The 115,343-nt window shown below is 33.8% G+C and carries 95 protein-coding genes, 1 tRNA gene, 3 rRNA genes, 1 riboswitch and 2 other annotated features (2 of these 102 cut by a window edge); of the genes, 49 read left to right on the forward strand and 50 right to left on the reverse strand.

Annotation, left to right across the window (positions count from 1 at the left end; all coding sequences use genetic code 11):
• Together HLK68_RS04795 and HLK68_RS04800 are read right to left on the reverse strand one after the other, a co-directional pair.
• Positions 1 to 363: the 5' end (the start) of a helix-turn-helix domain-containing protein gene (locus HLK68_RS04795; RefSeq protein ID WP_006783917.1), read on the reverse strand. The gene continues 708 nt to the left of window position 1, outside the view; 363 of the gene's 1,071 nt are visible here — the first part of the coding sequence; the start codon lies at positions 361 to 363; the stop codon falls past the left edge of the window.
• Between the two features lie 339 nt (positions 364 to 702).
• Entirely contained in the window at positions 703 to 1,524 is an 822-nt protein-coding gene (locus tag HLK68_RS04800) for a MerR family transcriptional regulator (RefSeq protein WP_006783916.1), read from the reverse strand.
• 146 nt (positions 1,525 to 1,670) lie between these two features.
• Here HLK68_RS04800 and HLK68_RS04805 point away from each other — a divergent pair, with 146 nt between their 5' ends.
• Positions 1,671 to 2,936, forward strand: coding sequence for an MATE family efflux transporter (locus HLK68_RS04805; RefSeq protein WP_229040155.1), 1,266 nt, complete (start codon positions 1,671 to 1,673; stop codon positions 2,934 to 2,936).
• Between the two features lie 103 nt (positions 2,937 to 3,039).
• Here the strand turns inward: HLK68_RS04805 and HLK68_RS04810 are convergent, their stop codons facing one another.
• Together HLK68_RS04810 and HLK68_RS04815 are read right to left on the reverse strand one after the other, a co-directional pair.
• Positions 3,040 to 3,588 carry an SH3 domain-containing protein gene (locus tag HLK68_RS04810; RefSeq protein WP_006783914.1) on the reverse strand — a complete coding sequence of 183 codons (549 nt, stop codon included), beginning with the start codon at positions 3,586 to 3,588 and terminating at the stop codon, positions 3,040 to 3,042.
• A gap of 187 nt (positions 3,589 to 3,775) precedes the next feature.
• Positions 3,776 to 4,258 carry a hypothetical protein gene (locus HLK68_RS04815; RefSeq protein ID WP_009606523.1) on the reverse strand — a complete coding sequence of 161 codons (483 nt, stop codon included), beginning with the start codon at positions 4,256 to 4,258 and terminating at the stop codon, positions 3,776 to 3,778.
• A 169-nt stretch (positions 4,259 to 4,427) separates the two neighbouring features.
• On the opposite strand from HLK68_RS04815, the gene HLK68_RS04820 reads away from it, so the two are divergent.
• From HLK68_RS04820 to HLK68_RS14670, 3 genes are all read left to right on the forward strand, one after another.
• On the forward strand, positions 4,428 to 5,216 hold the full coding sequence (locus tag HLK68_RS04820; protein WP_006783912.1) for an alpha/beta hydrolase: 789 nt from the start codon (positions 4,428 to 4,430) through the stop codon (positions 5,214 to 5,216).
• A gap of 350 nt (positions 5,217 to 5,566) precedes the next feature.
• The gene (locus HLK68_RS04825; RefSeq protein WP_238526642.1) at positions 5,567 to 6,466 is read left to right on the forward strand and encodes a ComEC/Rec2 family competence protein; all 900 of its coding nucleotides are present in this window, start codon (positions 5,567 to 5,569) and stop codon (positions 6,464 to 6,466) included.
• Between the two features lie 301 nt (positions 6,467 to 6,767).
• A complete protein-coding gene (locus HLK68_RS14670) occupies positions 6,768 to 6,896 on the forward strand; it encodes a hypothetical protein (protein ID WP_262942095.1) in 129 nt (42 codons plus the stop codon).
• A 563-nt stretch (positions 6,897 to 7,459) separates the two neighbouring features.
• Here the strand turns inward: HLK68_RS14670 and HLK68_RS04830 are convergent.
• Positions 7,460 to 8,098, reverse strand: coding sequence for a DUF305 domain-containing protein (locus HLK68_RS04830; RefSeq protein ID WP_006783909.1), 639 nt, complete (start codon positions 8,096 to 8,098; stop codon positions 7,460 to 7,462).
• 1,341 nt (positions 8,099 to 9,439) lie between these two features.
• Here HLK68_RS04830 and HLK68_RS04835 point away from each other — a divergent pair.
• Positions 9,440 to 10,578 (forward strand): IS3 family transposase gene (locus HLK68_RS04835; protein WP_170837663.1). Its coding sequence is split into 2 segments (ribosomal slippage): positions 9,440 to 9,665 and positions 9,665 to 10,578, totalling 1,140 coding nucleotides; the frame shifts between segments, so codons are not numbered across the junction.
• Between the two features lie 362 nt (positions 10,579 to 10,940).
• The gene (locus HLK68_RS04840) at positions 10,941 to 11,129 is read left to right on the forward strand and encodes a hypothetical protein (RefSeq protein ID WP_229040154.1); all 189 of its coding nucleotides are present in this window, start codon (positions 10,941 to 10,943) and stop codon (positions 11,127 to 11,129) included.
• Positions 11,130 to 11,174: 45 nt separating this feature from the next.
• On the opposite strand, the gene gpmA is transcribed toward HLK68_RS04840, so the two are convergent.
• Positions 11,175 to 11,909 (reverse strand): 2,3-diphosphoglycerate-dependent phosphoglycerate mutase, encoded by a 735-nt coding sequence (gpmA, locus tag HLK68_RS04845; protein ID WP_006783907.1) that lies wholly within the window; start codon positions 11,907 to 11,909, stop codon positions 11,175 to 11,177.
• A 262-nt stretch (positions 11,910 to 12,171) separates the two neighbouring features.
• Here gpmA and HLK68_RS04850 point away from each other — a divergent pair, with 262 nt between their 5' ends.
• A complete protein-coding gene (locus tag HLK68_RS04850; RefSeq protein WP_009607515.1) occupies positions 12,172 to 13,353 on the forward strand; it encodes an SAM-dependent methyltransferase in 1,182 nt (393 codons plus the stop codon).
• Between the two features lie 39 nt (positions 13,354 to 13,392).
• On the opposite strand, the gene HLK68_RS04855 is transcribed toward HLK68_RS04850, so the two are convergent.
• The 3 genes from HLK68_RS04855 to HLK68_RS04865 form a co-directional block, all read right to left on the reverse strand.
• Positions 13,393 to 13,968 carry a xanthine phosphoribosyltransferase gene (locus tag HLK68_RS04855; RefSeq protein ID WP_009607518.1) on the reverse strand — a complete coding sequence of 192 codons (576 nt, stop codon included), beginning with the start codon at positions 13,966 to 13,968 and terminating at the stop codon, positions 13,393 to 13,395.
• Entirely contained in the window at positions 13,968 to 15,311 is a 1,344-nt protein-coding gene (locus tag HLK68_RS04860; protein WP_055164354.1) for a uracil-xanthine permease family protein, read from the reverse strand. Before HLK68_RS04860 ends, HLK68_RS04855 begins: the two co-directional genes overlap by 1 nt.
• 114 nt (positions 15,312 to 15,425) lie before the next feature.
• Positions 15,426 to 15,527: riboswitch (purine riboswitch) on the reverse strand.
• 119 nt (positions 15,528 to 15,646) lie between these two features.
• Positions 15,647 to 17,014 carry an RsmF rRNA methyltransferase first C-terminal domain-containing protein gene (locus HLK68_RS04865; RefSeq protein ID WP_132942921.1) on the reverse strand — a complete coding sequence of 456 codons (1,368 nt, stop codon included), beginning with the start codon at positions 17,012 to 17,014 and terminating at the stop codon, positions 15,647 to 15,649.
• A gap of 224 nt (positions 17,015 to 17,238) precedes the next feature.
• Here HLK68_RS04865 and cax point away from each other — a divergent pair, with 224 nt between their 5' ends.
• Positions 17,239 to 18,330: a calcium/proton exchanger gene (gene cax / locus HLK68_RS04870; protein WP_262942017.1), complete on the forward strand. Its 1,092-nt coding sequence runs from the start codon at positions 17,239 to 17,241 to the stop codon at positions 18,328 to 18,330.
• A gap of 109 nt (positions 18,331 to 18,439) precedes the next feature.
• On the opposite strand, the gene HLK68_RS04875 is transcribed toward cax, so the two are convergent.
• The 3 genes from HLK68_RS04875 to HLK68_RS04885 all read right to left on the reverse strand — a co-directional run bounded on the left by HLK68_RS04875 (position 18,440) and on the right by HLK68_RS04885 (position 22,089).
• A complete protein-coding gene (locus HLK68_RS04875) occupies positions 18,440 to 20,344 on the reverse strand; it encodes a diguanylate cyclase (RefSeq protein WP_006783901.1) in 1,905 nt (634 codons plus the stop codon).
• 139 nt (positions 20,345 to 20,483) lie between these two features.
• On the reverse strand, positions 20,484 to 20,825 hold the full coding sequence (locus HLK68_RS04880) for a zinc ribbon domain-containing protein YjdM (RefSeq protein WP_006783900.1): 342 nt from the start codon (positions 20,823 to 20,825) through the stop codon (positions 20,484 to 20,486).
• Between the two features lie 205 nt (positions 20,826 to 21,030).
• Entirely contained in the window at positions 21,031 to 22,089 is a 1,059-nt protein-coding gene (locus HLK68_RS04885; RefSeq protein ID WP_132942922.1) for a right-handed parallel beta-helix repeat-containing protein, read from the reverse strand.
• A gap of 1,078 nt (positions 22,090 to 23,167) precedes the next feature.
• Here HLK68_RS04885 and HLK68_RS04890 point away from each other — a divergent pair.
• Positions 23,168 to 23,602, forward strand: coding sequence for a hypothetical protein (locus HLK68_RS04890; RefSeq protein ID WP_006783897.1), 435 nt, complete (start codon positions 23,168 to 23,170; stop codon positions 23,600 to 23,602).
• 123 nt (positions 23,603 to 23,725) lie between these two features.
• Here HLK68_RS04890 and HLK68_RS04895 read toward each other — a convergent pair whose 3' ends face one another.
• A complete protein-coding gene (locus HLK68_RS04895; protein WP_229040152.1) occupies positions 23,726 to 24,892 on the reverse strand; it encodes an MFS transporter in 1,167 nt (388 codons plus the stop codon).
• 150 nt (positions 24,893 to 25,042) lie between these two features.
• Positions 25,043 to 25,978 carry an alpha/beta hydrolase gene (locus tag HLK68_RS04900; RefSeq protein ID WP_009606616.1) on the reverse strand — a complete coding sequence of 312 codons (936 nt, stop codon included), beginning with the start codon at positions 25,976 to 25,978 and terminating at the stop codon, positions 25,043 to 25,045.
• A 124-nt stretch (positions 25,979 to 26,102) separates the two neighbouring features.
• On the opposite strand from HLK68_RS04900, the gene HLK68_RS04905 reads away from it, so the two are divergent.
• A complete protein-coding gene (locus HLK68_RS04905; protein ID WP_132942924.1) occupies positions 26,103 to 26,621 on the forward strand; it encodes a TetR/AcrR family transcriptional regulator in 519 nt (172 codons plus the stop codon).
• Positions 26,622 to 26,655: 34 nt separating this feature from the next.
• On the opposite strand, the gene HLK68_RS04910 is transcribed toward HLK68_RS04905, so the two are convergent.
• From HLK68_RS04910 to HLK68_RS04920, 3 genes are all read right to left on the reverse strand, one after another.
• Positions 26,656 to 26,925, reverse strand: coding sequence for a phage holin family protein (locus HLK68_RS04910; RefSeq protein WP_055164336.1), 270 nt, complete (start codon positions 26,923 to 26,925; stop codon positions 26,656 to 26,658).
• A 23-nt stretch (positions 26,926 to 26,948) separates the two neighbouring features.
• Positions 26,949 to 27,938 (reverse strand): choloylglycine hydrolase, encoded by a 990-nt coding sequence (gene bsh, locus HLK68_RS04915; RefSeq protein WP_132942925.1) that lies wholly within the window; start codon positions 27,936 to 27,938, stop codon positions 26,949 to 26,951.
• Between the two features lie 139 nt (positions 27,939 to 28,077).
• Positions 28,078 to 28,854, reverse strand: coding sequence for a pentapeptide repeat-containing protein (locus HLK68_RS04920; protein WP_009606623.1), 777 nt, complete (start codon positions 28,852 to 28,854; stop codon positions 28,078 to 28,080).
• 119 nt (positions 28,855 to 28,973) lie between these two features.
• On the opposite strand from HLK68_RS04920, the gene HLK68_RS04925 reads away from it, so the two are divergent.
• The 3 genes from HLK68_RS04925 to gltS all read left to right on the forward strand — a co-directional run bounded on the left by HLK68_RS04925 (position 28,974) and on the right by gltS (position 32,801).
• The gene (locus HLK68_RS04925; RefSeq protein ID WP_009606618.1) at positions 28,974 to 29,246 is read left to right on the forward strand and encodes a hypothetical protein; all 273 of its coding nucleotides are present in this window, start codon (positions 28,974 to 28,976) and stop codon (positions 29,244 to 29,246) included.
• A gap of 104 nt (positions 29,247 to 29,350) precedes the next feature.
• Entirely contained in the window at positions 29,351 to 31,378 is a 2,028-nt protein-coding gene (locus tag HLK68_RS04930; RefSeq protein ID WP_238843638.1) for a pectate lyase family protein, read from the forward strand.
• 229 nt (positions 31,379 to 31,607) lie between these two features.
• The gene (gene gltS, locus HLK68_RS04935) at positions 31,608 to 32,801 is read left to right on the forward strand and encodes a sodium/glutamate symporter (protein WP_006785388.1); all 1,194 of its coding nucleotides are present in this window, start codon (positions 31,608 to 31,610) and stop codon (positions 32,799 to 32,801) included.
• Positions 32,802 to 32,889: 88 nt separating this feature from the next.
• Here gltS and HLK68_RS04940 read toward each other — a convergent pair whose 3' ends face one another.
• Both HLK68_RS04940 and HLK68_RS04945 read right to left on the reverse strand, forming a co-directional pair.
• Positions 32,890 to 33,684, reverse strand: a complete 795-nt coding sequence (locus HLK68_RS04940; RefSeq protein ID WP_132942927.1) for an HAD family hydrolase — start codon at positions 33,682 to 33,684, stop codon at positions 32,890 to 32,892.
• Between the two features lie 168 nt (positions 33,685 to 33,852).
• The gene (locus HLK68_RS04945; protein WP_006785390.1) at positions 33,853 to 34,719 is read right to left on the reverse strand and encodes a MurR/RpiR family transcriptional regulator; all 867 of its coding nucleotides are present in this window, start codon (positions 34,717 to 34,719) and stop codon (positions 33,853 to 33,855) included.
• Between the two features lie 137 nt (positions 34,720 to 34,856).
• Between HLK68_RS04945 and HLK68_RS04950 the strand changes: the two genes are divergently transcribed.
• Entirely contained in the window at positions 34,857 to 36,269 is a 1,413-nt protein-coding gene (locus HLK68_RS04950; RefSeq protein ID WP_006785391.1) for an MDR family MFS transporter, read from the forward strand.
• A 33-nt stretch (positions 36,270 to 36,302) separates the two neighbouring features.
• On the opposite strand, the gene HLK68_RS04955 is transcribed toward HLK68_RS04950, so the two are convergent.
• Positions 36,303 to 36,923, reverse strand: a complete 621-nt coding sequence (locus tag HLK68_RS04955) for a cyclase family protein (protein ID WP_009606622.1) — start codon at positions 36,921 to 36,923, stop codon at positions 36,303 to 36,305.
• Between the two features lie 106 nt (positions 36,924 to 37,029).
• Here HLK68_RS04955 and cls point away from each other — a divergent pair, with 106 nt between their 5' ends.
• A complete protein-coding gene (gene cls, locus HLK68_RS04960; protein ID WP_055164321.1) occupies positions 37,030 to 38,448 on the forward strand; it encodes a cardiolipin synthase in 1,419 nt (472 codons plus the stop codon).
• Positions 38,449 to 38,495: 47 nt separating this feature from the next.
• Here cls and HLK68_RS04965 read toward each other — a convergent pair whose 3' ends face one another.
• From HLK68_RS04965 to mnmG, 22 genes are all read right to left on the reverse strand, one after another.
• The gene (locus HLK68_RS04965) at positions 38,496 to 39,356 is read right to left on the reverse strand and encodes a GNAT family N-acetyltransferase (protein ID WP_006785395.1); all 861 of its coding nucleotides are present in this window, start codon (positions 39,354 to 39,356) and stop codon (positions 38,496 to 38,498) included.
• A 94-nt stretch (positions 39,357 to 39,450) separates the two neighbouring features.
• On the reverse strand, positions 39,451 to 40,065 hold the full coding sequence (locus tag HLK68_RS04970; RefSeq protein ID WP_237701288.1) for an SDR family oxidoreductase: 615 nt from the start codon (positions 40,063 to 40,065) through the stop codon (positions 39,451 to 39,453).
• Complete coding sequence (locus HLK68_RS14560) at positions 40,025 to 40,183, reverse strand: SDR family NAD(P)-dependent oxidoreductase (RefSeq protein WP_006785397.1); 159 nt, start codon at positions 40,181 to 40,183, stop codon at positions 40,025 to 40,027. Before HLK68_RS14560 ends, HLK68_RS04970 begins: the two co-directional genes overlap by 41 nt.
• 184 nt (positions 40,184 to 40,367) lie before the next feature.
• Complete coding sequence (locus HLK68_RS04975; protein ID WP_006785398.1) at positions 40,368 to 41,801, reverse strand: potassium/proton antiporter; 1,434 nt, start codon at positions 41,799 to 41,801, stop codon at positions 40,368 to 40,370.
• A gap of 193 nt (positions 41,802 to 41,994) precedes the next feature.
• Positions 41,995 to 43,140 carry a GNAT family N-acetyltransferase gene (locus tag HLK68_RS04980; protein ID WP_006785399.1) on the reverse strand — a complete coding sequence of 382 codons (1,146 nt, stop codon included), beginning with the start codon at positions 43,138 to 43,140 and terminating at the stop codon, positions 41,995 to 41,997.
• Between the two features lie 9 nt (positions 43,141 to 43,149).
• The gene (locus HLK68_RS04985; protein WP_006785400.1) at positions 43,150 to 43,407 is read right to left on the reverse strand and encodes an Ada metal-binding domain-containing protein; all 258 of its coding nucleotides are present in this window, start codon (positions 43,405 to 43,407) and stop codon (positions 43,150 to 43,152) included.
• Positions 43,408 to 43,446: 39 nt separating this feature from the next.
• Positions 43,447 to 43,926 (reverse strand): 23S rRNA (pseudouridine(1915)-N(3))-methyltransferase RlmH, encoded by a 480-nt coding sequence (rlmH, locus tag HLK68_RS04990; RefSeq protein ID WP_006785401.1) that lies wholly within the window; start codon positions 43,924 to 43,926, stop codon positions 43,447 to 43,449.
• 61 nt (positions 43,927 to 43,987) lie between these two features.
• Positions 43,988 to 44,161 carry a CxxH/CxxC protein gene (locus HLK68_RS04995; RefSeq protein WP_006785402.1) on the reverse strand — a complete coding sequence of 58 codons (174 nt, stop codon included), beginning with the start codon at positions 44,159 to 44,161 and terminating at the stop codon, positions 43,988 to 43,990.
• 13 nt (positions 44,162 to 44,174) lie between these two features.
• Positions 44,175 to 44,963, reverse strand: a complete 789-nt coding sequence (locus tag HLK68_RS05000) for an MBL fold metallo-hydrolase (RefSeq protein WP_006785403.1) — start codon at positions 44,961 to 44,963, stop codon at positions 44,175 to 44,177.
• A 159-nt stretch (positions 44,964 to 45,122) separates the two neighbouring features.
• Entirely contained in the window at positions 45,123 to 46,520 is a 1,398-nt protein-coding gene (locus tag HLK68_RS05005) for a peptidoglycan DD-metalloendopeptidase family protein (RefSeq protein ID WP_009606420.1), read from the reverse strand.
• A 145-nt stretch (positions 46,521 to 46,665) separates the two neighbouring features.
• On the reverse strand, positions 46,666 to 47,940 hold the full coding sequence (gene serS, locus HLK68_RS05010) for a serine--tRNA ligase (protein ID WP_006785405.1): 1,275 nt from the start codon (positions 47,938 to 47,940) through the stop codon (positions 46,666 to 46,668).
• 96 nt (positions 47,941 to 48,036) lie between these two features.
• Positions 48,037 to 48,266: a binding site (T-box leader), on the reverse strand.
• 184 nt (positions 48,267 to 48,450) lie between these two features.
• The gene (gyrA, locus tag HLK68_RS05015) at positions 48,451 to 50,952 is read right to left on the reverse strand and encodes a DNA gyrase subunit A (RefSeq protein ID WP_006785406.1); all 2,502 of its coding nucleotides are present in this window, start codon (positions 50,950 to 50,952) and stop codon (positions 48,451 to 48,453) included.
• 31 nt (positions 50,953 to 50,983) lie between these two features.
• Positions 50,984 to 52,903, reverse strand: a complete 1,920-nt coding sequence (gene gyrB / locus HLK68_RS05020; RefSeq protein WP_006785407.1) for a DNA topoisomerase (ATP-hydrolyzing) subunit B — start codon at positions 52,901 to 52,903, stop codon at positions 50,984 to 50,986.
• Positions 52,872 to 54,005 carry a DNA replication/repair protein RecF gene (recF, locus tag HLK68_RS05025; protein ID WP_006785408.1) on the reverse strand — a complete coding sequence of 378 codons (1,134 nt, stop codon included), beginning with the start codon at positions 54,003 to 54,005 and terminating at the stop codon, positions 52,872 to 52,874. Before recF ends, gyrB begins: the two co-directional genes overlap by 32 nt.
• A gap of 14 nt (positions 54,006 to 54,019) precedes the next feature.
• A complete protein-coding gene (yaaA, locus tag HLK68_RS05030; RefSeq protein WP_006785409.1) occupies positions 54,020 to 54,238 on the reverse strand; it encodes a S4 domain-containing protein YaaA in 219 nt (72 codons plus the stop codon).
• Positions 54,239 to 54,380: 142 nt separating this feature from the next.
• Positions 54,381 to 54,590, reverse strand: coding sequence for a DUF951 domain-containing protein (locus HLK68_RS05035; protein ID WP_006785410.1), 210 nt, complete (start codon positions 54,588 to 54,590; stop codon positions 54,381 to 54,383).
• Positions 54,583 to 55,497 (reverse strand): mechanosensitive ion channel family protein, encoded by a 915-nt coding sequence (locus HLK68_RS05040; RefSeq protein ID WP_006785411.1) that lies wholly within the window; start codon positions 55,495 to 55,497, stop codon positions 54,583 to 54,585. Before HLK68_RS05040 ends, HLK68_RS05035 begins: the two co-directional genes overlap by 8 nt.
• Positions 55,498 to 55,515: 18 nt before the next feature.
• Positions 55,516 to 56,394: a ParB/RepB/Spo0J family partition protein gene (locus tag HLK68_RS05045; RefSeq protein WP_006785412.1), complete on the reverse strand. Its 879-nt coding sequence runs from the start codon at positions 56,392 to 56,394 to the stop codon at positions 55,516 to 55,518.
• The gene (locus HLK68_RS05050; RefSeq protein ID WP_006785413.1) at positions 56,384 to 57,151 is read right to left on the reverse strand and encodes a ParA family protein; all 768 of its coding nucleotides are present in this window, start codon (positions 57,149 to 57,151) and stop codon (positions 56,384 to 56,386) included. The genes HLK68_RS05045 and HLK68_RS05050 overlap by 11 nt, the downstream gene beginning before the upstream one ends.
• 382 nt (positions 57,152 to 57,533) lie before the next feature.
• On the reverse strand, positions 57,534 to 58,355 hold the full coding sequence (noc, locus tag HLK68_RS05055; RefSeq protein WP_009607226.1) for a nucleoid occlusion protein: 822 nt from the start codon (positions 58,353 to 58,355) through the stop codon (positions 57,534 to 57,536).
• Between the two features lie 113 nt (positions 58,356 to 58,468).
• The gene (gene rsmG / locus HLK68_RS05060) at positions 58,469 to 59,182 is read right to left on the reverse strand and encodes a 16S rRNA (guanine(527)-N(7))-methyltransferase RsmG (protein WP_006784016.1); all 714 of its coding nucleotides are present in this window, start codon (positions 59,180 to 59,182) and stop codon (positions 58,469 to 58,471) included.
• A gap of 60 nt (positions 59,183 to 59,242) precedes the next feature.
• A complete protein-coding gene (gene mnmG / locus HLK68_RS05065; protein WP_006784015.1) occupies positions 59,243 to 61,120 on the reverse strand; it encodes a tRNA uridine-5-carboxymethylaminomethyl(34) synthesis enzyme MnmG in 1,878 nt (625 codons plus the stop codon).
• 319 nt (positions 61,121 to 61,439) lie between these two features.
• Between mnmG and HLK68_RS05070 the strand changes: the two genes are divergently transcribed.
• Together HLK68_RS05070 and HLK68_RS05075 are read left to right on the forward strand one after the other, a co-directional pair.
• The gene (locus HLK68_RS05070; RefSeq protein ID WP_006784014.1) at positions 61,440 to 62,339 is read left to right on the forward strand and encodes an ABC transporter ATP-binding protein; all 900 of its coding nucleotides are present in this window, start codon (positions 61,440 to 61,442) and stop codon (positions 62,337 to 62,339) included.
• Positions 62,329 to 63,585 (forward strand): ABC transporter permease, encoded by a 1,257-nt coding sequence (locus HLK68_RS05075; RefSeq protein WP_132942928.1) that lies wholly within the window; start codon positions 62,329 to 62,331, stop codon positions 63,583 to 63,585. The genes HLK68_RS05070 and HLK68_RS05075 overlap by 11 nt, the downstream gene beginning before the upstream one ends.
• A 284-nt stretch (positions 63,586 to 63,869) precedes the next feature.
• Here the strand turns inward: HLK68_RS05075 and dnaN are convergent, their stop codons facing one another.
• A complete protein-coding gene (gene dnaN, locus HLK68_RS05080) occupies positions 63,870 to 65,006 on the reverse strand; it encodes a DNA polymerase III subunit beta (protein ID WP_006784012.1) in 1,137 nt (378 codons plus the stop codon).
• Between the two features lie 177 nt (positions 65,007 to 65,183).
• Positions 65,184 to 66,530, reverse strand: a complete 1,347-nt coding sequence (gene dnaA, locus HLK68_RS05085; RefSeq protein WP_006784011.1) for a chromosomal replication initiator protein DnaA — start codon at positions 66,528 to 66,530, stop codon at positions 65,184 to 65,186.
• A 418-nt stretch (positions 66,531 to 66,948) separates the two neighbouring features.
• Between dnaA and rpmH the strand changes: the two genes are divergently transcribed.
• The 4 genes from rpmH to mnmE all read left to right on the forward strand — a co-directional run bounded on the left by rpmH (position 66,949) and on the right by mnmE (position 69,688).
• Positions 66,949 to 67,083, forward strand: a complete 135-nt coding sequence (gene rpmH / locus HLK68_RS05090; protein WP_006784010.1) for a 50S ribosomal protein L34 — start codon at positions 66,949 to 66,951, stop codon at positions 67,081 to 67,083.
• A 55-nt stretch (positions 67,084 to 67,138) separates the two neighbouring features.
• On the forward strand, positions 67,139 to 67,480 hold the full coding sequence (rnpA, locus tag HLK68_RS05095; RefSeq protein WP_006784009.1) for a ribonuclease P protein component: 342 nt from the start codon (positions 67,139 to 67,141) through the stop codon (positions 67,478 to 67,480).
• A 119-nt stretch (positions 67,481 to 67,599) separates the two neighbouring features.
• The gene (gene jag / locus HLK68_RS05100; RefSeq protein WP_132942929.1) at positions 67,600 to 68,211 is read left to right on the forward strand and encodes an RNA-binding cell elongation regulator Jag/EloR; all 612 of its coding nucleotides are present in this window, start codon (positions 67,600 to 67,602) and stop codon (positions 68,209 to 68,211) included.
• Positions 68,212 to 68,329: 118 nt separating this feature from the next.
• The gene (gene mnmE, locus HLK68_RS05105; RefSeq protein ID WP_055164312.1) at positions 68,330 to 69,688 is read left to right on the forward strand and encodes a tRNA uridine-5-carboxymethylaminomethyl(34) synthesis GTPase MnmE; all 1,359 of its coding nucleotides are present in this window, start codon (positions 68,330 to 68,332) and stop codon (positions 69,686 to 69,688) included.
• A gap of 965 nt (positions 69,689 to 70,653) precedes the next feature.
• On the opposite strand, the gene HLK68_RS05110 is transcribed toward mnmE, so the two are convergent.
• The gene (locus HLK68_RS05110; RefSeq protein ID WP_132942930.1) at positions 70,654 to 71,220 is read right to left on the reverse strand and encodes a Maf family protein; all 567 of its coding nucleotides are present in this window, start codon (positions 71,218 to 71,220) and stop codon (positions 70,654 to 70,656) included.
• A gap of 449 nt (positions 71,221 to 71,669) precedes the next feature.
• Positions 71,670 to 71,893 (forward strand) — a binding site (T-box leader).
• A 39-nt stretch (positions 71,894 to 71,932) separates the two neighbouring features.
• Here HLK68_RS05110 and asnA point away from each other — a divergent pair.
• The 4 genes from asnA (at position 71,933) to HLK68_RS05130 (ending at position 76,386) form a co-directional block, all read left to right on the forward strand.
• The gene (asnA, locus tag HLK68_RS05115; protein ID WP_006784005.1) at positions 71,933 to 72,913 is read left to right on the forward strand and encodes an aspartate--ammonia ligase; all 981 of its coding nucleotides are present in this window, start codon (positions 71,933 to 71,935) and stop codon (positions 72,911 to 72,913) included.
• 15 nt (positions 72,914 to 72,928) lie between these two features.
• Positions 72,929 to 74,320 carry an asparagine--tRNA ligase gene (gene asnS / locus HLK68_RS05120; protein WP_132942931.1) on the forward strand — a complete coding sequence of 464 codons (1,392 nt, stop codon included), beginning with the start codon at positions 72,929 to 72,931 and terminating at the stop codon, positions 74,318 to 74,320.
• A 154-nt stretch (positions 74,321 to 74,474) separates the two neighbouring features.
• Positions 74,475 to 75,446: a LacI family DNA-binding transcriptional regulator gene (locus HLK68_RS05125; RefSeq protein ID WP_229040159.1), complete on the forward strand. Its 972-nt coding sequence runs from the start codon at positions 74,475 to 74,477 to the stop codon at positions 75,444 to 75,446.
• 31 nt (positions 75,447 to 75,477) lie between these two features.
• Positions 75,478 to 76,386 carry a hypothetical protein gene (locus HLK68_RS05130; RefSeq protein WP_132942932.1) on the forward strand — a complete coding sequence of 303 codons (909 nt, stop codon included), beginning with the start codon at positions 75,478 to 75,480 and terminating at the stop codon, positions 76,384 to 76,386.
• 372 nt (positions 76,387 to 76,758) lie between these two features.
• On the opposite strand, the gene HLK68_RS05135 is transcribed toward HLK68_RS05130, so the two are convergent.
• The 4 genes from HLK68_RS05135 to HLK68_RS05150 form a co-directional block, all read right to left on the reverse strand.
• The gene (locus HLK68_RS05135) at positions 76,759 to 78,672 is read right to left on the reverse strand and encodes a YgiQ family radical SAM protein (RefSeq protein WP_132942933.1); all 1,914 of its coding nucleotides are present in this window, start codon (positions 78,670 to 78,672) and stop codon (positions 76,759 to 76,761) included.
• A 116-nt stretch (positions 78,673 to 78,788) separates the two neighbouring features.
• Positions 78,789 to 80,579, reverse strand: coding sequence for a clostripain-related cysteine peptidase (locus HLK68_RS05140; protein ID WP_055164309.1), 1,791 nt, complete (start codon positions 80,577 to 80,579; stop codon positions 78,789 to 78,791).
• A 98-nt stretch (positions 80,580 to 80,677) separates the two neighbouring features.
• Positions 80,678 to 83,743, reverse strand: a complete 3,066-nt coding sequence (gene pulA / locus HLK68_RS05145) for a type I pullulanase (protein ID WP_132942934.1) — start codon at positions 83,741 to 83,743, stop codon at positions 80,678 to 80,680.
• A 127-nt stretch (positions 83,744 to 83,870) separates the two neighbouring features.
• Positions 83,871 to 85,595, reverse strand: a complete 1,725-nt coding sequence (locus HLK68_RS05150; protein WP_009607228.1) for an EAL domain-containing protein — start codon at positions 85,593 to 85,595, stop codon at positions 83,871 to 83,873.
• 229 nt (positions 85,596 to 85,824) lie between these two features.
• On the opposite strand from HLK68_RS05150, the gene HLK68_RS05155 reads away from it, so the two are divergent.
• The 22 genes from HLK68_RS05155 (at position 85,825) to HLK68_RS05260 (ending at position 111,515) form a co-directional block, all read left to right on the forward strand.
• On the forward strand, positions 85,825 to 86,259 hold the full coding sequence (locus HLK68_RS05155) for a DUF1934 domain-containing protein (protein WP_229040150.1): 435 nt from the start codon (positions 85,825 to 85,827) through the stop codon (positions 86,257 to 86,259).
• 5 nt (positions 86,260 to 86,264) lie between these two features.
• A complete protein-coding gene (gene argS / locus HLK68_RS05160; RefSeq protein ID WP_006783995.1) occupies positions 86,265 to 87,926 on the forward strand; it encodes an arginine--tRNA ligase in 1,662 nt (553 codons plus the stop codon).
• A 21-nt stretch (positions 87,927 to 87,947) separates the two neighbouring features.
• Positions 87,948 to 88,439 carry a DNA-directed RNA polymerase subunit delta gene (gene rpoE / locus HLK68_RS05165; protein WP_006783994.1) on the forward strand — a complete coding sequence of 164 codons (492 nt, stop codon included), beginning with the start codon at positions 87,948 to 87,950 and terminating at the stop codon, positions 88,437 to 88,439.
• Between the two features lie 531 nt (positions 88,440 to 88,970).
• Positions 88,971 to 90,486: ribosomal RNA gene (locus HLK68_RS05170) — 16S ribosomal RNA — on the forward strand.
• Between the two features lie 112 nt (positions 90,487 to 90,598).
• Positions 90,599 to 93,491: ribosomal RNA gene (locus HLK68_RS05175) — 23S ribosomal RNA — on the forward strand.
• A gap of 55 nt (positions 93,492 to 93,546) precedes the next feature.
• Positions 93,547 to 93,655 (forward strand): 5S ribosomal RNA (gene rrf / locus HLK68_RS05180).
• Together the 16S, 23S and 5S rRNA genes with 1 tRNA gene alongside form the textbook arrangement of a ribosomal RNA operon.
• Before the next feature lie 9 nt (positions 93,656 to 93,664).
• A tRNA-Gly gene (locus tag HLK68_RS05185) sits at positions 93,665 to 93,738 on the forward strand.
• A gap of 286 nt (positions 93,739 to 94,024) precedes the next feature.
• The gene (locus HLK68_RS05190; RefSeq protein ID WP_006783645.1) at positions 94,025 to 95,635 is read left to right on the forward strand and encodes a CTP synthase; all 1,611 of its coding nucleotides are present in this window, start codon (positions 94,025 to 94,027) and stop codon (positions 95,633 to 95,635) included.
• An 8-nt stretch (positions 95,636 to 95,643) separates the two neighbouring features.
• Complete coding sequence (locus HLK68_RS05195; protein WP_006783646.1) at positions 95,644 to 96,096, forward strand: hypothetical protein; 453 nt, start codon at positions 95,644 to 95,646, stop codon at positions 96,094 to 96,096.
• Positions 96,097 to 96,182: 86 nt separating this feature from the next.
• Positions 96,183 to 98,240 carry a GGDEF domain-containing protein gene (locus HLK68_RS05200; protein ID WP_006783647.1) on the forward strand — a complete coding sequence of 686 codons (2,058 nt, stop codon included), beginning with the start codon at positions 96,183 to 96,185 and terminating at the stop codon, positions 98,238 to 98,240.
• A gap of 197 nt (positions 98,241 to 98,437) precedes the next feature.
• On the forward strand, positions 98,438 to 99,850 hold the full coding sequence (locus tag HLK68_RS05205; RefSeq protein WP_006783648.1) for an NAD(P)/FAD-dependent oxidoreductase: 1,413 nt from the start codon (positions 98,438 to 98,440) through the stop codon (positions 99,848 to 99,850).
• Positions 99,851 to 99,869: 19 nt separating this feature from the next.
• A complete protein-coding gene (locus tag HLK68_RS05210; protein ID WP_006783649.1) occupies positions 99,870 to 101,153 on the forward strand; it encodes an adenylosuccinate synthase in 1,284 nt (427 codons plus the stop codon).
• Between the two features lie 367 nt (positions 101,154 to 101,520).
• Positions 101,521 to 101,799, forward strand: coding sequence for a hypothetical protein (locus HLK68_RS05215; protein WP_229040041.1), 279 nt, complete (start codon positions 101,521 to 101,523; stop codon positions 101,797 to 101,799).
• A 99-nt stretch (positions 101,800 to 101,898) separates the two neighbouring features.
• On the forward strand, positions 101,899 to 102,483 hold the full coding sequence (locus tag HLK68_RS05220) for a thioredoxin domain-containing protein (protein WP_006783651.1): 585 nt from the start codon (positions 101,899 to 101,901) through the stop codon (positions 102,481 to 102,483).
• Positions 102,484 to 102,552: 69 nt separating this feature from the next.
• Positions 102,553 to 103,245 carry a response regulator transcription factor gene (locus tag HLK68_RS05225; protein ID WP_009606286.1) on the forward strand — a complete coding sequence of 231 codons (693 nt, stop codon included), beginning with the start codon at positions 102,553 to 102,555 and terminating at the stop codon, positions 103,243 to 103,245.
• 10 nt (positions 103,246 to 103,255) lie between these two features.
• Complete coding sequence (locus HLK68_RS05230) at positions 103,256 to 104,599, forward strand: sensor histidine kinase (RefSeq protein ID WP_006783653.1); 1,344 nt, start codon at positions 103,256 to 103,258, stop codon at positions 104,597 to 104,599.
• A 119-nt stretch (positions 104,600 to 104,718) separates the two neighbouring features.
• A complete protein-coding gene (gene purB, locus HLK68_RS05235; protein WP_009606277.1) occupies positions 104,719 to 106,011 on the forward strand; it encodes an adenylosuccinate lyase in 1,293 nt (430 codons plus the stop codon).
• 1,530 nt (positions 106,012 to 107,541) lie between these two features.
• Positions 107,542 to 108,069, forward strand: coding sequence for a dihydrofolate reductase family protein (locus HLK68_RS05240; protein WP_006785882.1), 528 nt, complete (start codon positions 107,542 to 107,544; stop codon positions 108,067 to 108,069).
• A gap of 352 nt (positions 108,070 to 108,421) precedes the next feature.
• Positions 108,422 to 109,000, forward strand: a complete 579-nt coding sequence (locus tag HLK68_RS05245; RefSeq protein ID WP_006785883.1) for a helix-turn-helix transcriptional regulator — start codon at positions 108,422 to 108,424, stop codon at positions 108,998 to 109,000.
• 159 nt (positions 109,001 to 109,159) lie between these two features.
• Positions 109,160 to 110,386 carry a serine hydroxymethyltransferase gene (gene glyA, locus HLK68_RS05250; RefSeq protein WP_006785884.1) on the forward strand — a complete coding sequence of 409 codons (1,227 nt, stop codon included), beginning with the start codon at positions 109,160 to 109,162 and terminating at the stop codon, positions 110,384 to 110,386.
• 10 nt (positions 110,387 to 110,396) lie between these two features.
• On the forward strand, positions 110,397 to 111,248 hold the full coding sequence (gene folD / locus HLK68_RS05255; RefSeq protein WP_006785885.1) for a bifunctional methylenetetrahydrofolate dehydrogenase/methenyltetrahydrofolate cyclohydrolase FolD: 852 nt from the start codon (positions 110,397 to 110,399) through the stop codon (positions 111,246 to 111,248).
• A gap of 75 nt (positions 111,249 to 111,323) precedes the next feature.
• On the forward strand, positions 111,324 to 111,515 hold the full coding sequence (locus HLK68_RS05260; protein WP_006785887.1) for a hypothetical protein: 192 nt from the start codon (positions 111,324 to 111,326) through the stop codon (positions 111,513 to 111,515).
• 24 nt (positions 111,516 to 111,539) lie between these two features.
• Here the strand turns inward: HLK68_RS05260 and HLK68_RS05265 are convergent, their stop codons facing one another.
• Entirely contained in the window at positions 111,540 to 111,788 is a 249-nt protein-coding gene (locus tag HLK68_RS05265; RefSeq protein WP_006785888.1) for a TIGR03905 family TSCPD domain-containing protein, read from the reverse strand.
• A 159-nt stretch (positions 111,789 to 111,947) separates the two neighbouring features.
• Between HLK68_RS05265 and HLK68_RS05270 the strand changes: the two genes are divergently transcribed.
• Positions 111,948 to 114,347 carry a glycoside hydrolase family 31 protein gene (locus tag HLK68_RS05270; RefSeq protein ID WP_055164448.1) on the forward strand — a complete coding sequence of 800 codons (2,400 nt, stop codon included), beginning with the start codon at positions 111,948 to 111,950 and terminating at the stop codon, positions 114,345 to 114,347.
• Positions 114,348 to 114,681: 334 nt separating this feature from the next.
• Positions 114,682 to 115,343: the 5' end (the start) of a lysine--tRNA ligase gene (lysS, locus tag HLK68_RS05275; protein ID WP_006785890.1), read on the forward strand. It continues 826 nt past the right edge of the window; the window shows 662 of its 1,488 coding nt (coding positions 1–662); its start codon is at positions 114,682 to 114,684; its stop codon lies beyond the right edge, outside the window.

The following is a 115,343-nucleotide window of genomic DNA, read 5'->3' on the forward strand; positions in this document are numbered from 1 at the left end:
CATCATATATAAAGAACCAATATTCAGCTTTAGTTCTAAACTATTTGGGTACTGATGCAAATACGATTCACATTCTTTGACGATCATCTCAAAAGGTTGAGTCTGTAACATACTTTGACATTTTTTTATAAAGACGTCGATTTCCTCCGTCGATAAGGTCATATCATAACTCATCAGTTCGTCAATACTTGTATTAAAATAGCGAGCAATCGCCGGTAATAGCGTAATATCTGGATAACTCGTGTTATTCTCCCACTTTGAAACAGCAGGTACTGAGACTCCCACAGCATTTGCTAATTGTTCTTGTGTGACCTTAGCTTTCTTTCTTAACTCATAAATAACTTTTCCAATATTCAAATTCATCGTTTTGTCTCCTTAAAATCTTACGACTCGGGCCCTTTAAATTTATTATACGTCCTCGATAAGGAGGAAACAATAACGCGATAATTAAACTTGTAAGCATAAAAATTAACCATACGTTAATATACACGAGCATCATTTAAATCAATTATCCTTTCGTATACTAGTAGGTATGAATCATAAATAGAATTCTTTGGATAAGCTCGTTTTATTAATTCATAATCTATTATATCTTGCCAGTTACGACTTCCCTTTGATTTTTTATCTTCTTTTGGGGAATAAATAATTTTTATATCGGTCTCTTTCTTAGTTTTGTAATCTAATAATCTTATTAGAAGTTAATCAACCTTCTACATGAATCATAATCTGAGTCATATAATTTTCATAACCTTTTACAGAGATTTCATCTAACAGCAACTCTTCATATGCATAACCAATAATTTTCAATTGTTTCTCTTCAATAAAATTCAATAATAATTCGTATGTTTTGTGAATCTGCTCATAACTTCCTTTATGATATCCTACTACATACTTTCCTCTAGGTTTTAAAAATAACATTCGAGCCTGAGTTTTATTAGTTATAGGAGAATAAAAATATGTATACTTAGTGTACTCCTGATTCAATAAATTCTCCTTGCTAATCATCGTGCCAATAGAATACAAAGTCGCATGTCCCAGTTCATCATCCTTAAGAAATTCAACTAATGCATTAAAAAACTTTAAATCATCAGAGATATCTAATTTATTACTTAAAATTAAATAATCTTCTTGATATTCTTTTATCTCAATTTTAGTATGATCAATTAAAGTTGCTTTTTTCGTTAGCTCAATTTTAGTTTTCATTACTTGTTGAATCCGTTTCAAATAGTCAATTTCTCGATTGACTTTAATCACCTGATCTTCAAATAATTCAATTAATCCCTCAGGAGTTCGATTATCGAGATAAATTTTAATCTCATTTAAAGACATTCCCATTTCTTTTAAAACAGATATAACAGCAAAAACCTCAAACTGTTGATAAGTATAGTAACGATATCCATTGCTATCCCTCTTAGCCGGTTGAAAAATACCAATGTCGTCATAATGAAATAGAGTTTGTTTTTTAACTCCCCACAACTTTGCAAATTCTCCTGTTGTAAAATACTTCGATGAAATTCCACTCATATTTATGTGCTCCTCTTGACTGTATGGTTACCGTATACTTTATCATAGTATAGCAAGATACAAAATATTTTTTAAAATAAGGTGGGATTAATCTGAATCAATCAACATTATCTTTTAAATCATTTATGAACTGTACGATTCCAACCATGATTATGATGGTCTTTTTATCACTTTATACCATCATTGATGGAATCTTTGTTTCCCGCTTCGTCGGGCAAGCCGCTTTATCAGCTATTAATATTACACTTCCACTATCTACGCTAACTTGGGGAGTTGCTATCATGTTTGCAACTGGTGGGAGTGCCATCGTGGCAAAAAAATTAGGGGAAGGAAAAACATTAGAAGCCAAACAAAATTTCACACTCATTGTTATCTGCTCAACCATTATTGGAATTGTTTTAATGCTAATAGAACTTATCTTCTTAGATCCGATTATTAAATCATTAGGTGCCACTGATACCCTATTTTCATATTGTAAGGAATATATTTCAATCATAACATTCTTTGCCCCAGTCGCTATTTTAAAATCACTATTTGACTACTTTATGGTAACTGCAAATAATCCGAAATTGGGACTCATCAATACACTAATTGGTGGATTTAGCAACATGATTCTCGATTATGTCTTTATTGTAATTTTAAAAATGGGAATTGCCGGAGCTGCCTTAGCAACCGTTATTGGAATGTTAATTCCTTCAATCATCGGAATTATCTACTTTTTAAATAAAAAGAATTACCTTCACTTTGAAAAGCCTGTATTTGATGCCAAAGTACTTCTTCAGAGTGCTTCAAATGGTTCCTCTGAGATGGTTACCAATCTTTCAAGTGGAGTTACAACCTTACTATTTAATCTTATGATGATTAATTACCTAGGTGAAGATGGAGTAGCAGCCATGACTATCGTGTTATACGCCCAATTTCTTCTCATTTCAATCTATCTTGGATTTTCATCAGGAGCTGCACCTCTTATTAGTTACAGCTACGGAGAACAAAATTCTAATGAATTAAAACAACTCATTCGATATAGCTATGGATTTATCCTTGTCGCATCGATTACAACCTTTATTCTTTCCTTTATCTTAGCCCCATCTATTATCCAAATTTTTACTGGGGATACAGGCGACGTCTATCAAATGACTCTTGATGGATTTAACTTATTTTCTATTAGCTTCTTAACCGTTGGAATTAATACCTTTGCATCTGCTATGTTTACTGCTTTTTCAAATGGTAAAATATCTGTTTTAATTTCAACAATGAGAACATTAGTTTTAGTCATCATCGGGATTACCATATTGCCTTTGTTTTTAGAAGTCAATGGCATCTGGTTAACCATTCCATTTGCTGAGATCATAACACTATTTATCTCTATTTTCTTTACGTTAAGATATCGCCATCAATATCAATATGCTTAGAAAACGCCCTTCTTGATAGTTTTCTAAGCACATTGATACAACCATCATCACTTAACAATCCAAATAAAAAGCTAGCACGTGATGTAGTGCTAGCTTTTTTACATTAGTTAAAATCTAAATATTCATGATAAACGTATCCTGTTTGTCCATCGTATGAAACTTGAACCCATTCATCGCTATAATTACGGTTTAATACTGTGATTTTTTCACCTGAAATTAATTGGCCAATAATGGTTGTTCCTGTTTTTGGTTCCTCACGAACATTAACCCCATCAATATTACAAGTTGCTTCAACTGTTTGGGGTACTTCAACCACTGGTTGTTCTGATTGAGGTATTTCTGGTTGTGTTTCTTCGACCGGAGTTTCAGGTTGAGTAACTTCTTCCTGTGTTACATTTTCTTCTGTTGTCGTATTAGTCACCGATTGGTCTTGTTCATTTGCCTCGGGTGCAACATCTGGTGTCACTTCAGTATCTTCTAATGTTAAATATTCTTGTTCTACTTTTGGAGTTTCAAAAGTTACTGCCTTAACACCTGTATAAGTAATTAATCCTACACCTAACACTGTTAATACTCCAATAATTGAAGCCCCGATTCTCTCACTCCAAGAACTTACTTTATCTTCAAATTCATCTTTATTTCGTCGATTCATCTATAGCCCCTCCTAATAAAAAACATTCTACGTTGTCCTAAAAAGTCTAATTTAGGGTTATTTTGTAGTCTTAGACTATCATATCATAAAATTTAAGAATAAATATGTTTTTTTTGGTGACATTATACGGTAGTTTTATACTTTTTTTAATAAAAAACGAGAACCTAAAATTCTCGCTTCACTACTTCTAATCTACTATTTCATTCCCTAAAAACTCTACTTGATCCCGCATTCCACTTCCATCATATGTAATCACATACTCACAACTTTGACCTTCATAAGTTATCACTACTTTCATCGCGGGAATTCCTTCAGGAACTGGACACTTTAAATAAAGAGCCCCATAATTTTGAACATCATTAATCTCAAGCAAGGCATCACCAGTAGCTAGGTGATTTTCCTCCCAATTAACAGGATACACTGTAATCTGACTTCCGATATATTTTGGAATAAATAAAAATGACTCCTCAACTGGTTCTACCCTAAATTTCGTCAAGGTCATTGTGGTTAACTTACTTTCATCTAAGTTATGCACAACTACCCCCAAATCAGTCTCTCCCATCTGAATCGCAAGACTTTCTCCCCCCTGATTTAGAATATTAACCTCTTGTTCCACACCACAAGCTCCCAAACATAAAACCATCACGATAAATAATAAATACTTTTTCAAACTACCCCTCCTAATATTTCCATTTATTACAATTATATTACAATAATTGATTATTTAATCAGTTATCATGACGAATTAATAGATAATTTCATTTATGAAATCGCTTTATTTAGTTATTTAAACATGATATAGTAAAAATAAAACAATTAATTTTAAGGGGGGACCTCTGATGTCAGTTTTAACTGTCAACTTCATGTCTAAATGTTTAAATCGAAATGTAACTTATAAAGCCATTATTCCAATTGAAAGTTCACTTGAAAGTGATACTGTTCCACCATTTAAAACCCTTTATCTTTTACATGGGATGTTAGGAAATTGTGAGGATTGGATTACAAATACACGTATTAAAAAACTGGCTACTGATCATCAATTAGCTGTTATTATGCCCTCAGGAGATAATAGTTTTTATGTTGATCATCAAAAACGTCAAGATTATTATGGCAGATTCATTGGTGAAGAACTCATTAATCATTCTAGAGCAATGTTTCCACTTTCTAAAAACCGAGCAGATACTTTCATCGCTGGACTCTCAATGGGTGGATATGGTGCCATTCGAAATGGTCTAAAATATCATGATACATTTAGTCATATTGGTGGATTTTCTTCAGGTCTTATTTTAGACGAAGCTATAAATGCACCAATAGAACACGAAACTTTCTTTAGAACACGAGATTACTTTGAAAGTATCTTTGGAGATCTAACTCAACTATCTGGTAGCGATTGTGACTATTATGCCCTTATTAAAAAGCTAAAAACTGAAAACTTAGAAATCCCAAAACTATATCTTTCTTGCGGGACTGAAGATTATTTATTAGTTAATAATCGAGAGTATAGAGATTTCTTAACTTCAGAAAACATCGAATTTACTTATATAGAAAGTAAAGGAGAACATGATTGGTGCTTCTGGGATGAATACATTGAGAAATTCTTAGAATGGCTTCCAATTCATTCTAAATAATTTCAAAAAACGATTTTGTTCGATAGAATGAAATCGTTTTTTTATTTATCTTCTCTTTAAAAAACATATTTATTATTACTAAACTTATAGATTAAAAAAATTAAATTTAAAAAAATGACTTCTAACCTATAAAACTAATTGATAAAAACTATTAAATTTTACCTAATATATATCTTGTCTAGGACTTGTTTTAACAAAAAGAATTGACATCGTTCTATTCCTATAAATTTCTACTTTTTTTATATATTAAGAGTAGTACTTGAACATTAGCTTTATGATATTCTATATTTAACAAACACTATATCTAAACTCAGCCATAGACTCAATCTGATAGAATGGAGTGCTTGAATGTGATAAAACATCAATCATTATTAAAATTATGTTTTTCATTTATCGTCTGTACCAGTTTTACAACTTTATCTGCCTGTAATCGTAAACAATCAATCAACAATCTCTCAGTAACTTCTTTAGATCCTTCAAACATCTCACTTGAAGTTACAATTCTTGATACCGGAAAATCAGACTGTATTTTTATAGAAATTGGTGATAAAACTATCATGATTGATACTGGTTTAGATCGAAATGGCGAACAAATTCTTGCTTCCCTTCATGAAAAAGGAATTGATCATATCGATTATTTAATTTTAACCCATCTAGATAAAGATCATATCGGTGGTGCCGATATCATTTTAGATGAAATTCCTGTTGATCAAATCATTCAAGCCAATTATTCAAAAGATTCAACCCAGTACCAAGAATATATCGATGCATTATCTCGTCACGATATAACGCCACTCCTTTTAACACAAACCATGAACTTAACAATAAATGATGCTCAACTAACACTGTATCCAGCACAACAAACAGAATACGAACAATCAAACGACTATTCCATTATAACTAGCCTCATCTATGGAGAAAACAGTTTTTTATTTGCAGGAGATGCAGAATCACAACGTTTAACAGAGTTTTTAACTATTTATCCATCTACCTATAAATTTTTAAAAATTCCGCATCATGGAAAAGATAATGATGTCCTCCCACTCTTTTTAAATACAATTAAACCTGATTATGCTGTTATCACTTGTTCAGAAGATAACGCTCCAGATCAAAAAGTTATCTCAATACTCAATCAGCTAGGAACTCAAACACTCTTAACAAGCGATGGTGCTATCAGCATCAAATGTACCGAAAATCAAATGTCCGTAAATCAGCAATTAACTCAATATATTAGTTTTGAAAGTAATTAAAAAAGATTTACCTTGGTAATTCAAGGTAAATCTTTTTTTGTTATTTTATCAAAAATGTAAAAAACTCAATTTTTCAACACAAAAAAATAAGAGTATAGAATAGTATAATCATTCTTAATATATAAAGATGAATAACAAAAAGTTGATTGGAGTGTTTATTTTATTATCATTAGTTATTGATAATACCTTTATTTTCGTATTCGTATGCTATTAGTTCATAGCTAGACTATATGATTATATTAAGCCAACAGATATTGATAATGTAGAATTGATACTAGTTTCAGGAGAATCATTCAATTCATTGCAAGGTGTAATGGTCTATGATAAGGAAGCTGGACCTTTATCCAACATTAAAGTATTAGAAACTTATGCCCCATATGAAGAAGAAGATATTGATAATACTGTAACGACAGTCACTCATATCTTTTAGGTAAACTATCAAGTATAAACATTAAGTGACGCAGATGTTTCATCGCTAATTGTTCCACATCCAGATGATCAATTAACACAGATAGTTCAGGAACAACTATTATATAGATAAAAGAAGAAATAAATTACACCTTCTATAAAATAAAAATTTTTATGTCGTTTTGAAAACTTCAGATATAAATACTTTAAAAGGAAATTTCATTGAATTAAAAGTAACTAAATCAATTCAAGCTAGTATTGATTTACCTGTAGTTCTGCCAGTGTACCCGATTAGGCTCCACAGGAAAAATCACAAAATCTAGATTAACGAAGTGTATCCAATCAAAATTCAGATGAAAACCACTTACAGGATATAATAATATTACCTTATTATAATAATTGAATTATCATCATTCAATCGTAATAAAAATTGTGGATAAATTTATCGATTCGGCTATTTAAGAATATTTTTATCTTATAAAATTAATTAGCTATATAAGTATGAAAACCTTAGAAAAATGACAATTTTGTTCATTTCTCTAAGGTTTTTTCTTTAAAAAAATTTAAATTAATTATTGAATCATACTATTTCGTGATTTCTAACAATGTATTAAGTTTCCCGAGATTGTTTTCTTCATCAGTAATAATTTTTTGAGCTAATTTAATAATTTCTTCATGATTGGTATTCGCCAAAATCAAATTAGCAAATTTTTGTTCATAGTCTAAATAAACCACCATTTTATCTAAATAATCCTTATCGACAGTACCGGGTACATTTTCTCTATCTATCTTTAAACTAATAATCATCTCATTATAGAGTTGATTGAACTGTTCAAGATATGCTGTTTCTTTTGTTTCATCAATCACAGGATCCTTTTCCATAGATTTTAATAATTTTTCAATTGCTTTTATATGGTCTTTACTCGTTTTTACAACTATATTTACAACATCTTTTATTTTCTGGTTACTTCCATAACGAAGTTCAGACTTAGAAATCTCAACTCCAAATTGTTCATAAGGTAATATGTAAAATAAGAAATCTATATTTAAATCACCTGTTTTTTCTGTGTATTTAATTTTTTCCATCATATTTTGATGAATAACCTCATATTTATCCAAGTAATCTATTTCTTTTAAATTCTTTACCTCGGTTGCATGACAATGCACCGTTGCTATAAACATCGTCATGATTACTACGAATATCCATTGAAATCTTTTTTTCATTTTTAAATCCTCCTACACAAATAACAAAATAAATTTTTTTGTCTGGGTTTCTTTTTTACCACAATAATCAAAATCTAATGCTAGCTTTTGTGACCTCTCAACTTTCATCTTATTTATTATTTAAACTCGAAATAAAAACTATGCTATCCAATATTAAGTAAGAAAAAGATGTCGAACTTCTCTTTCAGATTCCTACAAATTTATCATTTCAAAAAAGCTATACTATATTTAATATTTTCACAAAATTATTTCCCAAAATATTTTTTTCTTTTATAATACAACTTAAATACAAGTGTAAAACAAAACCATAGAATAAATCTATGAATGTTTTCTATAGTTTCGATGGTGTTTGAAGAATTTTTTCTCTGAAGTTGTTTAAAAATACTGTTTAATATGTTTAAGTATAGTGGTAGTATAGAAGAAAAAAATGAAGAAAAAATAAAAAAAGCAGCCTGGAAGGATAAATGATAAAAAGTAAAAGAACTATCAAAGAAAAAAGATAGAAAAAGAAGGTTAGAAGAAAGATTCTATAAATAATGCTCCAGAAAGCATAAAAATAAAGAAAAATGAAGATTTTTATAAAAAATAGAGTTTATGTAAATTTCTAAAAATGATAGAAGAAACTAGTTCTGTTGAAGTAATAAATAAGAGTCAAAAATAAAAACTTAATGATACGTAATGAAAGTAATTCACCTATTTTAAATCAAACTTAATAATTAGGATCTTTTAAGACTAATTATCTTATAGTAAAAATAACTGTTTTTTCCTCATAAAAAATTATCGCTAATCGTATATAAATAATTAAAAAATAGTTTCATAAACGCCATAATAAAAAGAAGCATTCAATTTACTGAATGCTTCTTTTTATTGCAAATAGTCATTTTTATCCCGTATCAACGATTATCTTAGAATCATAACTTAAATAACTACTATATAAGATATTCTTAATTACTTTAATTTTACAGTCTATCTACCTGTTAAAAGAATAAAACACATTAATTTCTAGCTCTTAAATATGTCTCAATTAGTTTAAGATCTTTCTTATTTAAACGTATATTATTTACAGTATTTTTGCTTCTCTTGTCTTTATTTACTACAGAATTCATTAAATTTAGCTATTTTCTATAAATCCCCATTGGTTCACTTTTCAATCTTATTTATATACTTATACACATCTTTTTATAGTTATCAGTTTAATTATTTCGTTTTTTTTCAATTTTTCTTCATTAAATATTATTAATTTAAAATATATCTATTTGATATTTTGGTGCTAGTATAGTTTTATGGACACATTTAAGTTAAGTCGTTAAAATAGACTTAATCATTAAAGGATGTGTCGATATGAAAAAATATAATACTGAATTTAAATCAATGATTGTTGAACTGTATAAGACTGGACGATCAGTGAAAGATTTAAGTCGTGAATATGGTGTGTCAGAAGTGACAATTTACAAATGGATTAAACAGATTTCTCCAATTGCCTCAGTTAAGGATACAGAGATTACTCTGGAAGACATTAAACGTATGAAGCAAGAAATGTTACGTTTACAAGAGGAGAATGAGATTTTAAAAAAGGCTATGACCATATTCGCGAGAAAGTAAGTCAATCTGAATTATGTCAGTTTATCGATCAGCATCGTTCAGAACATGATGTTAAGCAACTTTGTGAGGTTTTAAATGTTCCAAGAAGTACTTTTTATCAATCTAAGCATCAAAGCGAGTCTAAGTGGAAACTTAAAAATCAACAACTGCTTGAACGTATTAAGAAAATTTATTTTGAGAGCAAGCGTCGATACGGTGCCATTAAGGTACATCGTCAATTGCTTAAAGAAGGATTGTATGCCAGCTTGAAACGTATCCAACGCTTAATGAAATTAGCTGGATTAGCCTCTATTATTCAAAAGAAATACACCCCTTATAAACAATCTAAAGAACTTGTTCTAGAACGTGATAACATTCTAGAACAGGACTTTTCAACGACCTCAATTAACCAAAAATGGGTATCAGATATTACTTATATTCACGTTCAAGAAGAAGGTTGGTGCTATTTAGCATCAGTGATGGATTTACATTCAAAAAAAATTATTGGTTATCACTTTTCTAAACAAATGACAACGGATATTATTGTTCAAGCTTTAAAAAATGCTTATATTTCTCAAAGACCTAAAGATGAGGTTATTCTTCATACTGATCTAGGCTCACAGTATACAAGCAAGGACTTTAAAGACTTAATTTCGGATCTGAATATCGTTCAGTCCTTTAGTCGTAAAGGGTGTCCTTACGATAATGCCTGCATTGAATCTTTCCATGCGACACTAAAGAAAGAAGAAGTGTATCAAACAGTCTATGTTACCTTTAAACAAGCTAGAATGGCTTTATTTCAATACATAGAAGGCTGGTATAATCGCAAACGAATTCATGGAGCGATTGACTATTTGACTCCTGAAGAATGTGAGCAACTTGCACGACAGACTGCTTAAAAACTTAACTTTTTTGTGTCCAAAATATTGACCTAGATCCAATTTACAATCTACTAATATAAAACTAATTTGTGGATAAATATTCTTTAAAAGATTTTATACTAAATCTTCTCTTCTAGACTGTAAAATACGGATTATACTAATCTCAATGATACCTGCTATGATAACAATTTTAATAAAAAAGGCTACTTTTTCCTTTAAATAATCACTTTAAGAATACTCATAAAAATAACTTTGTGACCTTATCAAATAATCAGTTACCAAGTTATTTTAATCCATTAACTAACATTAAATTTAAGTTGTATATTGTCGAAAATAGTATATAATAGTATCCATTACAGGGTCTTAAGGGAGGGCATATGATGGAACAAAAAGTGAAAATTACAAAAAAACGTGGATTCGCAGCCCTATTAATTACCGGAGCTATTGTTGGAATCGGCGTTGGATCTACTCGTGTTGTTAAAAAAATGGCTGAGAAAAAAGCAAAATCAAATGAAATGAAACGATTAAAAGAACTTGAAGACGAAGTCTTTGATGATCTATTTGAATAATAATACACAAAAAAACACTCTATCCACAGAGTGTTTTTTTGTATCTTAAAGAATATATTCTGGAATAATACCACTCGGAATTTCACCCTCTAAATTCAAATAATAATGTCTTATTGGCTTTAATTGATCATCTAATTCATATACCAGTGGCATCCCAGTTGGAATATTTAAATTCGCCACCCCATCATTCGATAATTCATCTAAATACTTTACTAAAGCTCTCAACGTATTACCATGGGCTGCAATGATTACTTTTTTTTCTGCTAACAAATCAGGCACAATTTTCTCATGCCACTCCTCTAAAACTCGTTTTTCAGTGTCTGCAAGATTTTCCGTTAACGGTAACTCATTCTCCTTCAAATTATGATATTTATATTCATAACCTGGATATCTAGGATCGTCTTTTGTTAGCTCAGGTGGACGGATATCCACATATCTCCGCCATTTATGAACTTGCTCTTCACCATATTTTTTTGCCGTTTCCTCCTTATTTAATCCCTGTAAAGCACCATAATGTCGCTCATTTAACCTCCATGATTTATAGACAGGAATCCACATTAAATCCATCTCATGAAGAATAATCCACAATGTTCTAATAGCTCGTTTTAAACACGAAGTATAAGCTACATCAAATTCAAATCCATGTTTATTTAAAACTTTAGCAGCTAACCTAGCTTCATTTAATCCATTATCAGATAACTCTACATCAGTCCATCCTGTAAACTTATTTTCTAAATTCCAGATACTTTGACCATGACGAATTAAAACTAATTTAATCATATCTCCACTCCTTTCATTACATTATATGCACTGCGACAAAAAATCATTTTCATCATATTTAGAACATTCATCAACACAATAAACTTTATTAGACATTTATCCACAATTTTCGGGAATTGTTCCACATGGAACTTTGTGGAACTGTGGATAAACTGTTATTTTTTTGATTTTTTGAAAGTTTTTTTCCTTATTGATGATGAAAAGAGATGATTTGGTAAATAATAAAAGTAATTTTTGAAGGAATTTGGAAAGGATTGAGTTTATGGCTTTCGATAAGTTAGTTTTTAAAAATTTATTAAAAAATTTTGACAGCGTTCCATTTACAGTTGAATTTTGGGATCATGAAATATTTTCTGTAGGACAAGGAGAGCCCAAGTTTAAAGTTTATATTAATGGCCCTATAAGCAAAAAAGATTTAGTGACTAGTACCTCTTTAGCACTTGGGGAAGCTTATATGGATAAAACTATTGAAATTGAGGGAGATTTGTATGAAGCATTAGATGCTATTTTAAGTCATATTGAACACTTCACAACAGATTTTAAAGCTTTACCTAAAATCTTTAACAACCCTACCTCAAAGTCAAAACAAAAAGAAGAAGTCTCTTCTCATTATGATATTGGAAATAAATTTTATAAATTGTGGTTAGATGATACTCTTTGCTACTCTTGTGCCTACTTTAAAAGCGAAGATGAGTCATTGCACCAAGCACAACTTAATAAAATTGATCACTTACTAAATAAACTGGAATTAAAAGAAAATGAAACACTACTTGATATTGGATGTGGTTGGGGTTGCTTGTTAATTTCAGCTGCTAAAAAATATAAAGTTAAAGGAACTGGAATCACATTAAGTCAAGAGCAATATAATGAATTCTCACGACGTATCAAAGAAGAAAATCTTGAAAATTATCTGTCAGTTAAACTAATGGATTACAGAGATTTAGAAAAATCTGATTTAATTTTCGATAAAATCGTCAGTGTCGGAATGCTTGAACATGTAGAGCGTCCAAACTACGATTTATTCTTCAAAAATGTCAATGCCGTATTAAAGCCAGGTGGAATCTTCGTTCTTCATTACATTAGCAGTTTAAAAGAAAGTGAAGGAGATGCATGGATTAAAAAATATATCTTCCCTGGTGGTGTCATCCCATCTTTACGTGAAATTGTTTCAATTTCAGCAGACTATAAATTCCACGTTATCGATATCGAAAACTTACGCCCTCACTACCGTATGACATTATTACATTGGTATAAAAACTTCGAAGATAACATTGATGAAATTAGTAAAATGTTTGACGAGCGTTTCATTCGTATGTGGCGTATGTATTTATGCTCATGTGCTGCCTCATTTAACAATGGTGTCATTGATTTACACCAAATTGTCTTTACCAAAGGTGTGAATAACTCTTTACCATTAACAAGAGATTACATGTACAAAGAATAATGAAAAAGGCGAGGATCCTCATCATCCTCGCCTTTTTCATTATTCTTGAACAAATTCAATAACACCCGCATCTAACTTGCTAACTCGTGCTAAGGAATATACCTCATATCCTTTTTCAATTAACATCTTACGTCCTGGTTGGAACGATTTTTCAATGACAATTCCAATTCCCGCTACTTTTGCTCCTGCTTCTTCAACTAAACGAATAGCTCCAAGAGCGGCTTCTCCATTAGCTAGGAAATCATCAATAATTAAGATACGATCATCTTGTGAAATATATTTTTTAGATAACGTTAATTCGTAATCTGTTGCTTTTGTAAACGAATGAACTGTTGTTTGATAAACATCACCATTCAAAATTTTAGATGATTGTTTCTTTAAAGTGACCATCGGTAAATTCATTTGCATCGCTGTCATAACCGTTGGAGCAATTCCTGAACTTTCAATCGTAAAAATTTTAGTTACTCCGTGATGTTCAAAATATTTTTTAAACTCTGTCCCAATCTCATACATTAAATGAGCATCAACTCCATGATTTAAAAATGAATCCACTTTTAAAACTGTTTCATTCAATGCTACTCCATCTTTTAAAATACGTTCTTGTAAAGCCTTCATTAAACTACAACCTCCGTTTTAGCCGCTTTTGTAGCAACTACTTTATCCTCTTTTAACAATAAATTTAAAATCAATGCCACAATAGTTCCTGTTGAAATTCCTGATGAAAAGATCATCTGTAAAGCTTCAGGTAATTGACCAATAAAATCAGGGCGGAATGTTACACCAAGACCTAATGCCATAGATGTTGCGATGATTAAAAGGTTACGGTCAGTTAATTCAACACGACTTAACGTCTTAATTCCTGCTGCTGCAACCATTCCAAACATCACAAGTCCAACTCCACCTAAAACTGGTTGTGGAATACCATTAATCACACCTGCTAATTTTGGGAATAACCCTAAACATACTAATAAAATACCTGCCATCACAGCAACATGTTTACTTGCTACCTTTGTTAACGAAATTAATCCGACATTTTGACTAAACGAAGTATTAGAGAAGGATCCAACTAATCCACCTACAATACTTCCAACTCCATCAGCTAAAATTCCTGATCCAATTTTCTTATCATCCATTTCAATTTGAGATGTTTCTCCAACAGCCTTTAAGCATCCTACCGTTTCAATCGTTGTAACAAAATATGCTGGAATAAACGCTAAAACAGCCTTCCAATCAAAAACCACACCGTATTCTAAAATATTTGGCATCGCAAACCAGCTTGCTTCTGCAACTGGCGTAAAATCAACCATTCCAAGAGGAATACACACTAGATATCCAACAAGCATCCCAATTAAAATAGAAGCACTACTTACTAACCCTTTGCCATAGCGGTTTAAAATTAGCGTCACAATCATTACAAGCATTGCAATTGAAACATTTAATAAACTTCCATAATCCAAAGCACCACTACCACCTGCTGCCCAGTCAATTGAAACTGGCAATAACGTTAAACCAATTAAACAAACAACCGTTCCTGTTACAAGGGGGGGGAATAATTTCATCAGTGGTTTAATGAAGAAACTTAAAATAATTTCAAAAAATGATCCTAGAATCGTTGCCCCTACAATCCCTGGCATTCCAAGTGTTGACCCAACTGAAATGGCAGGTGATACAAACGTAAAATCAGTTCCCATAATACAAGCAACACGTGATCCAACTCGGCCAATCCCACGTGCTTGAATAATTGTTGCAATCCCCGCTGCTAAAATCGAAGCACTAATTAAAGATGTCGTCATCTTACTATCAAAACCTAATGATCCTGAAATCACTAATGGTACAACGACAATTCCTGAGAAAGCAGCAAAAATATGCTGTAATCCAAATAAAAACTTCTTCCCGATTGATGGATTATCATTTACATCATAAATTAATCCTGTTTCGACTTGCTGTTCTTTCCTCATTTCGTAATCTTCTCCTTTTTACTAACTCCAATTAGTATTTAGATAACAAAAAAGACAGCCCCCATTATAAAAACGAGGTGCTGTCTTTTTCCTATATAATAAAAAATTATATATTAAAATCATACAACTCCTCGTAGTCCGCACTTTTACGGTTTGCAGGTAGAGACGCCCAGTCCATATCACCGGGCATATACGAGAATTTATTCAATTAAGATATCCGTATTATATTATGAACTCGATTAAAATACAACAAATTTTCATATCTTACAAACATTTATGAAAACTTAGACTCTCATTTTCACAAAAAAGCACCTTCTAATGCCCTAAACTCAAAATTACATCCAACGTAATCCCTTTGGATAATGATTTTTTAATGTTCCATTAACTAGTTTTGCCCATCCCAGAGAATAACCATCAACACAAACTAGATACCATCCTTTATCTCCCTCATGAGATAATGTCTCACCTTTTAAATACGATTTAATCTCATTAGAATCTTGTGGATAAGAAACATAATGCTTAACATCTTCAGGGCGAAGTGATAAAGCTAAGGCATGTGATGGTTCAAAACGATTCTTTTTAAATGTTCCTAAATGCCATCCTGCACGAACAACCTTTAATTTATCAAACGTTAACATACCTTCTGGTACTAAATAAAGCTCTGATCCAAATAACACAAAGTCTCCATGTGGAACATCTTTTAACGTATCTTTAGCAAAATCAAAGAAATCATTTAAAGACTTATCCTTCTTCAATGGCTTCACGTACTCACGTTTTAAATCTGCATCTTCCCCACAAACTTTACGCAATACCGCTAAGTAATGACCTTCTCCATTAATATAATGGGGCCATAAACGATAGGTTTTTTCAATCCCTTCCACAGCGATTTGAGACCACTCGCCACGTCCTGGTTTAAATGATTCATACGCATTAACCGATTCAATTTCAAACTCAGGATGATGACTTATAAACTGCGCAATCGCTTGTTCATTCTCTTCAGGTGCAAATGTACACGTCGAATAAACTAAGCGACCACCAGGTTTTAGCATCTTAGCTGCTTCTTCTAAAATCTCATTCTGACGCGTAGCACAAAGCTTCACATTCTCTAAACTCCACTCTTCTTGTGCCACTACATCTTTTCTAAACATTCCTTCACCTGAACATGGAGCATCGACTACAATACGATCAAAATATAGTGGAAAATGCTTTACTAAACGAGCTGGTGTTTCATTTAACACAATCGCATTCTTAACCCCCATACGCTCAATATTTTGAGATAAGATTTTCGCACGTTGTGGATAAATTTCATTGGCTACTAAAAGACCTTTTTGCCCAAGTTGAGAAGCAACATGTGTACTCTTCCCACCAGGAGCTGCACATAAATCTAGTACTTTCTCCCCTGGTTTTGCTTCAACAAACGCCCCAACAGACATAGCACTTGGTTCTTGAATATAGTAGACTCCCGCTTCATGATAAGGATGTTTTCCTGGTCGTTCCTCACCCTTATAGAAAAATCCTTCCTCCACCCACGGAATAGAATCTAACGTCAATTTATTCTTCTCTTTAAATGACTCCATTGATGTCTTTAATAAATTTAATCGCAATCCATGAGATTTCTCATGATCATAACTTTTAATAAATTCATCAAATTCTTCACCTAATAATTGTTGCATTTTATCTAAAAAGTCTTGTGGTAATGACATCATACTCATCCTTTCAACTATGACCAAATTATTATCACATTTTTATACTTATTCATGATAAAACACCTGAAAGTTAGATTGCAAGAATTAAAATACAAAAAAGATACACAGAGTAGCTCATTATTTTAAACTCTGATACGTCTTTAAAAAATATAACTTAAATTTAACATCTTTAACTTTTTTATCAATTATTTTCCTAATTGGTTATTAGAATTTTTCAAACTGTGGATACTAGTATTATCTATAAAAATAGGAGGTTCATATTTTCAATGAAAATTCTAAAATATTTGCTTATCTTTGTTCCGATAAGCTTCATTGCTAAATTTATGGGCGTTTCAGATTCTTGGATGTTTATCTTATCTTGCTTATCAATTATTCCATTAGCTGGTCTCATGGGAGAAGGAACTGAAGAAATTTCATTTTATTCGGGGCCTAAAATTGGTGGATTTTTAAATGGGACGTTTGGAAATGCGACAGAACTTATTATCTCATTCTTTGCTTTAAAACAAGGATTATTCGAAGTTGTAAAATCTTCAATTGCAGGAGCCGTCATTGGAAATATCTTATTAGTTGTCGGAGCTAGTATGCTCGCAGGTGGATTAAAATACAAATCACAAAAATTTAATGTAAAAGTCTCTGATGTCTCATCAAGCATGTTATTATTTGCCGTGATTGGACTCTGTATTCCAGCACTTTTCACCCACACAGTTGATCCGGCACTACTCAATACCCGCTACGAAGGATTAAGTATTTTTGTTGCTATCGTGATGTTTATTATTTATGTTTTAAGTTTATTCTTTTCCTTTAGTACACACAAACATATCTATACCGAGACGGATAGTGGTGAAGAACATAAAGCAAAATGGTCGTTGCCAAAAGCTATTTTAATTTTAGTCATTGCAACTGTATTCATTGCAATAGAAAGTGAATTTTTAGTTAGTGGTATCGAAGCCATTACCCAAACACTTGGATGGAGTGAGTTTTTCGTCGGTATTATCTTAATCCCGATTATCGGAAATGCAGCTGAACATAGTACAGCCGTCGTTATGGCTAGAAAAGATAAAATGGACGTTGCTCTTGAAATTGCAATTGGTTCAAGCTTACAAATTATTTTATTCGTCGCTCCTATCCTAATTTTTATTAGCCAATTCTTCATCCCTATGAGTATCGTCTTCAATCAATTTGAACTTATTGCTCTGATTGCTTCAATTCTTATCGTCAACAAAGTAGCCCATGATGGAGAATCAAACTGGCTTGAAGGAGTTCAGCTACTCTCTGTTTATCTCATTATTGCCGCTTCATTCTTCATTCTATAAAAAATAGCTAGTGTCTAAAGACACTAGCTATTTTTTGTGGATAATAAAATCCCATCACTTATCCACAATTTCTGATTTTCAGATAAACATGACACTTTCATGATTACCTTTAAGTTGTAATTGTATTTTTACCCTGAGCTTTCGAATGATATAAATTTTCATCTGCGGTTTTTAAACTAAATTCATGCTGCCTAGAGTGTGCAATTCCTAAACTAATCGTAAACTGAATATTGGGACTCACAATCGTTTTGGCCACCTTTTCACGAATAGACTCTGCTAAAGCAAGAACATGTTCTTCAGATTTATCAACAGATAAAATGACAAACTCCTCGCCGCCATACCTAAATCCATATTCTCGTTTTCCAAGTTCCCCTTTAACCGTCTTAGCCAAACTCATTAATACCGCATCACCAACATCATGACCATAACGATCATTAATTTTTTTAAAATCATCAATATCAAATAAAATGATAGAATAATGACCTTTTTTTCTTTTTTTCAAAGCAAGATAAATTTTATCAAAGTATCGACGATTATATAGATTAGTAAGATGGTCCTTTCTATTTTGTGACACTAATCTAACAAATTTAAGAATACCGTAAATGATAATACTCCCTAATACCATAAAAATGCTCATATTGATTATTCTATATTGTATCGTTCTTTGTAAAATAAGGTCATTTTGATGAGACTGAATCGCATAAAAAATGTACTCATTTCCTATTCGATTTTGTTGAACGTCTGAAAAAGCAATTAATTTATCTGTCAACAGTTGATACTCATCTATGCGCCCTAACTCTTGATAAATAGCCAATAATTTGGCTATACTCTCTTTTTGAAATCCTAGAGACTCTCTTTTTTCAGATAACTCTAATAGTTCATGATATGTTTTAATTGCTTCATCATAATTTTCCTGATGATAATATAATTGACCTAACGTATTTAAATAATATAAATCTTTTTCAAATACGGTATAATTTTCATCTTGTTTAAATAATTCAGTCGCCTTTAGGAGGCTTTGATACGCATAATCTATATGCCCATAATAAATATCAACTTGTGCATAAATTAAATATCTTAATATCTCATACTCAATCGCAATTTCAGATTTAACCTTAGATTCATATTCTTTCATCAATCCAGTGTAAGCTATGACCTGTTCATAATCTTCCTGCATCAAACTGATTTGTGCCAAATTCTTATAAGCATATAATTTAAGATTATCACTTAAATCTGTATCCTTGACTACCATTTTTAATGCTTCTTGTATAACTTGTTTGGCTGCATCGTAATTTTCTAATATTTTAAAAACATTGCCAAGTTCTATTAAAATTTTCATTTTCGTTGCCTGGTCATGTTGCTGCTCTGCTAATTTAATTCCTTTTAATGCAGCATTAATTGCATCAGCATATTGATGACGTAAACAGTATAATGGTGTTTGTTTGGAAATCAAATACAGTAATGTTTCTTCATTTAACTTCTTTTCATACTTCAACACCTCTTCAAGCGTTTGTGTAGTAAAATGCTCACCTCTATCATTATTTATCGTTATCAATAACAACTCCCATACAGACTTAGCATGGTCATTATAATCTTCGATTTCAATATTATTAACACCAATCATGACATAATCTAAGGCTTGTTGATACCGCTTTGTATCCATCATTTGCTTCGCTAAATAGGTCGTCGTATATAATATTACAAAGGGATCTGTTTTTTCACTAATCAACTCAGTAACCTGATGATAATTCGCGATAGCGGACTCTTCATTACCTTCTACCTCATTCATATATCCCAAAGTGAAATAGTCCATTTCATCTTTACTTAATTTAACTTCTATCTTTTCCGAGTATTGTCTAAGTTGTTCTACGTCTAATACAACATTCTCTTTAATTGCTCGCTTAATAATCTCTAAATGATAATTCGTTTTTTCTCTTCCTATTATAAATAGAGTGATGATTCCAATGGATATAGCTAGTAAGAGAAATCCTAATTTCTTCTTAATATAGTCCACCTTCCCCTATCCCTAAAAAAATAACTATCTTTTCCATTGTTACACTTAATTTTACTATAAATCCCAACTATTTCAAAGTAAAGTTCTAACAATAAAAGCATCCTAGTTAATTAGGATGCTTCATCATTCTAAAAAATAATTAGATTTTTTTTACGAATTCAGATTTTAAACTCATTGCTCCAAATCCATCAATTTTACAGTCAATATCATGACCATTAGATGAATCATGAACTAAACGGATTCCTTTTACTTTAGTTCCTTGTTTAATCGCTGAAGAACTACCTTTTACCTTTAAATCTTTAATAACTGTTACAGTATCTCCATCCGATAAAACATTTCCGTTTGCATCACGAATCACGTTAGCTTCCGCTGCTTCAGCTTCTGCTTCTGGACTCCACTCATAAGCACACATTGGGCACACTAACATTCCTGCATCTTCATATGTATATTCTGAATTACATTTTGGGCAATTTGGTAACATAAAATCCATTCCTCCAGTTAATGTTGTAGCATCTGACTTTTCTTACAATAAAAAGCCAAATATATTCTTATATACTATCATATTCTGTACATATTGACAAACGGTGATTTGAACTGGAATCTGGTATCCTTCTCAATTAGTATGCGCCAAAAATTCGCTATTGATAGGGAACTTAAATGACCATTAAATCATTTTTAAATATTTACTAGAAATTCTTATAAAATAACTCTAGCAATCCCTTATAGCCGTCTGTTAAGTTATCTAGATTAATTTGCTGTATACCATTCGCTAGTGTATCACAAGTCGTATCATTTGCTACGTTATTCTCTCCAGTGGCAGAATAATTAACAACTGAAGTCAATGGAGTATTGCATCGTAATGTATTGGAGAATCCATTAACTAATATCCCTACATCATGAAATTGGCTTACCGTATTCTGTCTGGCATAATTTCTATTTCCCTGAATTAAAATCGCAGTATTATTTATATGTTCCACAACATTCTCTATAATTGAGCTATCGTTAGCTTTTAACATTATCCCATTCTTTGAATTAATCAATGTATTTTTAAATATAATTGAGTAATTTCCCTCGATCATTATTCCGATCTGATTAATGTTCGTAATCGTATTTAAACCAATAAAAAAACGACCTCTTTTCACTATAATACCATTAGATGAATTTTGAATAAGATTAGTATAAACAATATTTTTATCGGAATAAGTTGTGTTAATGTTAATGGCAAAGTTTCCATTACCGTCAAAGTAATTATTAGCTATAATATTTTCCCTAAAATCTCCGGGTCCCGCTAAAAAGCCACCTCTTCTATTTCCTTCTAAACTATTTTCATAAAATAAATTTTCTCTTCCAGACAATATAATCCCTTTATCTTGATTATTGTTTATCTGACATTGCCTTACAGTATTAAGATGCCCACTGATTTTAAATCCACTTCCTACATTACTATCAGATTTAACATGATGGAAGACATTCTTATCCCCAATTGATAAAATTCCTATTGTAAAGTTTTGAAAAGTCAAATTGGCTAATATAACCTCATTAGCATCAATAGTTATTCCGACTAACCCCTGATCAGTTCCATCAAGAATAACTTCTCCGTCACCAAAAATGGTAATATTGTCCACATTAATGAATAAATTCTCTCTATAAATCCCTGATTGAACTTGAATCTTATCTCCTGGACTAGCATTATTAATTGCTTCTTGAATAGTCATATCTGAGCCTGTAACCTCTATAGTTGCCATCACATTCCCTCCTTATAAACTTTTCCCTAGGACGAATTCAATACAGGTACAACACTTTCTCCTCAAATAGTTCGAATGAAAATTTCCCACCTAAACATTTTCATAGGCGTTGATGAATAAGCATCTACAAAATAAATAGGTATCTTTAATTCTGATTCAAGTTGTGAGTAACAAGCAACCCCTTCCCTCAATCACTATGTCGGTTTTAAAGATTTATAGATGATAGTTTTCATTTAATTGACTTAGCGCTTTGTACATTTCCATTTCTGAGAAATTTTATATTTTAATAGCGATGTAATAATGGATTTGGTGTTCTACAAATGATGATAAACAACCTTTACTTTAAATACGACTTGAAATAATCGTATCTATTGCCCATCACCATCAAAGGAGGATACTTGCTTCACACTATTCCTAAATCTTTTATGTTTTTCACTTCTTTAGAACGTTGATAAATCGACGTTCTAAAGTTAGTTTCTCATAATTTTCAAGGCTTTCCTGTTTATTTTAAACAACTTAAATCTTCTAACAAAATGCTCCATCATCAACGATAAATGGCATAAAATGAAATAATCCCTTTTAAAACTGTATTAAAAATCTGGTCTAGCGACTGAGTTAATGTTAAATAATATAGGGAAATGACTTCTTTGGATTTCTTCTCTGAACGATAATGAATTAAGTGTCTTTTCTTGCTTAATTCATCTGTGGACTCGCCTGATACATCTCCTGAGTGTTTCGTTTTAATTCAGGAGAAATCATTGAGTCATTTATCTCACTAAATATCTCATTTTCGAAAGCACCTCTATAGGGGTCCCCTCGAATGTCTTAAGATGTCTATAACTTATCAATAAATTTCCTTGTTAAGAATTTGGTGTGGTAACTCATTCTATAACAATAATCTTATTTATGAGTTTTTTTTATGTTGCACTTAATATTAAAATCTGTCCTATAGTATCCTATGTCTAAATTCAAAATTAGACACTCTGTATCAGATTAAATATTCTTAGTTCTTTATTGGAATACCCTTCATTAAAATAGCAAATAATATTAAATATGAAATAGAAAGAAGGTTATATTAATGCCTAATCAAGATTCAATTAAACTATTAAATGAATGTAATTCTGGAACTAAAATGGCAGTTGAGAGTTTAAATGAGGTTCTAGAAAAAGTTAAAAATGAGAACCTACGTAATACTTTAACTACTTCTCTTGAAGAACATAAAAAATTCGGTGACTTAACACACCAAAAACTAATGGAAGCTCACGATTCTGATAAAGAACCCAACCCTATTGCAAAAGCAATGTCTTGGATGAGTACAAATGTTAAACTACTAACAGGTGATGTTGATGAAAAAATAGCCGATATCGTAACAGATGGATGCAACATGGGAATTAAATCTATTGCTAAATATCTTAACCAATATCCCGCTGCAACAAGCGATATCAAAGATCTTGCTAATCAACTCATTAAAATAGAAGAAAAACTACTACATGAATTAAGACCTTACTTATAAAAAAGAGCTAGTAACTGTACTATAACGCAGCATACAAAAATAAAAACAGTCATTTTAAGATGACTGTTTTTATTTTTATAAAGTTTTATTTAATCTAAAGTTACTACCCTAAAGAGTTAATATCTAGTTTGATTTTTTCAATTTTCTCGTTAAGCAAATAATTGAGAATAACATCACGATAAAGGCGATAAATAAAGTTAATGGAAATAAATTCAATCCAAATAATTCAGCTATCAGACCAAAGAATGGTGGTGTTAGTATAGTAGCTGCATAACAAGCCGCTATTTGTGTTCCCATAACAGATTGAGAAAGATTTTTCCCAAAGTTTTCAGGTGTTAAATGAATTAGGTTTGGAAAAATAGGGCTAATCCCCAGTCCAATCAGAAATAATCCTAAAATTGAGCTTTCTAAAGATAAAGGTAATAGTAATAATAAAATTGCTAATATGGTAATAAATTGACCAATTTTTATTAACTTCCAGCTTGATAATTTATCGGCTAAAATTCCTGATAATAAACGTCCTAGTGTCATCCCAATATAATATATCATAATTACTTTTGCAGCATGATAAGAAGCCATTCCTTTTGCATTTACGAGAAATGTACTTGTCCAAACAGCACATAATGATTCCATTGCACCTAATCCAATAAACGCGCCCCATACCCAACGTACTGATGGAATTGTAACTAATTCAGATAGTTTCAAGGGATGAGTCTTTTCTTCCTGAACATGTACTGATTCTTTGACCCTATTCCAAAGAGGAAGTGATATGATACAAATCATTGAAATAGCTAACTGAAAATAGAAAACATTCTGATAGCCGTTACGCCAGTCAGATTGATTAGATAAGGCCATAGACATCAAATAAGGACTAAACGAAACTCCTATTCCGTAAAAACAGTGTAAGAAATTCATGTGTTTAGATGAATAATGAAGAGCAACATAGTTATTCATAGCAGCATCAATTGCACCTGCACCTAATCCAAGTGGAATAGCTGATAAACATAACCATAGCAAATTATTTGATAAAGAAAACCCTAGTAATGCAATAGCTGTCATGGATGTACTAACCGCTGCTACCTTCCCTGTCCCAAACTTATTGATTACTCTTGCGCTTAATAAGCTTGAAATAACCGTTCCTACTGAAATTAATAATGAAATACAACTAACAGTAGAAACAGGTAATCCAAACTCACGATAAATGGCTGGCCATGCTACCCCGAGTAATGAATCAGGAATTCCAAGTCCAATATAAGCAATATAAATAATAATTAATAATATTGTTGTCATCATTATGTCCTCCCTATTTTGCTACTATACAACAGATTAATATTTAAAAAAATAAAATAATTTAGGATACCCATTTCAACTTTAGCCAATTCTTACTATAATCCGTAAAGCTATCTTTACTTGTTGAGAAATTTATTTTTTCATCGGTCATTATTCTTTAATTTGAACATCTTGCCAATTATCTAAATTAGTTAAGATTTCAGGGACATCACCAGAAAAAGCTTGACCAGCTTCTTCATCATTCATTAATGTGTACCTAAACCAAGCTGTCATATAACCATCAGCATGAGTTAGCATTTGGTCATGCTCAACATTCTTTCGTCTTCCCATAATGGTAAGTTGTTCACTTTCTACTCTGTTATAATTATCTATTAAAGATAAAAGAGGTGCTATTAACTCAGCATCAGACTTTCCTGTAGCTGCTACTTTAAAATAAGGGATTTTTATTTTTGATACATCGTAGTCCCATTCAAGTGCTTGAGCGAGCTCTAAAGCTGTGGTACTTGCTGTATAGAGCGACGTAAATATGTTGCTATTATCAAAGCTTGTTATAGCATTAATTGCACCCACACCTCCTTGTGAATGCCCTGATATTCCAATATTACCTAAATCTATTTTGCCAAAAAAAATACTTTCGTTATCTTCATTTAAAGAAAGGATGTAGTTCAACATAATAGATGACGACTTACCACTTGCTGAATTTTTATCATCGTTTCCTACCACAATAAATCCCCACGAAGCCAAATGTTCAAATATTGCACCATACTTTGTATAGGGAACCCCTGTCCCATTTACTAACAAAACAACTGGATATGTTTTATCAGCCTTTTCCTCTAATTCTAACGGATACCATATTTTGTACTCCTTAAATAATTCTTCATTGCTATTAGCTTTAATAGACTCAACTTCATACTCCCCACGATTAGTATATTTCTTTTCAATCATGCCCACTGCATCAACTTGATTATAGTAGTTACTTTTAATCGGTCTTGAGCCTATGAACATAGCAATGATTAAAAAGACAACTATTAATAACAAGATAATTGTGACAACAATAAAAGTGTTTTTCATTAACCTAAAAACCATCGACAAACCTCCTTGACAATTCATTTATACATAGGTATCCTCTAACGGAGACAAATGTATCATCTACTAAAATAGAAAACAAGATATCTAGAAAAAATGAGACAAATTGGAGGTTTTGTATCACATGAAAAAAGAACAAAATAATTCATTTGTTAAAGAGCAAATTACTCATGCACTTTTAAGTTTAATGAAACATCACCCCTTTGAAGACATTACAATTACAGAGATTGTAAAACATGCACTGGTTAGTAGAGCTTCTTTTTATAGAAATTTTATAAATAAAGAAGATATTTTAAAACAACATTTGGTGAAATTAATTCAAGAATGGGGAACTGAGTTTGAGCAAAGTAAAAATCCTAATTTTGTCGAAAGTCTATTTGGTCATTATCTAAAATATGCTGAAACCTATCAATTACTTTATAAATGTGGCTTATCTTATTTAGTTTTAGATACGATTAAATCTGTATGTGGACCCAAGCCTGAACAAGAAAATATCCAGGCTTATACAAATGCATGGCTAGCTTGTGGCCAGTTTGGATGGATTGATGAATGGATCATAAGAGGAATGCAAGAATCTCCAATAGAGATGGCAAGATTAGTTGAATGGTCACAACAATCTAACAATAGTTCACCTATTAATTAAAAGAAAAAAGAGCTAGTTAACTAGCTCTTTTTTCTTATTTTTCATCACTCTGAACTTGAATCAATTGCTTAAATAACTGATGAACCCCCGTACTCGAAAGTCCTGAAAACATTCCCCCAAGAACAATATCAGGTGAAATTCCTTTATTAATCCAAACATTTAGTATCAACCCTAAAATAGCCATAATTAATGGAATATATTTATTCTGTACAAGAGTTAAACTATTTTTGATAACATACCCCACACACAAACAAATTCCTACAATGACAGGAATACAGTAAGTTTGTAAAAAAGATAAATCCATCTTTAATCTCCCTCATATTTTACTTAATTTTGTTTCTGTACTACCAGTTTATCTTGATAAGGAAACACTTTAACTTCAGAGGCATCTAAATTCTCGTCAAATAAATGAATAGCATTAATTTGATTATTATTATAAGTGTTATAGTAATAAACGCCTGTCTCTAAACACATACAACTAGTACACTGCGTTTTCAAATATTGTTGGTGGCAAGTAACAGCAGTTCCTTTGATAACAGCCACATTACTTAAAATATGAAAAGTACTTGTTATTAAAGCATCTTCTCCTTTTTCTACTCTAATATGATTTCTTAGAAAAGCTGCTTTTACAAAACGAGATGAAGATGAAACATCTCCTGGTAGTCCGATTCCCCCAAAACCTTCTGAGTCAAAACTTAACTCCTGATGTCCCCACTTCACCTTATGCGGATTCGTCACTTGTATATTCATATACCGATTTAAATTTATGAGATGCCAATCGAATGTTGGAGCATTAGTTAAAACTCCCACCTTATTATTATAAATTCGAAAATTCCCCTTCGTTTTTTCTATTACAATAGACTGTCCTGTACGATCAGTTACAATCCAATGAACATCTACTGATACCTCTTTCCCTTCAAGCGACTCATTAACTAGATTTACATTTTTTAATCCGTCTTTTACTTCCTCAAGAGATTGAAAATTTGCTAAAATCCAATAAACAAAATCATAAGGAGCCATATTTATTTTATCTTTATCCAATGCTTTACTCCATGAAGCATATTTAGGTAACTCTAATACAGCGCAAGCTAATCCCTTTTCATTCATCCCGTCAACTAATAAGACATGATTTTCAAACGTCGTAGACATTCCAACCATCGCGTATTTATTTTTCTTTTTTAGACTCATGATAGTATGAGTAAATGCATATGACCTCGGAATCAAAATAACAGCAACATCTAATAAAGCCACAATATCTAAATTTCTCCCTAATGCATGCAATCCATCTTGTGTCTTTAATGTAATAGCTGTACACATCTCTATCCTCTCCCTATATTCATTCAAAAAAAGAAGAAGCAACTTAAAAAGTACCTCTCCTTATCATATTATGAAAGCTATTAGTATTTTAGACTAACTGAAAAGTCAATTCAAAACCAAAGTCTAGCGAAAAATTATATTACCAGTGCGCAGGACGTGATAGCCAATTTGGAATTTTTGTCTGCTGATCTCCTTTGGCCACATTAATCTGGGATTGCGTTAAAAATAAACATTTATCAAGTTTAGCCCCCCTAATATCTGCATCTCTAAAATCTGCCGCAATAACATTAGCTCCACTTAAATCCTGATTCTTCAAATTAGCTGCAATTAATAATGCCCCTCTTAAATCCGAGTTAATTAGATTCTTTTTCGTTAAATTTTTTCCCATCAAATCTTTGCCAAGTTTCTCACCTGATAACGTTCCAATCTGACGAAGAATTTTATTGACCTCATCACGATATGATTCAATATCTAAAACTAATAATGAAGCGAGATCAAGATACGTTAACTGAACAATCTTCAGTCTCATCTCTTCAACTTCTTTCTTAAGTGAAATCGATACCTCTTGTAAGCTCGCATCTGTTAAATACCATAACATCTCATGTAACTGACGCATCACCACAAAGGCATCAAACATCTCAGTCTTAGATGATTGCTTCCAATCAATTCCCTTATACGTGACCTGTGCGACCTTTTGGCCCGCCCCAAAGCAATCATAAGCAGTGCATCCTTTTAAACCTTTATCACTTAACGACTCGTGAATTTTACAACTAAAGTCATCACTTAAATGAGAACACGGCTTCCCTGCAACCTTATCACTTGGAAAACCCTCAAACTTCGAAAAATATAGTGCCACACAACAAAGACCGAAACAATTTTTACAATCAATTTTTAAATCCTTAAATTTATCACACATCCTAAACAACTCCTTAATCCTCTCACATAACCTACTTTTATTTTAACGTGACCTAGTTATAAATCCTAGTACTTTAAGCAAAACTATAATGAACACCTAATCTGAAAGGATGATTTCAAATGACTGATAAATACGATTACGTCTTTAAATGGATTAAAAACGCAACAAAGCCAGAACGTCATATTGATGAAGTTGAAGCTTTTGCTAAAAAACACCCTGTATTATTTATGAAATACCACAAGTTATTTAATCCTATTGTAAATCATAGCGAAACCGACCCTGAATACATTGAAGCTAAAGAAAAACTCATTAAATTATTCTCGGAAAACGAAGAAGATTTTAAACCAGTCTTAGATGCAGTAAAAGAAAAATTTAGCGGAAAATATTTTTAATTAAGGAGCCTCAGACTAGAGGCTTTTTTGATGCCATGACATTCTTTTCACTTTTTTATCTCAGTCATTTCCCTTATGATGATACATATTAAAAACCAGGAGGAATGACCTTGAAGCTTACAAAAAAACATTTATCTTATTATAGCTTCGCTTTTATGACAGCTAGTTTACTACTAACACAAAAAAGTGATGTTTTAGCATCAAACATATACTTTTCAGAAGATTTTGAATCAAACTACGACCAGTGGGAAATCCAAAGAGGGGGCTTTAATATTATTTTAGATGAAACCAATACAATTGGACATACCTCTACTAATAGCGAAGGTCGTATCATGCGTGGCGATTTATCATGGACTGACTACAGTATTTCAGCAGATATGAAAGTTCTTGACTTCAATGGATCTAATCGTGCTTTTTTATGTGGCCGATACACAGACGGGAATAACTTCTATGGGGTAAGTCTAAGCAGCAAAAATGGATTAGAACTACGTAAGAAAGTAAATGGGGCTTCTTCGGTAATTGCCCAGGTAAGTACAGAAATTCAACAAAATACTTGGTATAACGTAACACTCGAAATGCAAGGTTCTATCTTAAAAGTATATTTAAATGGGAAACTGATGATAGAAGCAACTGATGATTCTTTAACAGCTGGTGCTGTAGGACTAGTCGCAAGCAAAGTTCAAGTCAACTATGACAATATTTTAGTAACTGATGTTGATAACACAGTAACACCAGATTCAACACCAAATCCTGATCCTTGTCCAATGCCACAACCAACGCCAGAACCTGAACCTACTAAAGATCCGACTCCTGAAGTAAAACCTGAAGCCAGTCAATCAAAGTATTCAGTAGCGGGATTTGCTGAGGGTGTAACTGGTGGAGGTGAATTAGATGAAACTAGCCCTTACTACATCAAAGTTACAAACGCTAAGGAATTAGGAGAAGCTCTTACTAAAAAGGCTTCAACCAAAGTCATTGAAATTATGAATGATATTGACCTGGGGTGGAATGTTATTGGACCAAGTGCTCAAGTCGCACCATTTACCTCTCATAACACTGCCTTAACTCACCCTATTTTAAAAGAAACAGGTGTCAGTAAGATTATGATTGATGGATTTGATGGTCTGACAATCTTCTCTAAAAACGGGGCCAAACTCACTCATGGAGCTTTAATCTTCAAACGTTCAAATAACATCGTCATTCGAAACATTGAATTCGATGAACTCTGGGAATGGGACGAATCAACAAAAGGAAAATATGATAAAAATGATTGGGATTACATCACACTAGAACAATCAAGTAACATCTGGATTGATCACTGTACATTTGGTAAAGCATACGATGGTGTCGTTGACTCTAAAAAAGGAACAACAGGACTAACTATTTCATACTCGAAATTCCTACCTGGTCGTGGTGAATTCTATGAAGCAATGTTTAAAGCAATGGAAGCTAACCAATCAGCCTATCCAATGTATCAATTCCTACGCTCTCAAAACCTAAGTCAAGAAACCATAATGGCCGTTGCGGCACCTCAAAAGAAAACCCATTTGATTGGAGCTACAGAAATGGCTACTGATAACAAGGACTTAGAGATTACAATGCACCACAACTACTACTTAGATTCACAGGATCGATTACCTAGACTTCGTGGTGGTAATGCACACGTCTATAATATCGTGATGGATTCACAAAATGCCTACAAAGCCTCTACTTTAATTCCATCATCAGTCGCTAAAGCCATTACTAACAAAGGCTATAGCTTCAATGTCACAAGTAATGGAGCCATCTCAACAGAAGGCGGTGCAGTCCTAGTAGAAAACTCAGCTATCCTAGGTATTAAATACCCATTACGAAATAACCAAAAAAGTGCCTCTAACTCATCTTACACAGGAAAAATCTTAGCCCTTGATACTATCTACGAGTATAAAGATATCTCCTATCGTGGAAACAGTACTGACCCTAACTCTCCATTATCACCTGAACCAGCAACAATTCTAAAATTCTCATGGAATGGATTTAATGAACTACCTTACAATTATACATTAGATGACATACAGAACTTATTATCTACCTTAAAAGAGACAGTGGGTTCAGGGATTATTGATTTAAATTGGATGAAAACTATCTATTAATGATTTTTTATTTAACTAATGTAGATTTACCCTAGTATTTTACTAGACACTAGAAAAATTGATTCAATAAAAAATGCTTTCGAATTTTTTTCGAAAGCATTTTTTTAAAATTATGATTATCAGTTATGAAGTAAAATAGTAACATATTTGATTTGTTCATACTTAAACTCTAATTTTTATATAACAATTCATCCATAATAATTAGAGAAATGAAAGGAGAGCCTAAGACATGGAACTGAATTTAAACCTCTACGAAACAATGGCTTTAGTTTCAATTATTTTTTATCTAGGAAAATATATCCGAAAGAAATTTTCGATTCTCTCTAAATACTGTATTCCACCATCAGTAGTAGGCGGATTTATTTTTTCATTAGTTACACTATTTTTATATCAAACTAACCTCGCAGCCATAAATTTAGATACATCCTTACAAAATCTATTCATGACAACATTCTTTACAAGTATCGGATTTACAGCAAGTTTTGCTTTATTAAAACAAGGCGGTAAAAAAGTGATTACTTTCTTACTTCTTGCCATTTTACTTGTCATCTTACAAAATATCGTTGGAGTATCTCTCGCAACTGCTTTTCGGTTATCTCCATTACTCGGCCTCGCAACTGGATCTATTCCAATGGTTGGAGGACATGGAACTGCCGGATCATTTGGTCCGATTCTTGAAGGACTTGGCGTTGAACGAGCAACAACCGTATCAGTTGCTTCAGCAACCTTTGGACTAATCATGGGAAGTATTCTCGGTGGATTAGTAGCAAGAAATTTAATACTTAAACATCATTTAAAAGCTGAAAAATCAAATCAAAAACCAGAAGAAGCGGGAGGATTTAACGAAGAAAATACAAACATTCTCTCACTAAAACACATGATGAATGGTGCGTGCTTACTATTCATTGCCATGGGATTAGGATCTATTGTTTCTAAATTCATTCAAATGACAAGTTTAACATTCCCCTCTTATATCGGAGCGATGCTTGTAGCGGCCCTTATTCGAAATATTGCCGATTTAAGAGGAAAAGAACTGGTTGAAAAAGAAATTGAAACAATTGGTAGCTTATCTCTCTCATTCTTTCTAACCATGGCGCTTATGGGACTGAAACTTTGGCAATTATTCGATTTAGCTTTACCACTTATCATCATGCTAATTGCTCAATCCATTCTGATTGCACTTTTTGCTTCCTTTATAACCTATAAAGTCATGGGGAAAAACTACGAAGCAGCTGTATTCGCCTCAGCCACATGCGGATTCGGAATGGGTGCAACCCCAAATGCTATTGCCAATATGGACGAATTAACAAATCGTTTTGGATTCACACCAACACCCTACTTTGTCGTCCCACTTGTTGGGGGACTCTTCATTGATTTTATCAACTCAGGTATCATTACCATCTTTATTAACTTATTCAGCTAAATTAAAGGTCTGTATCGATTCGATACAGACCTTTTTTATTATTTTTCAATATTTCCATATAAAAATGAACCAATACTCTCACCTTTTATTAGCTTAAAATATATTTTTCAATCCCTGATACAATGCCATCATTCGCTACTGTATCTGTCACCACATTAGCATATTTTTTAACCTCATCTGAAGCATTCCCCATGGCAATTCCACACCCAACAGTCTCTAACATCTCAATATCATTACTTCCATCACCAAAAGCATACGTGTTTTCAATCGAGATATTCAAATAATCTAATACCTTTAAAATTCCCGTCGCTTTATGATTTTCCTTTAAATAAATTTCAAGATGTGTAGGGTGCACACTGTGGCAGTATGTATATTCCTCATGATTTTTTAAAAATTCTATACAATACTCTAAATCTTCTGGCTTTGGACATAGCACCTCTATCTTAAACGCATTGACCTGATCCACCTCGTAATCTAACATAAAATAATCTTTTAAAATCCCATATTGCTCATAAAATGGCCAAATCTTCTCATAATTCTCATATGCGTAAACACATGTCTCATCTTCTAACACAAATTCAAGATTTTTATTCTCTAAATGTGAAACTAAATTCTTTAATATCCCATTATCTATTGCTTTACTATGAATCTTTTTTCCATCAACAATCACATGAGCTCCATTAGCTAGAATGTACCCATCAAAACCAAACTCACGAATCACTTTACTTAAAAAAGCATATGGTCTTCCTGTTGCAATAAAAACATAATGCCCCCGTCTTTGTAAATCACGTAATGACTGTTTTACACGAGATGAAATATCTTTTTTTCCATTATGACTATCAATTAAGGTTCCATCTATATCAAAAAAAATGACTTTTTTCATTAAACCGCCTCCTAAACCTACTATATTTTCTTCTCTTTCAAAGTTCAATAGAATAAACAAAGACTGGTTTAATGTTTTAAAACTTCCTGATTTTTTTTCATCATTTTGAAACTTTTTGGCACCATAAAGGCCTATCAGTGGAAAAACTAAGAGGCCTTTATAAAAAAATTAATCTTCATAATCAATTTCACGATCATCAATCGTATTCATGATTTCCTCGATATACCGTATATTCTCATCATAATCAACTTTGAAAATACAGCTGAAAAGTAAATCAAGCATATACTGCATCGCAATATGAGAAGAAAATTGAGAAATTCGATTTCTTAAGTTTTCGCGATCACTAATATATAAATAATGTTGAATCGACTGATACGGAATCTTATTTCCAAGACGACCAATTAAAATAATTTCAACCTTTTTATCCTTTAAAATATCAATAACAGATGGTAAAAAAGTTGCCTTCAAAGAATACGAAATAATAACTGCGACATGACGTTCATTCGATGAAACAGCCGTCATTCGCTGATCATAGGCTGACTTTGGGCACGTCACCTTACGTCCAATCGCACGCATTTTATCCTGGAAATTCTTTGCAACATTCATATTGTGACCATGCGTATAAATATCAATATAATCTGCTTCATAAAGTAATTTTACACACTCATTAAAATCCTCTAAATTAATCGATTGATATGTATCTTCGATCGTTGTTTCATATAAATTAAGCAATTTATTTGCAATCGTTTGATGATTATCAAGTGCTGTAAATGGAAAATTCACATCAATATGCGGGACCCCCTTGCTTTCCTCCACCAAATCTTTAGCAATCTTTACTTTAAGATCATTAAATCCTTCAAACCCAATCTTTTTACAAAAACGATGAATCGCTGACTTAGAAGCAAATGTTTTCTCTGAAAGAGACTGAATCGATGAGGTTTGAACTTCTTCCTTATTTCTTAATATATATTGCGCCAGCTGACTTTCTGTTGGCGTCAAATTCCCACAACACTTAATCATCTTCTCAAACGTCATAATAACCTCCTAAATTTATAATCTGACCTAATCATATAACAAAAAACATAAGATAACATCCCTTATAAATAGGTAATAGCATAAAAAATTATTAATGATGAATCATAATGATATCCCTAAATTAGCGAGGTGACCTTATGAATGAATCATCATCTAATGATAAAGGCGATAACGTCATCGTTATAGCAGCCGTTTTCTTACTCGGTACTTTTATTACTTTCTTAAATAGCACCTTCATGAACGTTGCACTGCCTGATATCATGAAAGAATTAAACGTCAGTGTCTCAACTGTTCAATGGCTCAGTACAGGATACATGCTTGCTCTAGGAATCGTTATTCCTTTTACAGCCTTTCTTATTAACCGATTTAAAACTAAAACACTATTTTTAACTTCAATGTCCCTCTTTACCATTGGAACCATAATTGGAGCTTTTGCCACAAACTTTGAAGTGCTATTAACCGCTAGATTTATACAAGGTTTAGCAGGAGGTGTTACCGTCCCCCTAATGCAAACCGTATTTATGCTAATCTTTCCCATAAAAAGCCGTGGATTTGCCATGGGAATCGTCGGAATCGTCCTTGCTTTTGCCCCTGCAGTTGGCCCAACACTATCAGGCTGGATTATCAATAGCTATCCTTGGAGATATCTCTTTTATATTCCAATTCCATTCGCGATCATCGATATTATCCTCGCCTTCTTCTTACTAAAAAATGTAACGGGTGGTAAAAATGTATCCATGGATTTTTTCTCATTTATAGCCTCTACAATAGGATTTGGAGCTCTACTATACGGATTCAGTAATGCTGGAAACTATGATTGGACGGATAAATTAGTTTACCTTCCACTATTAATAGGTGCTTTATTCTTAATATTATTTATTTGGCGTCAATTAACAATGAAAGACCCCATCCTAAACTTAACTGTCTTTAAAAGCAAAACCTTTATCTTCTCTACTATTATTGTCATGATTACTTATGCAGGACTCATTTCATCCGAATTGATCTTACCCATGTACCTAGAAAATATCAAAGGATACTCCGCTTTTGACACAGGACTTGCCCTTATGCCAGGTGCTATCATCATGGGAGTTATGAACCCGATTACCGGAAAAATATTCGATAAATACGGCGCTCGCTATCTAGCATTAATCGGACTGACTATCCTAACACTTGGAACATTTGGACTCTCATTCTTAACTCCAGATACAACCAAAACATATGTGATCGTTGTCTACGCATTAAGAATGCTAGGAATTGCCATGCTTACAATGCCATTAACAACGTCAGGATTAAACTCATTACATCGTGATTTATATGCGCATGGTAATGCTGCTAATAATACATTACGTCAAGTAGCAGGTTCTATCGGAACCTCAATCATCATTACCATCATGAGTAAAGCCAGTTTGACTTCATCTTCAACAAATCCACTTGAATCGCAAGTATACGGTATGAATATTGCTTTTGCATCCATTGGTGCTTTAACATTTATCGGATTAATCATTGCTTTCTTCGTGGTCAAAAAGAAAGAGGTCATTGTAACAGATTAAATTAAAAAAGCTATCTCACGTGAGATAGCTTTTTTAATTTATCCTTGCTACAACCCTCGTTAATGAAGCCTCAGCGCGAATATTTAACGGAAAAGCCATGACTTCAAACCTCTTAACTCCCTCTAATTTTTTTAAATTTCGAAGATTTTCAATAATTAAAATATCATTTTCTAATAATTTATGATGCACTTTAAACGGATACTGATCGGGTGATGGCATATCGATTCCTATTAATTTAACACCTCGGTCTACGAAAAATTGTGCTAATTTTTCATCAACGATTGGATGATTTTCAAAATATTTATCTGTTCCAAAAAACTCATCATATCCCGTATATAACAATACAATGTCACCTTCTTGAACTTTATCCAAATACTCATCCTTTAGTTTAATAATTTCTTCATTTCGAACATCTAATAAACAGCCATTTCCAATAAATTTTTCAACAGGATAATCGCAAATAAAACGATCTTTATTTAGTAGATGACTTGGTGCATCAATATGAGTTCCAACGTGCATTCCTGTTTCTAATTTTGTATCATTGTAATAATCGCGATTTAAAAATCGATGACGATACAATTTGAGCTCGTCATCCCCTGGATAAACCGCCATTTGATGTTCAATTTCATAACTTAAATCAATATACTTTGTCAAAATTTCTTCCTCCTCTTTAAAAATAATTCTTCTTTTGATAAAGTTAGTTCATATCACATAAACTATCATTAATAGCCTCTTTAAGCTAATCCGAAAGGAGATTACCATGTTTCAATTTTTTTCTATCTTAATCCATCTTATCAACTTAGTCACCATCATGTATATGGTTTTTAAAGAAAAACGATCTGCAAATAGTATTATTGCTTGGACATTAATTTTATATATCGCTCCTCTACTTGGATTTATCGTCTTTTTAATGATCGGTCGACGAATCAATAACTCTAAAATATTTAATGTAAAAGAATCAGAACTCAAAATCTTTGAAAAATATAAACAACAAGTAGCACAAACAAACATCTCAGATTTGCCTGCCTCTAATATGATTATGGCAATCGAAAATCTCGAATACTGTCCATTTAGAAACGATAACGAAGTCGAATTATTTTCTGACGGTCAACAATTTTTCGATTCTCTACTCGAAAACCTAAAAAAAGCTCAAAAAAGTATCAACATCCAGTTTTACATCTTTAGACGAGACGAAATCGGAAATAAAATCCTCGATATCTTAATCGAAAAAGCCAAATCCGGCGTCGAAGTTCGATTCCTTTATGACTCAGTTGGAAGCCGCTCCCTCACTAAAGAAAAACTTCGAGATTTAATTGCTGTTGGAGGGAAAGTTGGTGAATTTTTCCCAGCCTGGCTACGCTTGATTAATATAAACATGAACTTTAGAAATCATCGTAAAATTGTTGTCATTGATCGTCGTATTGGATACATTGGTGGTTTCAATGTTGGGGATGAATACTTAGGAAAAGACGCTAAATTTGGATACTGGCGAGACACTCATATAAAATTTACAGGATCTTCTGTAAAAGATTTAAATTTACGCTTTTTAGCAGACTGGCGATATGCGACCAAAGAAGATATTTCCCTTCATCCAGTCTTGCCTGATTTAACGCAAAATAATCAAAATATTGGAATGCAAATCGTATCCAGTGGACCAAATACAGGAAATAAGCATGAAATTAAGCTATCTTACTTAAAAATGATTCAACGTGCTAAAAAATATATTTACATTCAATCTCCTTACTTAATTATCGATAAAAGTATTGCAGATAGCCTAAAATTAGCCGCAATCTCAGGTGTAGATGTAAGAGTGATGATTCCTGGGAAAGGTGATCATCCATTCGTTTACTGGGCAAATCTTGGATATGCTGGAGAAGTATTAAATTACGGCGTAAAAATCTATCATTACGATAAAGATGCCTTCCTACATGCTAAAACAGTGGTTATCGACGACGAAGTTTGCTCCGTTGGAACTGCAAATATGGATACAAGAAGCTTTGAGTTAAACTTTGAAGTCAATGCTATCATTTACTCAGAAGAGATTGCTAAACAACAAAAAAATCAGTTTGAAGCCGATATCTTAAAATCAACAGAATTAACCTTAACTGACTACAAAAATAGAAGCACTATTGTAAAAATAAAAGAATCTCTCTCAAGACTATTTTCAGGAGTCCTTTAACATAAAAAAATCTCGTAGATCCTCATTCTACGAGATTTTTTTATCATTTAAGCATGTGATAACGTTGGAAACATAAGCTTTTTCTTTTCTATCTCTTTTAAATCTTTACCTAAAATAAACAAGGTACAGTCATCTTCCTCAACTTCTTTAACTTCATATCCTGAAGATTTAACAGGCGTAAATCCAAGTCTAACTTCTTGAATTTCACTTCCAAAAGCATGAATGATAGACTCTAAATTAACTTCATGCTTAGTAACTATTTGATGAATAAAAAGTTTTTCTTTTTCAACATTTGCAAGAATATATGCCTCTTCTTTTGCCAAATAATAGACAGGTTGCCCAAATAACAAATAAAAAGCAATCAATCCCCAATTATCTGTTGTAAAACGTTCATTAATCGTACTATTTTTTACAATATTTAAAAAACAATCACGATTTGATTGAATTGACATATCGATTTGTTCAACTTCTTGACTAGAGGTTGAACAAATACTTTTTATATATTGATATTCTTTACTTTCAACAAAACCAAATTTCGGGTAAAAATGAATGACACTATCATTTCCAAACAAATAGATGCCATCTACTTTGTGCTGATATTCCTTAATCACATGCTCCATCAGATAACGGCAAAGACCCTGTCTACGATAATTTTCATCCGTCATAACCGTTCCCAGCTGAATGTAGTGCTTTTTGACACCATCAAGCATAAAATCCATTAAATTAACCGAAACATTTGCGATTATCTGATTATTGTTAACTAAGGAATAAGGTATATATTTTTCTGTCCAAAAACCATTATTTTGCCATTCTATAAAATTAAATCCAAAGGTTTTCTCGGTTAACTCATTAAAACTTTTAACGAGTTTTTCATCATCTTTATAATTTTCCACTAATTTATATTGCATAACCATCCCCTCCTATCATCATCTTAATTCCAATCTCTTTGTACCGCTACCTAAAAATTAAATCTTAATAAAGAATGAGCATTAATGTCTTCTTTTAACTATTATATTGCCAATTCCAATCTCCATGATAAATCATTCGCTTATTCATTCCTCCATCAATCGTAATCGTTTCTCCTGTCATAAATGTCTGATTAGTTAAATAGATTACCATACTCGAAATATCTTTTGGGTTGCCAACTTTTCCTGCTGGAATGGCCATCTCATCCGTTTTACTATACGTCACTTCATCCATCACATTAATCCAACCAGGGGCAATACAATTTACTAATACATCTGGTCCTAAAGAAATAGCTAAAGCGTGAGTTAACGCCACAATTCCTCCTTTTGCACTGGCATAGGCCTCTGTATCCGGCTCCGATTGAAAGGCTCTTGAAGAAGCAATATTAATAATATGACCTCGATTCTTTTTAAGCTCTTCCTTACACAAACGACTTAGTTCATAAGGGGCCTTTAACCCCACTGCTAACACATAATCAAAGCCGTCATAATCTAAATCAGATAAAATTCCATTATTTCCACGACAGGCATTATTAACTAACACATCTATTCGACCTAATTTCTTTATTGCAAACTCTACGAACTCCCTCAAAGTTGCTGAATTTGCCACATCACCATAAAAATAAATTTGGATGACTTTTTTCAAATTCACATGATTTTTCCTCATCAATATCTATAAAACAAACAAAATCACCTAATGATAAAAAATCCAAACAAATCTGCTTTCCAATACCATGAGCGCCACCCGTTACTAAAACGCCTCTAGCCATAACCATAACCTCCTAATTTCTATATCTCATTATACTTTACCTCATATTACACTCATTAATAACACTTTCCTTAATAAGATAATGAGGCCTATAACTAAAAATCATCATTCATCAACTCTATCTCAATATAAAAACAGTCTTAAACATTTAACTCAATGAATAAGACTGTTTGATGTAATCATAATTAACCTTCTAATAAACTTTTGATTCCATTTCCACTTAAAACTAAAATATCGCCTTCTTCTAACACAGTCGCACCTTTTGGAACTAATATTTTATCTCCACGCTTTATCATTACAATCAAGATTTCTTCCGGAATATTTGCATCCATAATTGTTTTATTCAGCCACGGACTGTCTTTTTTGATTGTAACCTCTAATAAATCTGTATTAATGTCTCCTGTATAATCTGTGAAAGTCTTCAATACTTGGTGTTCATCTTCCGTTTCAACTAATCCTAGCAAAGTAGCCACTTTAGGGATAAGTGTTCCTTGAATCGAAACAGAAAATAAAGCAATGAAAAAGATAATATGGAAGATATCATTTTCTATCATAACTCCAAAAGTTATAGCAATAATCGCAAAGACAACCGATGCTGCCCCCCTTAATCCTACCCACGAGATAAACAACTTTTCCTTCATTGTAAATTTAAAAGGGCTAAGAATGGTAAACGTGGCTAATGGACGAGCAACTAATATCATAAACAACGAAATAGCAACTGCCTTCCCACTCACATACGGTAATTTAGATGGAAAAGACAATAAACCTAACATAAAAAATAATGCAATTTGCATAATCCAAGAGATTCCATCAAAAAAGTGAAACATACTTTTCTTACGAGGAATAACACTATTCCCAATAATTATTCCGGCTATATAGACGCTTAAATATCCATTTCCACCTAGATACTCACTTAATGCATACGAAAGAATGGCGATTGCTGTAACAAAAATGGTATAAAAACCTTCTATCTCAAACTTCGATCGTCGTAATAGATAAACCGTTCCCTTCGCACTAATAACTCCGATAATTCCACCTATTAAAACTTGTGTTAAAACACTACCTAATACCGTTCCAATGGTAAGGCTACTAGAACTTTTCATCATCGTAAGAATCAAAACTGTCATCATGTACGCTATTGGGTCATTACTTCCACTTTCAATTTCTAAAAGTGAGGCTAAAGATCCCTTTAAATTTAAACGTTGCGCCCTCAATACAGCAAAGACCGATGCCGCGTCAGTAGAAGAAACCACAGCACCAATTAATAAGCCTTCTAATAACGTTGTTTTTATAACAAAATGACAAAACAAACCGGTCAACCCCGCAGTCATCATGACTCCGAGTGTAGACATCATGATAGATGGGACAGCTACCGGTTTAGCCATCTTCCACTTGGTTCCGAATCCTCCATAAAACATAATAAAAACTAATGCCAAAGAACATAACTGACTCGTTAATTCATAATCATCAAAATAAATTCCAACAGGTCCATCTGATCCAAATAGCATCCCGAGTACCATAAATATAAGTAGCATCGGCACCCCAAACTTATACAATACTTTACTCGAAGTGATACAGATAATTAATACAATCCCACTAATTATCATTAATTCAGTCATAAATTCCCCCCTATATTAAATCATTAGATTCCGATAATCCTATCAATTTAATTTTACAACATTAAAGGATAAATTTTCTACTTAATCTTTATTTATCCATTTATAATCAAAAAACTAGACTCAAAATCTGAATCTAGTCTCATTATATATTTATTTTTTTCCTAGAAAATTTATGATAACGAAAACTATATTTTTAAACCTTATCTTGCGTCGGCATAAATAAAGGTGCTGGGAACCAGGAATGGATCAAATGATTGAATAACTCATCATCGACCAAATGCTGTCCAAAAGGTGAAAAGAATAGCTGCATCGCCTCAATATGGCTAAGCAACACATCACACTCTCCCTCAAACTTACTAACCGTTACCTCTCCATTTTCTACCGAAATGACAAACATACCGTAATCTAAAACTTCAAAACTTAACACCCCATCGATCAAATCAGCATAACTGGCTTTAAAATGTAACAACTGTGCAATAATCTCTTCATAATTCAACACATTAAACTGATAAGCGTGATGGAGCGTGACATCTTCTGCAACCTGAGTTAACTGTTTTATCTTTTGTTTCTCCCAAACAGGCAACTCAAAATTCACGAAATCCGCCTTATTGTTATGAATATAAGTTGCTAAAACACGAATATAATCCTCATCATTCTTAACAACTAACTCACTAATATAAGTATTTTCTTTGTTCACAACAACATAACCAATAAAATGATTACACTCATAAACAAAATAAACATTAAAATCCCAAGACCTTAACCAATCTAAAAAAACTGATTTTTCTCGAGTAACCTTAAACTGTGCTTTATTATAAAGCTCGTAGGCCTGTTCTATATCATCAGTTACTCCCTTAAAAATAAGATTTTCATTAACATAATGATTTAGTCTATATTTAATATTTTCATTATTTAACGTAAAAGAAAGTTTTTGCCCACAAGGCGTATATCCAAAATGTTCATAACGTTGTCTTTTTCCCCCTAAACAACTCAAATGGAATCCTTGTTCTTTCATATCTCCTAACGCCATATTCATTAACTGCTTCATATACCCACATCCTCGTGAATAAGGATGAACAGACACCGTACCGATACCAAAAACCTTTAACGTCTGACCTAAAACACTAAGCTCCATCGGAAATGCCCCTACTAAAGCCTTTATCTTTCCATTTTCCTTTACAAGATAGTGATATTCCATCATCTGATAATCTTTCTTATATAACTTAGGTAACAAACTTGGAAAATCAGTCTTGCCTCCATCATGACTAAATACATAGTTTGCAAAATCAACTACCTCATCAAAATCAGCTTCTGCTGCCTTTAAAAATTCAACCTTCATATTTACCCCCTATTTTCTATTTTTCCACTCCTTATATTCTTCCGGCATACACTTCGCACACGGTCTATAACCAGCCTTGATGGCAATCTCCTCATTTGCAAAAAATACTCTATGCTGTACATACTGTCCTTTTTCAATATATCTAGCTGCAGATTTACAATCTAATCGACCATATATTTTCAATCTTTTATGACCACCAAAGTTTCCCGGCACCTTACTTTCATATTCTTTTCCGCTAGAATCTACTAATCGATATATCTTTTCCATTGCATTTACGCCCCTTTATATATGTGAACATATACATACCTACTTGTGATACGGTTCATTATTATTAATACGGTACGTGCGATAAATTTGCTCAAGTAAAATTAATTTAAATAACTGATGTGGGAAAGTCATTTTTGAAAAACAAAGTTTGTAATTGGCACGTTTTTTAACATCATCTGATAATCCAAGAGATCCTCCGATAATAAACGCCACATTGCTATCACCACTTAGAGCTAAATTACTTAACTGTTTCGCAAATTGCTCAGAAGTCTTCATTTCTCCTTGTAAATCCATCGCAATTACATACATATTATCTTTAATCTTAGAAAGAATTTGCTTTCCTTCCTTATCCTTAATCAATTCCATCTCGCGCTCTGACGCATTATCAGGTGTTTTCTCATCTGGAACCTCAATCATCGTTAATTTACAATAACGTGATAAACGTTTAGAAAACTCATCAATTCCAAGTTTAATATACTTTTCCTTAATCTTTCCGACTGAAATAATCGTGATGTTCATATCATATCCTCCAATTCATAAAGAAATTCCCTGATTAACAGGGAATTTTATACGTTAAATCCTATTCGAAATCTTCCTCATCAGCCATCATTCCTTCGATAATTTTATAAACCGCTGAATGATTACAAAACTGACATTTTTCAGGTAACTCAACTTCCACTAAAATAGGTAATTTACCGTATTCATCTAAATAACGATCCATTGCTTCTTCAACATGCTCTAAACAAGTATACATTTATTATTCCTCCTTATAATTTAATCACCTTTGATGGATTCATCGGATAAGTCATATGTAAATTTAATTTATTCATATCAACATTTTCTTCTTTTAAAATATGGCGTACCGTCATTTCTGCCAAATCTGGTAAATTTGCATCCTGACTTAAATGTGCTAAATAAATATGTCTTGTTTTATCTCCGATTAACTGACTTAAAGCATAAGCAGAATCTTCATTCGATAAATGGCCACAATCATCCAAAATACGTTGCTTTAACGACCACGGACGATTACACATCTGTAACATCTCCACATTATGATTCGTTTCCATAATATAAGCATCTGCATTATGTAAAGTCTTTAAAATATCACCTGTAATATACCCTGTATCAGTAATATAAACTAGTACTTTTTCATCCTTTTTAATCATATATCCAACAGGATCAACAGCATCGTGAGATGTTCTAAATGGCATAATCATTAAATCATCAAATTCAGCCCATTCATTCTTCTCTAAAATCGTCGTTTTCTCAACACCTGGCTTAATAATCGCCTTGCGATGCATCTCATCAATTGTTTTAGCTGTTGCACAAACATTTAACTTCCATTTACGTGTACAAACACCAACACCTTTAATATGATCCCCATGCTCATGTGTAATAAAGATATGCTTAATTTTATTTTCGTCAAATCCACTTTTTTTAATCAATTCTTGTAATTTTTTTAATGATAAACCATTATCTATTAATATTGCTGTATTTTCTGTTTCAATAATCGTCGCATTTCCGACACTTCCGCTCGATAATACACATATTCTCATCATATCACCTTTTTCTCTAAAGAAACCTATATCTTAACCTTGATATTTATCTGATTATTCATTTTAACATGATTTATAACTTCTAATCCAGTGGTAACACATAGAAGCACTCAAAAATAAAAAAAAGTAAGTAGGCTATTGAAAGCCTACCTACTTTTTTTAATAAAAACTCATTGGATTAGGTGCATAACTCGGTTGGGATCCAGTATTGGTCCGTATCTCAAAATGAAGATGAGGACCTGTACTATTCCCCGTATTACCAGCCTTTCCAATTAATTGCCCTCCTGCCACAACTTGTCCAACAGATACATCAACCTTACTTAAATGAGCATAGCGAGTATAATATCCATTGTTATGATTAATCAAAATACTATATCCATAAGCCCCGTTCCAGCCAGCTTGAACGATAACCCCATTATCAGCTGCATAAACAGGCTGTCCCACATAAGCCGAAATATCTAAAGCATAATGACCACTATAGCATAAATAAGCACAGCTAATCGTATATCGTGATGTTGGCCATTTCCAATCCTTTGTCCCACGACTCGGAATTTCCTTCGTTCCCTTTACAACAATACGATTTTGAGCCTCATTTAGTACTTTTTCACTCAACTTTTCTTGAGAAACCTGTTCTCCATTAATATAGGACTCCTTGTAAGATGTCAGCTTAATACCATTATACCCTTCCTGCTCTGTATATGTTTCCCCCACAGGAAGATTTGGATCCTCTATCGTCTCAGTTATATACTCAATCACTTCTTGCTTTACAACTTCTTTTTCAACCTGAATTTGGACGGATTGCATCATCGGCGTAACATTAAATTTTTGCCCAACATAAGGTATCGCCTGGTTACTTAAAACACGATAATTTAATAATTTGAAATCATTATATTTCAAATCATTTAATGATGCCAAAGTTTCAATTGTACTATCATTTTCTAAAATACCTACTTTAACAGGATCTTTTTCGCCAGTTAAAATCAGATTTCCAATCTCCTGTTTAGTAACTAAATCATCAATATTACAAATAGAACTAGAATACTCAACACTTGGACTAAATTTAATTCCAATAACCTGTTCTCCTTCAGTCATCAGAGGTTCAATCTTTAAATTTGTATCCTTTACACGCTTTAAATCAGATTCAGAAATATATAACTGAAATAATGATTCAATCTCTTTTTCAACTTCAGTAACATCCTTTACGCACATATTAGCTGAACCAACTTTAACATAATATCCTTTTGTTTTAAACTTAACATTTTCATCAATATAATTGATGACTTCCTCATCTTTCGGAATATGCGGAATATATGTTACCTCTTGTTCAATTCGAACATTATCAGGAATAATTAAATCCTCTAATTTATAGTGATTTAGATAAGATTCAATCTTCTTTTCCTCATATTCTTCATATATTGCAATATCACTTAAAACACCTATCATCTGATCATTAACATAAACCCGATAAATAATCTGGCTTATATCCCCCGCATATGCAGATATAAGTGGTATAAAGCACAATATGATAAGAATAATACTCATTCCCCGTTTTTTCATCTTATCACTCTCATCTTCAGTTGGTATATTATACTAATATTTTACTTTAATCTAATCTCACTGTCAAAACACTTTCATGTCTAATAATGCGTTTATACAAATTAAAAAGGAGTACTATACAGTACTCCTCTGACTAAGATACAAATTATTTAATTACTTCTGCATTACGCATATATGGGCGTAAAACTTCTGGAATCACAATTGTTCCATCAGCTTGTTGGTAATTTTCAATAATTGCTGCAACAGTACGTCCAATAGCAAGACCAGAACCATTTAACGTATGAACGAACTCAGGTTTAGCTTTAGCATCACGACGGAATTTAATATTTGCGCGACGTGCTTGGAAATCTTCAAAGTTAGAACAAGAAGAAATCTCTTTATATGCATTATAAGATGGTAACCATACTTCGATATCATATGTCTTAGCAGCAGAGAATCCGATATCTCCAGTACATAATTCGATAACACGGTAAGGTAACCCTAATAACTGTAATACTTTTTCAGCATTAGCAGTTAAACTTTCTAATTCTTGATAAGAATCTTCAGGTTTAACGAATTTCACTAATTCAACTTTATTGAATTGATGTTGACGGATAATACCACGAGTATCACGTCCAGCAGAACCTGCCTCAGCACGGAAACATGGGCTATAAGCTGTATATTTAATTGGTAATTGATCAGCACTTAAAATTTCATCACGATGTAAGTTAGTAACTGGTACTTCAGCAGTTGGAATTAAGAAATAATCACTATCTACTAATTTAAATGCATCATCTTCGAACTTTGGTAATTGCCCTGTTCCAGTCATACTTGCACGATTAACAATAACTGGAGGTAGAATTTCAGTATATCCATGATCACCAGTATGTAAATCTAACATAAAGCTAATTAAAGCACGCTCTAAACGAGCTCCTAATCCTTTATAAACTGCAAAACGGCTACCAGTGATTTTTCCTGCACGTTCAAAATCAATGATATCTAAGTCAGTTACTAAATCCCAGTGAGCTTTTGGTTCAAAATCAAATTTAGTTGGTTCTCCATATTTACGGATTTCAACATTATCATTTTCATCCTTACCTACAGCTATTGTTCCACATGGAACATTTGGAGTTCCTAATAAAATATTTTTAATTTCTTCATCAATCACACGTAATTGCTCATCTAATTGTTTAACTGTCTCACCAACACCATCCATTTGGCTTAATAATTCAGTTACATCCTTTTTTTCACGTTTATATTGACCAATTAATTTTGAAGTTTCATTACGTTTAGACTTTAATTGTTCAACTTCTAAGATGATTTCTTTACGTTTTTCATCTAATTCAGCAATTTTATTTAAATAGCTAAAATCACCACCACGTGTTTCGAGACGTTTAATTGTACCTTGTAAATCTTCACGTACTAATTTTAAATCTAACATGTCAATTCCTCCTAATATGATTTAGCATCAATTCAATCATCAACATCCCATTTCAGTTCAAAGATTTAAAAGAAAATAAAAAAATCTCGTCCCTGAATTAGGGACGAGATTAACCCGCGTTGCCACCCTAGTTGCCTCTTGTTCCACGTGGAACAATTTAGAGACCCCTTACAAAGATAACGGTTATACCGTGAATAAATACTCATCAATGACTTTCTTCATTCCGCTCCTAGGTTGATTCTTAATCTCCTATACATCAGTTTACACCAACCACTGACTCTCTATGCTATAGAAAGAAAATTACTAATCCTAATCAATGCTTTATTATTTACTTGTAATATAACACTATACATTTTTTTTGTCAATATTATATCAGAAGCAGTAGTTTTTTACATTTAATACTGCTTCTATAGGTTTATCTATTGATATGAATTCTGACATCACATATGTACATTAGTTTATATTATTATGTCTCATTAAATTTAATTATATGCGCATAAGACCTATTGTTTATTCTTTTTCTTCTAATAAAATTTCTGAAGCTTCGGTATTTTCAACCTTTTCAGTTGCTAATTCCTCTGTATGCTCTTCTTCATGTTCAACAAGTGCCACACTTGATACAAATTGATCATCAGTTAATCGAATTAACGTTACCCCTTGTGTTGCACGTCCTGTTTGTGAAATTTGGCTAATCGGTGTACGAATAATAATACCTTTATTCGTTACAATTAATAAATCTTCTTCACCTGTTACAGTTTTCATTGCAACTAATGAACCATTTTTATCTGTAATATTAATTGTTTTAACACCTTTTCCACCACGGCTAGTTTTACGATATTCACTAATTGGAGTACGTTTTCCAAATCCTTTTTCAGAAACAATTAAAATTTCTTGATCCTCAGTTACGATTTCCATTCCAACTGCAACTTCTCCCTCTTCAAGGTTAATTCCTCGAACTCCGGCAGCTGTACGTCCCATTGAACGAACTTGATCTTCCTCAAACCATACTAATTTACCACCACTTGATGCGATAACAATATCATTTGAACCAGTTGTTTTTCTGACTCCAATTAACTCATCATCTTCACGCAATGATAAAGCAATTAAACCATTTGTTCTAATATTACCAAATGCTGATAACGTTGTACGTTTAACGACTCCGGTACGAGTTGCAAAGAATAAGAACTCATTCTCATTGAACTCTTTAACTGGAATAATCGCACTAATTTCCTCATCTTGTGCAATTTCAATAATATTGACAATCGGTAATCCTTTAGCTGTTCTACCATATTCTGGAATAGTATAAGCTTTCTTCTGATATACCTTACCTTTATTCGTGAAGAATAATAAATAATCATGCGTAGAAGTTGATAGCAACTCTTTTACATAATCATCATCATGAGTTCCCATACCTTGGACACCACGTCCTCCACGGTTTTGAGAACGATATGTTGAGATAGGTTGGCGTTTAATATATCCATTATTCGTTAATGTGATAATGACTTGTTCTTCTGGAATTAAATCTTCATCCTCAATATCAAAATCAGAACCACGAACAATCTCAGTACGACGATCATCACCATGCTTAATCATTACTTCTGTTAACTCATCGCGGATAATACCATGTACACGATACTCATTAGCTAAAATATCTTTTAAATCAGCAATTAAAGTCACTAAATTTTGATATTCATCCTCAATTTTGTCACGTTCTAAACCTGTTAAACGACGTAAACGCATCTCAAGAATTGCTTTACCTTGACGTTCAGAGAATGAGAATTCTGAAATTAAGTTATTTAATGCTTCCTCATCATTTGAAGAACCACGAATAATTGCAATAATACGATCAATATGATCAAGCGCAATACGGAATCCTTCTAAAATATGAGCACGATCTTCTGCTTTATTTAAATCAAATTGCGTACGGCGTACAATAACTTCTACCTGATGTTTGATATACGCTGCAATAATCTCTTTTAAGTTTAATACTTTAGGTTGCCCATCTTGAAGAGCTAACATATTAATTCCGTAAGAAACTTGTAATTGAGTTAATTTGAATAAGTTATTTAACATAACCTGTGGATTAACATCCTTACGCAATTCAATAACAATTCGAGTTCCTTCACGGTTAGACTCATTACGTAAATCTGTAATTCCATCTAAACGTTTCTCCTTAACTAACTCAGCAATTTTTTCAATTAAACGTTCACGGTTAACTTGGTAAGGAATTTCAGTTACTAAAATTGAATATTTCCCACCATGACCTTCGATAATTTCACATTTTGAACGCATCATAATTGAACCATTACCAGTTTCATAAGCGTTACGGATACCTTTAGTCCCTAAAATTAAAGCCCCTGTTGGTAAATCCGGCCCTTTAATATGTTCCATTAATCCTAAAACATCGATTTCTGGATTCTCCATATAAGCTAAACAGGCGTTAATCACCTCTGTTAAGTTATGTGGAGGAATATTGGTAGCCATACCTACTGCAATCCCAGTTGTACCATTAACTAATAAACTTGGAAAACGTGCTGGTAGAACAACTGGCTCATGTTCTTCACCATCAAAGTTAGGTTGGAAATCAATCGTATTTTTATTAATATCACGCATCATTTCCATCGCAAGTTTTGACATTCTTGCTTCTGTATAACGCATTGCGGCTGCTCCGTCACCATCGATAGAACCAAAGTTTCCGTGACCGTCAACTAAAGGATAACGATAACTAAAATCTTGTGCCATACGTACCATGGCATCATAAACAGACGAGTCCCCATGAGGATGGTACTTGGCAATTACGTCCCCGACGATACGGGCAGACTTTTTATATGGTTTATCACTGTGCATTCCTAAATCATTCATCGAATATAATATACGACGATGTACAGGTTTTAAACCGTCACGAACATCCGGTAAAGCACGCGATACAATAACACTCATTGCATAATCAATGAATGAAGTTTTCATTTCTTTTGCTATGTTATGTGGTTTAACTTGATCATATCCAGACATTTTCGTTCCTCCTTATAGATGTTGCTTCAAATTAGAAATCAAGATTTGTTACGTACTTAGCATTAGCATCTATAAATTCTCGACGTGGCTCTACACGATCACCCATTAACATATCAAAAATTTCATCGGCTTCAACAGCATCATCAAGAGTAACTTGTAATAACGTACGTACTTCAGGATCCATTGTTGTTTCCCATAATTGTTCAGCATTCATTTCTCCAAGCCCTTTGTAACGTTGAACATTAGGACGAGGTGTTGCTGATAATGTTTCCATAACAGCTTCTAATTCTTCTTGTGAATAAGCATACTCAATTCGTTTTCCTTGAGAGATTTTGAATAGAGGAGGTTGTGCAATATAAACATATCCATTCTCGATTAATGGTCTCATATAACGATAGAAGAACGTTAATAATAACGTACGAATATGAGCTCCATCGACATCGGCATCGGTCATGATAACAACTTTATGATAACGAGCTTTCTCGATATCAAATTCATCTCCAACACCCGTTCCAATCGCATGAATCATACTTTTAATCTCATTATTTGCATAAACTTTATCAATACGTGCTTTTTCAACGTTTAAAACTTTCCCGCGTAGAGGTAAAATTGCCTGGAATTTATTATCTCGACCTTGTTTAGCAGATCCTCCGGCAGAGTCCCCTTCGACAATGAATAACTCAGAAATATTAGCATCACGTGATTGGCAATCGGCTAACTTACTCTTGAACCCTAAAGACTCAAGTGGTGATTTACGACGAACCATCTCACGAGCACGTTTTGCTGCCATACGAGCACGTGCTGCCATTAAAGACTTATCTAAAATTAATTTTGCAGCCTGTGGATTTTCCATTAAGAAACGTTCAAATCCTTCAGAGAACACATTATCAGCAATACGACGAACTTCACTATTACCAAGCTTCGTTTTCGTTTGCCCTTCGAACTGTGGATCTGGATGTTTTGCTGAAATAATCGCAGTTAATCCTTCTCGGATATCCTCACCGATTAAAGCATCATCACCTTTTAATAAGTTTGCCTTTTTAGCATAACTATTAATAATACGCGTTAATGCAGCACGGAACCCAGCTTCATGTGTTCCACCTTCATGAGTATTAATATTATTAGCAAATGAATAAATATTTCCTGCAACACCAGTGTTATACTGCATAGCAATTTCAACACTAATTCCGTCACGTTCTCCTTCAACATAAATAACATCTTCATGAATAACTTCTTTATTTTTATTTAAGAAGCTTACATACTCACTAATTCCACCTTCAAAATGGAACTCATGTCGTTGTGGTTTTTCAGAACGTAAATCTTCTAATGTAATTTTTAACCCTTTATTTAAAAATGCTAATTCACGAATACGATTTCTTAAAATATCATAATCATAAACCGTTGTTTCAGTAAAAATTTCTGGATCTGGTTTAAATTTAACTTCAGTTCCAGTTGTATCCGATTCTCCAATCACATGTAATTCATTCATTGGAGTTCCTTTTTCAAATGATTGGAAATACTTTTTCCCATTGCGGCTAACTGTAACTTCTAAATATTCTGATAAGGCATTAACAACAGAAGCACCTACACCATGTAGCCCCCCTGATACCTTATAACCGCCACCACCAAATTTACCACCGGCGTGTAACACAGTATAAACTGTTTCAACTGTTGATTTACCTGTTTGCTTATGAACATCGACTGGAATCCCACGACCATTATCTTTTACGATAATTTCGTTATTTTCTGTGATAGCTACATTGATTTCTGTACAATATCCTGCTAAGGCCTCATCGATAGAGTTATCCACAATCTCCCACACTAAATGATGTAATCCGCGTCCACTTGTTGAACCGATATACATCCCAGGGCGTTTTCGAACGGCTTCAAGCCCTTCTAAGACTTGAATATTACTAGCATCATACTGCTGTGTTGTCGTTTCTTGAGTCATACTTATCACCTATCCTAATCTCAGCATTATTAATCGTAAATATATCTGCTAATTCTATTACTTCATCGTCGATACCATCAATATTCGTCGTTGTAATAAAAGTTTGAACCTTGTTTTTAATTGTATTAAGCAATTGAGTTTGACGAGTATCATCTAACTCACTTAAAACATCATCTAACAATAAAATGGGATACTCATGTAAAACTGAATAAATCAACTCAATCTCGGCAAGTTTCATCGACAATGATGCAGTACGTTGCTGCCCCTGTGATCCAAATTGATGGGTATTAATCCCGTTAATTGAAACACTAAAATCATCGCGGTGAGGTCCTAAATTAGTTGATCCTAGCTGAATATCCTGATCATATAACTCTCTATACTTTTGTAAAATAGATTCTTCATCCAATTCTATATTTTTAAACGAATTGATGTAGTCTAATTGAATCTCTTCTTTTTGTTTTGAAATTTCTCCATGAACATCTTTGCAAAATGATTCCAATTGCTTTAAAAACTCAATGCGTTTATTCAAAACATAAACAGCATGTGGAACCAACTGCTCAGTTATAACATCCAGTAACAACTCATTCTGGCGATTTATACGAAGCTGTTTTAACAACTCATTACGTTGTTTTAAAAGCTTTGAATATTGTCCTAAATGAAAAAGATATGATGGCGATAACTGTCCAATCTCCATATCCATGAATCGTCTTCGATATTGAGGGCCACCTTTTACTAAAGATAAATCTTCGGGAGCAAACATAACAACAATTAACTTACCTACATAGTCGCTCAATTTCTTTTGAACAATACCATTGTAGCTAGCTTTTTTGCCCTTTTTAGAAAGGACTAGGGATAAAGAAAAGTCATCTTGTTCGCGTTTAATATCGGCCTCAATACGGGCAAAATCGGTACCAAATAAAATAAGCTGAGAATCTTTACTCGTTCGATGGGATTTCGTCGTGGAGAGAACATACATCGACTCAATCAAACTCGTTTTCCCCTGTGCATTATTTCCAATAATAATATTGATGTTCTTCTTAAACTCTACACAAGCATTCTCATAATTTCTAAATTGTTTCACAACTAGTTTTTTAATAAACAAAAGAATCTTCCTATCTACTCAGCGACAATGACAAATTCGCCAACTTCATCAATTACAATCACGTCACCTGGATAAAGTTTTCGTCCACGACGATTATCACGTTCATTGTTAATATAGACTGGAATTTCTTCTAAGAAGAACTTTACATTTCCTCCACTTTCAATGATGTTTTCAAACTTCAAAAACTGTCCTAGAGTAATGTACTCGCTCGTAATAAATACTTCAGTTTGCATGTTTAATCACCTTTTTCTTTCTATATATATTATAGCATATTTTACATTTTTTTAACACGTCATTCCAAAATAAAAAGCGTTGAAATCAGTGATTTCAACGCTTTTTTTTAGTTACTGCAAACCTAACTTTTACAGTACAATTTTATTCATTTACAGCTTCACTTGCAGAGACTAAAACTTTCTTAATTTTCTTCTTAAATTCAGGTCTTGGCATCATCAAAGTGCGTTCACAATGGCAACATTTAATCTTAATATCTGCCCCTAAACGAATCACTTGCCAACGATTTGTCCCACAAGGATGTTGTTTCTTCATTTCAACAATATCATTAAGTCCAAATACAATATTATTCATTGACTGCATTGCCTCCATTATGTTGGTATACAACCATGCGTGGGAATGGAATTTCAATCCCTTTTTCATCAAAAGTTAGTTTGATTATCTTACGTAATTCACGTTGAATATGCCACTGTGTCGTCGGCTGTACTTCAGCGATCATACGAATAACCACTTCAGATGCCCCAAGTTCTTGTACCCCAAGTACTACTGGTCTTTTAATAATCTCATCATATAAATCAAATGTACGCGTCGCAACTTCTTCAAGTGTAGATAAAGCTTTATTTAAATCCGCTTCATAAGCTACACTAATATCAACAACTGCTTGCCCATTTGAAATGGAATGATTAATAACTTTATTAATATTACCATTTGGAATAATAACTGTTTCTCCTGTTAAAACGCGTATCTTAACAGAACGTAATCCAATCTCAACAACTGTACCTGTTGCTCCATCAACTTCAATAAAATCTCCCACTGAGAATAAATCTTCAAACACAATGAAAAATCCCATTGCAATATCGTCAAGCATACTTTTAGCAGCAAATGCAAAGACAACTGCAAAACTTCCTGTCCCTACTAATAATGTTTGAATCGGAACAAATACACCTAAAACGGCAATTAATCCTATAATATTAATCATATAACGCCAAATATTTAAAACAAGACTCTCAAGTGTCCCTTTACGACGATTCGTTCCACCTGTCATCTTTTGTAATTTATCGATATTAACAGCGAATGCACGCTTAATAATATTCTTACCAATGCGACGAACAATTGATAAAACAATGATAATCGCAATCACAGTAAAAATATCAAAAGCAAATTGAACTAAAAATTCTTCAATTTTGTCCATTGAAAAGAATTTAGCAATACCATCTGCTGTTGACATTGCTTGCTCTAAATTAGTTAAAAATAAATTCAATTCTATCGTTCCTTACTATTATAATTCTATACCCATTATCTCGAGTAAATGATTTAAGTTATCAAGATCATTATAGTTAATAATAATCTGACCCTTACCTTGTTTTTCTTTAATTTTAACTTTCGTTCCGAAATAAGACTCTAGATTCGTTTTAACATAATCTAGATGTGGATTTAATACTTTCGTTACTTTCTTTTCTATTTCCGGTTGATTAATTGACGCGTCTTTAATTAAATCTTCTAATTCACGAACTGAAATTTGTTTTTCTTTAATAACATTCGCAAATTTAATGATTAAATCTTCATCTTTTAATCCAGCTAAAACTTTTCCATGTCCTACTGAAATTATATTATTTTCAATATCATCTTGAACAACACGTGGTAATTGTAATAAGCGCATCGTATTTGCAATATAAGCACGACTTTTTCCAATACGTTCAGCTAATCTTTCTTGTGTTAAATCTAACTTTTGCATCAACATTTTATAAGCTTCCGCTTCTTCAATTGCCGTTAAATCTTCACGTTGTAAGTTTTCAATTAAAGCATATTCCATCATTAAATGATCGTTAAATTCACGAACAATAGCTGGAATCGTTTGAAGATTTGCTTTTTGTGCAGCCCTAAAACGACGTTCCCCTGCAATAATGATGTAACCTTTAATGTCTTTTTTAACAATAATCGGCTGAAATACTCCATGCTCTTTAATCGAAAGAGCTAATTCATTAATCTTAGTCTCATCAAAATATTTACGTGGTTGATAAGGATTTGGACGAAGTGTTTTCACATCTAACTGCTGAACAACTTCTCCTTCTTTTACTTGCTCAAAAGATTCAATACTTTCAATATCATGTTCTTGAAATAAGGCACCTAAACCTCTTCCTAATCTATTAGTCGACATTGTTCTTAACCACCTCTTTAGCTAAATCAACATAAAATTGAGCAGCAGACGATTTTTCATCATAGGCAATAATTGATTTTCCAAACGATGGTGCTTCACTTAAACGAACCAAACGTGGAATAATCGTATTAAAAACTTTTTCTTTAAAATATAGTTTTACTTCGTTAATAACATCAAGTCCTAAACGAGTACGACGGTCAAGCATCGTTAATAAAACACCTTCGATTGATAAATTTCGATTTAAACGTCTTTGAACAATACGAATTGTATTTAATAACTGCGTTAATCCCTCTAATGCATAATATTCACATTGAACTGGAATTAATGTCGAATCTGCGGCAGATAACGCATTAATAGTTAGTAATCCAAGTGAAGGTGGACAATCAATGATAATGTAATCAAAATAATCTTTTACCTGCTCTAATTTCGGCAATAATTTAAACTCACGTTCTTTTTCCATTACAATCATCGCTTCAAATCCCGCTAATTCCTGTGAAGATGGAATTAAAAATAAATTTTCTTCATTTGTTTTTAAAATTACCTGATTTGTTGGTATCTCATCAACTAATAAATCAAACACAGTTAACTCAGCATCACCTTTATAAACCCCAATTCCTGTAGAAGCGTTAGCTTGGGGATCCATATCGACAAGTAAAACTTTATGTCCCAAGTGAGCCAACGATGCTGATAAGTTAATACTAGATGTCGTCTTACCAACTCCACCTTTTTGGTTCGTTATAGCGATAATTTTCCCCATATTAACCCTCCTAAAGTCATACTTGTTAATATTTTACCATGAAATGATATTATATTAAAAATAAATTTTAGCAGATAATTGTGTATTTTGTGATTTTTATAATACATAAAATCTTATCTTGTAGATATATAGGATTATTATAAACAATACCTAATTTTTTATCAAAAAATGGCGTCTAATTTGTCCACCTGTGAATAACTCTACATTCAAAATAAATCTACAAATAACTTGCCCAAAATCATTAACTTTACAATAAAAGATATTTAGTATTCACTTTTCAAAATTTATAGCCCATTTTTACTATTAAACTCAAACTTACAACTTTTTCCCCTAATTATTAATAGAAAAAAAAACAGGATGAATAATCCTGTTTTTTTTTCTATTAATGTTTATTTTTAGGAAGGGAAATTTTAATCACATAAGAATCCTCTAATTCTTCTGTTTCATGAGCAACTTTCATTCCTGTTTTTTCAACCATCATAATTGCTTGTTTAAACGTATTCATTGCAATACGATAATCTCTTGGAACACGAGAAATTGTTTTTGGCTTCGTCGGCTTTTGAACTGGATTTAATGTCTCATCAATTAAACGTTCTGTTTCTGATACATTTAAATCCTTTTCAATCACTTTATTTAATAACTCTAACTGTAACTCTTCCTCTTTTACCACTAATAATGCACGTGCGTGACGTTCCGTAATTTTACGTTCTAAAACAGCCTGTTGCACCGTTTCAGATAAATTTAATAAACGAATTTTATTAGCAACCGTCGATTGAGATTTTCCCATCTGTTTTGCTAAAGTCGCCTGCGTAATACCATGTAAATCAATTAACTGTTTGTAAGCTAAAGCTTCCTCGATTGCCGTTAAATCTTCACGTTGAATATTTTCAACAATCGCAATTGATGCTGATTTTTTATCATCATAATCACGAATAATAGCAGGAACTTTATCTAATCCAATTAATTTTGATGCACGATAACGTCGTTCTCCGGCGATAATTTCATATCCATCTTTTAATTTTCTTACCACGATTGGTTGAATAACCCCGTGTTCCCTAATTGATTCTGATAATTCCAAAATCTTTTCGTCATTAAAAATATTTCGTGGTTGATATTTATTCGGAACAATTTTTGCAATAGGTAATTGAGTTACTTCATCTTTTACTTGATTGTGCGAGTCATCTTTCGAAAAAAAGCTAAACACCCTATGTCCCCCTTATAGTAAAATAAAAAAAGAATTAATGTTTAAATTATAACGTATTTTTCTTCTTTTTTCTATCATTTATAAAGTCTTGTCCTGACAACTGACAGTTAATGCTATTTTATTGGCTTATTTTTAATCTGCCCGTATGCTCTTGGATACTTGTTTGGTGTCTTTTTGTATTTTTTTGTATAAATATTAGTTCGAGTTCCCGCTTCTTCGGGTAACTCAATATGTTTGACTTCAATGATTTCCACACCAAATGTTTCTAATGCTTTTTTAGATTCTTTTAATTCTTCATCACCTGTTTGACCTTTTAGAGCAATAAAGAATCCACCCTCTTTAACTAAAGGCACACATAACTCAGATAAAACATTTAATCTTGCAACCGCACGTGCTGTTACAATATCAAACGATTCACGATGTTTATCTGCATATTCTTCAGCACGTGAATGATAAGCCTTGATATTTTGAAGCTTTGTTTCCGCAATAACATGATTTAAAAAGTTCACACGTTTTCCTAGGGAATCGACTAAATCCATCTTTAAATGTGGATAAACGATTTTCACCGGTAAAGCTGGGAATCCTGCTCCAGATCCAACATCACATAAAGATTCACACTTGTGGATATCTTTAAACATTAAAAATGCAAGTAACGAATCATAGAAATGTTTTAAATAAACTTCATTAACTTCAGTTATTCCAGTTAAATTCATTTTTTCATTCCATTCAACTAATAATTCAAAATAACGATGTAATTGCCATTTTTGCTCTTCCGTTAACTCAATTCCAAATTCTTTTAATGCCTCATAAAATTGTTGTGGTGTCATTATTTCATCTCCTTACTCGACAAAGAGTTAAGAAAGCGTCCTTCCTTAACTCTTTTTTTATTAATTAATTTTTTTAAATTTCCCTGACTCTAAATAAACCATTAAGATTGAAATATCCGCCGGATTAACTCCCGAAATACGAGTTGCTTGTCCAATTGTTAATGGACGAATATCTTTTAGTTTTTGTTTTGCTTCGATCGCTAAGTTTGGAACATCATCATAATCAATGTAGTCTGGAATTTTCTTTTCTTCAACTTTATGAAGTTTTTCAACTTGTTGTAAAGCCTTATTAATATATCCTTCGTATTTAACTTGAATTTCAACCTGCTCAATGACTTCTTCAGAAATTGATTCATTTTTTTCTTCAATTAAACTGTGGATATGTTGATAAGTAATCTCTGGACGTTTTAAAAGTTCAAGAGCTGTAATCCCATCTTTTAAAGGAGATGAAGGAATACTTTCTAAATATTCATTCGTATTTCCTTTTGGAGTAATTTTAATTTGAGATAAGCGTTCTTTTTCAGCTTCAATTTGAGCTTTTTTATCTAAAAAGGCTGCATATTTTTCTTCATTAATTAAACCAACTTGATGTCCATATTCGCGTAAACGTAAATCTGCATTATCATGGCGTAATAATAAGCGATATTCTGCACGAGATGTTAATAAACGATAAGGTTCTAACGTTCCTTTCGTCACTAAATCATCAATTAATACCCCAATATAAGCTTCACTACGTTTTAAAATTAATGGATCTTTCCCTTGTACTCGAAGTGCCGCATTAATTCCGGCCATAATTCCTTGCCCTGCTGCTTCTTCATATCCACTTGTTCCGTTAATTTGACCTGCACTATATAAATTTTTAACTAATTTAGTTTCAAGTGACGGCCATAATTGAACAGGTTTAATTGCATCATACTCAATGGCATAAGCATAACGCACAATACGACAATTTTCTAACCCTGCAATCGTACGAATCATTTTCTCTTGTACGTCTCTTGGTAAACTACTCGAGAACCCTTGAACATAAATTTCATCGATGTGCTTACTTTCAGGTTCTAAGAAGATTTGGTGACGTGGTTTATCGTTAAAACGAACCACTTTATCTTCAATTGATGGACAGTAACGAGGTCCAACCCCTTCAACAACTCCTGAATACATTGAAGAACGTGTTAAGTTATCCATAATAATTTGGTGTGTATCACCACTTGTATAAGTTAAATAACATGGCACTTGATCCTCAAGTGGTAAATGTTCTTTTGTATCAAAACTAAACGCACGAACAACATCATCGCCAGGTTGAATTTCTGTTTTAGAAAAATCAACACTATCTGTTGCAACACGAGGCGGTGTTCCAGTTTTTAATCGGAATAGCTCAAATCCTAAATCTTTTAGACTTTGAGATAATCCTAACGAAGTTTTAGCACCATCAGGTCCACTTAATGTAATCTCATCACTGATCATGACTTTAGAATGCATGTAAGTACCTGTTGTTAAAATAACCGTTTTACCAAAAATTTGTTCCCCAGATTCTAAAGTAATTCCTTTAACAGTTCCATCTTCAACAATTAAGTTATCCACAATTGCTTCTTTAACATCTAAATTTTCTTGTGAAAGAACTGTTTTTTGCATTTCTTTTGGATAATCAACTTTATCCGCTTGAGCACGAAGTGCTCGAACAGCAGGTCCTTTACCTGTGTTTAACATACGCATTTGAATATGCGTCTTATCTGTATTAGCACCCATTTCTCCACCAAGGGCATCGATTTCACGAACAACAATCCCTTTCGCTGGACCCCCAATAGCTGGATTACATGGCATATGACCAATACGATTAATATCTCCCGTTACCATTAAAGTTTGGCAACCCATACGTGCCGGGGCAAGTGCCGCCTCAATTCCGGCATGACCTCCACCAACAACGATTACATCATATATCATATAAGCTCACTCCTTACAGTAAACATTAAACTTCACACTATTCAAAAAGACTATTCTTATTTTACATCTAAAACTCGACAATAAACAATAAAAATAACATTAGTATCACAAATAGTAAACAAATTTCTTTCGTTTTAGACAAAATTCTTTAACATCCTTCAATATTTTATGAGAAATTAAATTTGTGGATAAAAAGCAATTATGAATTATTATCATCCAAATATTGTTATTTGATACCAAATATATCATAATATTGATATCTATGACTTAATCATAAGGCGCATACTTCATGAATTTACATGAAAAGGAGAGAAAAACGGTGCTAGTTTTAAAAAATGTAAATAAAGAGTTTCATGATATAAAAGCCGTATCAGACTTAAACCTGCATCTAAAAAAAGGTGAAATCTATGGATTACTCGGGGCAAATGGAGCAGGTAAAACCACAACATTTAGAATGATTTTAGGACTTTATGATCAAACCTCTGGTGAAATCACTTGGAATGGCCACAAAATCAATGAATCAACAAACGATATCATTGGGTACTTACCTGAAGAAAGAGCATTGCTACAAAAACTAACCGTTAAAAATCAAGTTTCTTATCTTGCTTTACTAAAAGGTATGAAAGAACAAGAAATTGATAAAGAACTTGATTATTGGCTCGAAAAATTTGGAATCATGGAATATAAAAACAAAAAAATTAAAGAACTTTCAAAAGGAAACCAACAAAAAATTCAATTTATTACCGCCGTTATTCATAAGCCAGAACTTATTATCCTAGATGAACCTTTTACAGGACTTGACCCAATCAATCTTGAAATGATGAAAACAGAAATAATGAACTTCAAAGAACAAGGTAAAGTGATTATATTCTCCTCTCATCGTATGGAACACATTGAAACATTATGTGATCGACTTACTATTTTGAGAAAAGGTCAAACTGTTTTACAAGGTAATCTAAAAGAAATAAAAAAATCATATAATGCTAGAACCATTCTGATTCAAGGAAATTTAACTCTTGATTATTTAAAAGCTATTCCACATGTTAATGAAGTCACACGTGTTCAAGATGATTGGTGTTTAAAAATCGATAATAAAGAGTATGTTTCAACAATTTTTAATGCTTTAAAACCTGAGCATCATATTGAAAAGTTTCTCGTGTGTGAACCTTCACTACATGAAATTTTCATAGAAAAGGTGGGACAAGCATATGAAGAGTAAATTTTGGAACTACGTCTTATATAACTATCTTCGTAAAATTAAAAGTAAAGCCTTTATTGGATTTAACATCTTCTTAATCATCATCGGCTTTTTAGTGAGTCAACTTGGTAATATCATGAGTTTCTTTAATGATACTTTTGATTATTCTCAGACAATTTATGTTGTGGACGAAACGAATCAACTTTATTCACAATTTGAAAAAGATTTTAATAGTATTCTCCCAGATGTCTTACTTGAACAAAGTACAGATTCAACAGATGAACTTAACCAACTCGTCGAAAATAACGACATATCGGCTTACTTCATTATCGATTATGATGAAACGAACCTATTATCTGCCACATATGTTGCCAATGATTTCTCCAACAATTCATTCTATACCATTGGTGAACAAATTTTATCAGGGTATAACTCAAAAATTGCAATGGAAACTGCCGGTTTAACAGAAGCTCAAACCGAACTTATCCAAAGACCATTTTCTATGAATTTAATTGCACTTGATGAGAAAGCTCAATCAGCAGAAGAATCATTAGGGAGCATGGGAATTGCCTATATCTCAATCATCTTAATTTTCTTATTCTCATACATGTACTCAGTGTATGCAGGTCAAGAAATCATGGAAGAAAAAACATCACGTGTTATGGAAATTATCATTACTTCAATTTCTCCAATCAAACAGCTTTACGGAAAAATTGTGTATAACAGCTTCTATGCTTTAACACAACTCGCTATCTTTATGGTGCTATTTACAATCTCCATTCAATCGATGATGAAAAACCTCCCAGAAGATGTTATGAATACCGTCTCAATGGTGATATCACCTGATAAAGCTCGAATTATTATTTACCTAATTATCTTTGCAATTGTCGCTTACCTCGTTTATCTCGTTAGTGTCTTAATCTTAAGCTCAATCATTAGTTCCGTAGAAGAATATCAAATTGCTATTTCACCAATTATGGTCATTGGACTTGTTTCTTTCTACATTGGAATTTTTGGAATGACTTCACCCGAAGCGCCATTTATCAAAGTCATGTCTATGATTCCATTTGTTTCTCCTTACATTATGCCACTTCGAATCGCGACCATGACTGTTTCAACGCCAATGATTTGGTTATCAATTGGACTCAATCTACTAGTTATCATCATTATTCTAACCTTCGGATCACGAGTTTATAAAAATGGTGTTTTAAACTACTCGGGAGATTCAGTCATCAAAAAATTCATGCAATCAGTAAAAAAATCTTAATAAAAAAACGGTGGGAAACTTTATTTCCTACCGTTTTTTTTATTCTCTTATCTAACTCTTTTAATTTATCCACATTATCCACAGGCAAAATAGTATCTTTTTTTCGACTATATTTAATATTTTCTTCTAATTTTGTGATAATACCAATGTAAAATCATACTTTTTTCTATCTAAAAAAATCGGAAAATATCGTTTTCAAATCTGTGAACAACTCTAAAAGTTATCCACAACTTGTGGACAAACAAAAAAAGATTAGTGACAAAATGTCACTAATCTTTTAAATACTATTCCATACGTACTGGGACAATTAATTGAATTGTTGTCTCATCGTATTTATCTCTTAAAACAAATGGACGCATATCTCCATTGAAACTCATGATAACATCTGAATTATTAATTGCTTTTAATGCATCGATAATAAATAGTGCACTACATGCAATACGTAATTCTCCACCCGAAATCATTTCTACTTGAACTTCTTCTTCAACTTTTCCGACTTCAGGAGATTGAGCTGTAATTAATAACTTACTTTCTTCAGGTAAAATATTTAATTTAACGACATTAGATACTTGATCACGAGCAATTAAAGCAGCACGATCAAATGCATTTAATAATTCATGATAATTTGCTTTAATTTCAATTCCGAATGTTGTAGGAACAAATTCTTTTGTTTCTGGATAAATTCCATCTAATAAACGTGATTGGAATGAAATATTTCCAATTTGGAATAAAATTTGATTATTTGCTAAATAGATATCTACCGAGTTATGTGAATCATCTAAAATTTTTGATAACTCGATTAAACTACGTCCTGGAATAACGATATTAAATGAATCATGTAATTTATTTAATGGAACTGTCTTTTTAGATAAACGGAAACTATCTGTGGCAACACACATTAACTCATCTGCATCATAGCGGAAGTTAACCCCTGTTAACACAGGACGATTTTCACTATTTGCTGTTGAAAATACCGTTTGACGAATAATTGTTTTTAGTAATTGTTTTTCCATGTGAATAGGATCATCATTTTTAATTAACTCAATGTTTGGATATTGAGTAACATCAAATCCATTTAATGTGTATTCACTTCGTCCACATTTAATTGTGACATAGTTTCCTTCAAATGTACTAATTTCAATTGTATCTCCATTTAATTTTTTAATAATTTCAATAAAATATTTTCCTGGGATAATAATTGAACCTACAGCATCAATTTGGATTACTTGTGTATCATTTACTTCTAACGGTAAAAATGTATTAATCGTAATATCTGAATCACTTGTTGTTAAATAAAGACCTTCATCTGATACAACAAATTTAATACCCGTCAACACTGGTAAAGGTGTTTTAGTCGGGATTGCTTTGCTAATGTATGAAAGTTGGGTTAATAACAATTGACGATCAACTTTAATTTTCAAATTAATCACTCCTATATAATTATATATTATATCTTTTTATAACCATTTTAGTAATAATGTTTGTGAATATAGGGGATAATGTCTAAAAACATCCTCCTGTAGGTGTTTTTAGTTGTGGATAACTTGTGGACAGTTCATACTTTAATGTCGAATCTTATCCATAAGCCTGTTTATAAATTAAGATAGAGCCTGTTTTAAATCATTAATAGCTTTCTTTAATTCAGCACTCTCTTTTAACTCTTTTTCAATCTTCTCACAACCATGCATGATTGTCGTATGATCGCGTCCACTAAAAGCTTCCCCGATTTTTGGGAATGAACTTCCTGTTAGTTCCCTTGTTAAGAACATGGCCACTTGCCTTGCATAAGCAATATTTTTCTTACGTTTTTTCGATAAAATATCAGCAACTGATACATCGTAGTATGCGCCAACTTCTTTTATAATGTTATTCACATCAATTTTTGAATTTTTTTGTTCTGCTTTAAATAAATCTCTTAACGCTTCGTTCGCTAATTCAATAGTGAAATCTGAATTATTAATTGTAGCATAGAAAATTAAACGTTTCAATGCACCCTCAAGCGTACGAACATTGCTATTAAACTTACTTGCAATAAACTCTAAAACTTCTTCTGGGAACTCATCAAGATTAATGTTTTCCCCAGCTAATTTTTTCTTCATAATTTCAATTCTTGTTTGCGTATCAGGGATTTGAATATCTGCTTGTAATCCCCATTCAAATCGAGAAGTTAAACGATCCATAATATCCTTTAAATCAGATGCTGGACGATCCGATGTGATAACAATTTGCTTATTATTATTGTATAGCTCATTAAACGTGTTGAAGAACTCAGTTTGAGTTTGTTCTTTTTTAGATAAGAATTGAATATCGTCAATTAATAAAACATCAATATTTCGATATTTTTCTTTAAATGCTTCAAAATTATTATCTAATGTTGCGTGACGATAATCATCAATAAATTTTTCTGAGGTACAGTATAAAATTCTTGATGATGGATTATCATCTAAAATAAAATTCCCGATGGCTTGCATTAAATGTGTCTTTCCAAGTCCTACCCCACCAAAAATATACAGTGGATTGGCAACCTCTCCAGGACGTTCCGCTACCTGAAGAGCAATCATATACGCTAAACGATTGCTTTTCCCCGCAACAAAGCGATCAAATGTATAAGTTGTATTTAAATTCCCTCTATAATATTTTGGAAGATTTGGATCCGGTTTTGTTAAATCAAATGCTTGCTGATCATTTTTTACATAGTCATTTGTAATAAATTTAACATCATAATTAAATCCGGATACTTCGGCAATCATTTCCACAAGTTCTTTTAAATAAAATTTATCTAGCATAAATTGTTCATGGTTATTTTGAACAATCACATACATTTTATTATTCTTTACTTTATATACTTTTTTGGGAGTGCTAAAAAACATATCAAATGATTGTTGAGAAATATTAGATTTCAGTCGGTTGATAGCATCATCCCATATTCGTTGATATTTTTCCACCACATACACCTCATCCGAAAGTCTCTTCTATCAACATTATAGCATAACCAAAACTTAAAAAAGTCCACAATGTGTAAAAAATCAACAAAAAGTTATAAACAACCTTGTGGATATGTGCTTTTCTTCAACAATCTGCAACACTTTTCGACAATGTGCAGTGGATAACCACAAGCTAAAAAGCCTGTAACACCAATGTTTTCGTCATTTATCCCCAATATCCACAGAGTAAGGTATAAACAACGTGTCGAATTGTGAATAATATTGTGGAATACTTTTTAATTCTATCGTCTAAGTAAAATCTATTCACATGTCCACAGTAGACGACACGATATCCAAAAAGTAATCATTGACTTTACAGTTTAGATTGACTATAATATTGAATTATGCTATGGTATAAAACTCTTAGGAGGTGTTATAGATGAAACGTACTTGGCAACCAAACAAACGTAAACGTGCAAAAACTCATGGTTTCCGCGCTCGTATGGCAACACCAGGAGGACGCAATGTTTTAGCTCGTCGTCGTAAAAAAGGTAGAAAAGTGTTATGCGCATAAGACCACTCTTTATAGTGGTCTTTTTACTAGCTAAAAAAATATAGCGGGTGAGATGATGCAAAAAAATTATCGAATCAAAAAAAGTAGTGAAATTGAACAAGTCATGAAAAATGGACGTTCAAAAGCTAATCCTTATTTCATTGTGTATAAATATAAAAAAACAGACAATGAAAACTTCAGAATTGCAATCTCAGTTGGAAAAAAAATCGGAAATGCGGTAGAACGAAATAAAGTTAAACGATATATCCGAAACGTCACAACTGAACACAAACAAACAATAGATTCTAACTATGATTACTTTGTAATCGCCCGTAAAGGCGTAAAAGAATTAGATTACGTATCATTTAAAGAAAAATTAGAGCAACTTTATAAAAAAATGGATATCATTCCAAAATAATATAGATTAAAATTGTATTAGGATATGACGACCATCTGTGAAATAGATTCCACTAGTCATTGCATAAATTAACCGTTGGTCGCAAAACTTACTCATACTTAAAAGAAAGAGTGATTTGGATGAAACCGAAAATATTCGAAGGAAAAGTTATGAACGATATCCTCATAGCTGCAAAGAATCATTTTCATCAAGACCAACAACAATTGATTATTAATGTGCTAGAGGAGAAAAAAGGAATCTTTGGACTAGGTGCTTATATAAAAGCAGAAGTCTCTTTAAATCTTGATCCAATTGAAGAAGGAAAAAAATATCTTCTCCAATTATTAAATGATTTCAATTTAACAGGAACAGTCGAGATAATACCTAGCAAACAATCTATAACTTTTAATGTAAATAGTGATAATAATGGACTTATTATCGGCCGTGAAGGAAAAACACTTCAAAGCATTCAAGTTTTAACAAGCCAAGTTGTAAATCAATATACCAATAAACATTTAAAAGTCCTTGTGGATATCGGCTCTTATAAGGAAAATCAAATTAAAAAATTAGAAGCTCTTGCTAAGAAAACCGCAAAAGAAGTGCTTCACTCAAAGATTGATGCGAAACTTGACCCAATGAATGCTTATGATCGACGTATTATCCATAATACATTATCAGATTGGAAAAACATTCAGACAGTTTCAAATGGAATCGAGCCTAATCGATATCTTACAATCAAATATAAAGCCTAATAGACCTCTTAGTGAGGTCTATTTTTAACTTATTGACCTTTTATGCTACAATTAAACTAAATTGAATAAAAGCCAGAAAAATCGAACATGATAAACTAACTGCTATGGAGGTGTTTTAATGCTACAAGATACAATCGCTGGAATCTCTACTGCTATGGGCGAAGGAGCCATCTCAATCATTCGTTTAAGTGGAGATGAAGCCTTAGATATTGCAAATAAAATTTTTCGTGGAAAAGATTTAAAAAGTGTTGCTAGCCATACCATTAACTACGGTTTTATATATGATCCTGAAACTGACCGAAAAGTCGATGAAGTTTTAGTTTCAGTCATGCGAGCACCAAAAACATTTACGGCTGAAGATATCGTGGAAATTAACTGCCACGGGGGAATTTTAGTCACTAATAAAATACTAGAACTTGTTTTATTAGCTGGTGCACGACTTGCTGAACCTGGGGAATTCACAAAACGCGCCTTCTTAAATGGCCGTATCGATTTAGCACAAGCCGAATCAATTATGGATATCATTCATGCTAAAAGCGAACAATCTTTATCACTAGCTTTAAACGGTTTAGATGGGCGTGTTTCTCGTTTAATTAAAGAAATGCGTGAAGAAATTTTAAATATTTTAGCTAATATCGAAGTTAATATCGATTATCCTGAATATGATGATGTTGAAGAAATGACAAACGACATCTTACTTCCTCGTTCAATCGATATTCATGAAAAAATGTTAAAACTATTAGATACAGCTAAAACAGGAAAAATTCTTCGAGATGGAATTAAAACTGTCATTATCGGGCGTCCTAACGTTGGAAAATCAAGTTTACTGAATCAATTAATGCGTGAAGAAAAAGCCATCGTAACAAATATTGCAGGAACAACACGTGATACAGTTGAAGGGTATATTAATATCGGTGGATTAACATTAAATTTAATCGATACGGCTGGAATTCGTGATACAGAGGACATTGTTGAAGCTATTGGTGTTGAAAAATCAAAAAAACTAATTAACGAAGCCGAACTTGTTTTATTAGTTTTAAATAATAATGAAAAATTAACAGCCGATGATCGTGAACTATTATCATTAACAAATGATAAAAACCGTATTATCATCTTAAATAAAACAGATTTAGAGACTCAAATTGAACGAGACGAACTTCCAAACTATATTGAAACCTCTATGGTTTTAGAAAAAGGAATTGAAGTTCTAGAAAATCAAATTAAAAAAATGTTTGAAATTGGGGATATCGGAGCTAAAGATATGACTTATTTATCAAATGCCCGTCATATTGCTAAACTAAAACAAGCCATTAATTCAATTAACGATGCCATTTCAGCTATGCAGTTAGGAATGCTTGTGGATATGGTTGAAATTGATATTAAAAATGCATGGTATTCACTTGGTGAAATTATCGGAGAAGATATGGGAGATTCATTACTCGATGAACTCTTCAGTAAATTCTGCTTAGGAAAATAAATAAAAAAGATTAGAGAAATTTTTCCTCTAATCTTTTTTATTTTATAACCTTCATAGATTATAAAAAATCTAAACTAGCTATATCTTTATGTCATATTATGTCTGTTTTTCTCACTTTGATTGCCGACAATAAAATGCATTTATCTACAACTAATTCACATCTATGTGGACAAAAAACGACACTTGTCTATAATTTATTCACAAGATATCAACAAGCAAAAATCTCATAAAATCGACATTTTCAGACAGTTATCCCCACTACCCACAGAACTTATTATTATTGTTATTATTATAAAAAATAAATATATAAATACAATAGGAAGTTTTGTCGAAAAAAAGTTTTTTACTTTCCTAAAAATAAAATAATTCTTTATCACCTATCATTTAAAATTAATGCTGTATTTCTAACTTAAGTATTTAAATTCAAAAAAAATTAATAAATTTTCATATTCACTTAATAAGCTGAGTACCAGACTTTCCACAATACAAATACCATTTCATTCTAACTATTAATAAATAAAAATCCTATATATAATAAAAATTTTTTAAATCTAATATTAGAACCCTTTTTCTAGCTTAAATAATATCAAAAATCATTTCTCCATAAAAAATTAAAACTCTCTTTTTGATTTCTCACCTCCCCTAAGGGGGGACAATTAAATAATAAAAAAGTATTTTTCTAACTAAAATTCAACTTTTTTAAACCACTATTTTCGACAATAACAAACAGTTATCTACAAACAATTCACAACCATGTGGACAAAAAACGACACTTATCTACAGTTTATTCACAAGATATCAACAAGCAAAAACTTCGTTAAATCGACACTTTCAGACACTTATCCTCAATATCCACAAAGCTTATTATTATTGTTATTATAAAAAAAATATAATATATAATAATAACAAAAAAAGACGTGAATCGACAAACTCACATCTCTATTTAAAACTGTGTATAAAGACTATTAAATTAAATTTAAATGAGTTAACGTTCTCTTTAATTGAGCAATGGGTAATCCCATGACACTATAATAATCTCCAGAAATAGATTTTACTAATTCAAACCCTTTTCCTTGAATTCCATAAGATCCTGCCTTATCCATTGGTTCTCCACTTTTAATATAATTTAAAATCCATTCATCTGTAACATAATAAAATTCAACATCCGTAATATTAACGAAACTTGTTAATAACTCTTTTTCTTTATTAATAATACTTACACCTGTCATAACCTGATGTTTACGTCCTGATAAATTTTTTAACGTATTAAATGCATCTTCTTCATTTTTTGGTTTACCTAAAATTTTTCCATCACAGACAACAATCGTATCCGCACCAATAACAGTTTCACTTTCAAAAAGATCAGCAACTGCACAAGCCTTTTGAATTGCTAAATCTTGAACTTGATCTGCTACATCTAAATCAGCATCCATTACCTCATCTACAGCACTAACAACCACTCTATGTTCAATTCCAGCTAACTCTAATAATTCTTTTCGTCTTGGAGACTGTGACGCTAAAATAATTCCCATAATCAACACTCCTTCTTATTTATCCACATTTCAATGTCGAATTCTGATAACAGATTCGACATCTAATATAATTAAAAATTATAACATATACAGGAGATTCTATATGACTATCTAAATAATCTCTGCTAAATTATCAGACTACCAAGAAGTTTTCCAAATGATGCTCAATTTATACGAAGACACTCTCCAATAATCATAAACCTCTGAAGAAAAATTCAAATAAAGAAATTATCTTCTTCAGCAAATTAGAGTAATAGGGATGGAAAAAACATCTTATATGTGGATAAACATATCATCTTCTTACAAGAAAAGCATAAACTTTTAATAAAAAAATAATTTTAAAATATATGAGAATATTTTTAACTTTAAAGAACTAGACTAAACAATATAAATTTTTAATATTTATCATTGACTAAAATTAGTTAAGTGTATAAGATATTAATAAGTCAATATCTACGTTGAAAAGGAGAGTACCTTTTAATTAAGTCAAAGCGAGTCAGGGACGGTGGGAGCCTGATATGGCGTTAAAAGCGAAGAACACCTTGGAGTTACTTATCGAAAGCAATTATTTGTAAGTAGGCTAAGTCGTACACCTGCGTTAAAGGGAAAGGGTAAGAATATTCTATTCTTAAACTAGGGTGGTACCGCGGATCAACAGTCATTCGTCCCTTTTGGGCGAAGACTGTTTTTTTTGTTGCCGGAGGTGGAATTCATGTACGAAAGCAAGTTATCTCTCATTGAAACACAAAAAGGAATCAAAAAAATTAAAGATTTTTTTCAAACAGAATTAGCAAAAGAATTAAATCTACTTCGAGTATCAGCTCCTTTATTTGTCCCATCAGATAGTGGACTAAATGATAATTTAAATGGAGTTGAACGTCCAGTAAGCTTTGATTTATTATCAGGGGAAACTATTCAAATCGTTCATTCACTTGCTAAGTGGAAACGTAAAGCCTTAAAAGACTATGGATTTTCTATAGATGAAGGGTTATACACAGATATGAACGCGATTCGAAGAGATGAAACTTTATCTAATATCCATTCGATCTATGTTGATCAATGGGATTGGGAAAAAATTATTCTTGAGGAAAACCGCACGACACAGAATTTATACTCAATTGTTCAACAAATTTATCGTGCACTAGTTGAGACGGAAAAAAGTTTATTAAAGACTTATCCACAACTCACCAAAAAATTGCCTGATGAAATTACATTTATTACGAGCCAAGAGTTAGAAAATTTATATCCTAATTTATCTCCAAAAGAAAGAGAAGATGAAATTTGCAAAAAGTATGGCGCTGTTTTTATTTCGCAAATTGGGAAGGTTTTAAACTCTGGCAAAGTTCATGATTTACGAGCACCTGATTACGATGATTGGGAACTAAATGGGGATATCTTACTCTATAATCCCATCTTAAAAAGGGCTTTTGAAATTTCATCAATGGGAATTCGTGTAGATAAACAAGCTCTACTTCATCAACTAGAGGTGACCGATACAATGGATCGATTGAATTTACCATATCATCAAGATTTGATAAATGGTCGATATCCATTTACTGTTGGTGGTGGGATTGGACAATCTCGCTTATGTATGTTTTTCTTAGAAAAAATGCATATCGGTGAAGTTCAAAGTTCAATTTGGCCTGTGGATATCATTGAGCAGTGTAAGCAACAAAATATTCATTTATTATAAAAGGAGGACCTATTAATGGAAAAAATCGTTGTACGTCAATTATTTAGAAATTTAGATCGTTATGCTAACCAAGTGGTTGAAATTAACGGATGGGTTCGTAACAATCGCGCTCAAAAAGCATTTGGATTCTTAATGATCAATGATGGATCATTCTTTGAAACAATCCAAGCTGTATATGAAGAAAATTTAGAAAACTTTAAAGAAGTTCAAAAATTTCGTGTTGGTTCTGCTGTAACAGTTCGCGGATTAGTTTATCCTACACCAGGCTCAAAACAACCATTTGAAATTAAAGTACAAGAAGTTATTCTTGAAGGAGATTGTCCAGAAAACTATCCAATCCAACCAAAACAACATACTCGTGAATTCTTACGTGAAGTGGCACACTTACGTCCACGTACTAACCTATTCTCAGCAGTATTCCGTGTTCGTTCATTAGTAGCATACGCTATCCATAGCTATTTCCAAGAAAAAAACTTCGTTTATGTGCACACTCCAATTATCACTGGATCAGATGCTGAAGGTGCAGGAGAAATGTTCCAAGTTACAACGTTAGATTTCAATAACGTACCACGCACTGAAGAAGGAACAGTAGATTTCAAACAAGATTTCTTCGCAAAATCTACAAACTTAACGGTATCAGGACAGTTAGAAGCTGAAACATTCGCTTTAGCATTACGTGATGTGTATACATTCGGACCGACGTTCCGTGCAGAAAACTCAAATACACAACGTCATGCTGCTGAGTTCTGGATGATTGAACCAGAAATCGCATTTGCCGACTTACAAGACGATATGGATTTAGCTGAGGGTATGATTAAATACATCATCAACTATGTATTAGAAAATGCCCCTGAAGAAATGAAATTCTTTAATCAATTCGTAAGCAAAGGTGTATTAGATCGTGTTAAAGCTGTGGCAGAATCAGACTTCAAACGTTTACCATACACAGAGGCAATTGAAATTTTATTAAAAGCAGATAAAAAATTCGAAAACCCAGTTTCATGGGGAATTGACTTATCCACAGAACATGAACGTTACTTAACAGACGAAGTATTCAAAGCGCCTGTTTTCGTAACAGACTATCCAAAAGATATTAAAGCATTCTACATGCGATTAAATGATGATCAAAAAACAGTTGCTGCAATGGACCTTTTAGTACCAGGTGTTGGTGAATTAATCGGTGGTTCTCAACGTGAAGAACGTTTAGAAATTTTAGAGCAACGTATGGATGAAATCGGAGTACCAAAAGAAGAATTAGACTGGTATTTAGACTTACGCCGTTATGGTGGTGTAAAACATGCTGGATTCGGTTTAGGATTTGAGCGTATGATTATGTACATCACTGGTGTTGAAAATATTCGCGACGTTGTACCATTCCCACGTACACCAAAAAATGCAGAATTCTAAGATATCCACAAGAAAAACTCTCCTCATGGAGAGTTTTTTAATTTAATATAATGTGTAACCGTATACAATTATAAGTCCTTTCTAAATTACGATATAATTAAACTATTATAATAGGGTAATTATACACTAAGAAAGGGTGATGACATTGGCCACGATGAAAGACGTTGCAAAATTAGCAGGGGTTTCCTTATCAACAACATCTTATGCACTAAATGGAAGCAATAAAATTAGTGACGCAACAAGGCAGAAAGTTTTAGAAGCAGCTAAACAACTTAACTTTTCTCCAAACGCAGCTGCTAGGTCTTTAAAAACAAAAAAAACAAAAATTATTGGTGTTATTTTAAGTGATTTTATCGGTCCATACTTTAGCAGTTTATTAGCTGGAATTCAACATCAAGTACGAGAAGACGGATACGATGTTATTGTTATCTCAGGTATTGAAACAGGAGAACGATTTATTAGACAAAAACTTGTAGATGGAATGATTATGTTAAATCCAGCTATTGAAGATAGCGTAATAGGCGCTTATGCTAGTCACGAAACACCTTTTATCCTAATGGATCGCAAACTCGAAGGCGATGGAATTTATAACGTCATGATTAACAACCATGATGCTTTTACACAAATTATGAAACATCTAGTTCAACAAGGTAGTAAAAAAATTGCCTATATGAGTGGGGATACATTTGCATCTGACAATAACTATCGTCATGATGCTTATCAACAAGTCTTAAAAGATTATGAACTAACGTATTCAAGAACTTTTGAGTGTGATTATACAAAAGAAAAGGCATATCAAATCGTAAAACATTTAATTGAAAAACAAGAGGTTGACTTTGACACATTAGCCTGTGCTAATGACTTGATGGCAGTCGGAGCCATTGAAGCCTTTAAAGAAGCTGGAATCAATATTCCTAATGATATCATTGTTTCGGGATTTGATGATATTGAACTTTCACAATATTGTTATCCACAAATCACAACCTATCATATCAATCGCTATCAATGGGGGAGAAAAGCGGGCGAAATTATGATGCGTGCGATTAATAAAGAAGAAGGAATTCATACGCATGAATTTACAGGATATTTAATTGAGCGTGATTCAACAAAAAAGGCATCGAATTAATTTCGATGCTTTTTTAAAGGGGGAAAAACAGATGAATTACAAGTGGATTATTGAAAATCAAGTAGCTATCTCTTTAGAATCGCGAGAAAAATTATCATCAGAATCAATCTTTCAAACAATTGTAACCATTGAAAAAGAAGATTTCCGTTTAATTTGGAAATGGAATGACTCTAGTGAAGTTAGACACTATATGTATACTGTGGGCAATTATCCTAATCCAACAGAATTTGAACTTTATGAATTTCAACAATTTATTAACTATGAAATTAAACATCGTCGAAAGATTCTTTTATGGTTTCAATCAATCGATATGCAAGAAATTTATTTTAACTATTTAAAAATAAATCATCCACAAGTAGAGTTACCATTAAAGCTTGAACACTGTAAAGCATGCTATGAAAAGGGCTGTTTAACTGATTTATTTTGTCATACTTCTTCCATAGAAGATGGAATTAAAATTTTATCAACAGGAGAACTACTTTCATCAAGAAAAGTTCGTAAAGAAGATATCAACGTTTTAAGAATGGAATCGAGAAATGCAGCTGGCGATCCTGTGGACTATTTTGATTATGTCATGCTGTCTTACGGTAACTGTTTTTCCGGAGATCGTTTAGTAACAGAAAGACGAATTAATGACAATCCCACTGAATTAGACTTAACAACTAACTTCCAACCAGGCATTCGGTATTACTTTAATCGACAGGCCCTTCAACACCATCCTAACTTTTGTTGTGATGGCTATCATGCTGGTAAAGTAAAAGATCGAATTAACCTATTAGACCACCTACTTTGCTGTATTGTGCCGAAAACCCACGAACAATTAATTAAACAATTTGCTCATCCAAACTTATTATCTAAAATTATATTTTTAGAGACTATAGCAGATTTACACTTATGGACACATCAAGCCTATGAAACAGCAAAAAAATTCAATCATTAAAAACACGCCGAGTAGCGTGTTTTTAATTTAATTGTCGACAAATAAAAACAGTTATCTACAAACCATTCACACCCATGTGGACAAAAAACGACACTTATCTACAAGTTATTCACAGGATATCAACAAACAAAAATGTTGTAAAATCGACACTTTCAGACACTTATCCTCAATATCCACAATGCTTATTATTGTTTTTATTATTAAAAGAATATAATAATATATATTAATCGAATATTCGACAAGTTAATCTATAAAAAATATATAGCTCAGTGTTAGAATCCTTTTTATCCTATTTTCTAATATCCATAATTTTTAGACGGAACTAATTTCTACTTGTTAAAGTGATAAAAAAACCACTCTAGTTAGAGTGGCTTATTTTTTCTTTTTATTCTTAGAATGACCATATGATTTTGATTGTGAACGATAACCACCTTTTTGACCATTTTTTTGATTAGATTTAGTAGCAGGTTTTCCACTTTTACTTGGTAACTTTGGTTTAGCAGGTTTAATTAAACATTCAGGGCCATAACCCACTAAATCTAAACGTCCAGCCTTTTGTAATGCCTCATAAACTAAATCATAATTCTGTGGATTCTTATATTGAATTAATGCACGTTGCATTGCTTTCTCATGAGGATCTTTCGGTACATAAACAGGGGTCATCGTACGAGGATCAACTCCTGTATGGAACATCGTTGTGGATAACGTACCTGGAGTTGGATAGAAATCCTGTACCTGTTCAGGTTGATGATTAATATCACGTAAATATTCTGCCAACTCAATCGCTCCACGTAAATCACAGCCCGGATGTGAACTCATTAAATAAGGGACTAAATACTGATCCTTATCTAACTTTTGATTAATCGCATAATACTTCTTCACAAAACGATCATATAAAGAACGCGTTGGTTTTCCCATATAATGCAATACCGTATCCGAAACATGCTCAGGTGCAACCTTCAACTGCCCACTTACATGATGCTCCACTAATTCGCGGAAAAATTCATCATTCTTGTCATACATCACATAATCATAACGAATACCCGAACGCACAAAGACTTTCTTCACCTTCGGTAAAGTTCTTAACTTGCGTAAAAGATCAAGATAATCACTATGATCCACCTTCAGTTGTTTACAAGGATTTGGATGTAAACATTGCTTCTTCTTGCAGACACCTTTTGTCATCTGCTTATCACAACTTGGGGCATAGAAATTAGCCGTTGGTCCCCCAACATCATGAATATATCCTTTAAAATCAACATCCTCAGTAATTTTCTTTGCTTCTTCAATAATAGACTCTTTAGAACGAGTTTGAATCGTACGTCCTTGATGGAACGTCAAAGCACAGAAATTACATCCTCCGAAACATCCACGATTTGAAATTAAACTAAACTTCACTTCATCAATCGCCGGAATATGACCCATTTCTTCATACATCGGATGATACTTTCTCGTATAAGGAAGGGCATACGTATAATCCATTTCCTCTTGAGTTAAACGTTCACCTGGTGGATTTTGAACTACATACCAACCTTGGCAAGGCTCCACTAATGTCTTAGCGACAATTGAATCAGTATTTTCATACTGAATATTAAAACTTTTTGCATAGGTCATTTTATCCGCTACAATTTCCTCATAGCTTGGAAGCATAATATAATCATACGCGCGGTCTAAATCTTTTGTCTTCCATACTGAACCACGAATATAAACTAAATCTTCAACTGCAATTCCAGCATTTAAGGCATCTGCAACCTCAATAATAATTTTTTCACCCATACCATACAGTAATAAATCAGCCTTGGCATCTAACAATAACGAGCGACGTACTTTATCATCCCAATAATCATAATGAGCTAAACGACGTAAGGATGCCTCAATTCCACCCACAATAATCGGAACATCAGGATAAGCCTGACGTGCCATATGTGAATAAACAATCGTTGCACGATCAGGTCGTTTTCCCATCTCACCGTTCGGTGTATAAGAATCTTTTTTACGACGGCGCTTAGAAACCGAATAGTGATTTACCATGGAATCAATATTTCCTGAAGAAATTAAAAATCCTAAACGAGGCTTTCCAAAACGTCTAAACTCCTCAACATCTTTCCAGTTTGGCTGAGAAATGATACAAACCTTATAACCATATGCCTCAAGCGTTCTTGTAATAATAGCGGCTCCAAAAGAAGGATGATCCACATAAGCATCACCCGTAATATAAACAAAGTCAGCCTGTTCCCATCCACGCGCTTCCATTTCTTCACGTGTTACCGGTAAAAATTCTGACATATTATCACCTCATCAAATTCAATATATCGCCATTATAACAGGTTTATTCTAAAAACACGAACCACATTTATTAACAATAGACATAAAAAAAAACGACTTAATGTCGTTTTTTCACTCTATTCAAAAATGATACCCTCTGTTAAATAACTATTTTGATACAAATCTGTCAGACAATAATAAACTAAACAATCATTTTCACCAATCGATTGATAATTCACCACAAGACCTGATTCATCTACAACTAAAGGATCTCCTAAATAATAACTCCCATCATATTCCCCGTCATATGTATAACCATCTACTATAAAATTTAATATATCCCCCTCTTTAATCGGAACAAGTCCTCGAAGTAAAATAGAAGACTCATCATATCCATATCGATAACCAGCTACCTTCCCCTCCGGTTTTTCATTATCCCAGATTAAAATAATTTCAACCTCTTGATTATTTACATGAGCAGGGACATAACCATAAGACATCCACTTATCCCCATCCACTTCTTCACCCAGTGCATAAAAAGGCACAATATGATCATTAATAGCGACCCACGTATGGTCAAACGTCATCATCAAATCCCCATCATCATCAAACTCATAAAGATTATCAAAACCCAACTCCAAATAACCTTCCCCATCATCATAATAAACCTGGCACTCAACCTTTGAAATCAAATTCCAGTCCTCATCCGATAAAATAAGCGCATAATACTCTCCCTTATCCTCAATCTCCCAATCATAATCCATATAATTACAGTCCAACATCATTCTTACAAAAAGCTCCATAAACGAGACATACCCCTCATCTATCCCCAACTGCATATAAACATCCATCATTCCATCAAAATACTCAAGCTCTGAGTATGGAAAATAAACAGATATCCCACCTATATCATCAGATGAATTAGAACTGGCTTTATACTTTACACAATCATTAATAGCTTCAATGAGCACATCAGATTGCTCTAAATCAATTTCTTTTGCTAAATCTGCCAAATCAACATGGTCAATATCAGTATTTCCAAAGCTTTTACTCTCACTTCGTCCTTTAGAAATTAACTCAAAATTTTGATTATTTAAAACTAAATTAGCTTCCTCTAATAACATACAAAAACTTTCATACACAGATCCAATTTTTGATAAATCACCTACGGCGAGTGTTGCGCTCATTCCATGACTTTCAACTATACTTCTGTTTATATAATCATCCACAATTTGTTTTCCTAAATCTAAAGTCTCAATACTAGGATTCTTAGAAAGAGTCGTTAACCAGTCGGTATAATACCAGCCTCCTGCTGGTTCCGTTTCTTCGGAGGCAATCATATAATCGGCATAATCATCTAACACTAATCCGACCTCAATCGTAGACATTAAACAGGCATCAAACCCAATAAAGTCAAAATAGACGCCACCATCCTCTAATGCGGTCTCAAGCTCATAAATCTTCATCGGCACCTTATCAAAATTTTCATCTACAGCAAAACCATCCAAAGCCCCTCCACCATGGTCCCATAAAATTAACACATAACGGTCAGCCATAAAATGAGTTGCCGCATAAGAAATAAAATCACTTAACGTAGAAGGATCCGCCATGTCTTTAAGCCCTAAATTTTCATCTAATAAAACAAGTTCACCATTCTCAATCAAATAACGTTGATTAGTTTCAGTACTAATCACATCATTTTTCCATTGACGGGTTCCACCCGTTTCAATAATAACATTCACTTGCTCAGATAAATCAGCTGCAAGCATTTCTTCTAAATCCTTTGTTGCAGATCCAAGCTCAGACTCTAAATCAGATCCACACATATAAACCATAACCGTTACAACCGTATCATCATGAAGCGACTCGAACTGATCACAGCCGAGTAGCATTAACAAGCACAAAAAATAAACCCCTAAATACCTCAATTAAATCGCCTCCCATTCTCAATAAAAGTATATGGGAGAATCATTTAAAGATTGACATAAAAAGAGACTAATCTTAACGATTAGTCTCTTTTTGACATTTATTTAGAAGATTTCTTTTTCTTATCGTAAACAATATAAGCAACTGTTCCAGCAACCACAAGTAACGCTGCACCTGCGATTAATAAAACCTGAGCCCACTCACCATCAGATGAGATAGAATCATCAATCATTAACACATAAGATGAATGAGGTGTCACTGTTACAGAATCACCTTTCACAACCTCAATCACATCAGTTCCCGCTACCTCACCATTTGCAACTAATTGCCAATCAGCTGATTTTGGTAAAGTAATCACTTGCTCACTATCTGTCGCGTTGTGGATAACCGTAATATCAGACGCTGTATCCCCATTCGCATTATTTCCTAAATTGAAAGCAATCACACCAACAGGAACATCTTCCATAAACGTTAAATTCGCTTGAATATCTTCTTGTGCTGACATACGGAATGCTGGATGCGCACTACGAAGAGCGATTAATCCTTTATAGTAGTTATAAACATCAGCATTTTCTTCTTTCCAATTCCAATCGATTTGGTTTACCTCATCAGATGCATTATAACTATTATGATCTCCATCTTTCGTACGCATCATCTCAACACCAGCATGTAAGAAAGGAACACCTTGAGCAGTTAACACAATCGCATTCGCTTGCTTTTGCATTAATTTAATTGTTTCCTCATCAGCATCCGGTAACGTTGCAACTAACTTATCATAAAGCGTATTGTTGTCATGTGCTGAAACATAGTTAATTGATTGAGAAGCTTCAGTTGCCCAAGGACCGCGAGATCCTCCTGCTAATGAAACACGGTTATAATCAATTTGAGAATGCTTTGTCGCTCCAACAATACCAAACTTCACACGCTCATCAAAACTAAACTGTCCATTAACAAAACCAGGCTCTTCAGCATTGAATACACTACCTTTTACTCCATCGCGAATATCATCACTAAACATCCCGATACCAGGCATTTGAGACGCATAAATTTTTAATGCTGCCTCATTTTGTTCTAACGCAGAACCACCAGCATCCCAACCTTCACCATAAACAATGATTGTTGGATCAATCTCAGTTAAAGCTGCACGAACTTCATTCATCGTTTCAATATCATGTAACGCCATTAAGTCAAAACGGAATCCATCAATATGATACTCAGTTGCCCAGTACTTCACTGAATCCACAATAAACTTACGCATCATTGAGCGATCAGATGCTGTCTCATTTCCACAACCAGATCCATTTGAGAACCCACCATCAGTTGTTTGACGATAATAATATCCTGGTACAATCTTATTAAAATCAGAATCCGCTGTTGCTCCTGTATGGTTATAAACCACATCCATTACCACACGAATTCCATTTTCGTGTAAAGATTGGACCATTTGTTTAAACTCATTAATACGAACCTCACCATGCTCAGGATCCGTTGAATAAGACCCTTCAGGAACATTATAATTTTGAGGATCATAACCCCAGTTAAATTGAGGCTCATCTAATTTTGTCTCATCGATTGAACGATGATCAAATGCTGGAAGTAAATGCAGATGAGTAATACCCAAATCCGTTAAATGATCCGTTGCCCCCTCTTCAGTAAACTGTAAAAACTTCCCGATATTTTTAAATCCTGCTGACTCATGACTTGACCAGTCACGCATATGCAACTCATAAATCACCGCATCTGTTGGAGTTCCACTAAACTCAGGACTCACATCACTGGACCAGTTTTCAGGATCCGTTAAATCTAAATCAACAACCATTGCACGATTCCCATTTACCCCAACCGCACGAGCATAAGGATCAACTGCTTCGTTCGTTTGACCTGAAACCGTCACTTCATACGTATAATAAGTCAGATTCAAATCACCACTAACATCTGCAACCCAAGTTCCTTTAACATCACGAGTCATATCGATTTGCTCAATTAAATTATCTCCACTACCTGCTTCATATAAATTTAAAACGACATGACTAGCTGTTGGTGCCCATACTCTAAATGATGTTTTATCCTTAGAATAAGTAAATCCTAAATCATCACCTTCATAATAGAATGCATCATTAAACTCTTCAGAATCAAAAAGCCCTGTAAATGATACTTCGATTGCATCCTTAAATCCTTCTTTTGCAATCGTATAAGAATCCTCTAAACTAATATTCTCTTTTAATAAAGCAACAATTGTAGAACTAGACTCATCTAACATCACTTGATCTAATTCTAAAATATTTCCTTGGCTATCGCGTACTTCGACACCTTCCGTCGATGTAATTGGAGCTGCTCCTGTAAACATAATTTTATTTAACGACTTAAACGTTGCTGTTGATAAACGTGGCGTTAAATCAACATCTGCCTCACTATAATAAATATTAGAATCACCTTCTAATAAATAAACATTCAATACACCCTCAGTCGCTTTAGTTAAATCAATAAAACGATCCTGATCAATATCTCTAGAATCCCAGTTACCTTTTCGCATAATAATTCCAAGCTTATCGGCACCATTTAAATCCTTTAAATTAATCTTAAAGATCTTTCCATAATCATCTTCATCTTCAAATGAATAAGACAATCCTTCCTGACCGTCAACCCATCCCCAAATATTCCATTTCTTATACTTATCATCATATCGACGATAATGTACAAACACTTGAACCTCAGCTTCCTCATCACTTACAGTCGATACAGTATCATTACCTGCAGTCTCTAACTTCACAACTTCGCCACCGGCTCCCGCTGGTGCTTCAGTTAAATAACCACACTGCCCCTCAGAAACCCAAATCTCAGTATCATCCTCAACCTTGATTCGCTGGTCCTCATCACAGTTTTTCTCTTGCCAATCCCCCTTACGAATAATGAATCCCGCTTCATTGCCTTTGGCAACCTCAATCTCTGCAATATAACCAAAGTCATCTTTAGCAGTAAAATCAATTTGCTCCATATCCTCAGTCCCAGTATCCCAAGCCCAAATATTCCATTCATCGTATACTCCGTCAGTGCGTTGATAATGAATCGTCAACTTCGCATCATCCGTCGCATGAATCCTCCCATTTTGTAAAATAGATGTTACCATAATTGCTATTGCTAGCATCAAAGAAATTTTACGTCGCATACTAGACCCCCTATATAAAGTTACATTCCTAATTCTACCACAACCAAAGGTTTATAAGTATACGCTTACACAATGTCGTAATCGGTTACCTACAAAATAAAAAAGATAGTCCATTACGGACCATCTTCTACTGAAATTTGTAAAGTTTACTATCATTATTTAAAATCTCTTCAATTGGAAGAGGCTTAGAAATTAAATACCCTTGAACAAGCTCACAATAATTATCTAAAACATAACTCAACTCATCATAGGTCTCAATACCCTCAGCAACTAACTCAACGGCTAAATCATCTGCTAAATTTCTAATCAACTTCACAATCGCTTGCGTCTTCTTATTTTGATGAATATCTTTAATAAACGAACGATCAATCTTAATAACCTGTGCATTTAACTGATTTACATAGTGAATCGATGAATAGCCTGTTCCAAAATCGTCTAAAACAATTTGAACGCCCATTTTTTTCAAAGTCTCTAAATTCTTATTACCAATTGTAATATTATCAATTAAAATTTGCTCTGTAACTTCAATACAAATTTTATGAGCATCAACCTCATAAAATTTTAAATTATCTTCAATATACTTAACTAAAGTTTCATCCGCTAAAGTCACACCTGTAATATTGATTGATACCTTAGGAAACTCAACTCCCTCATGATCGTACTGATGAATTGTACGTAACACTTCTTTTAATACCCAAAAGTCTAATTGTTTAATATCGCTAATTTCATATAAGTAGGGTAAGAATGAACCTGGAGCAAGCGTCCCTCTATTTGGATGATTCCATCTGATTAACGCTTCTAATTTACTAACAATATTCGTTTTAGCATTGACAATGGGTTGGAAATATAAAACAAGCTCATCATTTGCTAGACCTTGAATAAATTCATTTCTAACACGAATCGATTCTAAATACTTTTCCTTTGTCGAAGCATTAATTGTTACAAAAAATTCATTTTTATCTTTAATTAAATGACGTTTTACATACTCATAATAAACTAAATATTGCTCATAAGGTTCAATTGGATACAGTTCCATACAGAATGCTTTAAATTGTCCAGAAAAAGAATAATTATTAATCACAATTCCATTATGAATTAAGTTATTTAAAAGTTCTAACTTTGTTTTGATTTCATTCAATTCTAAATTATGTGTTAATATTGCAAATTGGTGTTCCGATATTCTAGCCATCTTACTGTAAATAAATAAGCTTTTTAATCTCTCTACAAAGAAATTTAAAAATTCATTATTCGATTTATCGGTTAATCCACTTTGGTAACTTGTAATTGATAAATCAATAATGGTTAAGAATGAATCTTGGTATTGAATACTAGATTTTAACTCTTCAAATCTTCTTTTTAATCCTTCACTATTTAACGTATTTGTACTTCGATCGTGGAATGCTAAATATTTTACTTCATGAGCAATTTCATACAAATCAGAAACATCACGATTATATCCAATCGTAAAAGACTTCTTAATAATCGGCATTACATACTTTGTTCCACTTGTTTGAATCCAAATATACTTTCCATTACTATGCTTTACTTTTAAAACAATTTGATATCTACCATGTGTTTTTAATGATTCAATTGATTCTTCAAACTTTTTTCGATATTTTGGATGAATTAATGTTGGAAAAAAATTCTTATCTTTTATTTGATTATTATCAGCCAATCCAAGCAATTGATAATTTTGTTTTGACCACCAACTTACATCACGATTATCATAATAAATCCAATAGCCATCATGACTATTTTCAAGAATTTTATTTAATAAAATGATATGTTCGAGTTTATATCGACCAAAATATAAAATTATAAATAAAATCAATCCTCCTATAATATAGTTCATATTTTTTTCCTCCAATAAAACTTATATACCAGTATTATACAATTAAATTTGACAAATTCCTATATGACAAAAATTTCGCTTTCAAAAATAGGATAAAAGCTTTTATAACTGTTAAATCATGGTTTGTATCGTATATATTTATAAAGTTATTGCAATAATCATATAGAATCGTTAAAATAAGTTGTGCTATAATTAGTAGATAAAATTACACATTATGGATGATGATAAAATGAGCACAAATAAAATTAGTGGATTAGTTAGCTTTCATATGAAGCTAACGCAAGGACTCGATGTAACGGAAACGAAATTCGATACATCTGCCACATTATATAAAAAAAATGAAAAATTCTTTTTGTTTTTTAATGAAACTAATTTTGAAGATGATTCTATAACAAAATGCCGTTATGAAATGGACGATAACTCAGTTCGAATTCGTAGAGATGGACCAATTATTATGGATCAAATTTATAAGATTAGTGAGCTACAATCAGGATATATCAAGACTATCTATGGTCAATTAGATACAAAGTCTAAAACTCATCGGTTATCTTTAGAAATTTTAGACGCCACGTTAACTCTTAATTTAGATTACGATTTATTTGTATCTAATGAAAGAGCAGGTAATTATAAATTAACTGTTATATTCAATAAGGAGGATATCTAGCTAATATGATACAAACATTAAAAGAAAACTTAAAAGCAGAGATTAAACAAGCTGTTTTAACATGTGGATACATTACTGAGTCAGATGATTTAAATGTTATTTTAGAAAATTCAAAGGATGTAAGTCATGGGGATTATTCAACAAATATTGCTATGCAACTTACAAAGATAGCTAAAAAAAATCCTCGTATGATTGCAGAAGAAATTCTTAATAATTTTAATGCTGAGTCTGCGAATGTAGAAAAAATTGAAATTGCTGGGCCTGGGTTCATTAACTTTTTCATGAAAAAATCTGCATTTACGCAATCGATTAAAAATATTATTGAGTTAGGTCATGAGTTTGGTACTAGCAAAAGTGGAAATGGATTAAAATACAACGTAGAATACGTTTCGGCTAATCCAACTGGAGACTTACATTTAGGACATGCTCGTGGTGCTGCATTAGGAGATTCTTTATGTAGAATTTTAACTAAAGCAGGGTACGATGTAACTCGTGAATACTATGTAAATGATGCTGGAAATCAAATTCATAACTTAGTTATTTCAGCATATGCACGCTACTTGCAAGCTTTAGGTTTAGAAGCTGAAATGCCAGAAGACGGGTATCATGGGCCAGACATCATTGCTTTAGGACAATCTATGGTGGAACAATATGGTGATAAACTTGTTAATAAATTAGACGAAAACTACAAGTTAATTCGTGAAATGTCACTTGAATATGAATTAAATAAAATTCGTAAAGACTTAGATATGTTCGGTGTGGAGTTTGATATGTACACAAGTGAGCAAGAGTTATATGATAATAACTTAGTACAAGAGTCTATTAAATTACTAGAAGAAAAAGGATTCATCTATGAAGAAGATGGAGCAGTTTGGTTCCGTTCGACTGATTTTGGTGATGACAAAGATCGTGTATTAAAGAAATCAGATGGTTCGTACACTTATTTAACTCCAGATATTGCTAATCATATTGAGAAATTAAAACGTGGTAATGATAAATTAGTAGATATTTGGGGAGCAGACCATCACGGATATATTGCGCGCGTAAAGGCATCTATGCAGGCTTTAGGATATGAAGCGGATAAATTAGAAGTAGATATTATTCAAATGGTTCGTCTAATTAAAGATGGTGAAGAATTTAAAATGTCTAAACGTACAGGGAAAGCTGTAACAATTCGTGAATTAGTAGATGAAGTAGGTGTAGATGCAGTACGTTATTTCTTTGTTATGCGTAGTGGAGAAACACAAATGGATTTCGATTTAGATTTAGCAACTAAAAAATCAAATGAAAATCCTGTTTATTATGCGCAATACGCTCATGCCCGTACTTGTTCAATTTTACGACAAGCTGAAGAAAAAGGCTTTAATGTAGAATTAAAAGATCAATATAATCACATTACCCACGAAAAAGAATTTGAGGTAATCAAATTAATGGGGGATTTCCCTATTGTTGTTGGAGATGCAGCTAACAAAAGACGACCTCATTTAATTTGTAATTATATTAATGATCTTGCCACAGCATTCCACAGTTTATATAATGCAGAAAAAGTAATTAATGAAGAGAATGTTGAGAAGACTAATGAAAAATTAGCTTTAATTAAAGCTCTAGAAATTACAATCAAAAATGCATTAGAATTAATTGGGGTATCAGCTCCAGAACGTATGTAATTATCATAAGGAGGAATAAAAATGACAATTAACCAAGAAATGTCAATGTTAGAAGTAGCAGAATTACTAATTCAACGTAAAATTAAACCTCAAAAATTCGAGAAGATTGCAAAAGAAGTTTGTGAAATGATGGGCTTAACAGATGATGAATTCCAATCGAAATTAGCTCAGTTTTATACTGATTTAACGTTAAGTGGAAAGTTTGTAACAGTTGGAGAAGATAAATGGGATTTAAAATCACGTCAAAAGTATGATGTGGCTAATTATGATACATATGACATTGATTTTGATGATGAAGAAATTGAAGTTGTTACTGAAGATGGATTTGACGTTTATCCAGAAGAAAATGAAGAATTCATAGTAGAGCCTGAGGATGAAACTGAAAAAGAAAAATATCTAGAAGACGAAGAAGAAACAGAAGATGATTATAGCGATGAAAGTGATGCAGAAGTTGAAGAAGAAACAGATGAGTTTGAAGGCTTAGCTATTTATAGCGAAGATGACTTTGAGTAATGATGTAATAAAAGACTCCTTTTAGAGAAAAATCCCTCTATATTAGATTTTTGATCTAATATAGAGGGATTTTTTATTAAAAGATTAAACAGTAATAAAAAATATAAAATTAATTCAAGAGATTTCTTAGAATATAAACAAGAGGGGAAATAGGTTAGATTTGAAGAAAAATATTTAGTATTCGTGCGAGACAAAAATTACCCTAAATGCTTATTGAATTTCCCTATTAATTTATAAATTTTATATAATTAAATGTAATTTCAAAAAAAAGATAAAAAAATGGATAAAAGGTTTGACAACTTTCGACAGACATGATAAGATAATCAAGTCGTCGAAAGAAGACAAAAAAAGAAATCGAAAGATTTTAAAAAAACTTCAAAAAAGTGTTTGACAGAAAGAGTTAAACATGATAAGATAATCAAGTCGCTGAAACAAGTGACAAAGAAGTTCTTTGAAAACTAAACAGAACGTCAACAAACATTACTTTAAGAAAATAAGTTTCTTAAAAGAAGCTTAGGATATAAACAAACTATTATGGAGAGTTTGATCCTGGCTCAGGATGAACGCTGGCGGCGTGCCTAATACATGCAAGTCGAGCGAACCACTTCGGTGGTGAGCGGCGAACGGGTGAGTAACACGTAGGTTATCTGCCCATCAGACGGGGACAACGATTGGAAACGATCGCTAATACCGGATAGGACGAAAGTTTAAAGGTGCTTCGGCACCACTGATGGATGAGCCTGCGGCGCATTAGCTAGTTGGTAGGGTAAAGGCCTACCAAGGCGACGATGCGTAGCCGACCTGAGAGGGTGAACGGCCACACTGGGACTGAGACACGGCCCAGACTCCTACGGGAGGCAGCAGTAGGGAATCTTCGGCAATGGGCGAAAGCCTGACCGAGCAACGCCGCGTGAATGATGAAGGCCTTCGGGTTGTAAAATTCTGTTATAAGGGAAGAATGGCTCTAGTAGGAAATGGCTAGAGTGTGACGGTACCTTATGAGAAAGCCACGGCTAACTACGTGCCAGCAGCCGCGGTAATACGTAGGTGGCGAGCGTTATCCGGAATTATTGGGCGTAAAGAGCGCGCAGGTGGTTGATTAAGTCTGATGTGAAAGCCCACGGCTTAACCGTGGAGGGTCATTGGAAACTGGTCAACTTGAGTGCAGAAGAGGGAAGTGGAATTCCATGTGTAGCGGTGAAATGCGTAGAGATATGGAGGAACACCAGTGGCGAAGGCGGCTTCCTGGTCTGTAACTGACACTGAGGCGCGAAAGCGTGGGGAGCAAACAGGATTAGATACCCTGGTAGTCCACGCCGTAAACGATGAGTGCTAAGTGTTGGGGGTCGAACCTCAGTGCTGAAGTTAACGCATTAAGCACTCCGCCTGGGGAGTACGGTCGCAAGACTGAAACTCAAAGGAATTGACGGGGACCCGCACAAGCGGTGGAGCATGTGGTTTAATTCGAAGCAACGCGAAGAACCTTACCAGGTCTTGACATACCAGTGACCGTCCTAGAGATAGGATTTTCCCTTCGGGGACAATGGATACAGGTGGTGCATGGTTGTCGTCAGCTCGTGTCGTGAGATGTTGGGTTAAGTCCCGCAACGAGCGCAACCCCTGTCGTTAGTTGCCAGCATTCAGTTGGGGACTCTAACGAGACTGCCAGTGACAAACTGGAGGAAGGTGGGGATGACGTCAAATCATCATGCCCCTTATGACCTGGGCTACACACGTGCTACAATGGTTGGTACAAAGAGAAGCGAAGCGGTGACGTGGAGCAAACCTCATAAAGCCAATCTCAGTTCGGATTGTAGGCTGCAACTCGCCTACATGAAGTTGGAATCGCTAGTAATCGCGAATCAGCATGTCGCGGTGAATACGTTCCCGGGTCTTGTACACACCGCCCGTCACACCACGAGAGTTTACAACACCCGAAGTCAGTGGCCTAACCGCAAGGAGGGAGCTGCCTAAGGTGGGGTAGATGATTGGGGTGAAGTCGTAACAAGGTATCCCTACCGGAAGGTGGGGATGGATCACCTCCTTTCTATGGAGAAAGAGACGTTCTGTTTAGTTTTGGAAGAATTTCTTCCAAAAGTTGATCTTTGAAAACTAGATATCTTCAAACAGAAGAAAAAAATAAAGAATTATTTTTTATAGGTTAAGTGAATAAGGGCGCACGGAGGATGCCTTGGCACTAGGAGTCGAAGAAGGACGCGACAAACGGCGAAACGCCTCGGGGAGCTGTAAGTGAGCTTTGATCCGGGGATATCCGAATGGGGAAACCCGCTAGTGGTTATACGCTAGCACCATATGGTGAATACATAGCCATATAGGAGACAGACCCAGGGAACTGAAACATCTAAGTACCTGGAGGAAAAGAAAGAAAAATCGATTCCCGTAGTAGCGGCGAGCGAAGTGGGAAGAGCCCAAACCGGCACTAGCCGGGGTTGTAGGACCTTCATAATTGACAAATCATGATAGCCGAGTGGTCTGGGAAGGCCAACCGGAGAGGGTGAGAGTCCCGTAGGTGAAATTGTGAAATGCATGGAAGGAATCCTGAGTACGGCGGGACACGTGGAATCCCGTCGGAATCAACGAGGACCATCTCGTAAGGCTAAATACTACCTAGTGACCGATAGTGAACCAGTACCGTGAGGGAAAGGTGAAAAGAACCCCGGAAGGGGAGTGAAAGAGAACCTGAAACCGTGTGCCTACAAATAGTCAGAGCCCGTTAATGGGTGATGGCGTGCCTTTTGTAGAATGAACCGGCGAGTTACGATATCGTGCGAGGTTAAGCAGAAGATGCGGAGCCGTAGCGAAAGCGAGTCTGAATAGGGCGAAGAGTACGATGTTGTAGACCCGAAACCGTGTGAGCTAGCCATGAGCAGGCTGAAGGTCAGGTAACACTGACTGGAGGGCCGAACCAGGGCACGTTGAAAAGTGCTTGGATGACTTGTGGCTAGGGGTGAAATTCCAATCGAACACGGATATAGCTGGTTCTCTCCGAAATAGCTTTAGGGCTAGCCTCGATGGCAAGTCTACTGGAGGTAGAGCACTGAATGGGTGATGGCCCCACCTCGGGGTACTGATCTCAATCAAACTCCGAATGCCAGATAGATATCATCGGGAGTCAGACTGTGGGTGATAAGGTCCATGGTCAAAAGGGAAAGAGCCCAGACCGCCAGCTAAGGCCCCCAAGTGTCCGTTAAGTGGAAAAGGATGTGGAGATGCACAGACAACTAGGAGGTTGGCTTAGAAGCAGCCATCCTTTAAAGAGTGCGTAATAGCTCACTAGTCGAGTGACTCTGCGCCGAAAATGTACCGGGGCTAAACGGACCGCCGAAGCTGCGGATTGACACTTAGGTGTCAGTGGTAGGAGAGCGTTCTAACAGCGGAGAAGCAGTACCGGAAGGAGCTGTGGAGCGGTTAGAAGTGAGAATGCCGGTGTGAGTAGCGAAAGATAGGTGAGAATCCTATCCATCGAAAGCCTAAGGTTTCCAGGGGAAGGCTCGTCCGCCCTGGGTAAGTCGGGACCTAAGGTGAGGCCGAAAGGCGTAGCCGATGGACAACAGGTTGATATTCCTGTACCACTTATTAAACTGATGGAGTGACGGAGAAGGCTAAGTTGAGCGTGTTAATGGATTCACGTGTAAGCAGTGAGGTGGTCATGTAGGCAAATCCGCATGGCATAACATTGAGCTGTGATGCCGAAGCCGTATGGCGAAGTCAACTGATGTCACGCTTCCAAGAAAAGCTTCTAGGGTTAATTTAGTAAGTGCCCGTACCGATAACCGACACAGGTAGGCGAGGAGAGAATCCTAAGATGAGCGAGAGAACTCTTGTTAAGGAACTCGGCAAAATGACCCCGTAACTTCGGGAGAAGGGGTGCTTGTGAAAGCAAGCCGCAGTGAATAGGCCCAGGCGACTGTTTATCAAAAACACAGGTCTCTGCTAAACCGCAAGGTGATGTATAGGGGCTGACGCCTGCCCGGTGCTGGAAGGTTAAGAGGAGAGGTTAGCGCAAGCGAAGCTTTGAATTGAAGCCCCAGTAAACGGCGGCCGTAACTATAACGGTCCTAAGGTAGCGAAATTCCTTGTCGGGTAAGTTCCGACCCGCACGAAAGGCGTAACGATCTGGGCGCTGTCTCAACAAGAGACTCGGTGAAATCATAGTACCTGTGAAGATGCAGGTTACCCGCGACAGGACGGAAAGACCCCGTGGAGCTTTACTGTAGCTTGATATTGAGCACTGGTGACACATGTACAGGATAGGTAGGAGACGAAGAAGCCAGGACGCCAGTCTTGGTGGAGTCGCTGTTGGGATACTACCCTTGTGTTACTGGGGTTCTAACCCGTGGCCATGATCTGGTCAGGGAACAGTGTCAGGTGGGCAGTTTGACTGGGGCGGTCGCCTCCCAAAGAGTAACGGAGGCGCCCAAAGGTTCCCTCAGAATGGTTGGAAATCATTCGAAGAGTGTAAAGGCAGAAGGGAGCTTGACTGCGAGACCTACAAGTCGAGCAGGGACGAAAGTCGGGCTTAGTGATCCGGCGGTACCGAATGGAAGGGCCGTCGCTCAACGGATAAAAGCTACCCCGGGGATAACAGGCTGATCTCCCCCAAGAGTTCACATCGACGGGGAGGTTTGGCACCTCGATGTCGGCTCATCGCATCCTGGGGCTGTAGTCGGTCCCAAGGGTTGGGCTGTTCGCCCATTAAAGCGGTACGCGAGCTGGGTTCAGAACGTCGTGAGACAGTTCGGTCCCTATCCGTCGTGGGCGTAGGAAATTTGAGAGGAGCTGTCCTTAGTACGAGAGGACCGGGATGGACACACCGCTGGTGTACCAGTTGTTCTGCCAGGAGCATAGCTGGGTAGCTACGTGTGGACGGGATAAACGCTGAAAGCATCTAAGCGTGAAGCCCCCCTCAAGATGAGATTTCCCATTCGAAAGAAGTAAGATCCCTTGAAGACGACAAGGTAGATAGGTCAGAAGTGGAAGTGTGGTGACACATGGAGCGGACTGATACTAATCGATCGAGGACTTAACCAAAGAAACTGAAGAAGATATCTAGTTTTGGAAGATTAACGAAAGAATCTCCAAAAGGTCTAGTGACGATGGCAAGGAGGGCACACCTGTTCCCATACCGAACACAGAAGTTAAGCTCCTTAGCGCCGAGGGTAGTACGCAAGTGCGAGAGTAGGACGTTGCTGGGCCAAAGAAATGCGGGTGTAGTTTAATGGTAGAACTTCAGCCTTCCAAGCTGACTGTGAGAGTTCGATTCTCTTCACCCGCTCCAATAGCGAATAGTGCACTCGAAAGAGTGCTTTTTTTGTGCGAAAAATCAGGAAATGAAGAACAGGGATTCAGAAGAGTAATGAAGAAAAAACATTTCTTTCAATGATCTTTACGTGAATTTTTATAGTTAGAATATATTATTATTTAGATATATTTTATTTTTAATGTTGTATTATTATTTTTTTTCTGATAATATAGTCAAGAGCCTTAAAAATAGATGCATAGCTCTCCACTAGTGGAGGGCTTATTTTTTTTATGTAGGAAATTGAGTACAGGAGGATTTTAATATGACAAAATATATATTTGTTACAGGAGGAGTTGTTTCATCTTTAGGAAAAGGAATTACGGCATCTTCTCTTGGGCGTTTATTAAAAAATAGAGGTTTAAAAGTTTTTATGCAAAAATTTGATCCGTATATTAATGTTGATCCAGGAACTATGAGTCCATACCAACATGGTGAAGTATTTGTAACGGATGATGGAGCGGAGACTGATTTAGATTTAGGTCATTATGAGCGTTTTATTGATGAAAATTTATCACAAAACTCAAATATTACTACAGGGCGTGTTTATTCAAACGTAATTGAAAAGGAGCGCCGTGGTGAGTATTTAGGAGCAACTGTGCAAGTAATTCCACATATTACTAATGAAATTAAGTCTAAGCTACTTGCTGCAGCACAGGATAGTGGTGCAGATGTTATTATTACTGAGATTGGTGGAACAGTTGGTGATATTGAATCTTTACCTTTTTTAGAGGCTATTAGACAAGCCCGTAAAGATTTTGGATATCATAATACTTTATATATTCATAATACTCTAGTACCTTTCTTAAAGGTTGCAGGTGAAATTAAAACTAAGCCAACGCAACATAGTGTAAAAGAATTATTATCTTTAGGAATTCAACCTGATGTGATTGTTTTACGTACAGAAGTTGATATTGAAGATCATGTTAAAGAGAAGATTTCTTCATTCTGTAATGTTCCTAAGGAAGCTGTTGTACAGTGTATTGATGCAGAAATTTTATATGAAGTGCCAATGCACTTAAAGGCTCAAGGGTTAGATGATTATGTTTGTAAACATTTCGGAATCGAGGTTCCTGAGGCTGATATGTCTGAATGGGAAGAGTTAATTAATGTTGTGCGTTATTTAGAAGGCGATGTAAATATCGCGTTAGTTGGTAAATATGTAGCATTGCCAGATGCTTATTTATCAGTGGTTGAGGCGTTAAAACATGCCGGATATCATTATGGTAAGAAGGTTAAGATTAAATGGGTAGATTCTGAGAAAGTGACTGAGGAGTCTGTTGCTGAAATCTTTGCTGATGTTGATGGTATTTTAGTTCCTGGTGGATTTGGAAATCGCGGTGTTGAAGGTAAGATTTTAGCATGTCAGTTTGCTCGTGAAAATAATGTACCTTATTTCGGAATTTGTTTAGGGATGCAAATTGCTGCAATTGAGTATGCTCGTCATGTTGCTAAATTAGAAGGAGCTAATTCGACTGAGTTTGATGAGAAAGCTGCTTATGCTTTATTTGATTATTTACCAGATCAATATGAAGGGATTGAGATGGGAGGTACTTTACGTTTAGGGTTATATGATTGTAGAGTAACTGAAGGGACTAAGGCATTTGAGGCTTATCAGTCTGTAAATGTTAAGGAGCGTCACCGTCATCGTTATGAGTTTAATAATCAGTATAAGGCTATTTTAGAGGATGCTGGGTTAGTGTTCTCTGGTATTAATCCTCAAACTGGGTTAGTTGAGATTATTGAGATTCCTGAACATCGTTGGTTTGTTGCTGGACAATTCCATCCGGAATTCTTATCTCGTCCTCAACGTCCACAACCTTTATTCCGTGAGTTTATTAATGCGGCAATTACTTATAGTAATGAACAAAAATAGGTGATATGATGTCTGAGTTTAGCATTAAACCCAATGTAGTTAGTATTGCTAGATCGAAAAGAAAGTTTATTTATTTTGGAATTTTACTTTTAATTGTTAATTTTTATTTTGTTGCCCAGTATGTAAGGTTGATGTTAGATGAGCAGTCTTTTGGATATTATTTATTTGTTCTTGCGTTAGTAAATTTACCTATCTTTGTGGTATCTATTGTTTTGCTATTAGTTCCTACGATTCATAAGCATTATTATTGTGGGGTTTCTTATGTGTTTAAGGAGAATGCTCTAGTTATTCCAAATTGTGTGATTAATAGTTCTGATATTAGTGCTTTTGAGGATGTTGAATTTATTAGAGGTTTTTATAGGTTTTATATTTATTCTTTGGATAAATGCTATGATTTACATGGCATTTGTGAAGAAGATTTAGTGAAAATTAAAGAGTGGTTGGAAAAAAAGAAGGGATAATACCTTCTTTTTTTCATTAGGTCTTGTTGTACTGTATGGAAAATTTTATAATATAATTAAAACGTATTCATAATAGGGGTTATGAGATGAAGAAGGTTATTGTTTTATTTGTTTTGTTATTCTTGGGTTGTATGGATGTTCTAGCAACTGATGTGGTAACATCAGTGAGTTTGTCTGAAAATGAAGAAATTTGGTTGGAAAATTCTACTCAAATTAAATATATTATAGGATATCCAGCTTCGATTACACCTTTGAATTATTCGTATTTTTCTAGTTCTTTAAAGGGTGTGGTGACTGATATTTCCCAGGAATTTAATGTAGCCACGGATAAGTATTTGTATTCGGTACCTGTGACTGAGGTGAAGCAGAATAGGGATGTTATTGATTTTGGAATTGTGGATGTGATGATTTCGGGTAGGTTAGATGATTACGGGAATTTATTTTATAGTAGTCCGATTCATGAGTTTGAGTATACTTTTTTTGTAAATTCATCTAGTGATATAAAGAGTTTAGACGAAATAACGGGGAAAAGGGTCGGGGTTGTTTATAATGATTCTAATATTGGAAAGTATTTAGATTCCTTTGTGGAGTATCCGAATTATATTAGATTGTATGAGGCGCTTGATATGGGTGAGGTTGATTGTATTTTTGTGCCAGGTGATTTGTTTATGTATCAGAGTGCAGTGAATGAGTTGCGTGAGGTGAAGGTGTCTGAGTATAGTGGTTCAGCTTGGTATTTTGTTTCGGATAAACGCAATTTAATTTCGATTTTGAATAAGGTCATGGCACGAATGCAGACGGTTGAGGAGTATGCGGATACATTTATGAATCATCAAAATTCACTGAATAGTAAGTTGTATGATATTGATAAGAAGACGCATGAGTGGTTGTTTTATGATAAGCCTATGATGCGAGTTGGTGTTTATGATGTAGCTCCGTTTATGTATCAAAATGGTGAGTCTGTTGGTGGTTTGCTTGATTATATTGTGAAGCAGATCAAGACGAATTTTGGTATGGAGTTTGAGTTTGTTTTTGGTGAGTATGAGGAGTTAAAGGGTTTATATGATAGTGGTGAGATTGATATTTTACCCGTTTTTAATTTTGATTTTGTTAGTGATGGATATGATGTTTATCAAGGACAGCTTAATGCATATGCGAATTACGATCAGTTGTTGATTCACGATGAAATTAGTAAGAATAGCTCTGTTAAGATTGGGAGTATTTTAGGTCCGATTGTTTATAGTCAGGGTTTTTTGAATTTTAATCATTTAAATTCAAGGGGATTTGTCATTGATAGTACGCTTACTCATTTAATTGAGTCGTTGGATCATGAGATTCAATATTTGGTGATGGATCCTGTTTATTTGGATTATTTTGAGCAGTATGAGTTGTATCAAAAAGGGAAAATGGGCAAATATACGTTTTCTTTATTAGTGCAGGATGATCCATTTTATAAGAATTTATTTGATGCGATTAGCAAGCGCGATTTTTTAGATGATAAGTATTCAACTTTGTTAGCGACTGAGATGTATTTGTATGAGATGTCAAAGCTTCGTGATAACCTTTATTCGATGCAGCAACAACGGCTTCTTTTATTGGGGGTTTTTATTGTAACGATGGGTGTTATTGGTGTGTTATATCGTCAAAGGTATATGGATAAGAAGACGGAGTATTTGAAGTATACAGATTATGCAACAGGTCTTTTAAATCGAGTGGGATATGAAAATGAGATGAATAAGGTTTTGAAGAGGCGTCAACACTTTGCTTTTATCATTTTTGATATTGATTATTTTAAATCGATTAATGATACGTATGGCCATTTGATTGGAGACAAGGTAATTGAGCATGTGGCCTATACGATTAAGAGTTGTACAAGAAAAGGTGATATTATTTGTCGATTAGGTGGAGATGAGTTTGTACTTTGTCTGATGATGGATGATATTGCTAAGGTTTGTACGGTTTTAGAGGCTATTCAAGAGGAGATGTTTGATTATAGTGAGGATTTAAAGGTTACAGCTTCAATTGGTGTTACAATATATGAAGGTCAGGATTGTGGGATGGAGATGTTATATCATGAGGCAGACCAGGCTCTTTATAAAAGTAAGAAGAATGGTCGCAATCAATTTAATATTTTTTCAAAGTAGGGGTTGTGTTGATAGAGTTTTTTGGTATAATGTAAATGTTAAATCCTATTTTCAAAGGTGACTTAAAAATGAAGATGACTAATTTGGAAACTAAATTGATAAATTTAATATATATTTTAAACGTATAGCACTCTATGTTCGCATAGAGTGCTTTTTGTTTGGTATATACCAGATTAGTTAGAAGGAGAGCTGAGAAATTGATGAGTAAGTATGATGTGGTTATTGTTGGTGCAGGGCCTGCAGGAATTTTTGCAGCGTATGAGTTATCTAAGAAAAATGAAAATTTAAAAGTAGCATTAGTCGATAAAGGATTAGATATTTACAAGAGAAGATGTCCAATTCTTGAACATAAAATTAAGAAATGTCCAGTGATTAAGGATCATGTGGGATGTATGCCAGCTTGTTCAATTACGAATGGGTTTGGTGGAGCAGGTGCTTATTCAGATGGAAAGTTTAATATTACACATGAGTTTGGTGGATGGATGACAGATTATTTATCAAATTCAGTGGTTGAAGATTTAATTGATTATGTGGATGGAATTAACTTAGAGCATGGGGCAACGACTGATATTACGGATCCAACGACTGATAAAGTACGTGAGATTGAGAAGCGTGGTTATGCAGTTGGACTGAAGCTATTACGTGCGAAGGTTCGTCATTTAGGAACTGAACAAAACTTAGAAATTTTAAAGAGTATTTATGAGGAATTGAAGGATCGCGTAGATTATCACTTCAAGACCGAAGTTAAAGAGGTTTTAACTGAGGATGGGGAAGTAAAAGGTGTGTTATTAGCCAATGGTGAAGTGATGGAAACGAAATATGTTTTCCTAGCCCCTGGTCGTGATGGATCTGTGTGGTTAAAAGATGTGATGAATAGTCAAGGAATTCCGATGAAGAATTTACAGGTGGATATTGGGGTTCGTGTTGAGACATCTGATATTGTTATGCAAGAGATTAATGAGCATTTGTATGAAGGAAAGTTTATGTATCGTACGAGTGTTGGAACGGTAGTTCGTACGTTCTGTTCAAATCCTTCAGGACATGTTGTAGTTGAAAATCATTCGGGAACGATGTTGGCAAATGGACATGCGTATAAGGATCCAAAGCTTGGAAGTAAGAATACGAACTTTGCTTTATTAGTATCACATACGTTTGAAGAGCCGTTTGATCAACCAAATGAGTTTGCACATGAGGTATCTCATTTAGCAAATAAATTGTCAAATGGATCGATTATTGTTCAAAAATATGGTGATATTTTAAGAGGGCGTCGTACGACTGAGAAACGTTTGAAAGAAGGATTTGTTGATCCAACGTTAAAAGAAGCTGTACCAGGTGACTTAGGATTAGTTCTTCCATATAACACAATGAAGTCATTGATTGAGATGACTGAGGCGTTAGATCATGTAACACCAGGGATTGCATCAGAACATACGTTATTCTACGGAGTAGAGGCAAAGTTCTACTCAGCACGTCCTGAGATTAATGATAAATTTGAAACAAAGGTTAAAGGATTATTCGTTGGTGGGGATGGCGCTGGTGTAACGCGTGGTCTTGCACAAGCTGGAGCAAGTGGTGTTTGGGTAGCTCGTCAAATTTTAGAACGTTATTAATTGAAAGGTGGATATTAAAATGACAAAGACAGTAGTAGTTGTAGGAACTCAATGGGGAGATGAAGGTAAAGGAAAGATTACAGATTATTTAGCACAACGTGCTGATATTGTAGCTCGTTATCAAGGTGGTAATAATGCAGGACATACGATTGAATTTAACGGACAACAGTTTAAGTTACGTTTAATTCCTTCTGGAATTTTTAGTGCTGAGAAAGTTATTTTAGGAAATGGGATGGTTATTAATCCTGAGGCATTACTTGAAGAAATCGCGTATCTAAATGAAGGTGGAGTTTCAACTAATCATATTCGTATTTCTAATAGAGCACATGTGATTTTCCCTTATCATATTGAGTTAGATGGTCTTCAAGAAGAGTTAAAAGGTGATCGTAAGGTTGGAACAACGAAGCGTGGAATCGGACCTTGCTATACAGATAAGTATGCACGTTGTGGAATTCGTATTGGAGATTTAATGGATAAGGAGTTATTTGCTGAGCTTTTACTTGAGCAAGTAACGGCTAAGAATGAGATTTTAGCGAAGTACGGTAAGCCAACATTCTCATTTGAAGAGATTTATACAAAATATTGTGAGTATGCTGAGGTTATTCGTCCTTATGTGACAGATACTTCTTATGAGTTAGATGAGGCGTTAACTGAAGGTAAAAAAGTTTTATTTGAAGGGGCTCAAGGGGTTATGCTTGATGTGGATCATGGAACTTATCCATTTGTTACGTCTTCAAACCCATCAGCTGGAGCAGTTACAACTGGTTTAGGAGTTGGACCTACTAAGATTGATGAAGTTATTGGGGTTGTTAAGGCTTATTCAACTCGTGTTGGAGAAGGTGCATTCCCATCTGAGTTACATTGTGAGATTGGAGCACGTATTCGTGAAATCGGACGTGAGTATGGAACGGTAACTGGTCGTCCTCGTCGTATTGGATGGTTTGATAGTGTAGTTGTTTCTCATACTCGTCGTGTAAGTGGATTAACTGGAATCTCAGTTAACTTATTAGATGTTTTATCAGGTTTAGATACATTAAAAATTTGTACGGCTTATGAGTTAGATGGACAAGTAATCAAATATGTTCCATCAACAATTCGTGAGTTTGAACGCTGTGTACCAGTTTATGAAGAGATGCCAGGATGGCAAGAAGATATTACTGGAGTAACATCATTTGAAGAGTTACCAGTAGCAGCTCAAAATTATTTACGACGTATTGAAGAATTAGTTGGAGCACCAATTGCAATCTTCAGTGTTGGTCCAGACCGTGAACAAACAATCTTAATGAAAGAATTATTAGTCTAACTCGGTGCTTTGCATCGTTAGTTAGACTATATGTCGCAATAAGCGGCGATATCTAGTTAAGTGATAGCAACGAAAGTTGCGAGTAATTAGGGATATGGTTAGAGTTAGAAGTTTGAAGGCATATTCGTTCTAGACATCGCAACAAGCGGTGATATCCTTTCAAGTGATAATTCGTAGCGGGAATTTAGTTATTCGTGGGGAAGCGAATAATTGATGGTACCGGATTATCAGTAATATATGAGAAATAGAAAATCAAAGTGGGGACTTTTGATATATGAGAAGCAACGTCGTTTTTGAGACGTTGCTTTTTTTTGGAAATATTGTACAATGGTAGTACATGAAAGTTATAGAAGGGATGAATACGTGGATGAATAAGTGGTATTATATTATTTTTATTGTTTGTCTTTATTTTTTTAATGAGGCTTTCAATCAGTATATTGTGATGCATGGTTTGATTCAAGGATTGATTGTGGGGTTAGTTATTGCGTTTTTATGTAAGTTCATTTTTAATATGGTGACGAAGACGATTGTATTTGTGGCGGTTGTTTGTGCATTAATTGCATTTTTAGTTTCGGCAGGTTATATTGAGTTACCAATGGGACTTCAGGAGTTATTTAATTTTGGGATGTTGTTTACTTTGAAATAATTGGTTTTTACATATATTTCACATTTTTTTCAAATATAAGAGGGAGTTTTAAGTTATAATAAATTTAGATATTACTAGATTATATAAGGAGTAATAGTCATGAAGAAGATTTTAATTGCTTTAGTTGCAGTTGTTATTATAGCAGTTGGCGTTAATATGTTTTTTCCTAGTGTCAATTCGATTACTGATTTTAAACATATTAATTATACAGAGGCCTTTGATCAGAAGGATTCTGAGTATTATGTGTACTTTTATCAGGAGACTTGTGGTTTATGTCAGCAGTTTGGTCCTGAACTAGTAGCAGCTCATAATGATGAGAATGTTCCTGTTTATGTGGTTGATATGGCAGCTGATGAAAACTTAGATGCTTGGTATGATTGGGAGGCCCATGATTTAGATTATACAAAAGTCATTGGTAAGATGGAAAATGGTGTTGAAGTTTTAAATGAGGGTGAGAGTCGTGCTCTTTATCCTTCAAATGAAGGATGGACGATTTCAACTAATCAAAGTAATGAGATTGTAGCATATAATAGTCATGCTAATAATAATGTGACTCCACAATCTGCACAACAACTTGAGATTTCAGGAACACCAACTTTATTAAAAGTTAAAGATGGTCAGTTTGCAGGATATGGAGAAGGTATCACTGAAGATCGTGCCTTACTAGCAACTTATGGACAATAAAAGATAAAAAATCTTGCTTTATTGAAGCAAGATTTTTTAAAAGGTTAATACTATAATGAGGTGAAATAGATGAAACACGTATTCGTAATTGATGATGATGCAAATATTAGACAATTAATTTTAAGATATTTAGAGAAGGAAGGATATAAGGTAACAGCTTTTGAGAATGCTGAGCATGTTTTTGAGGCATTTAATATGCTACAACCCGATGCACTCGTACTTGATATTATGATGCCAGGTACGATGGATGGGCTTGATTTATGTAAGAAGATTCGTACTGTAAGCCAAGTTCCAATTATTTTCGTTTCGGCAAAAGATGAGGCGGTGGATCGTATTATTGGTCTTGAGCTTGGAGCAGATGATTATTTATCGAAACCTTTTAGCCCACGTGAGTTATTAGTGCGTTTAAAAATTATTTTTAGACGTATTGAACCGGTGATGGTGAGTGACCACGAGACGACGACTTATCAAATTAAGGATTTAAAGATTGATGACTCTAAACGTGTTTGTTCAGTTAAGGATAAGGAGTTATCTTTAACGAATAATGAGTATATGTTGTTAGCTTATTTAGTTAAAAATAAGAATATTTCGTTTACTCGTGAGAATTTAATTCAGAATATTTGGGGTTATGACTATGTCGGAGAATCTCGAATGATTGATGATTTAGTTAAACGTTTAAGAAAGAAATTAAAGTCTTTCGATGCACAAGTTGAAATTACAACGGTTTGGGGTTATGGATATCGCATTGATGATAATTTTTAGGAGATAGCTTATGAGACTTGATCGAAAGTTGTTTTGGAGTTATATCATTATTATTTTGATTGCGATTATGACATCATTTACGTTGTTTACGGTGTCATCGAATCAATTTTTGACGTATCGAATTACATATGATATGGAGAAAGAGTTAGATGTTATTGCAAAGAATTTAAAGGATAATGAATCTCCATATTGGCCGATAGGTGGATTGATTCGTAATAATTTAATGAAGCTTGTTCAATCGAATATCATTATTATTCAAAATGATTCTTTGACTTATTGGGATAATGATGAGGTGATTCAAGATTTAAATGCACATGAAGGTGATGTTAATTATTTAAATCGTAATTATGTCACAGTTTCTGGTGAGGTTAATGTTGGGCCTTATTCTTATGATATTATTTTGTTAAGTGAGAAGAGTATGATTACGGCACTTAATCAAATGAATTTAAGTATTTTATTTATTACGTCTTTAGTGAGTATGTTGATTGCTGGATTCTTTGGGATCTATGTTCAGAATAATATTTCAAGACCGATTCATTTGTTAAGAAATAAAGTTCGCGGATTTCAGGAGAGTCTTGAAGCACCTGAGGTGACAATTTTTACGGGTGATGAGATTCAAGAGCTTGATGAAGATTTAGTTCATATGGCGGAATCGATTGTTAAAAATGATCGAAAACGTAAGGCGTTCTTTGAGAATACATCGCATGAGTTAAAGACGCCTCTGATGAATATTAAAGGGTATGCTGAAGGACTAAAGGATGGAATTTTCTCGATTGATGAGGCCGCTGAAGTCATTCAACAAGAGAGTGATGCACTTCGAACTCTCGTTGAGTCTATTTTATATTTATCGAAGCTTGAGGATGCAACACATGATCGTTATCAGTTTCAGCTTGTTGATGTGAATGCTTTTTTAGATGGTTTTCATCAGAAGATGTCGAGTATTGTGGCGGATAAGAATCTTCAGTTTTCATTGGAGCTAGATAAGCCGGTTGAAGTTAAGATTGATGATGATAAGATGATTCGTGCTTTATCTAATATTATTACGAATGCGATTCGCTATGCGAAATCGAAGATTGTGATTGAAACTATTGTTGAGGGTTCTACGATTGAGATTCGTTTGTTTAATGATGGGCCTCAAATTGATCAGAAAGATTTACCTTATTTATTTGATCGATTTTATAAGGGGGATCAAGGTCAGTCAGGACTTGGGCTTGCCATTGTTAAAACGATTATTTTAGCTCATAACGGGACAGTTGAGGCTTTAAATGTCGAAAATGGTGTTTGTATGAGTGTTAAGTTACCATGTATAGTACCTCCACAAAAGAAAAAAACACATGAACATAAGAAGGGCTAAATCGTATTTGATTTAGCTCTTTTTTATTAAATTATGAAAGAAAAAATTTATCTTTCATTGTGACTTTGGAAAAATTCAGTTAAAATAAAAGGGTAAGTAGAAAAGGAGAGGTGCGGCATATGATCGAACGTTATTCACGCCCTGAAATGGCGGCTATTTGGACAGAACAAAATAAATTTGAGTCTTATTTAAAAGTTGAGATTTTAGCATGTGAAGCTTGGGCTCATTTAGGACACATTCCAATGGAGGATGTTGAAAAGCTATGGAAAAATGCTTCATTTGATTTAAATCGTATTTATGAAATTGAACAAGAAACTCGTCATGATGTTGTAGCTTTTACACGTGCGGTGAGTGAAACTTGTGGTGAAGAAAAAAAATGGGTACACTATGGCTTAACATCAACTGATGTTGTTGATACTGCAAACGGATATTTATTAAAACAAGCAAATGATATTTTAAGAGCAGATATTCAACGTTTTATTGATGTTTTAGCAGAGAAAGCTAAAAAATATAAACATACTGTGCAAATGGGACGTACTCACGGTGTTCATGCTGAGATTACGACGTTTGGTTTAAAATTAGCATTATGGTATGAAGAGATGAAACGTAACCAGGCTCGTTTTGAACAAGCGGCTCGTGAAGTTGAAGCGGGTAAAATTTCAGGGGCAGTTGGAACTCATGCGAATATTCCTTTCTTCGTACAAGATTATACGTGCGAAAAGTTAGGAATACAGTCAGCAAAAATTTCTACTCAAACTCTTCAACGTGATCGTCACGCTGCTTATATGTCTGCGATTGCATTAGTGGGAGCTTCTATTGAGAAAATGGGAGTTGAAATCCGTCATTTGCAACGTACGGAGGTTCGTGAAGCAGAAGAGTTCTTCCGCAAAGGACAAAAAGGATCTTCAGCAATGCCACATAAACGTAACCCAATTGGTTCAGAAAATATGGCTGGATGTGCTCGTGTGTTACGCGGATACATGGTAACAGCTTATGAAAATATTCCACTTTGGCACGAACGTGATATTTCACATTCATCTGCTGAACGTATTATTTTACCAGATGCAACGATGTTACTTGATTATATGTTAAATCGTTTTACAAATATTATTGATAACTTAACTGTTTATGAAGAAAATATGTTAGAAAACATTAATAAAACTCACGGAGTTATTTTCTCTCAACGTGTAATGTTAAAACTAATCGAAAAAGGATTTGCTCGTGAAAAAGCATATGACTTAGTACAACCTAAAGCGATGCAAGCATGGGAAGAACGACAATCATTCCGTACATTACTTGAGGCTGATGAAACAGTATGCCAGTATTTAGACGCGGCAGACTTAGACGACTGCTTCGACCACACATACCACCTAAAATCAGTAGACGGAATCTTTGAACGATTAGGATTATAATATAAAAGGGTGAATCGAGCGTTTAAAAGCTCGTAAAAGTCGTAGCAAATGCTTTTGCCTCAAGAATTGAGGCAAAGGTCGTTTGGACTTTATAGAGATTTTGCTCGAAACTAGATTACATAAAAGGCTGAGATGAACGTTTAACTCCGAACAAAAGTGCTTAACCACCAAAGTGCTTGAAAAGCACAAGTGGGGTAAAACTTTATGGAGGAGTTGTTCATCGAGGCTAGATTTATTATAAGGTAAAGAGAGGTGTTTAACACACGAAGAAAGTGATGAGAGTCCGATGTGTCGATAAACACGGGTGATTATCGAACTTTACCAGTGTTTTGCATCTCGCAGCTGGATTGTAATCTGACGCAAAATTATAGTTTTTCTCTTAACTGAAATGACTAAAATTCTAGATTTTAATTGCTTAAAAATTAGTCAATCATCTGCTGTTTGAATTTTATAACATCTTTATCTGATACCTTATAAAAAAAGTTCGGCCAAAACTTTTCTATGAGGAAAAATTGAATTGTGGATAACTTTTTGTGTTAAATGTGTAGTTAACAACTAGGATAAATGAGGAATCCTAGTTGTTACCTTTGTTTTAATTTGACATTGTGAAAGTATTTTGCTATGATTATTTTGAGATCAGTAATGGAGTGGCGTGATTCGGCAGCCCACTATATAAAAAAAATAAAGAGTCGAAAAAAAAGATGTGTTTGTCGCATCTTTTTTATTTTTGTCGAATAATCTTTTTTTGATTGAGCATATTATAATTAGGAGTCAAAGTGGCCTATATCGACTAACCCACTGTAATAATTATGTCGATCGTAGAGTGGCGTCTAGATAGCCCACTATAAATAGAAATATCTAAAAGGTTTGACAAGTGTGTCGGACTTCTTGGCTCTGAACGGTTATGAAAGTGACTTATTATAGAAGAGTGCTTCTATGATAGGTCATTTTCTTTTATTTTAAGTATAGTTTTTTGGTTAATTGGAGATATTATAAATGTGGAGTCAAAGTGGTCTTCCTAATCTTCCCACTGTAATAAACAAGATTAGCTTTGGCGTGGCGCATCAGATAGCCCACTGTAAAAAAGTAAGTATCTGAATAAGATATTTGTATCTTATCGACTTCACATCGGGTGTCTTGTTATAGAAAAGTATTTCTATGATAAGACACTTTTTATTTGATTAGAGTATAATATTTAAATTTTTGAAGACACTATGATTGTGGAGTTGAAGTGGTGTTGTCGATAATCCCACTCTAATAATAAGAATCGACCGTTGCGTGGCGTTTGTGGATTTACCACGATAAACAGCTAAAATCTGAAAAAGTTTTTTGATGACAGTTATTAAACTTTTAAACTCCCAAAATAAAATGACTTGTTATAGAAAGTAAATTCTATGGCAAGTCATTTTTTATTAGATCCACGTTTTCTTAATTTCTATAAATAGCTCAAAAAGTAGATGATTTGAACCTGACATAAAATATCGGTTATTATAGGTTATAGTGAAGGTAGTAGAAGGTGAGGATTAATAGATGTCTGGAAAAATAGTATTAAATTTAGCCATTAGTTTAGATGGATACATTGCAGATGAAAATGGTGGTTTTGAATGGATTGTTGGGGATGGAAACTCTGCACTCAATACTGATTTAAAATGGGATTATAAGAAGTTTTTAGAAGAGATTGATATCGTCGTTATGGGAAAAAATTGTTATAATCAAGGATTTCATAAAGATTTTAAAGATAAACCTATCTATGTTGCCACTTCGCAAGATATAACGGATTATGATTATTATCATTTTATAAATGGAGATGTATGTACGCCGATTGTAAATTTAAGAAATGAAGGTAAAAATATCTTCTTATTCGGTGGAGGAGTTTTGGTTGATCATTTTTTAAAAGCCGATATCATAGATGAGTATATAATAGGGATTATTCCAACTATTTTAGGTAAAGGAAGACCTTTGTTTCTTGGAAATAATCCTAAGATAGACTTAAGTTTGCAATACTATACTGTTGAAGATGGCATCGTTATTATGAAATATTCTAAGAGAGAGAAGTAAAAACTGAGTTAACTAAGGTATAAAAAAAGTAGATGTGGATAACATAATAGTGTGAGGTCAAAAGTGGTCTTCGCTTACTTTCCCACATCAAAAAGAAGATGAGCCTCCGCGTGGTGAATCAGATGCTCCACTGTAAAAAAATAATAGTCTGAATAAGATAATTATATCTTATCGACTTCACATCTAAGTGTCTTGTTGTAGAAAAGTGTTTCTACTATAAGGCACTTTTTTTATCTATTTAAATCATTAATAATGGTCATGCTACGGTAAGTAGCGGTTATGTTATATTATTTTGTTAGCCATTTTATATTTAGCATAGTATGATGTGTTCATTATTTAGACAGGAGGTAAGATGACGATGACATTAGGAGAAAAAATAAAAAAATATCGCCAAGCGGGAGGATTATCACAGGAACAATTATCTGAAAAATTAAGTGTTTCAAGACAAGCAGTTACGAAGTGGGAGTCTGATAAAGGAATACCGGATATTCATAATTTGCAGGCAATCGCAAAATTATTTAATGTGAGCTTAGATTCTTTGTTAGCTATGGATGAGAAAATTGGTTCAATTGTTCTAAAGGAAGAGATTGATATTGAGAAGTACAAAAAAACAGGAAAAGCTCGTTCTAAATATGATATGGTGGTAAAAGAAAAGTATCCAAAGGCAATGGTTATTTATCCACTTATACGAAGAAAAAAATTAAATAAGATGGAAGCTATGATTGATTTTTTAACGGAACCTGGCGTTTTAGAAATGGTGGATTCGTTAAATGATATGAGTGCCTACTATTTAGTGGAGCAGAATGGTCAACAATTTTTAGTCAATGTTACGAAGACCTATATTGAAGGACGCAGATTAAAACAGAAATTTGAAGGAAAGAAATGTGTTATTGAAAAGAATATATTTATAAAACTTAATTATACATTATAAAAAGTGTCTGAATTGTCAGATACTTTTTTGACTTTTATAAACATTTTTGTAGTTTTCCATATACTAAAAGTGATAAAATAAAAAAATTGTATTTTAATATTATTATTTGTTGTCATATGTAATAATGACGTTATGAATAGATTAATTGGAGTGATGTGTATGAAAGATACGGCTGTAGAACAAGCCTTAAATTTAGAATTAAAGCGTCAACGTGAAAATGTTGAGTTAATTGCGTCTGAAAATTATGTTTCAGAAGAAGTGATGAAAGTTCAAGGATCAATTTTAACGAATAAATATGCTGAAGGATATCCAAGTAAACGTTACTATGGTGGATGCGAATTTGTTGATACGATTGAGGATATTGCAAGGGATCGCGCTAAGCAGTTATTTGGAGCTAAGTTTGCTAACGTGCAACCTCATTCTGGGTCTTCTGCGAATATGGGGGCATATCGTGCAGTGTTAGAGCCTGGGGCGAAAGTATTAGGTATGAATTTAAGTCACGGTGGACATTTAACTCATGGACATCCACTTAATTTCTCTGGAAAAGATTATGAGTTCTTTGAGTATGGGGTAGATAAAGAGACTGAAATGATTGATTATGAAGAAGTTCGTCGCATTGCGTTAGAAGTTAAGCCGGCATTAATTGTAGCGGGAGCATCGGCTTATCCTCGTGCGATTGATTTTAAAAAGTTCCGTGAAATTGCTGACGAAGTTGGGGCATACTTAATGGTAGATATGGCTCATATCGCAGGACTTGTGGCAGCAGGATTACATGAAAATCCAGTTCCATACGCTCATATTGTAACGACAACAACTCATAAAACGTTACGTGGTCCACGTGGTGGTATGATTTTAACGAATGATGAAGAAATTGCGACAAAACTCGATAAAGTGGTGTTTCCAGGAATTCAAGGTGGACCTTTAATGCACGTTATTGGGGCGAAAGCAGTCGCTTTTGGGGAAGCTTTGACAGAAGAATTTAATGAGTATCAATCTCAAGTCATTAAAAATGCGAAAGTGTTAGCTGAAGAACTTGCAAAACGTGGGCTTCGTATTGTATCAGGTGGAACAGATAATCACTTAATGTTAGTCGATGTTAAATCAACATTTGGATTAACAGGGAAATATGCTGAGCACTTACTTGATCGTGTTGCGATTACATGTAATAAAAATACAATCCCATTTGATACTGAAAAACCATTCATCACAAGCGGTATTCGTTTAGGAACACCAGCTGTGACAACTCGTGGATTTAAGGAAGCTGAGATGGTTGAGTTAGCAGGATATATCGCAGATGCGTTAACATATCATGAAGATGAAGCAAAATTAGATGAAATTCGTCAATCTGTTTTAGGATTAACAGGACGTTTCCCTTTATATGAATAGGAGGCAGTTTATGGCCACAATTATTGATGGAAAAAAGGTATCTGAAGATTTACGTGAGGATTTAAAAGTTCAAACAGAAAAATTTGTTGAAGAAACAGGAATTCAGCCTCATTTAGTGGTTGTGATTGTTGGAAATAATCCTGCTTCGATGACCTATGTTCGCAATAAAAAGCGTTCATGTGAAGCGGTAGGATTTAAGTCGACGGTTATCGAGTTAGCAGATACAATAACAGAAGCAGATTTATTAGCTCAAATCGATGTTTTAAATCAAGATGATTCGGTTCATGGGATTTTAGTGCAGTTGCCATTACCAAAACATATCAATGAAGATCACATCATTTCTGCGATTGATGTGAAGAAAGATGTCGATGGATTCCATCCATATCAAGTCGGATGCCTAGCATCAGGGCTTGATTCATTAAAACCATGTACACCGGCAGGTGTTATCGGATTATTGAAAGCTTATGATATCGAAATAGAAGGTCGCCATGCTGTTATCATTGGACGTAGTCATATTGTTGGAAAGCCACTTGTCCAATTATTACTTGAAGAAAATGCAACGGTAACCGTTTGTCATTCGCGTACTCAAAATTTAAGTATGTTAACGCAGATGGCAGATATTTTAATTGTTGCGATTGGGCGTCCTCATTTTGTCACAGCTGATATGGTGAAAGAAGGAGCCGTTGTTGTCGATGTTGGAATTAATCGACTTGAAACAGGAAAGCTTGTAGGAGATGTTGATTTTGATACAGTTGAACCGAAAGCTTCTTATATTACACCTGTTCCGGGTGGAGTTGGACCGATGACGATTACGATGTTATTATTTAACACATTAAAAGCTGCAAAGGGTTTCACAAAATAAGAAAAAAGGCGATGTTTTGGTGACATCGCCTTTTTAAATTGATAAAATAGAGAAAAAGAAGCGGGGATGATGGTTATGGATTTTAAACGAATTAATATGATTTTAAGTGTTTTTTGGCTATTAGCATCGATTGGAATTATTTATTTAGATGTTAAACAAGTCATTAGTTTGACTCGTAATACAGGGTTATTCTTTGGGGTAGTTATTGTCATGTTTTTATCATTTCAAGTGGTTAAAATTTTTGAAAAAAGAGCATCGCAAAAGTAAAAGCTGTATCGTAAGATACAGCTTTTATTTTTGTTCTAAGTATTGTTCCAACGCTTTTGCAAGCTGATCAGGACATGAAGTTTCTTTTGTACGGCAAGGAATTCCTTTTAGTTTTTGGATAGCTTCTTCTACGTTCATTCCTTTAACTAAAGAAGAGATTCCGATTAAGTTTCCTGGACATCCACCAATGAAATTAACTGATTTAATTTTATTATCTTCAATTTCAAATTGAATTTCTTTTGAACATACGCCACTTGTTTGATAAGTTTCCATAATAATCCCCCTACTTTCCAAATTGTTACAGATATTATAGCAGTCAAGTCTTTCGAAAGCAATATTCAAATCAGGTGAATCGTTTCAAGAAACCCCTTGCAAATTGTTATGAATCGTCTTATAATGAGGACGATTCGAAATACAAGGGGGGCAACACATATGGAAACTTACATTGAAAAACATTTTAAAATGGATTTTAAACCAATGGCAAATGAGGGGGCTGTTTTTCAGGGAGCATGTTATCGAATTGCATTTTTAACATCTCGTATTGTTCGTTTAGAATACTCACTGACAGGTTGCTTTGAGGATCGCCCAAGTCAAACATTTTGGTATCGCGAACAGGAAGTCCCAGCACTTTCTGTTAAAGAAGATGAACATATATTAGAAGTTGTAACGGATCATTTAAGATTAAAATATTTAAAAGAACAACCATTTAGTGGGGATACCCTATCAATTGAATTAAAATATTCTTGTCAAATTTGGCGTTATGGAACTGAAGAACAGACAAACTTAGGTGGAACAGCGAGAACTTTGGATGCTGTTGATGGTGCCTTAAAACTTGAAAAAGGTTTAAATTCACGCGAGGGATATGTCATCATTGATGATTCAAAATCACTTGTGTTTAACGAAGCGTCTTGGTTAGAACCAAGAACAACGAATTCAACGGATCTTTATTTCTTTGGATATGGGACTGCCTACAAAGAATGTATTGCAGATTATTGTAAGTTAACAGGGCGCACTCAATTATTACCACGATATGCACTTGGTAACTGGTGGAGTCGTTATTGGGAATATTCAGATACAGAACTAGAGGGGTTAATGAATCGTTTTGAATCTGAGGGAATCCCATTATCGGTTTGTATTATTGATATGGACTGGCACAATGTAAATATTGATCCGAAGTACGGTAGTGGATGGACGGGCTATACCTGGAATAAAAACTTATTCAAAGACCCTAAAGCATTTATGACTTGGTTACATGATAAGGGGTTAAGAACGTCACTTAATTTACACCCCGCTGATGGAATTCGTGGTCATGAAGATTGTTATGAAAGTGTTGCTAAGTATATGGGAGTTGATGTTTCCTCGGAACAACCTGTGCCATTTGATATTTCAAGTCCTAAGTTTATGAAAGCCTATTTTGAGAAAGTTCATCATCCACTTGAGGACGAAGGCGTTGATTTTTGGTGGATTGACTGGCAACAGGGAACGAATTCTTCGATGAAGGGATTAGATCCATTATATTTCTTAAACCACTTGCATTATTATGATTTAGGTCGTGATGGATCGAAACGTCCATTTACGTTCTCTCGTTGGCCAGGTCTTGGAGGTCATCGTTATCCAATTGGTTTCTCAGGTGATACGGTTGTGACTTGGGATTCGCTTGCGTATCAGCCATACTTTACGTCAACAGCCGCAAATGTTGCGTATGGATGGTGGAGCCACGATATCGGAGGTCATTTTATGGGAATCGATGATTCTGAGTTGTATGCTCGTTGGGTGCAATATGGGGTGTTTAGTCCGATTAATCGACTTCATACATCAAAAGGAATCTTTAATCGACGAGAACCTTGGCGTCATTCTCATGAAGCGTATGAGGTGGCGAAATCGTTCTTAAATCTTCGTCATCAATTAGTACCTTATATTTATACGATGTCATACCGCAATATGACGGAGTCTTTACCGTTTATTACGCCGATGTATTTTGAGCATCCGCATGATGGAAAAGCATATGAGTATAAAGATCAATATTATTATGGTAGTGAGTTAATGGTGGCACCATTTACCGCGCCACGTAGTAAAGTTTTAAATCGTACGTTTAAAGAGGTTTGGTTACCACGCGGTCAGTGGTTTGATTTCTTCACAGGTGAGGCGTACCGTGGAGATAATATTTATGCGATGTACGGTAAACTTGAAGAGATTCCGGTATTCGCCAAGGCAGGAGCCATTGTTCCAATGGCCAAACTAGAACAAACAAATCAGATTGATAATCCAGAGCATTTAGAGTTAGTTGTATTTGGTGGAGCTAGTAATTCATTCACGATGTACGAAGATGATGGTATTAGTCGTGAGTATGAAGCGGGACACAGTGTATTAACCACTTTTGATTTAGAAGCATCAGATACTAAATTGATATTTAAGATTAATGAACCCGTTGGTGATTTAAATGTGATTCCAGTAAATCGTCAGTATACAGTGAAGTTTAGAGGTGTAGCATCAGACTGTGAATGTTTCTTGAATGGTGAAGAATCAGACTTTAATTATGATGTAGTTACAAGAACTTTATCAGTAACGGTTGATTCTGCTGATAGTATTATCGAAGTTCGTCATCAAGATTTATATCATCAAGAAATTGATGTTGATCAATTAATCTTTGAATTAGTTCAAGATGCGACTATTATCATGGATGAAAAGCAACGTTTTGAACACTGGTCATATGGAATTTTAGGCACGAATCTTTCTCTTGAAGAGAAAATGATGAGAGTTCTGGCAATGCCAGTCAATGATGAGGTTCGTCGTGCTGTGTTAGCTATTTTAACGAAAGCTTTGATGAAGTAGTTATATTAGTCTCAATAAGGTTGCAAGAGAAAAAAATTTTCCTGGCTGGTGTGTGTATTCTAGTAATTATTTCTTGGCATTAAAGTATTTGAATTACTAGATTGTGTTTTGTGATAGAGTTAGAGTTTGAAGTTTTATAAATTGAGGAGGAGGTAGTACCAAAGGTACTACCTTTTAAATTTCCGATATTTGGGAAACGATATTCAATGAATTGAATATAATTTTTGAAAAACGTCAATAATTAATACAAAATGTACTTTTTCGTGGAATCGTACACTTTAGCGTGTTATAATGAAATAATGAAAAAATAGCTTATATAGATGGAGTGATTCAGATGTCGACAACTGAAATCAACGATCAATTACAAGTTAGACGTGACAAAATGGAAGACTTACGTCAACACGGAATTGATCCATTTGGACAACGATTCAATCGTACTCATTTATCTTCACAATTAGTTGAAGAGTTTGGAGAATTTTCTAAAGAAGAATTAGAGGAAAAAAATATTGAAGTAGCAATCGCTGGACGTATCCGCACTAAACGTGGAAAAGGAAAAGCTGGTTTTGCACATATTCAAGATATTAAAGGGCAAGTTCAAATTTATGTTCGTCAAGATGCTGTAGGTGAAGAAGCTTATGCATTCTTCGATAAAGCAGACTTAGGTGACATTGTTGGAGTACGCGGTGTTGTATTCAAAACTAAAGTTGGTGAGTTATCAATTAAAGTTAAAGAGTATACGCCATTAACAAAAGCATTACGCCCATTACCAGAAAAATATCATGGATTAACTGACGTTGAAGAGCGTTACCGCCGTCGTTATGTTGATTTAATTATGAATGAAGAAAGTAAACAAACTTTCATCACTCGTACTCGTATTATTACTGCAATGCGCCGTTATTTAGATAATTTAGGATATTTAGAAGTTGAAACTCCAATTTTACACACAACATTAGGTGGAGCAGCAGCTCGCCCATTTGAAACTCATCACAATGCATT

Source organism: Turicibacter sanguinis (assembly GCF_013046825.1).
In the GTDB taxonomy this organism is placed as follows: Bacteria; Bacillota_I; Bacilli_A; order MOL361; family Turicibacteraceae; genus Turicibacter; species Turicibacter sanguinis.

Excerpts from the sequence above, each read along its gene's own strand:
- HLK68_RS04930 (WP_238843638.1), top strand. The coding sequence starts at position 29,351 with ATGACCTTGAAGCTTACAAAAAAACATTTATCTTATTATAGCTTCGCT.
- HLK68_RS04885 (WP_132942922.1), bottom strand. The coding sequence starts at position 22,089 with ATGGCAACTATAGAGGTTACAGGCTCAGATATGACTATTCAAGAAGCA.
- HLK68_RS04800 (WP_006783916.1), bottom strand. The coding sequence starts at position 1,524 with ATGAGTGGAATTTCATCGAAGTATTTTACAACAGGAGAATTTGCAAAG.
- HLK68_RS05260 (WP_006785887.1), top strand. The coding sequence starts at position 111,324 with ATGGATTTTAAACGAATTAATATGATTTTAAGTGTTTTTTGGCTATTA.
- gltS (WP_006785388.1), top strand. The coding sequence starts at position 31,608 with ATGGAACTGAATTTAAACCTCTACGAAACAATGGCTTTAGTTTCAATT.
- mnmG (WP_006784015.1), bottom strand. The coding sequence starts at position 61,120 with ATGATATATGATGTAATCGTTGTTGGTGGAGGTCATGCCGGAATTGAG.
- argS (WP_006783995.1), top strand. The coding sequence starts at position 86,265 with ATGATACAAACATTAAAAGAAAACTTAAAAGCAGAGATTAAACAAGCT.
- HLK68_RS05195 (WP_006783646.1), top strand. The coding sequence starts at position 95,644 with ATGTCTGAGTTTAGCATTAAACCCAATGTAGTTAGTATTGCTAGATCG.
- HLK68_RS04860 (WP_055164354.1), bottom strand. The coding sequence starts at position 15,311 with ATGAGGAAAGAACAGCAAGTCGAAACAGGATTAATTTATGATGTAAAT.
- gyrB (WP_006785407.1), bottom strand. The coding sequence starts at position 52,903 with ATGACTCAAGAAACGACAACACAGCAGTATGATGCTAGTAATATTCAA.
- purB (WP_009606277.1), top strand. The coding sequence starts at position 104,719 with ATGATCGAACGTTATTCACGCCCTGAAATGGCGGCTATTTGGACAGAA.
- HLK68_RS05150 (WP_009607228.1), bottom strand. The coding sequence starts at position 85,595 with ATGAACTATATTATAGGAGGATTGATTTTATTTATAATTTTATATTTT.
- HLK68_RS05245 (WP_006785883.1), top strand. The coding sequence starts at position 108,422 with ATGACGATGACATTAGGAGAAAAAATAAAAAAATATCGCCAAGCGGGA.
- HLK68_RS05050 (WP_006785413.1), bottom strand. The coding sequence starts at position 57,151 with ATGGGGAAAATTATCGCTATAACGAACCAAAAAGGTGGAGTTGGTAAG.
- HLK68_RS04920 (WP_009606623.1), bottom strand. The coding sequence starts at position 28,854 with ATGTGTGATAAATTTAAGGATTTAAAAATTGATTGTAAAAATTGTTTC.
- yaaA (WP_006785409.1), bottom strand. The coding sequence starts at position 54,238 with ATGCAAACTGAAGTATTTATTACGAGCGAGTACATTACTCTAGGACAG.
- HLK68_RS05230 (WP_006783653.1), top strand. The coding sequence starts at position 103,256 with ATGAGACTTGATCGAAAGTTGTTTTGGAGTTATATCATTATTATTTTG.
- HLK68_RS05035 (WP_006785410.1), bottom strand. The coding sequence starts at position 54,590 with ATGAATAATATTGTATTTGGACTTAATGATATTGTTGAAATGAAGAAA.
- asnS (WP_132942931.1), top strand. The coding sequence starts at position 72,929 with ATGGAAAAAATCGTTGTACGTCAATTATTTAGAAATTTAGATCGTTAT.
- cls (WP_055164321.1), top strand. The coding sequence starts at position 37,030 with ATGTTTCAATTTTTTTCTATCTTAATCCATCTTATCAACTTAGTCACC.
- jag (WP_132942929.1), top strand. The coding sequence starts at position 67,600 with ATGAAACCGAAAATATTCGAAGGAAAAGTTATGAACGATATCCTCATA.
- serS (WP_006785405.1), bottom strand. The coding sequence starts at position 47,940 with ATGTTAGATTTAAAATTAGTACGTGAAGATTTACAAGGTACAATTAAA.
- HLK68_RS05215 (WP_229040041.1), top strand. The coding sequence starts at position 101,521 with ATGAATAAGTGGTATTATATTATTTTTATTGTTTGTCTTTATTTTTTT.
- HLK68_RS04895 (WP_229040152.1), bottom strand. The coding sequence starts at position 24,892 with ATGACAACAATATTATTAATTATTATTTATATTGCTTATATTGGACTT.
- HLK68_RS05220 (WP_006783651.1), top strand. The coding sequence starts at position 101,899 with ATGAAGAAGATTTTAATTGCTTTAGTTGCAGTTGTTATTATAGCAGTT.
- rnpA (WP_006784009.1), top strand. The coding sequence starts at position 67,139 with ATGCAAAAAAATTATCGAATCAAAAAAAGTAGTGAAATTGAACAAGTC.
- HLK68_RS04890 (WP_006783897.1), top strand. The coding sequence starts at position 23,168 with ATGCCTAATCAAGATTCAATTAAACTATTAAATGAATGTAATTCTGGA.
- HLK68_RS05110 (WP_132942930.1), bottom strand. The coding sequence starts at position 71,220 with ATGGGAATTATTTTAGCGTCACAGTCTCCAAGACGAAAAGAATTATTA.
- HLK68_RS05000 (WP_006785403.1), bottom strand. The coding sequence starts at position 44,963 with ATGAGAATATGTGTATTATCGAGCGGAAGTGTCGGAAATGCGACGATT.
- HLK68_RS05265 (WP_006785888.1), bottom strand. The coding sequence starts at position 111,788 with ATGGAAACTTATCAAACAAGTGGCGTATGTTCAAAAGAAATTCAATTT.
- HLK68_RS05005 (WP_009606420.1), bottom strand. The coding sequence starts at position 46,520 with ATGAAAAAACGGGGAATGAGTATTATTCTTATCATATTGTGCTTTATA.
- HLK68_RS04965 (WP_006785395.1), bottom strand. The coding sequence starts at position 39,356 with ATGCAATATAAATTAGTGGAAAATTATAAAGATGATGAAAAACTCGTT.
- HLK68_RS04900 (WP_009606616.1), bottom strand. The coding sequence starts at position 25,978 with ATGGTTTTTAGGTTAATGAAAAACACTTTTATTGTTGTCACAATTATC.
- HLK68_RS04975 (WP_006785398.1), bottom strand. The coding sequence starts at position 41,801 with ATGACTGAATTAATGATAATTAGTGGGATTGTATTAATTATCTGTATC.
- HLK68_RS04810 (WP_006783914.1), bottom strand. The coding sequence starts at position 3,588 with ATGAATCGACGAAATAAAGATGAATTTGAAGATAAAGTAAGTTCTTGG.
- HLK68_RS04840 (WP_229040154.1), top strand. The coding sequence starts at position 10,941 with ATGGAACAAAAAGTGAAAATTACAAAAAAACGTGGATTCGCAGCCCTA.
- mnmE (WP_055164312.1), top strand. The coding sequence starts at position 68,330 with ATGCTACAAGATACAATCGCTGGAATCTCTACTGCTATGGGCGAAGGA.
- HLK68_RS04980 (WP_006785399.1), bottom strand. The coding sequence starts at position 43,140 with ATGAAGGTTGAATTTTTAAAGGCAGCAGAAGCTGATTTTGATGAGGTA.
- HLK68_RS04850 (WP_009607515.1), top strand. The coding sequence starts at position 12,172 with ATGGCTTTCGATAAGTTAGTTTTTAAAAATTTATTAAAAAATTTTGAC.
- HLK68_RS04925 (WP_009606618.1), top strand. The coding sequence starts at position 28,974 with ATGACTGATAAATACGATTACGTCTTTAAATGGATTAAAAACGCAACA.
- HLK68_RS05135 (WP_132942933.1), bottom strand. The coding sequence starts at position 78,672 with ATGTCAGAATTTTTACCGGTAACACGTGAAGAAATGGAAGCGCGTGGA.
- HLK68_RS05125 (WP_229040159.1), top strand. The coding sequence starts at position 74,475 with ATGAAAGACGTTGCAAAATTAGCAGGGGTTTCCTTATCAACAACATCT.
- HLK68_RS05200 (WP_006783647.1), top strand. The coding sequence starts at position 96,183 with ATGAAGAAGGTTATTGTTTTATTTGTTTTGTTATTCTTGGGTTGTATG.
- HLK68_RS04945 (WP_006785390.1), bottom strand. The coding sequence starts at position 34,719 with ATGACGTTTGAGAAGATGATTAAGTGTTGTGGGAATTTGACGCCAACA.
- rpmH (WP_006784010.1), top strand. The coding sequence starts at position 66,949 with ATGAAACGTACTTGGCAACCAAACAAACGTAAACGTGCAAAAACTCAT.
- HLK68_RS04880 (WP_006783900.1), bottom strand. The coding sequence starts at position 20,825 with ATGTTACCAAATTGCCCAAAATGTAATTCAGAATATACATATGAAGAT.
- HLK68_RS04940 (WP_132942927.1), bottom strand. The coding sequence starts at position 33,684 with ATGAAAAAAGTCATTTTTTTTGATATAGATGGAACCTTAATTGATAGT.
- glyA (WP_006785884.1), top strand. The coding sequence starts at position 109,160 with ATGAAAGATACGGCTGTAGAACAAGCCTTAAATTTAGAATTAAAGCGT.
- HLK68_RS04985 (WP_006785400.1), bottom strand. The coding sequence starts at position 43,407 with ATGGAAAAGATATATCGATTAGTAGATTCTAGCGGAAAAGAATATGAA.
- HLK68_RS04905 (WP_132942924.1), top strand. The coding sequence starts at position 26,103 with ATGAAAAAAGAACAAAATAATTCATTTGTTAAAGAGCAAATTACTCAT.
- HLK68_RS04910 (WP_055164336.1), bottom strand. The coding sequence starts at position 26,925 with ATGGATTTATCTTTTTTACAAACTTACTGTATTCCTGTCATTGTAGGA.
- HLK68_RS04855 (WP_009607518.1), bottom strand. The coding sequence starts at position 13,968 with ATGAAGGCTTTACAAGAACGTATTTTAAAAGATGGAGTAGCATTGAAT.
- HLK68_RS05045 (WP_006785412.1), bottom strand. The coding sequence starts at position 56,394 with ATGTCGACTAATAGATTAGGAAGAGGTTTAGGTGCCTTATTTCAAGAA.
- HLK68_RS04830 (WP_006783909.1), bottom strand. The coding sequence starts at position 8,098 with ATGAAAAAAAGATTTCAATGGATATTCGTAGTAATCATGACGATGTTT.
- rlmH (WP_006785401.1), bottom strand. The coding sequence starts at position 43,926 with ATGAACATCACGATTATTTCAGTCGGAAAGATTAAGGAAAAGTATATT.
- HLK68_RS04950 (WP_006785391.1), top strand. The coding sequence starts at position 34,857 with ATGAATGAATCATCATCTAATGATAAAGGCGATAACGTCATCGTTATA.
- HLK68_RS05240 (WP_006785882.1), top strand. The coding sequence starts at position 107,542 with ATGTCTGGAAAAATAGTATTAAATTTAGCCATTAGTTTAGATGGATAC.
- rpoE (WP_006783994.1), top strand. The coding sequence starts at position 87,948 with ATGACAATTAACCAAGAAATGTCAATGTTAGAAGTAGCAGAATTACTA.
- rsmG (WP_006784016.1), bottom strand. The coding sequence starts at position 59,182 with ATGACACCACAACAATTTTATGAGGCATTAAAAGAATTTGGAATTGAG.
- HLK68_RS05270 (WP_055164448.1), top strand. The coding sequence starts at position 111,948 with ATGGAAACTTACATTGAAAAACATTTTAAAATGGATTTTAAACCAATG.
- gyrA (WP_006785406.1), bottom strand. The coding sequence starts at position 50,952 with ATGTCTGGATATGATCAAGTTAAACCACATAACATAGCAAAAGAAATG.
- gpmA (WP_006783907.1), bottom strand. The coding sequence starts at position 11,909 with ATGATTAAATTAGTTTTAATTCGTCATGGTCAAAGTATCTGGAATTTA.
- folD (WP_006785885.1), top strand. The coding sequence starts at position 110,397 with ATGGCCACAATTATTGATGGAAAAAAGGTATCTGAAGATTTACGTGAG.
- HLK68_RS05210 (WP_006783649.1), top strand. The coding sequence starts at position 99,870 with ATGACAAAGACAGTAGTAGTTGTAGGAACTCAATGGGGAGATGAAGGT.
- HLK68_RS04805 (WP_229040155.1), top strand. The coding sequence starts at position 1,671 with ATGATTATGATGGTCTTTTTATCACTTTATACCATCATTGATGGAATC.
- HLK68_RS05155 (WP_229040150.1), top strand. The coding sequence starts at position 85,825 with ATGAGCACAAATAAAATTAGTGGATTAGTTAGCTTTCATATGAAGCTA.
- HLK68_RS04820 (WP_006783912.1), top strand. The coding sequence starts at position 4,428 with ATGTCAGTTTTAACTGTCAACTTCATGTCTAAATGTTTAAATCGAAAT.
- HLK68_RS05190 (WP_006783645.1), top strand. The coding sequence starts at position 94,025 with ATGACAAAATATATATTTGTTACAGGAGGAGTTGTTTCATCTTTAGGA.
- HLK68_RS05075 (WP_132942928.1), top strand. The coding sequence starts at position 62,329 with ATGAAGAGTAAATTTTGGAACTACGTCTTATATAACTATCTTCGTAAA.
- bsh (WP_132942925.1), bottom strand. The coding sequence starts at position 27,938 with ATGTGTACAGCTATTACATTAAAGACACAAGATGGATTGCATGCATTA.
- HLK68_RS05225 (WP_009606286.1), top strand. The coding sequence starts at position 102,553 with ATGAAACACGTATTCGTAATTGATGATGATGCAAATATTAGACAATTA.
- pulA (WP_132942934.1), bottom strand. The coding sequence starts at position 83,743 with ATGCGACGTAAAATTTCTTTGATGCTAGCAATAGCAATTATGGTAACA.
- HLK68_RS14560 (WP_006785397.1), bottom strand. The coding sequence starts at position 40,183 with ATGGCTAGAGGCGTTTTAGTAACGGGTGGCGCTCATGGTATTGGAAAG.
- HLK68_RS04995 (WP_006785402.1), bottom strand. The coding sequence starts at position 44,161 with ATGTATACTTGTTTAGAGCATGTTGAAGAAGCAATGGATCGTTATTTA.
- asnA (WP_006784005.1), top strand. The coding sequence starts at position 71,933 with ATGTACGAAAGCAAGTTATCTCTCATTGAAACACAAAAAGGAATCAAA.
- HLK68_RS04865 (WP_132942921.1), bottom strand. The coding sequence starts at position 17,014 with ATGTCATTACCACAAGACTTTTTAGATAAAATGCAACAATTATTAGGT.
- HLK68_RS05130 (WP_132942932.1), top strand. The coding sequence starts at position 75,478 with ATGAATTACAAGTGGATTATTGAAAATCAAGTAGCTATCTCTTTAGAA.